This window comes from Gordonia sp. KTR9 (assembly GCF_000143885.2).
Taxonomy (GTDB): domain Bacteria; phylum Actinomycetota; class Actinomycetes; order Mycobacteriales; family Mycobacteriaceae; genus Gordonia.
Genome location: NC_018581.1, coordinates 2357143 through 2471403, shown reverse-complemented (window position 1 = coordinate 2471403; position 114261 = coordinate 2357143). Strand labels below are relative to the sequence as shown.

The window sequence follows — 114261 nt, the reverse complement described above, 5'->3', positions numbered from 1 at the left end:
CCTGGCGAAGGTCAATCTGGCGGCGATGGTGGCGGAATTCCTCGGGCTGGGCCTGCTCAAGGGTCATGGTGCCGCCGACTGGTCTCGTCGTCCCCTGCCCGACGAGTGGTTGAACTACGCCGCACTCGACGTCGAGGTCCTCGTCGAACTGCGTGACGCGATGGACGCCGCACTCGCCGCCGAGGGCAAAGACGGATGGGCGCGTGAGGAATTCGCCTACATCCTGACCCGCCCGCCGGCACCGCCGCGTACCGACCGGTGGCGCAAGACCTCGAACATCCACACCGTCAAGTCCACGCGGGCGCTGGCAGCGGTACGCGAACTGTGGACCGCGCGCGAGGAACTGGCGCAGCGCCGGGATGTGGCGCCCGGACGCGTCCTGCCCGACACCGCGATCGTCAACGCGGCGACCGTCAACCCCGAGTCCATCGCCGACCTCACGAAGCTGCCGGTCTTCGGCGGCCCGCGCCAGCGGCGCCAGGCCGGCATCTGGCTGTCGGCATTGCAACGGGCCCGCGAGATCCCCGACAGCAAGCTCCCGTCGCGCAAGACGACCGGACCGGGCCTGCCTCCGGTCAGCCGCTGGGATCAGCGGAATCCGGAGGCCGCGGCACGACTGCAGGCGGTCCGGCCGGCGCTGAAGGAGATCGCCGACGCCCACACCCTGCCGGTGGAGAACCTGCTCGCACCCGATGTGGTCCGGCAACTGTGCTGGGACGGCCTGCCCGAGCCGATCACGACCGAGGCGCTCGACGCGCACCTGGCCGCGGCGGGCGCCCGCGCGTGGCAGCGAACCCTCTGTGCCGAGGCGTTGACCCAGGCCCTCCTCGAGGCGGCCCGACCAGGGACGACCGCGGCCGGCGAGTAGCCGCACCCCGCCGACGCGGATCGCTGCGCCCAGCCCGCATCGCGGTCGTCGCGTACATTCGATCCCGACCCGAATGCCATCACCCGAGTATCCGAACCGCCCGGGGGAAGTCATCTTCCCGAGCGGACCACCTTCTCCGGATGGGAGCAGCTCTGTGGCCACAGTCTCCGTCGGCATCGACTCCGACCTCGACCCGAGCGCGGCATGGGCGCTCGCGAGCAACCTCTCGCGCTTCGACGAATGGATGACGATCTTCGGCGGCTGGCGGTCGCCGGTTCCCGAGACGATCACCGAAGGAACCACGATCTCGTCGCTCATCAAGGTCAAGGGTTTCCGCAACGTCATCCACTGGACCGTCACCGACTACGACGAGCCACGGCTCATCGCGCTGTCGGGCACCGGCCGCGGCGGGGTGAACATCGATCTGGCGATGAAGGTCGACGAGATCGTCGACGGCTCCCACTTCGACCTGTCCGCCGAGCTGTCCGGCGGGCTGCTCAACGGAGCGGTCGGACGGCTCGTCGCCAAGGTCCTGGAATCCGATGTGCACAAGTCGATTTCGAACCTGGCGACGCTGCGCTGAACCCACCGTCAATCGGGCCGGCGCAACGTGGCCGCCCGAACGACGGCCAGCGCAGACCCCGACTCCTCGAAGATGCGCCGCTGTCGAGTGGCCCCGTTGCCGTCCCGCCGGACCCGCCCCAGGGCCTGCAGGACGCGCTCTCGGTCACCGAGCCGGTCCAGCGCCGGCGCGACAGTCGTGAGCAACTGGTCGACGCGGGTCCACACGGATGCCAGCGCCCCCGTCGCCGGGTCCAGCGCGTTTCCGTCGACGCCGTCGTGGGCGGCGATCCAGTAGGCAGCTGACAGCAGTGCCGGATCGAGGACGGCGCCGGCCCGTGACCGCCGTCCCCCCTGCCGGAGGTCGTCGAGGGCAGTCATCACCGCGGCTCGGACGAGGGTGGCGAAGACCTGGGTCTCCTCGACCCGCATCTGCACATCGCCGACCCGCACCTCGACGGTCGGCAGATGATCCGATGGCCGGGCGTCCCAGTACAGCATGTGCGGGTCCAGGATCGCGCCGGTCGCGACGAGCAGTTCGACGGTCTCGGCGAAGTGCTCGGCCGACCGCAGGTGTGGTGGCGGTCCCGCCGCCGGCCACCGCGACCACAGCACCGATCGCCAGCTCGCGTGGCCGGAGTCCGCGTCTCGATAGACCGCCGAATTGGCCGCCAGGGCCAGCAACACCGGCAACCACGGGCGCAGCCAGTTGCACACCCCGACGGCGGTGTCGGTGTCGGGAACCTCCACGTGGACGTGGCAACCGCTGATTCCCTGCTCGTGGGCGAGCATGCCGTAGCGTTCGGCGATCGCGCGGTAGCGGCCGGTGTCGGTCACCGGAAACGAGTCGGGCACTCGTGGCGGCACCCCGCAGGCCACGACGTCGACGCCCACATCGTCGGCGGCCGCCGTCAGGATGCCGCGTAGCCGGTGGAGATGATCGCCGATCTTCTGGCTCGATGCCGCCGCGGGCGTGGCGATCTCCACCTGGGAGGAGGTGAGTTCCAGCTCGAGGTCGAGGCCGCGCGCCGACGCCGCCGCAGCCACCTCGCGGTTACGTCCGACCGGCCGTCCGGTCTCGCGGTCGACCAGGACGAACTCCTCCTCGACCCCGAGGGTCGGCACCGGCGGGTCGGTGCGATGCATCCCCGCGGAACCGGATTCGTCGCTCACGGAAAGAAAATGCCCAGCTTCGGCACCGGCCAAACCGGACCTCTCCGGCATTCAACCGCCGGGAGCTCAGTCCTCGGCGCGGCTCTCCGCCGGGTCGGGCGTGTTCTCGATCGCGCGGTCCAGGCCAGGGCCGGCCTGCATGCCCGAGACGGTCGCGGTGATCGACCGGGCGAGGTCCTGAGCGGTCAACCCGAGATCGGCGAGGATCTCGCCGCGGGAGGCGTGCGGGACGAACTCCTGCGGGATGCCCTTGATCTGCACGGGTACCAGTACTTCGGCCGCCGACAGGGCTGTCGCGACTGCGGACCCGACCCCACCGCTGGTGCACCCGTCCTCGAGTGTGACGACCAGCCGATGACGGCGCGCGACCTCGACCACGGACGTCGGGACAGGCAGGACCCAGCGTGGGTCGATGACCGTGGCGTCGATGCCCTGCCTCGCGAGGCGTTCGGCGGTGTCCACGGCCAGTCCGCAGAAGGCGCCGATCGCGACGATCAGCACATCGCCGTCCGCCGGACCGAGGTCACGGTCGGTCCGGTGCAACACGTCGACGCCGTCGTCGAGCCGTTCGACGGCCCGGATGTCTTCGGGGACAGCACCTTTGGAGAACCGCAGCGCCGTCGGACCGTCCGCGACGCCGAGTGCCTCGTCGAACTCCTCGCGGAGCCGGACCGCGTCCCGCGGAGCCGCCACACGGAGACCGGGGACCATCGCCATGAGCGACAGATCCCACATGCCGTGGTGGCTGGGGCCGTCGGGGCCGGTGATACCCGATCGGTCGAGGACGAGCGTCACCGGCTGCTTCAGCAGCGAGACGTCCATCAGCAGCTGGTCGAACGCACGGTTGAGGAACGTCGAGTAGATCGCGACGACCGGATGCAGGCCGCCGAGGGCGAGACCCGCCGCCGAGGTCATCGCATGCTGTTCGGCGATGCCGACGTCGAACATGCGATCCGGGTAGCGCTCACCGAACGGGGTGAGTCCCGTCGGGCCGGGCATGGCCGCGGTGATCGCGACGACGTCGGGACGGTTGGCTCCGGCGTCGAGCAGGGCGGCGGAGAACACCGCGGTCCAGTCCGGGGGTGACACGCTCGTGGGCCGGCCGGTGACCGGGTCGATGATGCCGGTGGCGTGCATCTGGTCGGCGACGTGGTTCTCGGCGTGCGCGTAGCCCATGCCCTTGCGGGTCACGGTGTGCACGATGACCGGGCCGCCGAAGTCCCGTGCCTGACGCAGGGCCGACTCGACGGCGTCGATGTCGTGGCCGTCGACGGGTCCGACGTACTTCAGTCCGAGATCGGTGAACATCGCCTGCGGGGCCAGCAGGTCCTTGAGTCCGCTCTTCATCCCGTGCAGGACCGCGTAGGCGGGTTCGCCGACGACGGGTACCTGCTTGACGACGCGGCGGCCCTCGTCGAGGAACTTCTCGTACCCGGGCTGCAGCCGCAGTCCCGACAGGTGGCTGGCGAGACCGCCGATCGTCGGTGCGTACGAGCGGCCGTTGTCGTTGACGACGATGACCACCGGGCGGTTACAGGCGGCGATGTTGTTGATCGCCTCCCAGCACATCCCGCCCGTCAGGGCGCCGTCGCCGACGACCGCGACCACCGCGCGATGCGGCTGACCGGTCAGCTCGAACGACTTCGCCAGCCCGTCCGCGTACGACAGTGCCGCCGAGGCGTGCGACGACTCCACCCAGTCGTGTTCGGACTCCGCGCGCTCCTGGTAGCCGGTGAGCCCACCGCGCTGGCGCAGCTGATCGAAGCCGTCCTTGCGTCCGGTGACGATCTTGTGGACGTAGCACTGGTGGCCGGTGTCGAACAGGATCGCGTCCGACGGCGAGTCGAAGACGCGGTGGATGCCGAGCGTCAGCTCGACGACGCCGAGATTGGGACCGAGGTGTCCGCCGGTGGCCGCGACCTTCTCGATCAGGAACGTCCGGATCTCCGACGCGAGGGTCTCCATCTCCTCGTCCGACAGCGGCCGAAGATCGGCCGGCGAGCTGATCCGGTCGAGCACACCCATCGTTTCCTCCATAACCCCGTGACGCCGGGTCGGCTGTCGCGCCGAGAACGTCCGGCACATGTCAGGTCAGTCTACGGAAGCATTCGTCGCGAACCGGATCGGCGGATGGCCGCGGCGCGGGTGTCCCGCTACCCCCCGTCCTGCGTTCTCTCACCCGTGAGCGGGCGGGAGCAGGCAGGCCACGGCCTCCACGTGGTGTGTCAGCGGGAACGCGTCGAAACCGCGGATCTCCGCGACGCGGAATCCGCGCTCGGCGAAGAGTCCGAGATCACGTGCGAACCGCGCGGCGTCGCAGCCCACGTGGATCACGATGCCCGGCCGTGCGTCGGCGACCGCGGCGATCACCCGCTCGCCCGCCCCCGTCCGGGGCGGGTCGAGCACGACCACGTCCGGCCGGTCGTCCAGGTCCGCGATCCGGGCCGCGACCTCCCCACGGTGGGTGCGCACGCGGTCGCCGTCGTCGGCGAAGGCGCGGTCGGCGGCGTCGAGGGCGGCCGGATCGGAGTCGACGATGTGGACGGCCTCCAGACCACCCGCGGCGCCGTCGAGCAGCGCGGCCGCGAACACCCCGGCGCCGCCGTAGAGATCCCACGCCACCCGCGGCCGCGCCCCGAGGTGCGCGTCGACGAGGTCGACGACGGTCTCGGCGTAGGCCCGCGGTGCGTCGCGGTGCGCCTGCCAGAATCCCGCGACCGGGATGGCCCACGACCTCCCGCCGACGCGTTGGACCGCGCTCGCGCCACCCTCGACGATCACCTGGGCCCGGGTCCGCGACCGTCGGACGCGGTTCTGTTGAGCCCGACGCCGGCTGCCTGCGGGGCTCCGACGCGGCCTCTCGACCGGTGCGAGCTCGGTGACGTGCCGCGCACCGTCGGCGTCGAGCACCACGGCGAGTTCGGCGTGCGGGGTGAATCGGCTCTCGGCCAGACCGTCGAGCATCCCGGGCGCGGGTTGCACGCAGACCTCGGTCACGACCTGCCGCCCGCGGAACGCCGACTGCCCCGGCCGCCCCTGGGCGTCCACGGCCAGGCGGGTACGGATTCGCCAGCCGGTGTCGGCGCCCGCGAGACGCCGCACCCCGGTGCTCGCCAGCTCGGTGCCGGCGACGACGTCGCGCGGCAGATGCCCCACCCGGTCCAGGACATCGAGCAGCACAGCCTGTTTCAGGTCCCGGGCATGATCGGGTGCCACGTGGCCGAGATCACAGCAGCCGGCTCCGGCTGCCGCCGCCGGGCACGGCGACGGCACGCGGTGCGGCGAGGCGTCGAGCACCTCCACCGCGTCGGCGCGCCAATACGAGTCGTGCCGGTCGTCGGTGATCTCGGCGACCACCCGTTCGCCCGGGATCGCCCCGCGGACGAACACGACCCGACCGTCGGCGCGCCCCACCGCCTCACCACCGTTGGCGGGGCGGTCGACGGTGACCTCGACACGACGGGCCGGTCCCGACCCCGTCACGGTCGCCGCTCGGGTTCGCCCAGCGCCCTACGGGTCTCGCCCGGCGCCCAGTACGCGCGGTCCTCCTTGCGCCGGTCCGACGAGGTGAGCTGCCACGGCACCGAGGTCACCATCACGCCGGGCTCGAACAGCAGACGCCCCTTGAGGCGCAACGCCGACTGATTGTGGAGGATCTGTTCCCACCAGTGCCCGACGACGTACTCCGGGATGAACACGGTGACCACGTCGCGCGGCGATTCGCGGCGCACCCGGCGCACGTATTCGATGACCGGCCGGGTGATCTCGCGGTACGGCGACGCGATGACCTTGAGCGGCACCGTGATGTCGCTGGCCTCCCATTCGGAGACGAGTTTGCGGGTGTCGCGGTCGTCGACGTTGACCGTGATCGCCTCGAGGACGTCCGGCCGCGTCGCCCGGGCATAGCGCAGTGCACGTTTGGAGGCCATGTGCAGGCTGGACACGAGCACGATCGAATGCGTGCGGCTCGGCAGGACCGCTTCGTCGTCCTCCTCGGCGCGGTCGAGTTCCCGCTGCACCGATGCGTAGTGGTGATGGATGAGTTTCATCATCACGAACAGGGAGACCATCGCGATCACCGCGATGTAGGCCCCTTCGGTGAACTTGGTCAACAGCACCACGACGAGGACGGTGGCGGTCATCACCAGGCCGACGGAGTTGACCACCCGGGACTGCATCATCCGACGACGCGCGTTCGGATCGGTCTCGGTGCGCAACAAGCGGGTCCAATGCCGCACCATGCCGGTCTGGCTCAACGTGAACGAGACGAACACACCCACGATGTAGAGCTGGATCAGCGCCGTCACCTGGGCGCCGAAGGCGACCACGAAGATGATCGCGGCGATCGCGAGGAACAGGATGCCGTTGCTGAAGGCGAGGCGGTCGCCGCGGGTGTGCAGCTGACGCGGCAGGTAACGGTCCTGCGCGAGTACCGAACCCAGCACCGGGAACCCGTTGAAGGCGGTGTTCGCGGCCAGCAGCAGGATCAGTGCGGTGACCGTGGCGACGAAGAAGAAGGCGGGTGGGAACGAGTCGAACACGGCATGGGCGAGCTGGGCGATCATCGCCTTCTGCTGGTAGCCGTCAGGGGCCCCGATCAGGTCCTGTTCGGGGTTCATGACGTACTTCGCACCGATCTTGCCCGCGAGCAGCACGATGCCCAGCAGCAGCGTGATGGAGAAGGCGCCGAGCAGCAGCAGCGTCGTCGCGGCGTTGCGCGACTTCGGTTTCCGGAACGCCGGCACCCCGTTGCTGATGGCCTCGACCCCGGTGAGCGCCGCACAACCGGAGGAGAACGACCGGGCGACGAGGAAGATCAGCGCCAGCCCGGTGAGATTGTCCTGCTCGGGCACGATGCCGAAGTCGGCGGTCTCGGACTGGATGTCCTGCCCGAGCACGTAGATCTCGGTGAAGCCCCAGACGAGCATGCCCAGCACGCCGATGATGAACCCGTAGGTCGGGATGGCCAGCACTGCGCCGGACTCCTTGATGCCGCGCAGGTTGACCGCGGCGAGAAGCATGATCGCGCCGACGCAGAACCACACCTTGTGCTCGCCGACGAACGGGATCGCCGAGCCGATGTTCTCCGCGGCGGACGTGACCGACACCGCCACGGTGAGCACGTAGTCCACGAGGAGGGCGCTGCCGACGGTGAGACCCGCGTTGGGGCCGAGGTTGACGGTCGCGACCTCGTAGTCGCCACCTCCCGAGGGATAGGCGTGCACGTTCTGCCGATAGCTGGCCACGACCACGGTCATGACGACCGCGACCGCGATCGCCACCCACGGGGTGAACGCGAGCGCGCTGATGCCGGCCACGGAGAGGACCAGGAAGATCTCCTGCGGCGCGTACGCCACCGAGCTCATCGCGTCGGAGGCGAACACCGGCAGGGCTATCCGCTTGGGCAGCAGCGTGTGACCTAGTGTGTCGCTGCGGAACGGCCTGCCGAGCAGGAGGCGTTTGGTCGCGACGGACACCTTGGAGACGGTGGACACCAGGCAACCCTAGAGCGTTGGCGCCGGGCCGGGTAGGTTCGACTCGCGGCAGACGAGCCGCATGTGGAGAGGAATGCCGTGCAGGTGGTCATCATGGGTTGCGGGCGGGTCGGATCCTCGCTCGCGATGGCGATGCAGAAGCGCGGACACGACGTCGCGATCATCGACCGCGATCCGAGCGCGTTCGTGCGGTTGAGTCCCGATTTCGCGGGCCGCACGATCACCGGGGTGGGGTTCGACCGGGAGATCCTCGTCAAGGCGGGCATCGAGCACGCCGACGCGTTCGCCGCGGTGTCCTCGGGGGACAACTCGAACATCATCTCGGCGCGGGTGGCGCGCGAGACATTCGATGTCGAGCGCGTCGTCGCCCGGATCTACGACGCCAAGCGCGCCGAGGTGTACGAGCGTCTCGGGATCCCGACGGTCGCCACCGTGCCGTGGACGACCGAACGGTTCGTCTCGGCGCTCGGTGAGACGACGACGATGGCGTGGCGCGACCCGTCCGGTTCACTGGCCATCGCCCAGATCGACGTCGACGAGTCCTGGATCGGGATCTCGGTGGCCAAGTTCCAGGAACTGACCGGGGCTCGGGTGGTGTTTCTCAGCCGCGTCGGACGCGCGGTCCTGCCCGATGCCAAAACCGTTGTCCAACAAGACGATGTGATCTACGGAGCGGTCATGCTCGACAATCTCAAGAACGCCCGCGGCCTCGCTGCCGAGCCGTTCATCCAGAACGAGTCCGGATGACCCGGGCCGAAGGAGTCCCGAAGTGAAGGTCGCCATCGCCGGAGCCGGCGCGGTCGGGCGGTCCATCGCCCGCGAACTGCTGGTGAATGCCCACGAGGTCACGCTCTTCGAGCGCAACGCCGGCCACATCGACACCGACGCCGTCACCGGCGCCAACTGGGTGCTCGCCGACGCGTGCGAGCTCGCGAATCTCGAAGACGCGCAGTTGCAGACCTATGACGTGATGATCGCCGCGACCGGCGACGACAAGGCGAACCTGGTCGTCAGCCTCCTCGCGAAGACCGAGTTCGCGGTCAACCGGGTCGTCGCCCGGGTCAACGATCCCCGCAACGAATGGCTCTTCGGCGAGGACTGGGGCGTCGACGTCGCCGTCTCGACCCCTCGGCTACTCGCCTCCCTCGTCGAGGAAGCGGTGTCCGTCGGCGATCTGGTCCGGCTGATGACGTTCCGGCAGGGACAGGCCAACCTCGTCGAACTGACCCTGCCGTCGAACACACCGCTCGCGGGCAAGCCCGTGCGCAAGCTGGAGCTCCCCCGGGACGCGGCACTGGTCGCGATCCTGCGTGGCGGCCGGGTCATCGTCCCCCAGCGCGATGACCCGATCGAGGGCGGCGACGAATTGATCTTCATCGCCCCGGTCGAGGCCGAACCCGCCCTCTACGAGGCTATGCAGATCGTGCGGTGATCCCGGCGTCGGCCGAGGCTTCGGCGCGTGCCGCCTCGGCGCGCTGGGCACGGCGCACCAGGAGGATCGTCGCGAGCACCACGAGAGCTGTCAGCGGCCATCCCATCGCGATGCGTGTGAACGCCAGCCACCCGGTCGCGCCGTCGTCGTACAGCTCCGACTGGGTGAGGTAGCGCGCCGCGAAGAGCAGGGCCCACAGCGCGGTGGCGATGTCGTAGGCACGCAGGATGGACCGCTGTTTGCGCCAGCTCGATCCCTCGCCGTTGACCAGGTGCCACGCCACGCCGATGAGCGGCCATCGCACCAGGATGGAGACGGCGAACACGATCGCGTAGACCAGGGTGCTCCAGATCCCGAAGAGGAAGTAGCCCTTGGCGTCCCCGACCCGGTCGGCGATGAAGACGCAGATCGCGACGCCGAGCAGCCCCGAGATCGCGGGCGTTAGTGGTTCGCGGCGCACCAGGCGCACGACGAACAGCAGTGCCGCCACACCGAGGGCGGCATAGATGGCTGTGCGCAGATCGGCGAAGGAGTTGACGGGGACGAACACCACCACGGGCACCGTCGAGTAGACGAGACCCGAGACGCCGCCGATCTGTTCGAGAACCGTGGGCGTCGTCCGCTCCGAGGCCGGCTGGTCGGGATCGGAGTCCGTCGAGGCGGTCGAGTCGGAGTCGGTCACTCGTCGACGCCGTGCAGTTCGTAGTAGGGGTTGTAGATCACCTTGTGCCCGTCCTGCTCGGCGAGCCGTCCGCGGACGGTGACCTTGCGGCCGGGTTCGATCCCGGTGATGCGGTTGCGGCCGAGCCACTTGAGTATCACGACGTCGGAGCCGTCGAAGAACTCGGCCTTCACACCCGCCTTGGCCGAGCGTGAACACGTCTCGACGGCACGGAGCTCGCCGTGCATGGTGACCTCGTCACCTCGGCAGCACTCGGATGCGCGCTGGGCACCCGTCGCCTTGGATTCCTCGGCGATCTTCTCTGCGTCGGCGTCACCGAGATCCTCGGTCAGCCGACGGGTAAGTCGTTTGAGATAGCCGGCAGTGGGCATCTCGACCCTCCCAATGGATTTCGGCCGGCACCGCGGGCTGTGCAGAGCGGTGACCGTTGGTCGCCGAACGAGTGATCGGTGACCTGTCCGCCAGCGTAGACCCCGGCCTCGGCCAGTGACAACGTAGACGACCGCGGGGGCATTCCGCGGTGCCGGGCCGCCGCGGTCTCGGGTCTGCGCGGGGCCCCGGGACACACTAGGGGATGATGCTCTGATGCCCGGCACCGACGGTCTGCTCCGCCCGCCTCCGACCGCTCTGGTCGTCATCCCCGGGACGGGTTCGGACGCCGACCACGTCACCCGCGCCTTCGGCGGAACCGCCGCTGACCTGGGCATCGAGCTCATCGCCCTGGAGCCGACGACGTCGCTGATCGACGGTCACCTCCGCGGGCTGGATCGTGCCGCGCGAGCGCATCGTTCGATCGTGGTCGGCGGCGTCTCGATCGGGGCCGCGATCGCGCTCGACTGGGCCCTGCGTGACGGCGGGCGACGATGCGCCGGGGTGCTCGCCGCGCTGCCCGCCTGGAGCGGCGACGCCCGCACCGCCCCCGCCGCCGCCAGTGCGGTCGCCACCGCCGAGTCGCTCGAGCGCGACGGACTCGAGGCGACGATCGCCGCGATGGCCGGCAGCAGCCCGGATTGGCTCGCGACGGAACTGTCCCGGTCGTGGCGGCGCCTGCATCCGGGCCTCGCCGCCATGTTGCGCGAGGCGGCCGGCTACCGCGCCCCCGTCGGCACCGAGATCGCCGGACTCGCGGCGCCGCTCGCGATCGTCGCGGCTCCCGACGACCCGGTCCACCCGATCGCCGTCGCCCGTGAATGGCACGCGGCTGCACCGCGATCGGCCCTCGTGGAGGTGAGCCTCGACGACTGGGGCCGCGACCCGGGTCTGCTCGGGGCCGGCGCGCGGGACGGGCTCATCCGTCTGACCGACCCGGAGCGGTGACCTCGGGTCAGCGACGGCGGAGGAAACGCTGCATCGCCGAGCCCGACGACGGCGGCTGCGGGTCGTCGTCATCCGCGGTGTCGGCCGCCGGCTCGGAGGCGGGCGGCGCGTCCGCGTCGGCCACCGCCGTGTCGGCGTCGTCGCGGTAGGTGTTGTCGCCGTACACGGTGGCGTGCGCGACCTGGTCGAGCGCGCCACCGGCGACCGGCCCCGGCTCCTCGGTCGAGTCCGCGTCGTTCCCGGCGGCGGGCGCCTGGTCCGCGGGGGCGGCCTGGGGATCCTGTCCGGCGGCGGGATCGGCGAACATCTGCTGCTGGGCGGCCGCGACCTGCTCGGCCAGCACCGGGGGCAACACGATCGGCAGTGGGTCACGCGGGGGGAAGGGTTCGGAACCGCGTCGGACGACGGTCTCGGCGAGCACCGCGCGGCTGAGCCGGGCGAGATCGTCGGCGTTGGCGGTGGGCCCGCTGCCGACGCACCGGACGAGCCAGCGCGGCCCGTCGACCCCGATGAAACGGTGGGTGACGCCATCCTTCTCGGCGACCACCTCGCGTCCCCAGTGTCCGTCCTCGACGCTCGTGGCGGCACCGTCGTCGCGCAGCGAGCCGGCCAGTTCCCGCACCACCTCGCGCCACATCCCGGGAGACTTGGGTGCGGCGAACGCACTCACCGAGATCCGGCCGATGGGGGTCACCAGGTACACGTTCTGCGGCTGGTGGGCCTCGGACATCTCGACGGTGACCTGGCCGCCCTCGACCACCGGCACCAGCACCGAACCGAGGTCGAGATGGGAGTTCTCGAGTTCCTGCGGCCGGGTGGCCAGCGCGTCGATGTCGTAGGGACCGCGCGCCTGACCGACCCGCAACTCCTCTGATCCGTCCTGTGCCATCGCGTCACTCCTCGTTCGTCACCGCCGGCGACAACGATCCGCCGGACACACGGAAAACAGTAATCGACTCCCGACGGGCGGAGGTCAGGCGAGAATCGCCGAACCGCCACTCGATCCGTAACCGCCGTCGCCCCGGGCGGTGTCGTCAAGCTCGTCGACCTCGACGAAGTCGGGCAACTCCACACGCTGCACGATCAGCTGGGCGATGCGGTCGCCGCGCGCGATCGAGATCGTCTGCTCCGGGTCGTGGTTGATCAGGCAGACCTTGATCTCCCCGCGATAGCCGGCGTCGATGGTCCCGGGGGTGTTCACGACCGACAGGCCGGCCCGCGCGGCGAGGCCCGACCTCGGGTGGATCAGCCCGACGGTGCCGAACGGCAACGCCACCGCGATCCCGGTTCCGACGAGCTGACGGCGTCCGGCCGGCAGTTCGAGATCGATCGTCGAATAGAGGTCGACCCCCGCATCACCCGGGTGCGCCCTGGTCGGCAGGGGCAGATCGGGGTCGAGGCGACGGACCGCGATCGGCGCCGCGGCGGAGGGCTGCACAGGGGGGAGATCTGGGGTCACGGACGCAGACTACGCTGGTCACGTGACCGCAGATCATTCGCCCGAGCACCCCGGGGGCACGTCGGACGCCTCCCCCGCACCCACCGGGCGCAACGCCGATGTCACCGACTCGACCGCCGATCGGTTCGACGAGCGTCTGTACGTGCCCTGGTGGTGGTGGCTCGCAGCCGTGGTCCTCACCGGCGTGGTGGGCTACGAGATCCAGCTGTCGGCACGCGGGAGCGCCTGGAGCATCATCGGGTACGTCGCCACCGGCGTCCTGTGCGCGGTGATGCTGTGGACGATGAGCCGTACCCGTATCCGGGTGACCCCGGGTGGGGAACTGCACGCCCACCGCGCCGTTCTGCCACGTTCCGTCGTGGCCCGCGGGGCGACGGTCCCGGCGTCGGCCAAGAGCGCGGCGCTCGGCCGCCAGCTCGACCCCGCCGCCTATCTCGTCCACCGGTCCTGGGTGAAGACGATGGTGCTCCTCGTCCTCGACGACCCGGACGACCCGACTCCCTACTGGCTCGTCTCCACCCGCCGCCCGGCCGAACTCCTCGCGGCGCTGGGCATCGACGACGCCGCGGCCGACCGCCCGGAACCCACCGCCTGAACCCAGGACACGACGAAGGGGCCGCGCCGTGTTCGGCGTCGGCCCCTTTCATCAGCGGTCATCCGCTGGCTGCGAACCTGCTCAGGCGCAGTCGACGCAGATGAGCGAGCTTCCGTTCTCTTCGGCCAGCCGACTGCGGTGATAGACGAGAAAGCAGCTGGTGCAGGTGAACTCGTCGGCCTGCTTCGGGATGACTCGCACCGACAGCTCTTCACCGGAGAGATCTGCTCCGGGGAGTTCGAAGGACTCCGCGGTGTCACTCTCGTCGACATCCACCGCCGAGGACTGAGCCTCGCTGCGTCGCGCCTTCAGCTCTTCGAGCGAGTCCTCGTTGAGGTCCTCGGTCTCCGTCCGCCGTGGCGCGTCGTAATCTGTAGCCATTCTGTGCCTAACTTGTCGAGAGTGTGAGGGGCGCTCACGGTGACGGCGCTGGCGTCGTCACCCGGGTGTTCTTGCGCACGACACCACCGGGATTGTCTTACCGATGGGGTCAGTGCAACGTCGTCTCGGGCGAGATTCGTACCAGAGGAACAGACGTATTGCGTGATTTCGATCACGGTTCGATATCGGGCGCATCCCGGGTCTGGAAGCGCGGGCGCCCGTAGCATAGTGGACACCTCGTGCATGGTCAATACGCTGGACCCAACTCGTCGGTAAGTTTCGCTCCGGCGCCGACAGACACCTCGGAGCGCTCCGGTGACCTCGCTCCCGGCGAGGCATGCGGTCCACCGCGAGGCCACCCTCTACAGTGATCCGAGATCACGCAACGCCCAGTGAGGAGCCAGTCCACGGTGGTGTCGAAGATTACGTCCGGCTATCCGACAGACGAGCAGGGCCGACCCTACCGTCGGCGCCGCTATGCACCGGCGATCATCACGGTCGTCGTCCTGATGGTCGTCGGAGTGGTGGTGTGGGCGGTCGCGCTGGGCGGCGGCGACACCGAATCCGTACCGACAGCGTGCAATCAGCCGACTCCGCCGACGTCGGTGGAGGCCGGTGCACCCGCGCCTCCCGCACCGCCGGCACTCACGGTCGTCGGTCGCGACGAGATGCTGGGGGTCGCGCCGGCACCGCTGTCGACCTTCGGGGTGCGGGTCCTCAACGCCTCCGACGAACGCGGCGCGGCCCGCACGGTGTCCGACGACCTCACCGCGCAGGGGTTCACCCCGGTGCCGGACACCCCCTATGCCGATGACCCCGTGTACCCCAACCGGGACCTTAACTGCGTCGCGCAGATCCGTTTCGGGCCCGCGGGACGCGCCGCGGCCGCCGCCACGTGGCTCGCGTTCCCGTGCGCACAGCTGGTCGATGACGGCCGCCGCGGGACAGCCGTCGACGTCGCGCTCGGTACCCACCATTCGGGTGACGAGATGTCCCAGGACGCACAGGCCGCGCTGGAGGCGCTCCGGTCGGCGGATCCGAAGAACCCGGCGAGCGGTGTCGACCCGGTGCTCGTCGAGGCCGTGCATTCCGCTCCCTGCTGAGGTTCGCCGAGAGGTTCCCCGCCGCCGGGTGTGCGCCGGGGAGCCGTCAGGCGAGCGGGCGGCGGGCGTCGAGTTCGTCCAGCAGCGCGAGGAATTCGTCGGCCACGCCGGGCGCGACGGCGACGGTGATGTGCCCCTCGTCGGCCCGCGAGTCCGGCGGCGGCATCTGGACGACCGCACCGGCCTCGGCGGCGATCAGTCCTCCGGCCGCCCAGTCCCACGGGCTCAGACCGTGTTCGTAGTGGGCGTCGACGGCGCCGGCGGCGACCATGCACAGGTCGAGGGCCGCGGCACCGATGCGACGGACGTCCCGGACGCGGGGCAGCAGTTCGGCGACGATGCGGCCCTGCTGCCTGCGCCGTGCCGCGTCATACCCGAAACCCGTTGCCACCAATGCCAGTTCGGCTCGTTCGACCGACGTGCAGCGCAACGTCCGCCGGACTCCGGTCGCGTCTGCCGCCCAGGCTCCCCCGCCGAGGGTCGCGCCGTAGGTCACGTCGCGGGCGACGTCGACGACGACCCCGGCAACCGACCGCCCGTCGACCTGCGCCGCCACCGAGACGGCATAGGCCGGGACGCCGTACATGAAGTTGACGGTGCCGTCGATCGGGTCGACGACCCATCGGACGCCGGAGGGCACCGCGCGGCTGCCGCCGTCCTCCTCCCCCAGCACCTCGTCGTCGGGACGCGCGCGGCGGAGCAGCGAACGGATCAGGCGTTCGGTCTCGGTGTCGGCGAGGGTGACCGGATCGGTTTCCGTCGACTTGGTCGACACCGGTTGCACCGTCGACGTGGTCGACACCGGTCGCACCGTCGACGATCGCGTGTCCGGGGTCCCGGATGCCGGCGGTTCGCCGTGTCCCGGTGTCGCGCCGAACAATTCGGGGCGGCGGCGACGCACGTGCGCGGCGGCCTCCTGAGCCACGGCATGGGCGACCGTGGCGAGCTCGTCCACCGGAATTGTCTGATCCACGCCTTCCATGTGAGCACATCGCCCGACCGCACCGCCGATCGCGGTGACCGATCTCTCGCCTCGCCCGGGCCGATCGTGTCGACATGCGTTGCGATGTCGCACGTTCGGCGGGTCACGTGGATAGCCTGGACCACGATTGCCGCCGACCCCGACAGGGAGCCCCGCCATGACCGATACGTCCGTCCCTGGATCGTCCGACCCCGACGATCCGACACCTCCGACCAACCTCGGTTTCGGGGTCGACGTCGGCGGTTCCGGGATCAAGGGCGGGATCGTCGATCTCGATTCCGGTGAACTCGTCGGCGAGCGGTTCAAGGTGCTGACCCCGCAGCCGGCGACCCCCGACGCCGTCGCCGACAAGGTGGCCGAGGTCGTGGCACATTTCGACTGGACCGGACCGGTGGGCATCACCCTGCCCGGCGTCGTCACCGACGGGATCATGCGCACGGCCGCCAACATCGACAAGGCCTGGATCGGTACGGACGTCTACGACCTCTTCAGCAAGCACCTCGACGGCAGGCAGGTGTCGGTGCTCAACGACGCCGACGCCGCGGGGATGGCCGAGGACGCGTACGGCGCGGGCAAGGACGTCGCCGGGGTCGTGATGCTGCTGACGTTCGGAACCGGCATCGGGTCGGCGATCCTGATCGACGGAACCCTCGTGCCGAACACCGAGCTCGGTCATCTCCAGGTCGGCAAGAAGGAAGCCGAGCACCAGGCGTCCTCTCGCGTCCGGGACGAGAAGGGTTGGTCATACGAGAAGTGGACCGAGAAGGTCTCCGAGGTCCTGAAGACCTACGAGGCCCTCTTCTGGCCGAAGCTGTTCATCGCGGGCGGCGGCATCAGCCGCAAGTCCGACAAGTGGATTCCGCTGTTGACCAATGACACGCCCGTGGTCCCCGCGGTGCTGCTGAACACCGCCGGCATCGTGGGTGCCGCCATGGCGGTCTCGCGGGGGCTCAAAACCTAGCGCCACGCGTGCATTGACCAGGTCTTTGACACACCGGACACGGCGATGTCGTTACAATGGTCGTCACCGGTCATTCCAACCGAGAAACCAAGACCTCGTCCACGGCGGCTCGTGCTGCCGTGTCACGTCTGGTGACAGACGACGGACGACACCATAGAAGACAGTTCGAAAGGTTGTACGTGGCAGCCATCACGACCCACCAGGGTGATGTAGAGGCCGAGGAGTCGACCGAGTCGACCCCCGCCGCGACCGACGCCCCGGCCAAGCGGACCGCCAAGAAGGCTGCGAAGAAGACCGCCGCCCGCAAGGCGCCCGCCAAAAAGGCAGCAGCGAAGAAGGCGACCAAGAAGGCAGCGCCGAAGAAGGCCGCCAAGAAGGGCGCCTCCGCTGAGGGGTCCGGCGACGATCCGAGCGCCGAGCCCGACGACCCGGACTCGATCGACGACATCGACGGCCCCGACGCGGAGCTCGAAGACGTCGAAATCGAAGACCTGGAGGTCGACGACGACGAGTCGGACGACGAGGAGTCCGCGAAGACCCCGGCCGCCGGCGCGGGTCCCGCCACCGCCGCGGCCGCCTCCAAGGACGAGGCAGCCGCCGCCAAATCCGGCGACTTCGTGTGGGACGAGGAGGAGTCGGAGGCTCTGCGCCAGGCGCGCAAGGACGCCGAACTCACCGCCTCCGCCGACAGCGTCCGCGCGTATCTGAAGCAGATCGGCAAGGTCGCCCTCCTCAATGCCGAGGAAGAGGTCGAGCTCGCCAAGCGGATCGAGGCGGGGCTGTTCGCCACCGAACGTCTCCGACGCATCATGGACGCCGGCGAGAAGCTGAGCACCGCCCAGAAGCGTGACCTCAACTGGATCTCGCGCGACGGCAACCGCGCCAAGAACCACCTGCTCGAGGCGAACCTCCGACTCGTCGTCTCGCTGGCCAAGCGGTACACCGGCCGCGGCATGGCGTTCCTGGATCTGATCCAGGAGGGCAACCTCGGTCTGATCCGCGCGGTCGAGAAGTTCGACTACACCAAGGGTTACAAGTTCTCGACCTACGCCACCTGGTGGATCCGTCAGGCGATCACCCGGGCCATGGCCGACCAGGCCCGCACGATCCGTATCCCGGTGCACATGGTCGAGGTCATCAACAAGCTCGGTCGCATCCAGCGCGAACTCCTCCAGGACCTCGGCCGCGAGCCGACTCCCGAGGAGCTCGCCAAGGAAATGGACATCACTCCGGAGAAGGTGCTGGAGATCCAGCAGTACGCCCGGGAACCCATTTCGCTGGACCAGACCATCGGCGACGAGGGCGACAGCCAGCTCGGTGACTTCATCGAGGACTCCGAAGCCGTGGTCGCGGTCGACGCGGTCAGCTTCACGTTGCTGCAGGACCAGCTGCAGTCGGTCCTGGAAACGCTGTCCGAGCGTGAGGCGGGTGTCGTCCGCCTGCGCTTCGGTCTCACCGACGGGCAGCCCCGCACCCTCGACGAGATCGGGCAGGTGTACGGGGTGACCCGAGAGCGCATCCGCCAGATCGAGTCCAAGACCATGTCGAAACTGCGCCACCCGTCGCGTTCGCAGGTCCTGCGCGACTACCTGGACTAGCACTCCGCAACCAGCAGACACACGCCCCCGGCGCCTCCCAGGCGCCGGGGGCGTCTGCTTCTGCGGTTAGCCGCACACCCGACATCTGTCAAGGTTTCTGCGCGCGACGATTTCGACACGGCCGCGAAGTCGGATTTCGAACTGGCTCTACATAAGATGACGCGGTGACTTACGCAGTGACCGGGAACAGACGTGGCGCCATGCTGGTGCGCCGCGCCGCCGTTGACCTGCTGCGTACGGCCTCGATGCTGTGTCGGTGACGCGACCCACCCCGTCCTGGGACCGACACCGCGTCCCCACCCTGCGCTTCATCTCTCGCGGCCGCATCGTGTCCGCCCAGCCTCTCCACGCCCCTGACGGCGTGACTTCCCGGAAAGATCTCCTATGAGAACGATTGTCCTGATCGGCCTCGTCGGCTTTGCTGCTCAGCTCGTCGACGGCAGTCTCGGCATGGCTTACGGCGTCACCACCACGACCCTCCTACTCGCCATCGGCACCAACCCGGCTGCCGCATCGGCCACCGTGCACCTGGCCGAGATCGGCACCACGCTGGTGTCCGGTGTCTCGCACTGGAAGTTCGGCAACGTCGACTGGCGGGTCGTGCGCCGGATCGCGATCCCGGGCGCCATCGGCGCATTCCTCGGCGCGACGATCCTGTCGAGTCTCTCCACCGAGACCGCAGCGCCCGTCATGGCCGTGATCCTGTTGCTGCTCGGCCTCTACATCCTGGTGCGGTTCACCTTTCAGGGCATTCCCCGCCACAATCTCGGCAAGCCGCTGCGCAAGCGGTTCCTGAGCCCCCTCGGGTTCGTCGCCGGATTCGTCGACGCCACCGGTGGCGGCGGCTGGGGGCCTGTCGGCACCCCGGCCATCCTGGCCAGCGGCCGCCTCGAACCCCGCAAGGTGATCGGTTCGATCGACACGAGCGAGTTCATCATCGCCGTCGCCGCGAGCCTCGGCTTCCTGTTCAGCCTCGGTTCGCAGGGCATCAACTTCGCGTGGGTCGGCGCCATCCTCGTCGGCGGCGTGATCGCCGCGCCGATCGCGGCATGGCTCGTGCGCCACATCCCGCCGCGTCTGCTCGGCGCCTCGGTCGGCGGCCTGATCGTGCTCACCAACACGCGCAGCCTGTTGAAGAGCGACTTCATCGATGCCCCGGCCTCGGTGCGCAACGTCTTCTACATCGTGATCGCCATCGCCTGGGCCGCGGCCTTCGCCTACTCGCTCCGCGAGTACCTGCGCGACCGGGAGAACGAGTCCTCGGACGCGGTCACCCACTTCCGCGAGGAGCAGGAAGAGGCACTTGTGGGTGCCGAGGGCGCGGACCGGTCCGGCACCGGGACAGCGTCGACGTCCGACATCCCGGCCACCGAGTCCGCAGCCGAACCCGATGGGGGCGCAAGCGGAACGCACTCCCCCACCCGGACGAGCTGACCGGCCCGACCCGACCCGCGAAGAACACGTAGAGTGGTGCGACCCGGCCCCCATGGCCGGGTCGCATTGCGTTCAGGCATTCGTTGTTCAGTTGTTGCGCGATGTAAACGGTGAGTGACGACACACCGAGCGCACCCCCGGAACAATACGAACGCCTCGAGCGTCTGACAGAGTGAGGTTGACGCATCGCCCGGATGTGTCGGCTCGAAGGGAAGGCGACCGGACACCGGCGCCGGACCGGGACGGAGGAACGACAACCATGACTGACATCGCCACCACAGCCCCGATCTACCTGCCGCTCACAGCCGCCGATCGCTGCGATCGCTGCGGCGCTGCAGCCAAGGTACGGGCCGTCCTGCCCAAGGGCGGCGAACTTCTCTTCTGCCGCCACCACTTCAATGAGCACGAAGCCCGTCTCGTCGAGCTGAGCGCCACCGTCGTCGAGTCCGCCGGCGAGTTGGTCTGACACCTCCGACGATCTGACACGGGCGTTCCAACGCACAGAGCCCGGCCGGAATCATCCGGCCGGGCTCTGTCGTGTCAGCGCCACTCGCGCAGTGCGGCGATCCGTTCCTTGAGCTGCTCGGCGCTCGCCATCGCGGTCGGCGGTCCGCCCAGCCGGGTCCGTAGCTCGTTGTGCACCATGCCGTGCGGCTTGCCCGTGCGATGGTGATGCATCGCGACGAGGGTGTTCAGTTCCTTGCGCAGGGCATGCAGGTTCTCGCCGGTCGTCCCCGGAGGCCGGCCCGGGGTCGGCTGGGCTGAGCTCGCCGACGAGTCCGAGGTCGACGCGGCGGCCGTCCGCGCCGTGACCTGATCCTCCTGCCGTTTACGCAGGAGCGCGCGCACCTGATCGGCGTCGAGCAGTCCGGGCAGACCCAGATAGTCCGATTCCTCATCGCTGCCCGCGAACGTCGCCGTGCCGAACGACGTGCCGTCGAAGATCACCTGATCGAGTTCGGCGTCGGCATGGAGCGACTGGAACTTCGGCTCGTCCTCCCCCGGCTCGTCCTCCTGCTTGTTGGCATCGATCAGCAACTGGTCGTCGAGGCCGTCGCTCTCGCGGTGCGGCTTGCCGAGCACGTGGTCGCGCTCGACCTCCATCTGGCTGGCCAGGTCGAGCAGCACCGGTACCGACGGCAAGAAGACGCTCGCGGTCTCACCAGGACGACGCGACCGCACGAAGCGGCCGATGGCCTGCGCGAAGAACAGCGGCGTCGACGAGCTCGTGGCGTACACGCCCACGGCCAGGCGCGGCACGTCGACACCTTCGGACACCATGCGGACCGCGACCATCCACTCGTCGGTGGACGCGGCGAACTGGCCGATCCGCGACGACGACTTCGGGTCGTCGGAGAGCACCAGCGTGGGTTCTTTGCCGGTGATGGCGGTGAGGAGTTCGGCGTAGTCGCGGGCCGCGGTCTGATCGGTGGCGATGACCAGGCCGCCCGCGTCCGGCGTGCCGGTCGCGCGCAGCTGGCCGAGGCGGGTGTGCGCGGCCGTGAGCACCGCCGGAATCCAATCGCCGTGCGCATCGAGGGCGGTGCGCCAGGCGCGGGTGGTGTGCTCGGCCGAGAGCGGTTCGCCCAGACGCGCGGTGTACTCCTCGCCCGCGCTGTCCCGCCAGCTGGCCTCGCCGGAGTAGGCGAGGAACACCACCGGGCGGACGACGCCGTCCTTCAGGGCGTCGGCGTAGCCGTACGTGTGGTCGGCCTTGGACCGCTGGTGCCCACCGGCCTCCGGTTCGTAGGTGACGAACGGGATCGGCGAGTCGTCGGAGCGGAACGGTGTACCCGTCAGCAGCAACCGGCGCTCCGCGTCGTCGAAGGCCTCGCGGATCGCCTCACCCCAGGACTTGGCGTCGCCGCCGTGGTGGATCTCGTCGAGGATGACCAGGGTGCGGTAGTTCTCGGTGCGCACCCGATGCCGAGCCGGATGGGCGGCCACCTGTGCGTAGGTGACCACGACGCCATGGAAGTCCGTGCTGGTCTGTCCGGCGGCGTTGGTGAAACGGGAATCGAGTGCGATCCCGACCCGCGCCGCGGCCTCGGCCCACTGGTGCTTCAGATGCTCGGTCGGCGCCACGACGGTGATCTTGTCGACGGTGCGGTCGTCGAGGAGTTCGCGGGCGATGCGCAGACCGAACGTCGTCTTTCCCGCGCCGGGGGTCGCCACGGCGAGGAAGTCCTTCGGCTTCTGCGTCAGGTACTTGGTCAGCGCACGACGCTGCCAGGCGCGGAGCTGGAATGTGGGTCCGGCACTCGCGGACCCGGACGGGCTGCTGGCGGAGGGTTCGGCTGACGTCACCTTCTGTGCTGCTCCTCCACGGGTGCGGGTACTGCCGGACATGAAATGACCCCTCGCGTGCGGGACCCGCGCCCAAGGGGACCCGCCAATGGTACCGCCGAAGGGCGACAGCTCCCGCATCCCGACATCGGGCCGAGATGGCCCCGGAAGCCGCCCCTCGTGGGCGATCCGAACGACTCGCCTGGTGACCCGAGTACCCAACTGCCCCTCCGATCAGGGATATTGAACTCATCACAACGCGCAAGAGGAATCCGGTCCCGCTGGCCGACGACACGTCGTCGGTGGCTGCGCCGAGCCTGCGCCCGGTGCCGCCGCCCGCGCCGATGTCCGCGGCGATCACCGCCCCGCTCGACGACACCGCGACCGAACCCCTGCGCGCTGCGCCACGAGCCGCCCCGGCATCCGGCGACGTCGAGGTGCTCCACGACGCGGATCATCCGCAGAAGCCGGGAAACGACGACCCGGTACGGGCCGAGGCCTCGACCGGGCCAGCATTGCCGGTACTTCCGAACATCCATCGCGTGATCTGGCGCACCATCGTCAAGTCATGGGACGACGGGATCATCGGCTGGGCCGCCCAGGCCGCGTTCTGGCAGGCGCTGTCGCTGCCACCGCTGCTGCTCGGGCTGCTCGGTTCGGTCGGATACGTGTCCGGTTGGTTCGGCCCCGACACCGTCGACGTCGTCTACGCCCGCATCGTCGACTTCGCCGACCGGACCTTCACCCCTACCGTCGTCGACGATCTGATCACCCCCACGGTCGACAGCGTGCTCGGACGCGGCCGGATCGGACTGATGTCGGTCGGTTTCGTCCTGTCGCTGTGGGCGGGATCGTCGGCCGTCTCGTGCTTCATCGCCTCGATCGCCCACGCCCACGACCAGCACGAGGTCCGGAATCCGGTGTGGCAGCGGTTCTTCGCACTGTTCCTCTACGTCGGATTCCTGAGCGTGGCGGTGTTCCTGCTCCCCCTCGTCGCCCTCGGACCGAACTACCTCCGGGCGATCGTGCCGGAGTCGTGGGGTTCCTTCGTCACCACCCTCATCGACTACGGCTACTTCCCCTTCGTCGCCGTGCTGCTGCTGTTCGTCCTGACGACGCTCTACCACCTCGCGCTGCCCAATCCCCTGCCGTGGCACCGGCTGATCGGCGGCGCCGTCGTGGCGGGCGTGTTCTTCTGGCTCGCGAGTTACCTGCTGCGGATCTACCTGACCAAGATCACCGAGGCCGGGGTGTCCTACGGAGCGCTGGCCACCCCGATCGCCTTCCTGCTCTTCACGTTCTCGCTGGGATTTGGCATCGTGATCGGCGCCGAGTTCAACGCCGCCGTGCAACAGTTCTGGCCGGCGAAGGCATCGACCACCACCCAGGTGCGGCACTGGGTGAATTCGCAGACCTCGGACTTCACCGGACAACTCCGGACCCTGCCCGACCGGCTGTCCTCCGGTCCGATCCGCAGACATCCCCGGGAACGCGAACGCGGCTGACCGGTACCGGGACCGGCCAACCGCGTCGGCACGTGCGGGCAGCCGCTACTTACGCATCTTGCTGTAGATCTTCTTGCACTTCGGGCACACCGGAGACCCGGGCTTGGCCGACCGCGTCACCGGGAAGGTCTCGCCGCACAGGGCGACGACGTGGTTTCCCATGACCGCACTCTCGGCGATCTTGTTCTTCTTCACGTAGTGGAAGAACTTGGGGCGGTCGTCGTCATCCCGATCGGTCGCGTCGGCATCGGGACGCTCGTCGGTCTTGGTGTCGGACCATTCGTCGAGGTCCGGGCGTTCGATGGTTTCGGTTCCCATACCTACATTGTGCGTCAACGGCCGCGCGACGGAACACCGGAGTCGAGAATCCGCGCGGGTGCAATCCCACATCGAAAGTGGGACAGTGGAGAGAGTGTTCGAACAAAGGGAATCCATGGGTGAGACCGGTCGCGGTCAGTACGGCCACAGCAGCACGTCACCGCACGGCGACGAGCACGGCCACCCCGTGTCGAAACGCTCCGGCGCGGAGACCTACCTGATCACCGACGCATCGGACTCGTTGGAGGCCCAGCACCGGGCGCGCGTGCGGAAGTACCTGTTCCTCATGGCTTTTCGTGTCCCGGCACTCCTGATCGCCGGGGTCGCCTACGGGATCACCGGGTCCGGACTCCTGGCGCTGGCGATCGTCGCGATCTCCATCCCGCTGCCGTGGGCCGCGGTCCTGATCGCCAACGACCGTCCGCCGCGCAAACGCGGCGAGGTCCCGCAGTACAAGTACGGCGCCGACCACCACGTCGTGGGCCCACCGGCCCTCACCGACACCGATCAGCAGCTGTCCCGCACCGTCGACGGGCAGGTCGTCGAACCCGACGATCCCCGCGCCTGACACGACGCCGCCTCCACGCGTTCGCGACCGACAGGTCCGTCACCGCCACCCCGGCCATCTCGCGCCGGTTCCTTCGCGCGCGACATCTCAGCAACTTCTCAGCCGGTTGTCGAGCCGCCAAAAAGAATGCGCAGGTCACCAAGCCTCATCGAGGTTTGCTCCGAAGCACTCTCGGGAACTATCGGCCGCACATGGACGTTGGACCCAGTGAACGCACTCAAGTCAGGAGGCCGCATGTCACGCTCGACAGTTGCACGTTCGACCCCGACCAAAGGTTTCGCCGAAGTCACCCCTCCGGGTACTCGGCCGGCGATGACCGAACAAGATCTCGACGCCCAGTCTCCAGCGGCGGATCTGGTCCGTGTCTATCTGAACGGAATTGGTCGTACCGCTCTCCTCAACGCGGAGCAGGAGGTCGAACTCGCCAAGCAGATCGAGGCCGGCCTCTACGCCAAACACGTTCTGGCGACCAAGAAGCGGCTCTCCGCCGCCAAGAAGCGCGATCTGGCGGTCGTCGTCCGCGAAGGTGAGGCCGCCCGTGCCCACCTGCTCGAGGCGAACCTCCGCCTGGTCGTGTCGCTGGCCAAGCGGTACACGGGTCGCGGCATGCCGCTCCTCGACCTGATCCAGGAGGGCAACCTGGGTCTGATCCGTGCGATGGAGAAGTTCGACTACGCCAAGGGCTTCAAGTTCTCGACCTACGCGACGTGGTGGATCCGTCAGGCGATCACCCGCGGGATGGCGGATCAGAGCCGCACGATCCGGCTCCCCGTCCACCTGGTGGAGCAGGTCAACAAGTTGGCCCGCATCAAGCGCGAGCTGCACCAGCAGCTCGGTCGCGAGGCGACCGACGACGAACTGGCCAACGAATCGGGCATCCCCGCCGAGAAGATCGCGGACCTGCTCGACCACAGCCGCGATCCGGTGAGCCTGGACATGCCGGTGGGCAGCGACGAAGAGGCACCCCTCGGTGACTTCATCGAGGACGCCGAGGCCACGTCGGCCGAGAACGCCGTGATCGCCGGACTCCTGCACTCCGACATCCGCGCCGTCCTCGCGACGCTGGACGAGCGGGAGCAGCAGGTCATCCGGATGCGCTACGGCCTCGACGACGGCCAGCCGCGCACCCTGGACCAGATCGGCCGCATGTTCGGGCTGTCGCGCGAACGCGTGCGACAGATCGAGCGCGAGGTCATGGGCAAGCTCCGCCACGGTGACCGTGCCGAGCGCCTGCGCGCCTACGCGAGCTGAGCGTCCCCGCACGCCCAGCTCGTCGCCTCACTGAGTCCTCGGTCAACCGAGTCGTCTGGGTCCGGTGTCCCGCCTGTCGGGCACCGGACCCACTCGTATCCGGGCGTTGAGGACGGCCGCACCGTCGACCGAGGCCAGGATCGGGTCGCAGACCACCGCGCGGACCTCCGGGATGTCGTCGACCAGCGTCGAGATGCGGAGCAACAGGTCGGCGAGCGCCTCCTTGTCCGCCGGCTCCTCCCCCCGGTAGCCCGACAACAGGGGCGCCGAACGCGGCTCCTCGATCAGTTCACGCGCATCGAGATCGGACAACGGGACGGCGCGGTACCCGTGATCGCCCAGTAGGTCGAAGGTGCGCCCGGACAGACCGAACGACATCACCGAGCCGAATGACGGATCGTCGCGTACCCGGATGACGGTGCCGACGCCCTTCGGCGCCATCTTCTGTACGTGCAGCACGCGATCACCGGTGAGCTCGGTGAGTTCGGCGAACGCGGTCACCACGGACGTCGCGTCCGGTAGGTCCAGACGCGCACCCTCGCGGTCGAGACGGCCGCGCCACTTGTCCGATGTCGCCTTCACGGCCACCGGGAGTCCCAGCTCACGCGCCGCGGCCGACGCCTCGTGCATCGTGGTGACCTCGCGGAACGGGACCACGTCGATGCCGTACCAGCGCAACAGCTTCGCCGACTCCACATGTCCGAGCAACCGCTCGACCGGTCGATCGACGGCACCCTCACCCGCCATGGCCTCACGCACGAACGTCCGCGCCGCCTCGGGATCCGTGCCCTCGGGGCGGTGGACGACGGACTCCGGCCTCAGCCGCCACCGGGCGTACTGCCAGGCACGGGCCAGCGAGGCCGCGGCGCGCTCGGGTGAGCCGTACGACGGGATCGAGCCCTTCGTCGGCATGCCGCCCGGCCCCGGCCTGGTCAGGCCCGGCGGAATGCCGTCGACCGCGAGGAAGGTCGTGACGATCGGCTTGTCGGCATCGGCGTCGGGCGTGTTCGCCGCCGCCATGAGTGCCCGCGCGTGCCAGTCGGCGCCGACCGCGACCGGCGGCACGAAGACGACGATGATCGCGTCGACACCCGGATCGGCCATCGCCGCCGAGACCGTCGACTCGAACTCCTCCTCGGAGGCACCGGCGCCGAGATCGACGGTGTCGACGACCTCAAGGCCTCCGTTGCGCGCGGTGTCCGCGGCCAGGCTGCCGAGCACCGAGGAGTTGCCGATGATGCGGACGCGCGGCCCGCGCGGAAGCGGCTGATAGGCGAACACGGCCGCGCAGTCGAACAGCTCGGGGATCGTGTCGACCTGGATCACGCCGGCCTGTTCGAGCATCATCCGGGCGATCTGATCGTCGAGGGTGGCCGCCGAACGCGCCGCGCGGACCGGTGTCATCGCACCACGGCCGGACTTGACCGCGATGATCGGCTTCGAGCGCGAGACCCGCCGCGAGATCCGGGAGAACTTGCGCGGATTACCGAAGCTCTCGAGATAGAGCAGGATGACGTCGGTGGTGGCGTCGGTGTCCCAGTACTGCAACAGGTCGTTGCCGGAGACGTCCGCGCGGTTGCCGGCCGAGGCGAACGTCGACAGTCCGATCTGGCGCCGGGCCGCGGTGTCGAGGATCGCGATCCCGAGCGCGCCGGACTGGCAGAAGAATCCGACCCGCCCGGCACCCGGGATTCGTGGGGCCAGGGTCGCGTTGAGTGCGACCGTCGGGTCGTTGTTCGCCACTCCCAGCGCATTCGGCCCGACCAGACGCATTCCGTGTTCGCGGACCTGGGCGACGAGCCGACGCTCGTTCTCGAGCCCCTCCTCCTCGCCGGACTCACCGAAACCCGACGACACCACGACGAGCGTGCGCACGCCCTTGACCAGACAGTCGTCGAGCACGTCGTCCACACGGGCGGCCGGCACCGCGACCACCGCGAGGTCGACGGGGTCGGGGATGTCGCGCACGGTCTCGTACGCCCGGATGCCGCGCACCGACGGCGGTCGTTCGCGGGTGCGGCGACGCGCCGGCAGCGGTTCACGACCGGGCCCTCGCCTCCCCCGCTCGGGCTCGTCCTCCGCCACCCGGGCGGGACCGTTGACCGGGAACACCGGTCCGGTGAAACCTCCGGCGATGATGTTCGCCAGCAGCGCATTGCCGACCTTGTTCGGGTCGGTCGAGGCGCCGATGACCGCGACCGAAGTCGGACGCAGCAGGTTCGCGACGCTGCGGGCCTCCGAGGCGCGTTCCCGGGCGTTGCGCACCGACAGCAGCGCCTCGGTCGGGTCGATGAGGAACTCGACGTGCACGGTCGAGCCGTCGAAGCTGCGCGCGAGCTGATACCCGGCGTCGCGGAAGACGGCGACCATGTTCGGGTTCTCGCTGAGGACCTCGGCCTCGAAGCGGGCGAAGCCGTTCTCCGCGGCCGCCCCGGCGAGATGTTCGAGCAGGATCGGTCCGAGGCCGCGGCCCTGGTGTTCGTCGGCGACGACGAACGCCACCTCGGCCGATTCGGGTTTCCCGTCGAAGCCGAGTCCTTCGTAGATGCCGACCGCGATGATCTCGCCGCCGAGTTCGGCGACGATGGCGACCCGCTGCTGGTGGTCGACGGTCGTCATCCGCGCCACCTCGCGCGGCGGCAGTGTGGGTGTCGGACCGAAATAGCGCATGTAGCGCGTTCGCTCCGAGAGCTTGGAGTGGAACGCCACGATGCGGTCGGCGTCGTCGGGCACGATCGGCCGCAGGTGCACCACGCCGCCGTCGGAGGCCAGCACGTCGGCGATCCAGTGCCGCGGGTAGTCCCAGGGGCTGCGCGGTTCGGGTTGGTCGGCCACCGCGCCGGTGGTGTCCGATGCTGCGGTGGTGGCGTCGTCAGTCACGAGGATCCTCCGGGTCGAGACCATGGAGCGGGTACACCGCGCGCCGGGTGGCGAGGATCGCGCGGTCGGTCTGGCGTTGGGCGTTGGGCGCGACGCCCTCTGGTGGCTCCTGGCCGGCGTCGCCCGCCCACGGCTGGTAGTCGACGATGCCCCCGTCACCCATGACCCGAACGGGCGGGGCGGCATAGTCGGAGTGAACCTGCTCGGAGATCTGTTCGGCCGTGGCACACCAGGATTCGTCGATGACCGCCGATACGTCGACCTCGCGGTCGAGGGCGACCCCCAGCAGGTGCGTCCAGCTGCGCGGCACCACGTTCACCACGCCGTAGCCACCGCCGCCGACCGCGATCCAGCGACCCTCACAGTATTTGTCGGCGAGGTTGCGCATGGCGATCATCGCCGCGCGCTGGCCGTCGACGGTGAGCGACAGGTCGGTCAGCGGATCGGCCCGGTGGCTGTCGGCGCCGCACTGGCTGATGATGATCTGCGGCCGGAACTCGGCGACGAGCGACGGCACCACGGCGTGGAAGGCGCGCAGCCACAGCCGGTCCTCGGTGTTGGGCATGAGGGCCAGGTTGACCGCGCTGCCCGCCGCGTCGCCGTCACCCACCTCCGTCGGCCATCCGGTGCCCGGCCACAGGGTGGCCGGGTGCTGGTGCAGCGACACCGTCATCACGCGCGGGTCGGCCGCGAACTCGACCTGGACGCCGTCGCCGTGGTGGGCGTCGACGTCGATGTAGGCGATGCGGTCGTATCCGTGGTCGAGCAGATACCTGATCGCGATGGCGCAGTCGTTGTAGATGCAGAATCCGGCGGCGCGCGAGCGCATCGCGTGATGCATGCCGCCACCGATGTTGACCGCGCGCGTCGCCGCACCCGAGACCACCGTCTGCGCCGCGGCGAGCGTGCCACCGACGAGCAGCCGCGCGGCCTCGTGCATGCCGTCGAAGACCGGGTTGTCGGCATCGCCGAGCCCGAACAGTCGCTCGAGCAGCGGACCCGACAGCGACGCCGTCCCGGACCCGACAGCGCGCACCGCGTCGATGTAGTCGCGGCTGTGCACGACGGTCAGCGCGTCGTCGTCGATGACCTGCGGCGGGACCGTCTCGACGCCGTCGAGGACACCGAGACTCTGCGCGAGGGTCATCGTGAGGGCGAGTCGGACCGGGTTCATCGGGTGCGTGTGGGCCCAGCGATAGGACAGGAAGTCCTCGCTCCAGATGACAGCTGTCGTCATCGGGCACTCGTAGTGTTGATCACGACCTCAGGCTAGTGGTACACCTCGCGCAGCGGCCACGGATGTCGCGTCGGACACGGGCGGGCCCGCGCCACATCGCACCTGCGGGCCCACGGCCGCGGTGAGATCGCGGTCACCGCCCGCAAACAGGGTAATCTTGGCGGGGACGAAAGGGATTGCGCATCGTGAACGACCTGGTTGACACCACCGAGATGTACTTGCGAACGATCTACGATCTCGAAGAAGAAGGCATCGTGCCGCTGCGGGCGCGCATCGCCGAGCGACTGGACCAGTCCGGTCCCACCGTCTCGCAGACCGTTGCCCGGATGGAACGCGACGGGCTTCTGCGCGTCGCCGGAGACCGGCACCTCGAACTGACCGATCGCGGCCGCTCGCTCGCGGTCGCGGTGATGCGCAAGCATCGCCTGGCCGAGCGCCTCCTGGTCGACGTTATCGGGATGCCCTGGGACCAGGTCCACGAGGAGGCGTGCCGCTGGGAGCACGTGATGAGCGAGAACGTCGAACGACGACTGCTCGCCGTGCTGGAGTACCCGACGACGTCGCCCTACGGCAACCCGATCCCGGGCCTGGAACTTCTGGGAGTGGAGGCGTCGAGTTCCGACGACGGCGCCACCCGCCTCGCCGACCTCCCGCCGGGTGAGACGGTGCCGGTGATCGTGCGCCGGCTGTCGGAGCACGCGCAGTCCGACACCGAACTCATCGCCGCGCTTCGTGAGGCGGGCGTGGTTCCCAACGCCCGCGTGACGGTGTCGAACACGGCCGGCACCATCACCATCGACACACCCGGTCACGACGGCCTCGAGCTCTCACCCGAGATGGCGCACTCGTTGTTCGTCGAGCGGGTGGTCGAGAAGGTCTGACACAGCGAAGGTCTGACCGTCACCCGGCGGTGCGCAGCGTCACCGCCGGGATGACGACGCCGAGTCGCTTCGCTGCGTCATACGACTTGTCGATCGTGCCCCACAGCCTGGCCGGGCGTACGCCTGCACGCAGGGCGTTGTCCAGCAGCCTGGCCAGCGTTCCGGGTTCCGCGCACCCGAGCGCGACGTCGAGTGCGACGCCGGCGTAGGCGCCGTCCCCGCCGATGTAGTGCAGATGCGCGAGAAGTGTTGCGGCAGCTGCCCTTCCGCGCCCACTCAAGCGCCGGGTCAGTTCTCGCCAGAGGCGTTCGGCCGCGCCCCGGAGTTCGGTGACGGACAGGGCGAGTGCGGCGTCGCGCACGTCGGGGCGGAGGATGGCCCGCTCCAGCCGGTCCAGTTCTGCGCAGTCCAGCGGCCGGTCCGCGCCGAGCACTGCGCCGATCACCAGATCCAGCGCCCGTGCGGACTCCTCGATGTCCTCGGGACCGGGGTCGGGCCGGCCGCGATCGGTCTCATCGAGATCGTGGCCGCGGCACTGGTGACAATCCGGCCGCGGACGCGATGGGCCGCACTCGGAGTCCAGCGGTTCGAGCATGGACCGCATCTCCGAGCGCCGGGTGAGGATTCGTCGACCCGAGCGCACGGCTTCCGCGATCGCCGTCGGGGATGTGTGCGGGTCGGCGAGACATCCGGCCGCGTCCGAGGACACGACGACGGACCAGGCCCGATCCTCCGGGCACCAGATGGTCGTCCACCGGGCACCGGCGTCGAACGCCGCCAGTCCGAATCCGGCCGCGACCCCGCCGACCTCGCCGAAGTACCGGTCGCTCATCGCCAGGATTCGGCGATAGCGGTGATCGTCGACGGGGTACCGGTCATCGGCGATCACGACCACGATCTCCTCGACGCCGTAGGTGGACGTGATCTCGCCCAGCCCGGCGAGGACGGCGACGAGTTCCCGGGTCGGGCTGCCGTCGGCCTCGAGGACGAGGTCGTGTCGCATGGTCGCATTCACGGTGCGATCGGCGGCGAACGCGATCACGATGATCGACCGCTCCGGGAGGAAGCCGAGACGCGCGGGGACGGAGGTGAGCAGCGTCGACGGGTCGTGGGGGCCCTGTGGACCCGAATCCAGGATCTGCATGGACGCCAGCTTCACCCGGCGCCGGACGCCGCAACCGCGGCGATCACAGTCTGTGGACAACCCGGGCCGGGTCATGCACAGGCGGAGTACGAATCAGCCGAACGCGGCGGCGTTCGCCTCGACGAAGAGCGCATCGAGTGCGGCGGCCGCGTCCGCCGGCACCGGGCCCGCTGTGGGCCACCGGTATTCGGCGTAGACGCGGACGCCGTCACGCTCGCCGAGCAGGGTGAGGGCACTCGTCGTCGTGGGGGCGCCGCCGCCGGTCACGATGGTGCGACGGATGGCGGCGGTCTCGACCCCGTCCATGCCCGGCGGAGGAGGAAGGACCTCGGTGGTGATCGTCGACGACGCCCCGAATGTCGTCGTCGTGGTCTGCGGGCACCGCTCGGCCAGGTCGACCACGTCCTCGAGCGGCGAGTCGACACCGGCGACGACCGTGGTCAGCGTGGACCGCTCCCCCGGACCGGGGCCCAGGAACGCGACCGCGCCGTCGGCGGAGACGGGAGCCGGTGCACAGTCCGGCGGCGACACCCGGGTGCCCGTCTGTCCGGGCATCGGTGCGCCGGTCACGTCGGCCAGAGCGTTCGCGACCGCCGACGACGGAATCCTGCTCGCGGCCCCCTCGGGGAAGTCCTCGGCCGTCACCGATCGGGCGGAGAGGTCCGGACTGGACGCCGCGGGTTCCCCGGCGACCGAGCATGCGGAGAGCAGGACCGCGGCGGCCACCAGGCAGGCGGCCGCCGTCAGAGGGGACAAGCGCAGAGGGGACAAGCACAGTCGGGGCGCACGCGGCTCGGTCACAACGGTCTACTGTGCCATCGGTTCCGACCCTGCAGGCCCTCCGACACACCGCCCGGATCAGCGCGGGAATCACCGGCGTGTCGAGGTGGTTGCACCCAGATGACGCTCGGCACCCGGGTGCGAGACAATGGATGTTCAGCTGTCTCTTCAGACAGCTGCCAGCAGAAGGAGGGACGACGTGGACGAGCAGCCTGCGCGCGACGACGCGCTGTATGAACTCGCCTTTCCCGCTCCGCAGGTGAGCCGGACCGACGGTACGGGACCGGTACTGATCCACGCGCTGGAGGGGTTCGCCGACGCCGGACACGCGGTCGCACTGGCCGCCGCGCACCTGCGTGACAGCCTCGAGTCCGAGTTGGTCGCCACCTTCTCCTCCGACGAGCTGATGGACTACCGCTCGCGCCGGCCGACCATCTCGTTCAGCGGTGAGACCTTCACGGACGTGGAGATGCCGTCGCTGGCCCTCCACGCGATCCGCGACAACTCCGGCAAGGGCTTCCTGCTCCTCGCCGGTTCCGAACCCGACCTGCGGTGGGAACAGTTCGTCGATGCGGTCCGTCGCCTCAGCGACGGTCTCGGTGTCACCGACGTCATCGGTCTCAACGCGATCCCGATGGCCGTGCCGCACACCCGCCCGCCGTCGATCACGGCACACGGCAGCGATCCCGACGCCCTGGGCGACCTGCCCCGCTGGGGATCGGCGATGAAACTGCCGGCCAGTGCGTCGATGCTGCTCGAGCTGCGGATGGGCGAGCACGACTACCGTGCCTCGGGTCTGTCCGTGCACGTCCCGCACTACCTCGCCCAGACCAACTATCCGGCGGCGTCGGCACGGCTGCTGGCGGCCGTCGCCGAACTCGCCGGCCTCGACCTCCCGCTCGCCGCTCTCGACAGCGCCGCGGAGAAGGTGCGCGCACAGGTCGACACCGAGGTCGAGGGAAACACCGAGATCGAGTCGGTGGTGGCCGCGCTGGAGACCCAGTACGACACGTTCACCCAGGCCGCACAGGAACGGGCATCGCTGCTCGCCGCCGAGGAATCGCTGCCCAGCGGCGACGAACTCGGAGCCGAACTCGAGCGGTTCCTGGCCGAGCACACCGGTGACGGCGAGGCGGGCCCCGGGGACGAGGGTCCACGATCACAGATCTGATCCCGGACACCGCCCCGATTCCCGCACCCCACGTCCTGGTCCCCACCGACGACGAGGACGCCGCCCTGGAGCGGTACACCGACTGGTGGACGGGGCACGGACTCGACCTCTACGCCCATCAGGAGGAGTCGCTCCTCGAGCTCCTCGCCGGCAGCCACGTGATCCTGGCGACGCCGACCGGCTCGGGCAAATCACTCGTCGCGGCGGGTGCGCTGTACTTCGCGCGCTGCCGCGGCGAGCGCGCGTTCTACACCGCCCCGATCAAGGCGCTCGTCAGCGAGAAGTTCTTCGAGCTGTGCGCGATGTTCGGCGCCGACCAGGTCGGTCTGCTGACCGGCGACGCCGCGGTCAACGCGGACGCGCCCATCGTGTGCGCCACCGCCGAGATCGTCGCCAACCTCGCGCTCGCCGCGGGCGGGGAGAGCGACATCGGCACCCTCGTCGCCGACGAGTTCCACTACTACGGCGAACCGGACCGCGGCTGGGCGTGGCAGGTCCCCCTCATCGAACTGCCGTCGACGCAGTTCCTGCTGATGTCGGCGACGCTGGGCGACGTGTCGTTCTTCGTCGACGATCTGACCCGCCGCACCGGCCGCGAGACCGTCGAGGTCACCGGCGCGCAGCGACCGGTCCCCCTCGAGCACTCCTACGCGATGACCCCGATCCACGAGACGATCGAGGAACTGGTCGATCGGGGCCGGGCGCCGGTCTACGTGGTGCACTTCACCCAGGCCGCCGCCGTCGAGCGCGCGCAGGCCCTGCTCAGCGTCCGCATCTGCGACAAGACCGAGAAGGCGGCGATCGCGGAGGCCATCGGCGACTTCCGGTTCTCCACCGGTTTCGGCAACACCCTGTCCAAACTGCTGCGCGCCGGTATCGGCGTGCATCACGCCGGCATGCTCCCGCGGTACCGCCGCCTGGTGGAACGTCTGGCCCAGCAGGGTCTGCTGAAGGTCATCGCCGGCACCGACACGCTCGGCGTCGGGATCAACGTGCCGATACGCACGGTGCTGTTCGCGGCCCTGAGCAAGTACGACGGACGCCGGGTCCGTCGTCTGCGGGCCCGCGAGTTCCACCAGATCGCCGGTCGCGCCGGGCGTGCCGGGTTCGACACGATCGGATACGTCGTCGCCCAGGCCCCCGATCACGACGTGGAGAACGCCCGGGCGGTGGCCAAGGCCGGCGACGATCCCAAGAAGCTGCGAAAGCTGGTGCGCAAGAAGCCCCCCGAGGGTTTCGTGTCGTGGGGCGAGAAGACGTTCACCCAGCTCATGGACGCTCCCGACGAGCCGCTGCGCAGCCACTTCCAGATGACGACGGCCATGCTGCTCGAGGTGCTCGGGCGGCCGGGTGACTGCTTCGCCGCGGTACGCCACCTCCTCGAGGACAACCACGAGCCGCGCGATCGGCAGCTGCGCACCATCAAGCACACGATCGAGCTCTATCGCGGGCTGCGGGACGCGGGCATCGTCGTGCAACTCGACGAACCCGACGACACCGGCCGGCACATCGCCCTGAGCGTCGACATGCCCGAGAACTTCGCGTTGACCAACCCGCTGTCCGCCTTCGCGCTGGCGACCTTCGAGATCCTCGACCCGGAGTCGTCGACCTACGCGCTCGATGTGGTCTCCGTCCTCGAATCGACGCTGGAGAACCCGCGGCCGCTGTTGCTCGCGCAGCGCAAGGTCGCGCGCGACGCCGCGATCGCCGAGATGAAGGCCGACGGGATCGAGTACGAGGAACGGATGTCGCGACTCGAGGAGATCACCTGGCCGCAGCCGCTGGCCGAGGAGATCTTCGCCGCCTTCGACATCTATCGTCGCGGCCATCCATGGGTGTCGTCGTTCCCGCCTGCGCCGAAATCCGTTCTCCGCGAGATGCTGGAGAAGGCCATGACGTTCACGGAGCTGATCTCCGCGTACGGGCTCGCCCGCAGCGAGGGCGTGCTGCTGCGCTATCTGTCGGACTGTTATCGCGTCCTGCGCCAGGGTGTTCCGACGAGCGTGGTGACGCCCGAGATCGAGCGGATCGTCGAAGATCTGGGCACCATGGTCCGCGATGTCGACTCGAGCCTCGTCGACGAATGGGAGGCCCTCGCCGCGCAGGCAGCCGCCGCCGCGTCGATCGAGCCGGCCGGCGACCCGGTCTAGAGCGGGGTCACGGCGCCGGTTGCACCGACGAGATCGCCGATGACAGAGGCGAGTTCGTGGTAAGCCTCGTCGTGTCGCGCCGAGGCCCGGAAGACCAGGCCGATCCGTCGACCCGGACGAGGGGCCGCGAACGTCGCGGTGGCCAGATCGCCCGACGCCGTCTCCGACGCGACCGCCGTCTGCGGGATGAGGGTCACGCCGAGACCACCGACGACGCAGTGCACCGCCGTGGTCAGCGACGCTGCCCGGGTCTGTCCGAGGTCGGGCCGCACGCCCGCGAGCCGGCACACCTCCAGGGCCTGGTCACGCAGGCAGTGTCCCTCGTCGAGGAGGAGCAGGGGCAGTTCCGCGAGTGCGGTGGGGTCGACGCGGCGGCGTCCGGCGAGCGCATGCCCGGACGGGAGCGCGAGAACGAAATCCTCGCGATAGATCGGGACTTCGACGATGCCGGGCATGTCGACGGGGAGGGCGAGCAGTGCCACGTCGAGGACGCCGGTACGCAGCTGTTCGACCAGCCGCGCGGTCTGTTCCTCCACGACGCGGGGCACGAGGTCGGGGAACCGCCTGGAGAGCCCGCGCAGCAGTGTCGGCAGAACATACGGCGCCACCGTCGGGATGACACCCAGCCGCAGCGCCCCGTGCAGCGGCTGTCCGGCGCCCGCGGCCGCCGAGGTGAACTCGTCGACGGCCTCGGTCACCGCGATCGCCCGCGGCAGGAGCTCGACACCGTCGGCGGTCAACTGGACACGCCGTGTGGTGCGTTCGACGAGGGTCACTCCGAGACCGGCCTCCAGCGCGGACAGCGCCTGCGACAGCGAGGGCTGACTGACACCGAGATCTGTTGCGGCAGTTCCGAAGTGGCGACGGTGAGCCAGGGCGACGAAGGCACGCAGACCCGCGACGGTCGGCTGATAAGTTCTATCGGGCATGCCTATCAGTGTAGTGCTAATCATCACGTTTCGCTTTTGGCCGAAATCCGGCACGATGGTACTCGTACCTCGCGAAACTCGTTCGCGCGCAATTTCACTACATTCACCAGCTGAAGGAGCGAAACATGCCCCTGCTCACCATCGGTGACCAGTTCCCCGCCTACAACCTCACCGCCGTCATCGGTGGCGACCTCAGCAAGGTCAATGCCCAGCAGCCCGACGACTACTTCACGACCGTCTCGTCCGACGACCACCCCGGCCAGTGGCGCGTCGTGTTCTTCTGGCCGAAGGACTTCACCTTCGTGTGCCCGACCGAGATCGCCGCTTTCGGCAAGCTGAACGACGAGTTCGCCGACCGCGACACCCAGGTGCTCGGCGCCTCGGTGGACAACGAGTTCGTCCACTTCCAGTGGCGCGCACAGCACGAGGACCTCAAGACCCTCCCGTTCCCGATGCTGAGCGACCTCAAGCGTGAACTGGCCACCGCGGCAGGCGTTCTCAACGCCGACGGGGTCGCCGATCGCGCCACCTTCATCGTCGATCCGAACAACGAGATCCAGTTCGTGTCGGTCACCGCGGGTTCGGTGGGCCGCAACGTCGACGAGGTCCTGCGTGTCCTCGACGCGCTGCAGTCCGACGAACTGTGCGCCTGCAACTGGAAGAAGGGCGACCCGACGATCGACGCCGGCGAGCTCATGACGGCCGGCGTCTGAGAGGAGACCAGATGAGCATCGACAATCTCAAGGAAGCACTCCCCGAGTACGCCAAGGATCTCAAGCTCAACCTCGGTTCGATCAGCCGCACCACCGCGCTGACCGAGGAACAGCTGTGGGGAACCCTGCTGTCGACCGCTGCCGCCACGCGAAATGCGAAGGTGCTCAGCGAGATCGCCGACGAGGCCGCCGACACGCTCTCCGCGGAGGCCTACAACGCGGCGCTGGGCGCCGCGTCGATCATGGGTATGAACAACGTGTTCTACCGGGGTCGCGGCTTCCTCGACGGCAAGTACGACGACCTGCGGCCCGGCCTGCGGATGAACATCATCGGCAACCCCGGCGTCGACAAGGCCGCCTTCGAGCTGTGGTCGTTCGCGGTGTCCTCGATCAACGGCTGCGGCCACTGCGTCGCCGCACACGAGAACACCCTGCGCGAGGCCGGCGTCGACCGTGAGGCGATCTTCGAGGCGCTCAAGGTCGCGTCGATCGTCAGCGGCGTCGCCCAGGCGATCGCGACCACCGAGGTGCTCGCCAACGCCTGATCCACCGCACGTAGAACAACGACAGGGCCCGGCTGCGTTCAGCAGCCGGGCCCTGTCGTATGTCGTGGTCTGGTGCGTCAGCTCAGCGCCGCGCGCATCCGGTCGGCGAGTTCGCCGACCTCGGCGGTCGTCATCACGAAGGCGGGCGAGACCTGCAGCGCACCTTGCCCGGCGGCCCGCGTGCTCACCCCGTGTTCGCGCAGCTTCAGCACCGCCGCCGGGGCCGTCGCGGGGTCGGCCAGCTGGACCGCGGTGACCGCGCCCAGTCCGGTCCGGACCTCGGCGACCGAGTCGAGGTCGGCGAGTGGTGACAACGCCGCGGCGAGATCGCCTTCCAGACGCGTCGCCTCGGCCAGGAGGTTCTCCCGCCGGATGATCTCGAGGTTGGCCAGGGCGGCCGCCGCCGCGCCGGCGTGCCCGCCATATGTGTAGCCGTGCCGCCACCACACGCCGCCGGCGAAGAACGGTTCGGCGATCCAGGGGGCGATGAACACCGCACCCATCGGGACATACCCGGACGTGAGCCCCTTGGCGGTGGTGATCATGTCCGGTTCGAGTCCGAATCGCGCTGAGGCGAACCAGGATTCGCCACCGATACGGCCGAATCCGGTGACGACCTCGTCGACGACGAAGAGGATGTCGTGGTCCCGGCAGATGGCGCGCACCTCGGCGAGGTACCCCTCCGGCGGCAGGTAGATGCCCCCGGCGCCGATGATCGGTTCGCAGAAGAATGCGGCGATGTTGTCGGCGCCCACGCGTTCGACGAGTCCGAGCAGGCTCTTGGCGTCGTCCCAGTCGACGTTCTGGACGTCGTGCATGAGCTCGCCGTACCCGTCGTGGTTCAGCGGGATGCCGGCCAGCGAGGTGCCCGCGGCGTGCATCCCGTGGTAGGCCTTGGTGCGGCTGACGACGACCCGCTTGGACTCGCGTCCCTGCTCCACCCAGTAGCGGCGGGCGAGCTTGACCGCGGTGTCGATCGAGTCGCTGCCGCCGGAGGTGAAGAAGATCTTCGACCCGGGCACGGGTGCGATCCGGCCGAGTTCCTCGGCGAGGCGGAGCGTCGGGTCGCTCGCGATGTCACCGAAGTTCGAGTAGTGCGCGATGGTGCCGAGCTGTCGTGCGACGGCGTCGGCGATCTCGGTACGTCCGTGGCCCACGTTGGTGAACCAGAGCCCGGCCGTCGCATCGAGGTAGGAGTTGCCGGCGCGGTCGAAGATCCGTGCGCCCTCGCCCCTGGTGACGACGAACGGTCCACTCGCGGTCACCGCCCCCATGTCGGCGAAACCGTGCCACAGCGATCCGGGAGTTCCCGTGCTCGAACCATCAGCCATGGCCCCAATGATGCCGGTCTGCGCGCCGTGCGCGGCCACTGGGGTGAACTCCGGTCCGCACCGACCCATATCCTGGAGAGATCATGTCGGCCCCGTCTTCCTCCCCCTCCCCGTCCTCGGGAAGTGCCTCGTCCACAGATGCATCGAGCGTCTCGCGCACGGACCTCCTCGGCGCACTCGACGACGTGGGCCTCGTCGACGCCGACCGGCTGCGGCGTCGCATCGACCGGCTCTCGGCGCGTCCCGATGCCCCGAAGTGGCAGCAGCTCGTCACCGACGTCGACAAAGCACGTGCCCGTCTCGACCGGCGGCGGGCGAGCGTGCCGGTCCTTCGATTCCCCGACGAGCTCCCCGTCTCGGCGGCCCGGGACGAGATCGCCGCGGCGATCCGTGACCACCAGGTCGTGGTCATCGCGGGCGAGACCGGCTCGGGCAAGACCACCCAGCTGCCGAAGATCTGCCTCGAACTCGGCCGCGGCATCCGTGGGTCGATCGGCCACACCCAGCCCCGCCGGATCGCGGCGAGCTCGGTCGCCAGACGCATAGCCGACGAGACCGAGACCGAACTCGGCGACGCGGTCGGCTACTCCGTACGGTTCACCGACCGGTCCGGTGCCGACACCCTCGTCCGGGTCATGACCGACGGCATCCTGCTGCGCGAGATCGCCACGGACCCGATGCTGCGCCGCTACGACACCCTCATCATCGACGAGGCGCACGAGCGCAGCCTCAACATCGACTTCATCCTCGGATACCTGCGCCGGCTGCTGCCCCGGCGTCCGGATCTCAAGGTGATCATCACCTCGGCGACGATCGAGCCGGCCCGGTTCGCACGGCATTTCAGCACGCCCTCGGCGTCGGTCCCGGTCATCGAGGTCTCGGGCCGCACCTATCCGGTCGAGATCCGCTACCGTCCGCTGAGCCTGCAGGAGCGGCCCGACGACGGTGACGACGCCGGCGGTGGCGAACACGCCGACCTCGACCAGATCCAGGGCATCGACGCCGCCGTCGACGAACTGTGGGCGGGTGGCCGCGGCGACATCCTCGTGTTCCTGCCCACCGAACGGGACATCCGGGAGACCGCGGACGCGCTGCGTCGCCGCACCGTCGGCGGCAAGGGGCCGGCTGCCGAGATCGTGCCGCTGTACGCGCGGTTGTCGATCGCCGAGCAGCAGAAGGTGTTCGCCCCCTCCGACGGGCGCCGGATCGTGCTGGCGACCAACGTGGCCGAGACCTCGGTCACCGTGCCCGGCATCCGGTATGTCATCGACACCGGCACCGCCCGGATCAGTCGATACTCGACCCGGACGAAGGTCAATCGCCTTCCCATCGAACCGGTGTCGCAGGCCAGCGCCCGGCAGCGCGCCGGTCGTTGCGGTCGCGTCGCGCCGGGTGTGTGCATCCGCCTCTACAGCGAGAACGACTTCGAGTCCCGGCCTGCGTTCACCGACCCGGAGATCCTGCGCACCAATCTCGCCGCCGTCATCCTGCAGATGACCTCCCTCAAGCTCGGTGAGATCGCCGAGTTCCCGTTCGTCCAACCGCCCGACGACCGGGCGATCCGCGACGGGATGGGTGTTCTCACCGAACTCGGCGCCATCACCGTCCCGAGTGAGGGCGGCCCCCCGCGGCTGACCCCGATCGGCCGGTCGATGTCGCGGATTCCGGTCGATCCCCGGGTCGCCCGGATGCTCATCGCCGGGCACGAGCTCGGCTGCCTCGATCACCTTCTCGTCATCGCCGCCGCGATGTCCCTCCCCGACCCCCGGGAACGGCCTGCCGAACACCGCGAGGCCGCCGACGCCCAGCACCGGCGCTTCGTCGTGCCCCAGTCGGACTTCCTGTCGTACGTGGAGCTGTGGCGATACCTCGGCGAACAGCGTAAAGCGATGTCCAGCAGCGGTTTCCGTCGGATGTGCGAGCGTGAGTACCTGCACTTCCTGCGCATCCGGGAATGGCAGGACCTCCATCGACAGCTGACCGAGATCGTCAAGGACCTCGACTGGTCGGTCGCGGCGACCGAGCTCGACGCCGACGCCGTCCACCGGGCCATCCTGTCCGGGTTGTTGAGCAACATCGCCGCCCGCAACACCGAGGGCCGCGAGTTCACCGGCGCGCGCAACACGACACTGCTCATCTTCCCCGCCTCGTCCCTTGCGAAGAAGCCGCCGGCCTTCATCATGGCCGCCGAGGTCCTGGAGACGTCGCGGCTCTTCGCGCACACCGTCGCCGGGATCGATCCCCTGTGGGCCGAGCGCCTCGCCGGCGACCTGGTCAAACGCACCCACAGCGAGCCGCACTGGTCCGCCCGACGCGGCGCGGCCATGGCCTACGAGCGCGTCACCCTCTACGGGGTCCCCCTCGTCGCCCGTCGGCGCGTCGACTACGGCCCCATCGACCCGGAGGTCTCGCGCGAGCTGTTCATCCGGCACGCCCTGGTCGAGGGTGACTGGCGGACGCAACACGGGTTCTTCGAGCGCAACCGCAATCTCCTCGACGCCGCCACCGATGTCGAGAACCGCACGCGCACCCGCGGTCTCGTGATCACCGAGGATCAGCTCTTCGAGTTCTACGACCGGCGCCTACCGCCCGACATCACCTCCGCACGTCACTTCGACACCTGGTGGAAGAAGGCCCGGCGGGCCGAGCCCGATCTGCTCGACCTGCGTCCCGAAGACGTCACGGGTGGCACCGAGGTGGCTCCGACGGACTACCCCGGCGCATGGCAGCAGGGCGACACACGGCTCGAACTGCGGTACCGGTTCGAGCCCGGCGCACCCGACGACGGGGTCACGGTCGTCATCCCACAGGCACTGCTCCCCCACATCCGCCCGGTCGGCTTCGACTGGTCGGTCCCCGGGATGCGTACCGAACTGGCCACCGCGCTGGTCAAGACCCTGCCGAAACAGCTGCGCAAGAGCATGTCCCCCGCCCAACGGTTCGCCGAGGCGGCCCTCGGCCGGCTCACCCCACGCAAGGAACCGCTGACCGCGGGGCTCGCTCGCGAACTCTCCGCGATCACCGGGATGACGGTCACCGCAGCCGATTTCGACACCGACCGGGTACCGGCACACCTTCGGATGCATTTCGCGGTCGCCGACGGATCCGGACAGATCATCGCCCGGGCCGACTCGTTGTCCGAGCTCCAGCAGACCCGGACGCCGGCGGCACCGAGAACGGTGTCACGCACGCTGTACCGGAACTGGACCGCCGACGGGATCGGCACGCTCGCCGACCAGAAGACGGTCGACGTCGCCGGACAACGGCTGACCAGGTACCCGACGATCGACGCGGTGTCCGACGAGAAGGGACGCACGCGAGGCGTCATCGCCGTCGACGCGGCGACTCCCGAGACCCGCGACCGGCTGCTGCGTCGCGGCATCGTCGCCCTCCTCGATCTGGCGATACCACCGCTGCACAAGCGAATCGCGGGATCCCTGGGCCCGGCGGCGCGACTCGCCCTGAGCCAGAGCCCGTATGCGGACACCGAGGCGCTGCTCGCCGACTGCACACGACGGGCCATCCGGGATACCGTCGCCGGCGTCGACGACGCCGAGCTGACGGCTCTTCGCTCGCCACAAGCATTTTCGGAATTCCTGGAGCGTATCCGGCCACGGATCACGGAGGCCGCGCCGGACTACTTCTCGCTCGCCGTCGCGGCGCTCGAACGAATGGCGCCGGTCCGGGCGGCGATCGACCGGCACGCCGGTTCGCTGGCCGCCGACGACGTCGCCGAGCAGATCGACCACCTCGTGTTCGACGGATTCGTCGCAGCCACCGCCCGACGGCACCTGGAGAACCTGCCGCGCTACCTCGAAGGTGCGCAGGCACGTCTGGAGGCGCTGCCCGGGTCGGCAGCGCGCGACCAGGCCGGTGTGGCGGTCATCGATCGAGTCGTCGAACGGTGGGCCCAACGACTCGAACAGGTGCCGGAACACCGACGGGCGATCGTCGACGACGAAGCGCAGTGGCTTGTCGAGGAACTACGGGTGGGATTGTTCGCCCAGCGTCTCGGTACCGCGTTTCCCGTCTCGGAGAAACGGGTCCTACGAGCTCTGGACCGGCTCGGCTGAGACGGTGTCGGCCCGCCCGCCGGACGCCGACTTCAGGTCGTCGATCTCGCGCTGGAAATCCTCCACCGAGTCGAACGACCGGTACACCGAGGCGAACCGCAGGTACGCCACTTCGTCGAGATCGCGGAGCGGACCCAGGATCGCCAGACCGACCTCGTTGCTGGGGATCTCGGCCGATCCGCTGGCGCGCACCGTGTCCTCCACCTGCTGGGCGAGCTGGGCGAGTGCGTCCTCGGCGACGTGTCGGCCCTGACAGGCGCGTCGGACACCGCGCATCACCTTCTCGCGACTGAACGGCTCGGTCACACCGTTGCGTTTGACCACGGCGAGCACGGCGCTCTCCACGGTCGAGAAACGGCGGCCGCACTCCACGCACGAGCGGCGGCGTCGGATGGCCTGCCCTTCGTCTGCGACACGCGAGTCGATGACCTTGGTGTCGTCGTTCTTGCAGAAGGGGCAGCGCATCGTGTCCTCACGCAGGTCGCGGGACGCTGAAACGCAACGAATCCGTGCGCTCCGCCGCTTCTCGGCCGGCCCCTGTGACATCGAGGATACCGCCCGGCCTCAGCGGTACCGGGGGGTGAGCAGGGGCTGACCCACCTGCAGCGCACTCGTGGGCAGATCGTTCATCGCGACGATTTCGTCGATCACGATCTCGCGCGGCATCTCCGGCGCCACCCGGCCGGCGATCGTGCTCAGGGAGTCCCCCGCGCGCACGTGGACGACCTCCGCACTCACGGCGGCAGGGGTCATCGAGTCCGAGTAGTTCTGGCCGACGACGCCGAACACCCACACGACGAACGCCAGCCCGACGCCGGCGAGGACCGCCACCGCGGTGCGGCGACGGCGACGGAACACCGCGGCGTCCGGCGCGAGAGGGCCCCGGCCCCTGGACCCCACCGCCGATCCGCAGCTCGTGGCGCCGACACGCGGGGTCAGCGGTGACCCGCCCGCCGGGCGGTTGCCTGCCGGCCGGTTGTCGACCGGGCGCCGACCGTCGGACAGCGGGGCACGGGTCCGGACGCGATCGGCGCGATCGGTACGCGCCCGAACGGTGTCGGGACGGTCGGTACGGACGGGAGCGACGAGAGTGTCGGTGCGCATGGTGCCCTCCGAGTGTTCGGTGCGAGATCCTCTGGGTGAGATCTTCTGGTGTGATGTGTGGTGCCGTCGGTGTTCGAACTTCGATCAGGTGTTCGATGCACTGATGTTCGAATTTGTAGCACGGCGCACCGACAAAGTCTCGCGACACATCGAACAAATGTTTGAGGTGAGGGTTGCACTCCGCTAGGCTCGGACCCGGCTGAACATCCCCACCGGACATCCCACGGGCCATCTACCTGCACGTTCCGAAGACGAGAGGAACCGAACATGAGTGACACCGGCGACAGGCGCGGCCGAGCGCGGGGAGTCGACGACGAGGCCCCGATCGACGTCGCCGCCGCCGAGGCCTCACTCACCCCGCGACAGCTCGGGGTCCTGGAGGTGATCCGCCGCTCGGTTCGCGAGCGCGGTTATCCGCCCAGCATCCGCGAGATCGGCGACGAGGTCGGCCTCGCCTCGACATCGTCGGTCGCCCACCAGCTGCGAACGCTGGAACGCAAGGGCCTGCTCAAGCGAGATGCGAACCGGCCCCGTGCGGTCAACATCGCCCCGAGCGAGCCGCCGTCGCCGGAGACCCCCTCGGCCGGTCAACTACCCGAGCCGACCTTCGTGCCGGTCCTCGGTCGTATCGCGGCCGGTGGTCCGATCCTGGCCGAGGAGGCGGTCGAGGACGTGTTCCCGCTTCCTCGCGAGCTGGTCGGCGAGGGCTCGCTGTTTCTGCTGCGCGTCGTGGGCGAATCGATGATCGACGCGGCCATCTGTGACGGCGACTGGGTGGTGGTCCGGCAGCAGAACGTCGCCGACAACGGCGACATCGTCGCGGCGATGATCGACGGCGAGGCCACGGTGAAGACCTTCAAGCGTCAGGGCGCCAACGTGTGGCTGATGCCGCACAACGAACTGTTCGATCCCATCCCGGGCAACGACGCCGTGATCCTCGGCAAGGTCGTCACCGTGATGCGGCGAATCTGACCTCTCCGCCGACCGAACGGTCGAGCACTGCCGCGGCCGCTTCGCGCGCCGCGGCAGGATCGGACGTGGCCAGCGCGGCGTCGGCGGCAGCACGGCAGTCCTGGGTGGTCACCGCACCGAGCCTGGCCCCCACCGCGGCGGCCGCGGCGGGCGCACTGGACAGCGAGGTCACCCCGAGACCCACGAGGACGCAGGCGAGATTCGGATCGGCGGCCGCCTCACCGCAGACCCCGACCGGCTTGCCCTGTCGGACACCCGCTGCGGCGACACCCGCGATCAGGCTGAGCACGGCGGGTTGCCACGGGTCGGTCAGCCCGGCGAGATCGGCCGACATCCGATCGGCCGCCATCGTGTACTGCGTCAGATCGTTGGTACCGATGGACACGAAGTCCACCTCGGCGAGCACGGCCTCGGCGAGGATCGCCGCCGCGGGCACCTCGATCATGACCCCCGCGACCAGACCCCGACCCCGGACTTCCGCGGCGAACACACGCGCCTCCGCCGGCGAGGCGATCATCGGCGCCATGACCCACGGCGCGACCTTCGAGCCGGCGGCGGCCAGCGCGATCGCGTCGAGCTGATGTGCGCGGATCTCGGGATGCGCCAGGGCGATTCGATCCCCACGGACCCCCAGCGCCGGATTGGACTCGTCGGGATGCGTCACGAAGCGGAGCGGTTTGTCCGAGCCGGCGTCGAGGGTGCGGATCACCACCTTCCGCCCGTCGAAAGCACCGAGGACCTCACGGTAGATCCCGGCCTGCTCGTCCACCGACGGTTCGTCCGCGCGTTCGAGGAAGGCGAGTTCGGTGCGGAAGAGTCCGACACCCTCGACGGGGTGTCCGGCCGCGGCCCGTGCCGACGATCCGTCGGCGACATTGGCGAGCACTGACACACCCACGCCGTCGGCGGTGCGCCCCGGACCCGTCCAGCCGGCGACGACCTCGGCGCGTCGCCGGTCCTCCTCGACGCGTGCCCGGGCCGTGTCCGCATCGGGCTCGACCTCGATGCGACCGGTTGTTCCGTCGACGAGAACGGTTGTGCCGGGCTCGATCTCGGCCAGATCAGTGACCGCGACGACGCATGGGATCCCCAGCTGCCGCGCGATGATCGCGGTGTGACTGGTGGGGCCGCCCAATCGGGTGACGAGCGCGATCGTGCTCGCCGGGTCGAGGCCGGCGGTGTCGGCGGGCGCAAGATCGTCGGCGAGTAACACCGACGGCACCTGCGGTGTCGGCACACCCGGCTCGGGCAGGCCGAGCAGTTCGGCGAGCACGCGGTCGCGGACGTCGTTGAGATCGGTGACCCGCTCGGCCATCAGCCCGCCGAGTTTGGTGAACACCGCCGCGAACTGCTCGGTGGCCGCGACGGCCGCGGCTTCGGCGGAGGCGCCCTTGGTGATGAGCGCCGTCGCGGAACCGATCCATCCCCGGTCCTCGGCCAGCCCCGCGGTCGCCGCGAGCACCTCCGCGGCCACCCCGGTGTTCTGGGAGGCGCGCGTGCGCAGTCGCGCGGCGACGGCCCCGGCAGCCGAGGCGAAGCGCGTCACCTCGTCGGCGCGGCGCTCCTCGGGGATCTCCACGCCGACGCCGAGCGTCTCCGGCGAGTGATCGGGCCGCTCGCCCGGCCACAGCGCCGGACCGTGCGCCAGTCCGCCGACCACCGGGGTCCCTGTCAGGATCTGCGCCATCGTCTTGCCTCTCACTCGACTATCGATGTGACCACCGTTACAAAAAGTGCTTGACTTGTCAACACAAACAGGCGTAAACACAATTACTACAACATCCAATCCAACACGCCTCAACAAGCGGGGTGGCTGGAACCTTCAGATCGGAGCGATGTGTACGCCGAGGAGAGACAACAGGCGATCGTCGACGAGGTGCGCGTCGCGGGGCGGGCATCCGTGGCCGCGCTCGCCGAGAAATTCGACGTCACCAGCGAGACCGTCCGTCGAGACCTCGCCGTTCTGGAGCGTGCCGGGCATCTGCAGCGTGTCCACGGAGGTGCCGTCCGCGCCGAGGTCATGCGGGCTCTGGGCGAACTCGGGATCGACGAGCGCGAGTCGAGCCAGATCGAACAGAAGACCGCGATCGGCCGCGCGGCGATCCGCTTCCTGCCGCCGGACGGCGGTTCCGTGCTCTTCGATGCCGGTACCACGACCTACCGCGCCGCCGAGGCCACCGCGCCGGATCGGAGACTCACCCTGTTCACCAACAGCCTGCCCATCGCCGGTCTGCTGGCCGGCACCCATCCCGACGGCCTCCATGCTCTCGGCGGACGCGTCCGCGGTCTCACCCAAGCCACCGTGGGCGTCGAGACGGTGGACGCACTCCGCCGGTTGCGCGTCACCACCGCGTTCCTCGGCACCAACGGTCTGAGCGAGTCCCACGGGTTGTCGACCCCCGACCCCGACGAGGCGGCGGTGAAGGCGGCGATGGTGGCGGCCGCACAACGCGTCGTGGTGCTCGCCGACAGCTCGAAGATGGACCGCGAAGACCTGTCCTCGTTCGCCGGGATCGACGACGTCGACGTCCTCATCACCGACTCCGGGATCGACCCGGCCTTCTCGGCGGCCCTGTCCGCGCGCGGCGTCGAGGTGGTGATCGCATGATCGTGACGGTCACCGCGAACCCGAGCCTCGACCGCACCCTCGAACTCGGCGCACCGCTCGCCCGCGGCGAGGTGCAGCGTGCCGGCGTGGTCCGCACCGAACCCGGCGGCAAAGGTGTCAACGTGTCCCGCGTCGTCGCGGCCGCCGGTCTGTCCACCCGTGCCCTGCTCCCCGCCCGGTCGGGCGATCCGCTGCGCACCGCACTCGACGACCTCGGACTCCCCTACGACGCGGTGCCCGTCGACGGCGAGGTCCGCTCCAACATCACCATCGCCGAGTCGGACGGGACGACCACCAAGATCAACGCGCCAGGCGTCGCCCTGACGACGCAGGATCGCGAAGCACTCGTCGGACTCGTCCGCGCTCACGCCGACTCCGCGCACTGGGTCACCCTCTGCGGCTCGCTGCCGCCCGGCGTTCCCGATGACTGGTACCGCTCGATCGCCGACGACCTCGTCCTCGCCGGATGCCGGGTCGCGGTGGACACCTCCGGCGCTCCGCTCCGTGCCGTCGTCGCCGGTCGCGTCGACCTGATCAAACCCAACGAGGACGAGCTCGCCGAGCTGACCGGCGCCGACCCGGCGATACTCCGAGACGCTCTCTCCCGCAAGGATCTCGGACCCGTGGTGGAGGCCGCGACCACGATCGCGGAGCAGATCGGCGGCAATGTCCTGGCAACGCTCGGGTCCGCCGGCGCCGTCCTGGTCACCGCGTCAGGCGTCTGGTCGGCGACGCCTCCACCGATCGTCCCGCGCAGCACCGTCGGCGCGGGCGACTCCTCGCTCGCCGGTTTCCTCATCGCACAGAGCACCGGGGCCTCGCCCGCCGAGTGCCTTCGGTCTGCGGTGGCGTACGGCGCCGCGGCTGCCTCTTTGGCGGGAACACAGGCTCCGACTCCCGACCACCTCGACCTCCCCGGCGTCCGGGTGACCGAACTGTCGGGAGCCGCCCGCATGACCTGACGCCACATCCCGTAACCCGGACCGCCCGCCCGATACCCCCGCCCTGTTCCACCCCGTTCACCGAAGGACATCCCATGACCGAGCAGATCATCACCGCACAGACGGTGAGTCTCGACGTCGACGCCGGCGGCGATCCCGCCGCCGTCATCACGACCCTGGCCGATGCGCTCTCCGCGGCCGGCCGGACCACCGATCCCGCCGATCTCGCGCGGGCCGCTCTCGACCGGGAGGCCAAGTCCGCGACCGGACTTCCCGGCGGCATCGCCATCCCGCACGCCCGAACCGCGTCGGTGACCGCGGCCAGTCTCGCCATGGCGCGACTGTCCCGCAAGGTCGACTTCGGCGCACCGGACGGGCCGGCCGACCTGGTCTTCCTGATCGCCGCCCCCGAAGGGGGTGCCAGCGCGCACATGAAACTCCTCAGCTCACTGGCCCGCTCGCTCGTCCGGCCCGACTTCGTGGCCTCGCTGCGCGCGGCGGAGAACGAGGAGCGCGTGATCGAGCTGGTCAACGAGGCCGTCGATCCCGCGCCGCCGGCTCCGGCTGCCCCGGCAACCGCTTCCCCGGCGACCGCGGACACGGCGGTGTCGACCGCGAAGGCCGAGAGCTCGCCGGTCCGTAGCGATTCGGACCAGACCCCGGACCAGTCACCGGCGAAGCCGCGGATCGTCGCGATCACCGCGTGTCCGACCGGGATCGCCCACACCTACATGGCCGCCGATGCACTGAAGTACGCCGCCGAACGGGCCGGTGTCGAGTTCGCGGTGGAGACCCAGGGGTCCTCGGCCACGACCGCTTTCGATCCGGACGTGATCGCCTCGGCCGACGCGGTCATCTTCGCCACCGACGTCGGGGTGAAGGGCCGCAACCGGTTCAGCGGCAAACCCGTCATCGCGTCCGGGGTGAAACGCGCGATCAACGAGCCCGACGCGATGATCGCCGAGGCGGTCGCGGCGGGACGCAACCCGAACGCGACGCGGGTCACCGCCGACGGCACGGACGCCGGCGGGGACGAGTCGTCGGCATCAGGTGTCGGCCTCGCCGGCCGCACGCGCCAGGCGCTGATGACCGGTGTGAGCTACATGATCCCGTTCGTCGCCGCCGGCGGCCTGCTCATCGCACTCGGATTCCTCCTCGCCGGTTACGAGGTCGCCAACACGACCCTCGACGACGGCGGCACCCTCAGCGACGGTGCCTTCATCGCGCTGAACAACAGCCTCTGGGACCTGCCGTCGGGCGGACTCCTGCAGTATCTGGGCGCGGTGAGCTTCGCGATCGGCTCGGGGATCATGGGGCTGGCGGTCCCGGTGCTCGCGGGCTACATCTCCTTCGCGATCGCCGACCGCCCGGGCATCGCACCCGGTTTCGTGGCCGGCATCGTCTCGCTCGCGGTCGGCGCCAGCTTCATCGGCGCACTGATCGGCGGTCTCATCGCCGGCGTGGTGTGCTTGTGGATCGCTCGAACCCCGGTGCCCCAGTGGGCGCGTGGCCTGATGCCGGTCGTGGTCATCCCGCTGTTCGGCAGCATGATCGTCGGCGGACTGCTCTACATGGTCTTGGGCAAACCCCTCGCGTGGCTGACCGAGCAGATGAACAGCGGTCTGGAGAGCATGTCCGGCGGATCGGCCATCGCCCTCGGCGTCGTGCTCGGCCTGATGATGTGCTTCGACCTCGGCGGACCGGTCAACAAGACCGCCTATCTGTTCGCCACCGCGGGCATCGCCGACGCGGCGACCGCAGGCACCGCGCAGTACCAGATCATGGCCGCCGTCATGTGCGCCGGCATGGTCCCCCCGTTGGCGCTCGCCCTCGCCACGGTGTTGCGTCCCGGCCTGTTCACCGAACCGGAGCGCGAGAACGGCAAGGCCGCATGGCTTCTCGGCGCCTCCTTCATCTCCGAGGGCGCCATCCCGTTCGCGGCGGTCGATCCCTTCCGCGTCATCCCGTCGATGATGGCCGGCGGCGCACTCAGCGGCGCACTGATCATGGCGTTCGGTGTCGAACTCCGCGCCCCGCACGGCGGCATCTTCGTCTTCTTCGCGATGAACAACTGGGTGCTGTTCCTCGTCGCGCTCGTCGCCGGTACCGTCCTGTCCGCCGTCCTGGTGATCGCGGCCAAGCAGGTCCACCGCAGTCGCGACGCCGTCGCCTTCGACGAACTAGAGGCGGTCGCCGCCTGACGCCACGACGACACGTTCACACGACCCCGCGACATCCGGGTCGGACCCCGGCACCGGATCGCACCACAACCCACCGCACGCGACACCCCAACCCACCCGAAGGAGTTCCCATGCCCAGCACCACCGCCACCGTCGGCTCCGCCGTCGGCCTCCACGCCCGCCCCGCCACGATCATCGCCGAGGCGGTCGCCGAAGCCGGGAACCCGGTGACGCTGGGCCTCGAGGGCGGCGACCCGGTCGACGCGGGGTCGGCGCTGATGATCATGACGCTGGGAGCCGAGAAGGGCACCCGGGTCGTCGTGACGGCCGACGATCAGGCCACGCTCGACGCCATCGTCACCCTCGTCGAGAAGGACCTCGACGCGGACTAGACCCGGACGGCGGGGCCCTCAGACCCGGAGGTCCGCGATCTCGCCCGCGAATGCGGCCGGGACGCGGACCTTCATCGTCGTGCCGGCCTCGGTGTGCTCGGAGGAGATGACCTCGCCCTCGCTGTGGACGCGAGAGACGACGTCGCCGCGATCGAACGGCACCTCGATGGTCATCTCCACGTCCTCGCGCCCGACGAATTCGCGAACGCGCCCGAAGAGTTCGGGCAGTCCCTCACCGGTGCGGGCGGAGATGAACACCGCATCCGAGCCGAGCGCCCCGCGCAACTCGGTGAGGCGGTTGCCGTCGATGGCGTCGATCTTGTTGATGACGAGCAACTCCGGCGGCGCGGTGACGCCCTCCTCGGCGACGATGTCGTTGATGACCTGACGGACGGCCGAGATCTGTGCCATCGGGAAGGCATCCGCGCCGTCGACCACGTGGAGCAGCAGGTCCGCGTCGACGACCTCCTCGAGGGTGGAACGGAAGGCCTCGACGAGCTGGGTGGGCAGATGTCGGACGAACCCGACGGTGTCGGTGAAGACGACGGCGCGGCCGTCATCGAGGGTGGCGCGCCTCGTGGTGGGATCCAGGGTCGCGAACAACGCGTCCTGCACGAGGACCCCGGCACCGGTCATCGCGTTGACCAGACTGGACTTGCCGGCGTTGGTGTACCCGGCGACGGTGATCGTCGGGATCGAACCACTCTTGCGCGCAGCACGTTTCGTCGTCCGGGCCTTCTTCATGCCGCGGATCTCGCGGCGCAGTTTGGCCATCCGCTCCCGGATCCGGCGACGATCGGTCTCGATCTTGGTCTCACCGGGACCGCGAAGGCCCACACCGCCGTTGCTTCCCGCTCGGCCACCGGCCTGCCGGGACATCGATTCACCCCAGCCGCGCAGCCTCGGGAGCATGTACTCCATCTGGGCGAGAGAGACCTGCGCCTTGCCCTCCCGCGAGGTCGCGTGCTGGGCGAAGATGTCGAGGATCAGTGCGGTGCGGTCGATGACCTTCACCTTCACCACCTTCTCCAGCGCGTTCAGCTGGGCGGGGGTGAGTTCACCGTCGCAGACGACGGTGTCGGCACCGGTCGCGAGGACGATCTCGCGGAGTTCCTCGGCCTTGCCACTGCCGATGTAGGTGGCGGGATCGGGTTTGGACCGACGCTGGATCACCGCGTCGAGGATCTGCGAGCCGGCTGTTTCGGCGAGCGCGGCCAGCTCGGCCATGTTGGCCTTCGCCGCAGCCGCGCTGCCCTCGGTCCACACGCCGACCAGGACCACCCGCTCCAGCCGGAGCTGCCGGTACTCGACCTCGGTGACGTCGGTGAGTTCGGTGGAGAGTCCCGCGACGCGTTGCAGAGACGCGCGCTCGGACAGTTGGAGTTCACCGGTGGTCGGGTCCGCACCGGCCGGACCCGCACCGGTCGGATCCGCGGTGTCCCGGACACCGAGATCGGCTGCGGTCATGATGTCTTCTCGTGATTCGGTCATACGCGGTCCATGGTCTCATGTCCGCCCGGATACGAGCACGCGAATATCGTGCTCAGCGCGCCCAGCCGGGCCGCAGCACCCCGTCGGCGACGAGCATCGACGGTCCGCGCAGGGTCGATCCGTCGGGACGGATCGACACGGTGACCTCACCGCCGGGGATGCCGATGCGCAGTTCCCCCGCATCGGCGCCACGGACGTCGAGCGCCGCCCGCGCCGCCGCGACCAGCCCGGTCCCACAGCTGCGCGTCTCGCCGACGCCCCGCTCGAAGACCCGCATCCGCGCGCTCAGACCACCATCGGGGCCCTCGACGGGCGGGGTCAGCAATTCGACGTTCGCGCCGTGGGGGAAGTCGTCGGCCTCGATGGTGACGCCGGCGCCGAAGTCGACCGCCTCGAGGTCGGCCGGGGTCATGTCCGCGACGACACATGCCAGGTGGGGGTTGCCCACGTCGACCATCGCGCCGGGATAGATGTCGTCGCCGATGCGGACCACCGACGATCCGTCCAGGCGTACCACGCCCATCTCGACCGTGACCTCGGCGTGCACCGCGTCGAACGAATGGATGGTGACTCCCCGGGCGCCCGCGCGGGAACCGACGGGGAACGTGTCGGTGTCGACGAGTCCCGATGCTCGCAGGAAGTGCGCGAACACGCGTACCCCGTTGCCGCACATCTCGGCCACCGAGCCGTCGCCGTTGCGGTAGTCCATGAACCAGTCGTCGGCCGACACCCCGTCGGGCAGGGCGTCGAGGACGCCGGCGGCGAGCAGGGCATCCGAACGTGCGACGCGCAGCAATCCGTCGGCCCCGATCCCTCGTTGCCGGTCACACAGCGCGGCCACCATCTCGGCGTCGAGCGCGAGAGCGGCGTCGGGGTCGGCGAGGATCACGAAATCGTTCTGGGTGCCATGGCCCTTGACGAAAGGCAGGCCGTCGCGCGCACTGCTCTGCGGGGCGGAAGTCACGCTGAACAGCCTACGGGGCGTCGGGGTCGACGACACGCAGCGCTCGGTCGAGGAGGTCGGGTGCGGCGGCGTCGAGCCACACGGCCCGATGATCGCGCCGGAACCACGACCGCTGCCGACGGACATACCGCCGGGTGCCGATGAACGTCAGTTCCTCGGCCTGCGCGAGGTCGTACTCGCCGTCGAGGGCCGCGAGCACCTGCTTGTAGCCGATGGCCTGGGACGCGGTGCGTCCCTGCCGCAGACCGCGGGAACAGAGCTCCTCCACCTCGTCGACGAGGCCCTGCTCGAACATCGCCCGAGTGCGCCGCCGGATCCGGTCGTCGAGTTCCTCGGTGTCCCGGTCGAGGGCGAGGATGATCGTGCCCCAGCGCGGCTCGCCGATCACGGGCTGTGACGCGGCGAAGGGCGCACCGGTCAACTCGACCACCTCGAGCGCCCGCACGATACGGCGAGCGTCGGTGTCGAGGATGGTCGCCGCCGCGGCCGGGTCGACCGAGGCGAGCAACCGGTGCATCGCGCCCACTCCCCGCTCGTCGAGCATGTCCTCGTAGCGTCGGCGGACCTCGGGGTCGGTCGCCGGGAACTGCCAGTCGTCGAGGAGTCCCTGGACGTACATCATCGATCCGCCGACGATCACCGGAACCCGCCCCGCGGCGCGCAACCGGTCGACGTCGGCGCGTGCGGCCTCCTGATAGCGCGCGACGGTCGCCACCTCGGTCACGTCGAGTACGTCGAGCTGATGGTGCGGGATGCCGCGGCGCTCGCCGGGCGGGAGCTTGGCGGTCCCGACGTCCATTCCGCGGTACTGCTGCATGGCGTCGATGTTGACGATCTCCCCGCCGAGCCGTTCGGCCAGGTCGAGGGCGAGGTCGGACTTGCCACCGGCCGTGGGGCCGACGACTGCGATGGGCACGGGCGGCGTAGTCACCGGCGCTTGCCGTTCTCGACGGTCCACCTCGCGACCACGTACCCGACCCCGAAGGGCGCGTCGGCGAAGTCGAGTTCCGCCCGGACCGGCCGGTCACCGACGAGCCCGGCCGCCACCTGCCACGCGACCCGGCCACCGACGCCCTCGGCATCGCACTCGTGCGGATCGAGCGCCGCCAGCGCAGTCGTGTCCGCCGAAGCGAGCGCGACGACGACCGCGTCGTTCAGCTCCACGGCGGATTCCCGACGACCCCCGCCGGGGGCCTTGTCCGTCAGCGCGGTCGATCCGTCGCCCACCACGAGGACCCCGACCCGCTCGGTGTCGTCGTCGAGGCGCGCGGACAGTTCCGTACCCAGCGCCACGCAGTCCGCGGGCGGCGTCGTCGACCCGACGCTGCACACGCGCAGCGGGCCGAGTGACATCCGCTGGGCGACCCAGCCGGCGATGAGGACCGACAGGCTCATCCGGCGCCTTGCGCCGTCGAGCGCCGTAGCCGTCGGGGCCGCCGTATCCGTCGGGGCTTCGGTGTCCGTGATGACGGGGACGTCGACACCGAAACGCGCAAAGGTCCCCCGCACCGGCTCGCCGACGCTGCCGGGGGTCGCCTCGTCGGCGGTCCCCAGAGCCACCCATCGGTCGACACCGAGCTCGCCCACGCCTGCGACCGCGTCGAGCGCGGCCCGACGCACCGGTTCGGTGTCGGACGCGGCCGGACCGGCCAATTCGGGAACGAGCAGCGGAGCACTCGGAACGAAGACGACGGCCACAAGCACACCACGACGCTAGTCGAGAACACTCGGCCCGCTCGCTCCGCTCCCGGCGCCGTGACATTCGGCCCGCTCGCTCCGCGACCCACAAACTCGGCACGGACGCCACATCGACGGGCCTGAACTGCTTGAATGGAACGGTACTCGTCGGCGATCGCGGGGCATCGGATGCCCAGCGAGGATCGACTCCAGCGACCGGCAGCCGTGACGCGCGGCACCACAGAGCGGCAGGACACGTGCAGATGACCAACCCGACCGAATCGGCACCCGCGACCGAATCGTCAGCCCCGACCGGAACGTCACCCGATGCGGAGGCAACGTCGGCAAGCCAGCCGACAAGCCAGAGCGCACCGCCGCCCTCACCGAAACCCGGTCCGCGCCCCAAACCCGGTCCGCGACCGGGCGTCGCGTCGGAGCCGGTCGTCACGCACCTCGTCACCGCCGATCCGCACCGCTTCGGCCGGATCGACGAATCGGGTGTCGTGTGGCTGAAGACCGACGACGGGGAACGTGAGATCGGTTCGTGGCAGGCCGGCACGGTCGAAGAGGGACTCGCGCACTTCGGACGCCGGTTCGACGATCTCGCCACCGAGGTCGAAATCCTCGAGGAACGGCTCACCGCACGGTCGGGCGACCCGCGCAAGGCGCAGGGCGCCGCCAAGCACCTGCTCGACGAGCTGCCCAATGCGCACGTCATCGGTGACGTCGCCGCGCTGCAGCGCCGGCTCGAGGCCATCGTCGGCAGCGCCGACGAGGTGGCCGAGACGATCCGCGCCGAACGCGAGAAGACCCGGGCCGATGCCGTCGCCCGCAAGGAAGTCCTCGCCACCGAGGCCGAACAGATCGGCGCCGACGCGACCAACTGGAAGAGTGCCGGCGACCGACTGCGCGAGATCCTCGACGAGTGGAAGTCGATCAAGGGCGTCGACCGCAAGACCGACGACGCGCTGTGGAAGCGCTATGCGAAGGCGCGCGACGCCTTCAACCGCCGGCGCGGTGCGCATTTCGCCGAACTCGATCGGGAGCGCGCCGGTGCGAAGGAACGCAAGGAGGCGCTGATCGCGCGAGCCGAGGAGCTGTCCGGCTCGACCGACTGGGGTCCGACCTCGGCGAAGTTCCGGGAACTGCTCGCCGAGTGGAAGGCCTCCGGCCGCGCACCGCGCGACACCGACGAGGCGCTGTGGCAGCGGTTCAAGGCCGCCCAGGACGTGTTCTTCGGAGCTCGCAACGCGGCGTCGTCGGAACGCGACGCGGAGTTCAGCGCGAATGCGACCGCCAAGATCGCGCTGCTCGACGCCGCCGAGAAGGCCATCGACCCGGCTGCCGACCTCGACGCCGCCCGGCGCGAGTTCCGGTCGTTCCGCGACCAGTGGGACGAACTCGGCAAGGTCCCGCGTGACCAGATGCACAGCCTCGAGGCCCGTGCGCGGGCGCTGGAGAAGCGCATCCGCGACGCCGAGGACGCGCAGTGGCAGCGCACCGATCCCGAGGCGCTGGCGCGTGCGGCGCAGTTCGCCGACCGCGCCGCTCAGCTCGAGGACCAGGCACGCAAGGCTGCCGAACGCGGCAAGGACCGAGACGCCGCGAAGCTACGCGACCAGGCGGCGCAGTGGCGCGAGTGGGCCGACGCCGCGGAGAACGCCGTCACCGACCGCTGAGGCGGACCGGCGTTCGCCGGGTCAGGGCTGGTGTGGCTTCTTGTGGTAGAGCGCGGCGGCGTAGGCCTCCTGCTCGGCGGCCTGGCGACGCCGTTCGTCCTCGAGCGCGAGCTGGTAGGAGCTCCGGGCCCACACCACGCGCGACCAGTGGAACGTGAGCACGAAGACCGCGATCCAGCCCAGCACGAGACCGATGCCGACGCCCGACGGCGGCTCGATGCCGCCGACGCCCGGGGTGTTGCGCGACCACCACGCCAGCATCCCGGCGACGCACGCGATGGCGCACCCGCACAGGGCGATCCAGGCCAGGAACCAGCGCCGGGTCAGCAGCGCGAGCATCGAGACGACGATTCCGAAGATCGTCACCAGGTAGACGAAGATCCTCGACACGATCGTGACGCGCTCGGCGGCCGCCTCGGGCGTGAAGGTGAGGACGTCGAGGCCGGTGACCGATCCGGTGTGCGGCAACACCATCGACACCATGGCGAGGACGACGGCCACGGCGACGACGACCGCCCGTGCTCCCGGATCGATCTCGCCGGCCACGCGGCGTTCGGCCTTGCGCAGGTCACTCTCGTACTCCGCGAACGTCGACTTCTCGGTGTCGGACTTCTTCTCGGTGTCGGACTTCTTATCGGGGCCGGGCTTCTTGTCGGGGTCGGACATGGTCATCGCCTCACTTCGAAATGATGGTCAGCTGCCACAGGCACTGCCGCAACCGGCGTCGGCCGGCACCGGAGCGGGGGCACCGACCCCCGGCAGTCCGAGCCCGACGCCGACGGGCGCGGTGGTGGGGGTGCGGCTCTGTTCGTGCGCGTCGCCGGCGCGGGTCCGGCGATGCGCGAGGACGCCTGAATCGGCGATCAGATGGTGCGGCGCGGCCGCGGTGAGTTGCGTGTGCACGATGTCGCCGGGGCGGATGCCCGACGCCGTGCCGGGTGCGAAGTGCACCAGCCGGCCGTCGCGCGCCCTACCGGTCATGCGCTGTGTCTTCGCCGACTTGCGCCCCTCGTCGGCGACGACGAGCAACTCAACCTCGGTCCCGACCAGTGCCTCGTTCTCCGCCAGGCAGATCCGCTCCTGCAACGCGATGAGTCTGCGGTAGCGGTCGGCGACCACGTCGGGCGGGACCTGGTCGGCCATCGTCGCGGCGGGGGTGCCGGGGCGGGGCGAGTACTGGAAGGTGAAAGCACTCGAGAAGCGGGCCCGCTCGACGACGTCGAGGGTGGCCTGGAAGTCCTCCTCGGTCTCGCCGGGGAATCCGACGATGATGTCGGTCGTGATCGCCGCATGCGGCATGGCCTCGCGGACCTTGTCGAGGATGCCCAGGAACTTCGTCTGCCGGTAGCTGCGGCGCATCGCGCGCAGGATCCGATCCGACCCGGACTGCAGCGGCATGTGCAGTTGCGGACACACGTTCGGCGTCTGCGCCATCGCCTCGATCACATCGTCGGTGAACTCGGCGGGATGTGGGGAGGTGAACCGGACGCGTTCGAGCCCCCCGATGTCACCGCACGCGCGCAGCAGCTCGGCGAAGGCACCGCGATTGCGGGGCTGGTCGGGGTCGGCGAAGGACATGCCGTAGGCATTCACATTCTGGCCGAGCAGGGTCACCTCGACGACGCCCTGGTCGACGAGGGCCTGCACCTCGGCGAGCACCTCACCCGGCCGGCGGTCGACCTCCTTGCCACGCAGCGACGGCACGATGCAGAACGTGCAGGTGTTGTTGCACCCGACCGACACCGACACCCAGCCCGAGTAGGCGGAGTCCCGCTTGGCCGGGAGGGTCGACGGGAACCGCTCGAGCGCATCGAGGATCTCGACCTGGGCGGCGTCGTTGTGGCGGGCACGATCGAGCAGCGCGGGCAGCGATCCGATGTTGTGCGTGCCGAACACGACGTCGACCCACGGCGCCCGCGACAGCACGGTGTCCTTGTCCTTCTGGGCGAGGCATCCACCGACGGCGATCTGCATGCCCGGCCGGTCCGACTTGACCGGCGCGAGATGAGACAGGTTGCCGTACAGCTTGTTGTCGGCGTTCTCGCGGATCGCGCAGGTGTTGAAGACGACGAGATCGGCGGCGTCGTCCTCGGCGGCGCGCACGTACCCCGCGTCCTCGAGGAGACCGGCGATCCGCTCGGAATCGTGGACGTTCATCTGGCAGCCGTAGGTGCGAACCTGATAGCTACGCGCGGCGGGTGCTGCCTGCTCAGGCCGATCCGACAACTCGATACTCACCCTTACGAGGGTACGGGGCGCAGGCAAATCGACTCCCACAGGACACCCGTACGCAGGTCGGCGGATAGGGTTCGGCAATGACCATTTCGCCGAGGAAGTCCGCGGACCCTGGGTCCGAGCCGATGATCGCGATGCGCGGGGTGCAGAAGCACTTCGGGTCGTTGCACGTCCTCAAGGACATCGATCTCGAGGTCCCCGCCGGTCAGGTCGTGGTGGTCCTCGGACCCTCCGGGTCGGGCAAGTCCACCCTCTGCCGCACGATCAACCGCCTCGAGCCGATCGACGGCGGTGAGATCCTCGTCGAGGGAGAGGTCCTGCCCGCCGAGGGCAAGGATCTCGCCCGGCTCCGTGCCGATGTCGGCATGGTCTTCCAGTCCTTCAATCTCTTCTCGCACAAGACGATTCTCGACAACGTCACCCTCGCACCGATCAAGGTGCGCAAGAAGAGCAAGGACGAGGCCGGCAAGCGCGCGCTCGAACTGCTCGAGCGGGTCGGCATCGCCAGTCAGAAGGACAAGTATCCCGCCCAGCTCTCCGGCGGCCAGCAGCAGCGGGTGGCGATCGCCCGCTCGCTGGCGATGGACCCCAAGATCATGCTGTTCGACGAGCCGACCTCCGCGCTCGACCCGGAGATGGTCAACGAGGTGCTCGACGTGATGGTGTCCCTCGCCAAAGAGGGCATGACGATGGTGGTGGTGACCCACGAGATGGGCTTCGCGCGCAAGGCCGCCGACCGCATCATCTTCATGGCCGACGGGGCGATCATCGAGGACTCCGACCCGGAGACCTTCTTCAGCAATCCCTCGACCGATCGCGCCCGGGACTTCCTCGGCAAGATCCTGGGGCACTGACATGAGACAGGTACGCACGGCCGGGTTGATCCTGGCAGTCGGCGCGCTGCTCGCCACCGTGCTGTCGGCGTGTGGCAGCACCGAACCCCGCAACCTGCTCGACTCCATCCGCGAGGGCTCGGTCGTGCTGGGCGTGAAGTTCGATCAGCCGGGTCTCGGTCTGTACGAACCGGACGGCAACGTCGAGGGATTCGACGCCTCGGTGTCGCGGTATGTCGTCAACCACATCGCCGACGACCTCGGTGTCCCCCATCCGGAGGTCACCTGGCGCGAGACGCCGTCGGCACGACGCGAGGCGATGATCGACAACGGCGAGGTCGACCTGATCGCGGCGACGTACTCGATCAACGCCGCCCGCTCGAAGAAGGTGACCTTCGGCGGCCCGTATCTCGTCACCTACCAGGGTCTGATGGTGCGCGCCGACGACACCTCGATCGACCAGCTCGCCGACCTCGACAAGGGCAAGAAGCTCTGTTCGGTGACCGGCTCGACGCCGGCGCAGAACGTGAAGGCACAGCTGCCCGCGGTCCAGTTGCAGGAATACGACTCCTATTCGGCGTGCGTCGAGGCGCTGCGACGCGACAAGGTCGACGCGGTGACCACCGATGAGGCGATCCTGGCCGGTTACTCCAACTTCTGGGAGGGCGAGTTCAAGCTCGTCGAGATGACCTACCTCAAGGACGCCTGCGTCAAGGATGCCCTGAAGACCGCGGGCAGCCCGTTCTCGACCGAGCGCTACGGCGTGGGGCTCGCCCTGGACGACACCGCGTCCCAGGAGGCCGTGAACAAGGCTCTCGACGCCATGCTCGCGCCTGCGGTCGACGGCGAGTCCGCGTGGAACGCCGCGCTGCGCAAGGCACTCGGCAACCCGTACGTGGACGAGATCATCGCCCGCGCGGACCGGCCGGACTCGAAGTTCCCGTACCTGCCCGACCCCGGCGACCTCGACTTCCTCGACTCGCCCTCCACACCGTGCCCGCCCGGGCTCCAGTGAACGACGGAGCAACCGATGAATGACGTCTCTCTGTGGGAGAGCATGGGTCCAGAGCTGTGGCCCGCCTTCTGGGTGACCATCCAGCTGACCTTCTACTCGGCGATCGGCTCGCTGGTCTGGGGCACGATCCTCGCGGCCATGCGGGTCTCCCCCGTGCCGGTGATGCGCGGGTTCGCCGAGGTCTATGTGAACATCGTCCGCAACACACCGCTGACACTGGTGGTGTTGTTCTGTGCGATCGGCCTGTACCAGAACCTGGGACTCACGTTCGCGCCGACGATCGAGTCGAACAACTTCTGGCTCGCCGTGTTGGCCTTCGTCCTGTACACGTCGACGTTCGTCTGTGAGACATTGCGGTCGGGCTTCAACACGGTCCCGCTCGGCCAGGCCGAAGCCGCTCGGTCCCTCGGTCTGTCGTTCACCCAGGTCTTCGGGATCATCGTGCTGCCGCAGGCGATCCGGTCGGTGATCGGCCCGCTGGGCAGTGTCCTGATCGCGCTCACCAAGAACACCACGGTCGCGTCGGTGATCGGCGTCGCCGAGGCGGCGGCGCTGATGAAGACCGAGATCGAGACCTACTCCGATCAGCTGTTCGTCATCTTCGGCGTCATCGCGGTCGGATTCATGATCATCACACTCAGCGAGGGTGCCGTCTTCGGCTACCTCGCCAAGCGACTGGCGGTGAAACGATGAGCGCCGACTCGAGCGTCCTCTACGACGTGCCGGGGCCACGCGCCCGGGCTCGAAATCGCCTGCTGGCCATCGGCTTTCTCGCGATCCTGGCCGCGATCGCGATCTATGTGATCGCCGTCCTCGCCGCCAACGAACAGTTCACCGCGGAGAAGTGGTCGCCGTTCGTCACCTGGAGCACCTGGACCGGCTACATCCTGCCCGGCCTGTGGCGAACCCTGGCGGCCGCTGCGGTGTCCATCGTGCTGTCGCTGCTGCTCGGTGCCGTCCTCGGCATCGGCCGGCTCTCCGACCATCTGTGGGTGCGGACCCTCGCGGGGTTGTTCGTGGAGGTCTTCCGCGCCATCCCGGTGCTGATCCTGATGGTGTTCACCTGGTTCCTGTTCGCCATCTACGGCATCTTCCCGTCGTCGGCACTGGCGTTCGCGGCCGTGGTCACCGGCCTCACCCTGTACAACGGGTCGGTCATGGCCGAGATCCTGCGGTCGGGTATCAACTCGCTGCCCAAGGGACAGACCGAGGCGTCGATGGCGCTGGGTCTGCGCAAGAGCCAGATGATGCGTATCGTGCTTCTGCCACAGGCGATCACCGCGATGATGCCTGCCCTGATCTCGCAGATGGTCGTGGCGTTGAAGGACAGCGCACTGGGCTACATCATCGGGTACTCCGAGGTGGTGCGCAGCGGCCTGCTCTCGGCATCGCGCTACGGCAACTACATCCCCGCGCTGATCGTCGTCGCCATCATCATGATCCTGATCAACTTCGGGCTCTCGACCTTCGCCACCGCTCTCGAACGGCGGCTTCGGCAGGGCCGCCGATCGTCCGGACCGACCGCGGACCCGGAGGCGACGGAACTCGCCGCGTCGGAGAACCTGCCGACCGGTAGGTGACCCGAGGCGCTCAGCCGCTGCGTAGCGCGCTGAGCGCCTCCCCGACGACCTCGAAGGCGAGGGACTGGGAGTAGCCGCGCCGCACCAGCATCCCGACGAGCCGGCGCATGGCCTTGTCGCGTTCGGCGCGATCATCACCGATGCGGTCGACGACCGAGGGCGTGAGTTTGCGGGCCACCAGCCCGGACGCGATGGTCCGTTCATCGTCGGGGTCGATGTCGGCGAGCGCCTCGGAGATGATCGATTCGTCGACGCCCTTGGTGCGCAGCTCGTGCCGTAACGCCAGACGTCCCTTGCCGGAGTTGAGGTGACGGGACCGCACCCACTCGGAGGCGAACTCCTCGTCGTCGAGCAGGTTGTGCCGCTCCAGGCGGGCCATCACCTCATCGACGACGTCGGCCTCGAAACCCTTGCGCATCAACCGTTCCCGCATCTCTGTCCGAGAACGCGCGCGGACCCCGAGCAACCGCAGTGCCGAGTCCCATGCGCTGGGTCCCTTGCGGTCGGGATCGCTGTCCCGACGCCTGCGCGTCTGCTCGGGGTCCGATGCTTCGTTCACTGTCTACCCGAACTCGCCTTCTTACCTCAGAATTCGACCGGCGCGGGTGCGATGTCGTCGGCGTCGACGGTGGCGCCGATGCCGAGCTTCTCCTTGATCTTCTTCTCGATCTCGTCGCGGATGTCGAGGTTCTCGAGCAGGAACTTTCGGGCGTTCTCCTTGCCCTGGCCGAGCTGATCGCCCTCGTAGGTGAACCACGAGCCGGACTTGCGGATGAAGCCCTCCGCGACGCCCATGTCGATCAGCGATCCTTCCTTGCTGATGCCGTGGCCGTAGAGAATGTCGAACTCGGCCTGCTTGAACGGCGGTGCGACCTTGTTCTTCACGACCTTGACGCGGGTGCGGTTACCGACGGCGTCGGTACCGTCCTTGAGGGTCTCGATGCGCCGGACGTCGAGACGCACCGACGAGTAGAACTTCAATGCCTTGCCACCCGTGGTCGTCTCGGGCGTACCGAACATGACGCCGATCTTCTCGCGCAGCTGGTTGATAAAGATCGCGGTGGTCTTGGACTGGCTGAGCGCACCGGTCATCTTGCGGAGCGCCTGGCTCATCAGGCGGGCCTGGAGGCCGACATGGCTGTCGCCCATCTCACCCTCGATCTCGGCCTTGGGCACCAGCGCGGCGACCGAGTCGATGACCAGGATGTCCAGCGCGCCGGAACGGATCAGCATGTCGGCGATCTCGAGCGCCTGCTCACCGGTGTCGGGCTGGGACACCAGCAGCGCGTCGGTGTCGACACCGAGCTTGGCGGCGTAGTCGGGGTCGAGAGCGTGCTCGGCGTCGATGAAGGCGGCGAGACCGCCGTTGGCCTGGGCATTGGCGACGGCGTGCAGTGCCACCGTGGTCTTACCCGACGACTCCGGACCGTAGATCTCCACGACGCGGCCGCGGGGCAGACCACCGATACCGAGAGCGACGTCCAGTGCGATCGAACCGGTCGGGATGACCTCGATCGGCTGGCGCGTCTCCTCGCCGAGCCGCATGACCGATCCCTTGCCGAAGTTCTTGTCGATCTGCGCGAGGGCGAGGTCGAGAGCCTTCTCGCGGTCTTGGGACGCAGGTGCCATGGGAGTTCTCCTCGGTTGTGAGCCGGATTTCCGGCGGGCGGTCTGTGCGGTCCGGGCGTTCATGGGATGAAGGTAGCCGGTGGGTCCGACAACTCTTCAGACGCAGACGCGGCCCGTGCGGTTCCGTCTGATGTTCGCCTCTGGCCACCAGAATGAACGAACACCTGTTCGATGGCAAGTGTGACACGCGGGGCGTGTCACCAGCGATGGCGCGGCACGTCGAAGTCGCGGCAGATCGCGATCCAGACGTCGCGCGGGTCGACCCCGTCGTCGATCGCCTGGGCGCCGGTGCGTCCGCCGACATCGATCAGGATGTGATCGGACAGTATCGAATCCGCTGAGGGCACACCGAATTCGGCGGTCATCAGCTCGGTGAACTCGGTCAGACGCACGGGTCCAGCCTAGGTGACGACCCCACGACGCGGCGCGCGACCGCCACCGGGTCGACGACGTCGGTCACCGAGTCCCCGATCACACCCGCCGCACGTGCATGCGCCGGATCGTCGAGCACCGCGCGCACGGCCTCGGCGACGGCGGCCGTGGTGACCGGGCGCACCACCCGGCCCGCGCCGGCACGTCGGATGCGGGTGGCGAGCTCCCACTGATCTCCCCCGCCGGGCACTGCCACGACCGGCACCGAGGCCAGCATCGCCTTGGCGAGGATCCCGTGCCCGGAGCCGCAGATCAGCAGATCCGCGTGCGTGAGCACCTCGTCCTGCCTGCCCGGCCCGGCGGTGATCAGCTCGCCGTCGAACCGCGCGAGATCGGCGTCGGCGGGGCTCCGCAGCCCGGAGACCACCACCCGAACCGTCCGGCCCAGCGACCCCGGCGACAGCGCGTCGAGCGCCACGCCGAGCATGTCGGCGGCACCGGTGTGCGCGGTCGACGGTGCGACGACGACGAGAGGACTGTCGCCGTCGCCGGGTGGTACGGAGAAGAGATCGTCGGTCGGCTCCCACACCAGCGGGCCGATGAGATGGGCGTCCGCCGGCCAGTCCGGACGCGACACCTCGAGCCCGGGCAGGGTGGCGATCAGACGCGCCGACGGTTCCGCGTCGAGGTCGCCCAGTCCGATGGAACGCCGGGCGATCCGGCGCTGCCGTTCGCCCTGCCGGATCGAGGATGCGGTGGCGGCCCGCATCAGCGTGTCCCGCAGCCGACCGCCGACGCCGCGGCCCGGTTCGAGTCCGGAACCGACCGGCGGGAGCCCCCGGGACGGCCGGTACAGCGGGTGCGGCGACAGCTCGATCCACGGCAGGCCACACAGCTGGGCCGCCCAGCCGCCGCCGACCGTGATGACGTCGGAGATGACGACCTCGGTTCCTGTCGCACGCAGTGGCTCGACCAGTTGCCGGGCCATGCGCGCGGCGCGGACGCTCAGCTTGGCGCCCGCGTCGGTGTCGTCGTCGGAGTCCTCCGCACGTAATCCGGGGAGATCGGCGATGTCGATGCCCCGGCGTCGCGCGGCATCCGACCATCCGAGGGAGGTGAACACGGTCGGCGCATCGCCGGCCGCGCGGAACCGTTCGGCCAGTGCGAAGGCCGGGAATGCGTGCCCGGCATCGGAACCGGCGACTATCGCGACGCGCACGGGTTCACCGTGCGCGCGTCCGGGATGCGTCAGTTCTGCTGGGGAGGTTCGGTGGTCGGCGGCGCGGCCTGGGTCGCGGGCTTCTGCAGGCCGGGTGCGGTGGCACTGGCGGAGGGCAGCGCGTCACCGCGCATGCTGGCGCGGATCTGTTCGAGGCGGGAGTGCCCGGCCATCTGGACCCCGGCCTGCTCGACCTCCTGCATGCGACCCTGGACGGAGTTCTTGGCGAGTTCGGCCGAGCCGAGCGCGTTCGCGTAGCGCCGCTCGATCTTGTCGCGAACCTGATCGAGGCTCGGCGTGTTGCCGGGCACCGACAGTTCGCTCATCTGGTTGAGCGAGGCCGAGACCTGCTCCTGCATCTTCGCCTGCTCGAGCTGGCTGAGTAGCTTCGAACGCTCGGACAGCTTCTGCTGCAGGATCATCGCGTTGCGTTCGACGGCCTTCTTGGCCTGATCGGCGGCCTGCAGCGACTGATCGTGCAGCGACTTGAGGTCTTCCACGCTCTGCTCGGCGGTCACCAGCTGGGCCGCGAACGCCTCGGCGGCGTTGGTGTACTCGGTCGCCTTCTGGGTGTCGCCCGCGGCGGCGGCCTGGTCGGCAAGGGTCAGTGCCTGGCGCGTGTTGGCCTGCAACCGTTCGATGTCCTCGAGCTGCCGGTTCAGCTTCATCTCGAGCTGGCGCTGGTTGCCGATCACCGATGCCGCCTGCTGCGACAACGCCTGATGCTGACGCTGGGCGTCCTCGATCGCCTGCTGGATCTGCACCTTCGGGTCAGCGTGCTCGTCGATCTTCGCGTTGCCGAGTGCTGAGAGGTAGCGCCACAACTTCACGAACGGGTTCGCCATGCTCGTCGTACTCCATTCCGGGGTCTGAGAACTCTGGTGACCAATCTAGCGTCTGTGAGTCCCCGTTGAATCGGTGTCGTCGTTCGGATGGTGCAACCGGCGTCCTTCGGACGGGTCGGGGGTCAGGCAGCAGCGAGAGCCGTGGCGTCGCGCCGGCCGGCCGGAGCGGGGATGACGACCTTCGTGGCGGTGAGTCCGGCCTCGACCCCGTCCACCCCGGTGGCCTCGCCCATCGGCTCGGCACCGACCACGACCGGTTCGGCACCCGCCGGACGCATCGCACTGCCGACGTCGAGGAGCAGGTCGGCGATCTCCACGTCGAGAGCGTCGCAGATCGCGGCGAGCAGTTCGCTCGACGCCTCCTTCTGGCCGCGCTCGACTTCCGAGAGGTACCCCAGGCTCACTCGCGCTCCGGTGGACACCTCGCGCAAGGTTCGGCCCTGCTGCGTGCGGACCCGACGCAGGCTGTCGCCGAGCGCCTCGCGTAAGAGCTTCGCCATCGAGTCTCCTCCCTACTGAACATCTCGCCGCGCCCACCTCACGGCGGCGCGTCTGCTTCCCTACCCAACGCTCCGCGGCGTCGACGAGTTCCCGCGACACCGCTGGGCCTTCGCAGTACCGTCTGGTCGACGATAGTCGAACTCAGCGACCGCCGCCGGTTCCTCCCACAGGACGTCGAGGCGGCTCAGACGGTCGGCGTTGCCGATCAGCGCTGTCGGACCGGACCTTGATCGCCTGCCAGGTGTAGTCGAGCCCGGTGTAGATGGTCACCACGACCGCGAGTCCCATGAGGATGTCGGCGGCGAGTTGCCACGGGCCGCCCAGCGGGAGCAGATAGAGGCCGATGGCCAGCGCCTGCAGCAGGGTCTTGAGTTTGCCCCCCCGGCTGGCCGGGATCACCTTGTGCCGCAACACCCAGAAGCGCAGCGCGGTCACCCACAACTCGCGCGCCACGATCACCACGGTCACCCACCACGGCAGGATGCCGAGCGTCGAGAGTCCGACGAGCGCGCCGCCGATGAGTGCCTTGTCCGCGATCGGGTCGGCCAGCTTCCCGAAGTCGGTGATCAGGCCACGCTGTCGGGCGATCATCCCGTCGTAGCGGTCGGTCAGCGCGGCGACGCCGAAGACGATGGTCGCGATCGCGCGCCACAGCGTCGACTCGCCGGACTCCATGAACAGCGCCACGAGGAACACCGGGACCAGGATAATCCGGAACACCGTGAGCGCGTTGGCGATGTTGACCACCGGAACCGGGTCGACCGGGTCGGTGATGTGATCGGGCCCGCGGCCGACATTGGCGATGCCCTTCTCGTCGACGGCCCGCCTGATCCGGTCGGTCATGAACCCGCCCCCGATCGCGGCGTCGTGCCGCAGTTCAGGGCGGTTCTCATGTACACGCCCATCAGGGTATCGGCAGGCCCCGGGGACGCGGTGCACAGGTCGGCCCAGCGCGGACGCGTCGGTGCCGACGGCGCGGTCCGCGTCGCGCCGACGAGCGCCCGCGGCGGACAGGACTAAGGTGATTTCCCATGTCCCCCGCCGAACACGTCGTCATCCGTCGTGCGCGCACCTCCGACGTCCCGCGGATCAAGGAACTGATCGATCAGTACGCCGGCAAGATCCTCCTGGAGAAGAATCTCGTCACGCTCTACGAGTCCGTCCAGGAGTTCTGGGTCGCCGACGTCGACGGGGTGGTCGTCGGTTGCGGTGCGCTGCACGTGCTCTGGGCCGATCTCGGCGAGGTCCGCACCGTCGCCGTCGACAGCGCGCACGCCGGGCGGGGCATCGGCCACCTCCTCGTCGACCGCCTCATGGCGGTCGCGCGCGAGCTCCAGCTCTCCCGTGTCTTCGTGCTGACCTTCGAGACGGCCTTCTTCGGGCGGCACGGCTTCGTCGAGATCCAGGGCACTCCCGTCACGCGGGAGGTCTTCGAGGAGATGTGCCGGTCCTACGACACCGGCGTCGCGGAGTTCCTCGACCTCAGCTATGTCAAACCCAACACCCTGGGCAACACCAGGATGCTGGCAACCATCGAGCAGGAGTGACAATGCCGTTCTTCGCCGTGCAGTACACCTACCGCCCCGCCAAGGCCGCGCTGCGCGATCAGCACCGGCCGCTGCACCGCGAGTGGCTCGCCGAGGAGCACTCGGCCGGCAACGTGCTGATCGCCGGCCCCTACCCCGACGGCTCGGGCGCACTCATCGTCATCCGGGCAGCCGACCTCGAGGCGGCCGAGGCGTTCCTGGCGAACGACCCGTTCCAGGCACATCAGGCCGTCGATGCCGTCCGCATCGACGAGTGGACGCAGGTGTTCGGGCCGTTCCCGGCCTGATCCCACGTCCACCCGCCGGGGTCAGAGCGGTCAGACGTCCTTCGACTTCGGCGCCGGGGCATCGGTCGAGTCATCCGCGGAGTCGACCTGAGGTGCCTCGGCCGCCCCGCGGCTCTTGATGAGGCTCGCCACGGTCGTGATCACCAGGACGCCGAGGATCACCGACAACGACAACCCGGTCGAGATCTCGGGGACGGCCACATGCTCGCCGCCGTTGATGAACGACAGGGTGTTCTCGTGCAGGGCGTGCAGCACCAGCTTGACGCCGATGAACGCGAGGATGATCGACAGGCCGATCGACAGGTACACCAGACGATCGAGCAGCCCACCGATGAGGAAGAACAGCTGACGCAGACCCATCAGGGCAAAGGCGTTGGCGGTGAAGACCAGGTAGGGCTCGGAGGTGAGGCCGTAGATGGCCGGGATCGAGTCGAGCGCGAACAGGATGTCCGTGAAGCCGATGACGATCAAGACCATGAGCATCGGGGTGGCGAGGCGCTTGCCGTTCACGCGGGTGAACAGCTTGTCGCCGTCGTAGCTGTCGTGCGTACGCAGGTAGCGCTTGACGAAGCGCTCCAGGCGGGTTTCGCGGTCTTCCTCGTGCTCGACCGGGTCGTCGCTCTCGCGGAGCAGCTTGACGGCGGTGAAGATCAGGAACGCGCCGAACAGGTAGAACACCCAGCTGTAGGCGTTGATCGCGGCCGCGCCGACGGCGATGAAGATGCCGCGCATGACCAGGGCCATCAGGATGCCGAGCAGCAAGACCTTCTGCTGGTACTCCTTGGGCACCGCGAACTTCGCCATGATGATGACGAAGACGAACAGGTTGTCCACCGAGAGCGCCTTCTCGGTGACGTAGCCGGCGAAGTACTCACCGCCGTACGTGGATCCCCACTGCCACCAGACGAACAGACCGAACAGGATGGCGATGGAGATGTACACCGCCGACCAGATGCCCGACTCTTTGAGCGAGGGGGCGTGCGGCACACGCACGTGGGTGAAGAAGTCGAACACGAACAGTCCGACGATCACCGCACAGGTGATCAGCCAGACGGACAGCGACACATCCATTACAAGAACCTCCAGCAGGCAGCATGAGCTGACGAGCCAGAGGTCTCTCCCACCGAACGGGGGCCGACGCTCCGGGCCACGGCCGCGACGATGATCGGCATCGTCGCGGTTCGTGACCGTATTGACGGAAACGCCGCTTTGGGGATACTCCCCTCATGGATCTCTGGTCACCTTATACAAACTCCCGGTGACGTGCAGAAACCCCTGGTCAGACGCCCGCCTCAGGTGTCGGAAGTGTCCGTTTCGTCGCCTCCGCCGGTGATCGAGGCGATCACACCCGCGAGATCGTCGGGCTTGACGAGCACCTCCCGCGCCTTCGACCCCTCGCTCGGACCGACCACTCCCCGGGTCTCCATCAGGTCCATCAACCGGCCTGCTTTGGCGAAGCCGACACGCAGCTTGCGCTGCAGCATCGACGTCGACCCGAACTGGCTCGACACGACCAGTTCGATCGCCTGCAGGAGATCGTCGAGGTCGTTGCCGATGTCGCTGTCGATGTCCTTCTTGTCGCCCGCCTTCGCCGCGGTGACACCCTCGGTGTACTCCGGCTCGGCCTGCTCCTTGGAGAAGTCGACGACCGCCGCGATCTCCTCGTCGGTGATGTAGGCACCCTGCATGCGAATCGGCTTGTTGGCACCCATCGGCAGGAAGAGGCCGTCGCCCATGCCGATCAGCTTCTCGGCGCCCGGCTGGTCCAGGATGACGCGTGAGTCGGTCAACGACGACGTCGCGAACGCCAGCCGCGACGGCACATTGGTCTTGATCAGACCGGTGACGACGTCGACCGACGGTCGCTGCGTCGCGAGCACCAGATGGATGCCGGCGGCGCGGGCCTTCTGCGTGATGCGCACGATCGCGTCCTCGACGTCCCGGGGTGCGGTCATCATCAGGTCGGCGAGCTCGTCGACGATCGCGAGGATGTACGGATACGGCTTGTAGACGCGTTCGCTGCCCAGCGGTGTGGTGATGTCACCGGATCGGACCTTCGAGTTGAAGTCGTCGATGTGTCGCACCCGCGACGCCTTCATGTCCTGGTACCGCTGCTCCATTTCCTCGACGAGCCATGCGAGGGCCGCGGCCGCCTTCTTGGGTTGCGTGATGATCGGTGTGATGAGGTGCGGGATGCCCTCGTACGGGGTGAGTTCGACCATCTTCGGGTCGATGAGGATCATCCGCACCTGCTCGGGGGTCGCGCGGCTGAGGAGCGACACGAGCATCGAGTTGACGAAGCTCGACTTGCCCGAGCCGGTCGAACCGGCGACGAGCAGATGCGGCATCTTCGCCAGGTTCGCGCTGACGAAATCGCCCTCGATGTCCTTGCCGAGCCCGATCACCAACGGGTGCTTGTCTTTCCGCGTCGACGGCGAGTTCAGGACGTCGGCCAGCCGGACCATCTCCCGGTCGGAGTTGGGGACCTCGATACCGACCGCGGACTTGCCGGGGATCGGTGCGAGCAGGCGGACGTTGTCGGTCGCGGCGGCATAGGCGATGTTGCGCTGCAGGGCGGTGATCTTCTCGACCTTGACGCCCGGACCGAGCTCGATCTCGTACCGCGTGACGGTCGGTCCGCGGGTGTATCCGGTGACCGCGGCGTCGATCTTGAACTGCTCGAGCACGCCGGTCATCCGGTCGATCATGTCGTCGTTGGCGCTGCTGCCCATCTTGGGCGGATCGCCCTCGAGGAGCAGATCAGGCGGCGGCAGCCGGTAGTCCCCATCCGCCGTCGGGTCCGACGGGACGAAGGCCTCGTCGTCGGCGATCTCGTCGTCGGGCTCGGATTCGCGCTGGGGCTCCGGTTCGGGCGCGGGACGCGGCGCGGGCCGCGCGGCCGCCCGTCGGGCGGGCGTGGCACGCGAGCGGGGACTCGGCGCGATCACCTCGGTGACCTGCTCGGTGACACCCTCGTGGGCGTCCGCGAGATTCTCGGTCACGGCCTCCTCGAGCGGGGTGACGTCGGCGACCTCGGCGGGCTTGCGCCGGGAGGTCCGTCCCGCGGTCCGCGCGGGTGCCGAATCCGGCGGGTAGTTGTCGTACGGGTTCGACGAATACGGGCGGCGCCGGGACCGCGAATCGAGCGCTCCGGAATCCCACGGGTCGGCGTCGACGTCGGCGTCGGTGTCGGCCGGATCGCCGAAGTCGGGATTGTCGTAGTTCTCCGCGTCGGCATCCCATTCGTCGTCGTCCCAGGGCGCGTCGTCGTGCCCCATACCGAGGCCGAGGTAGCCGGCGGCCGCGTCGACGACCTCGCGGACGGTCCGCCCGCTGAGGATGAGGACACCGAAAGCCATGCACAGCAACAAAATCGGTACGGAGACCCAGGCGGTGACACCCGCCGTCAACGGCGTGCCGACCGCGAAGCCGACGAACCCGGCCGCCTCGGAACGGCCCGGGAGATCCACCGGTGCCCCGGCGATGAGGTGCATCAGACCGAGCAGCGGCAGAGCGACCAGGAACCCGCCGGCCAGGTAGCGTCCACGACGCTCCGGGGCGGCCGGGCGGCGCATCAAGATGATCGCGAGCGCGAGGAGACCGATCGGGACCAGCACGGCCGCGGCGCCGATGACCGCGCGGATGAGGGCCTCGATGAATGCGCCCACCGGACCGGCCGCGCCGAACCAGACGCTGGCGCCGACGAGCAGACCGAAGGCGAGCAGACCGAGCGCGATGCCGTCCCGTCGATGGCTGTGACCGCCGGCCCCGGGCCGGCCACGCCCGTCCGGCCCGGAGTCGTCGTCGAACAGGTCCTGATCCAGGTCGGCATCGTCCATGTCGTCGAACTCCCCGACGACTTCGGTGCGCGGTCCGCGTCCGACGCCCGACCCCGCCCGGGCGGCACTGCCGACTCCACGCGCGAACAGCGACCATCCGGCGCCGATGCCCTTGCCGACCGCGGACGCCCCGGCCGCGGCGACGGATCGACGATGCAGATCCACCGACTCCGAACGTGGGTTGGACCGCGCGCTGCCCCGCGACGCACCGGCCTTCGACCTCGTCGAGGCCCCGCTCTTCGATCGGCCCGTCGAACCGCTGCTCTTCGAACCGTTGCTCTTCGAACCCCCGCCCTTCGCCCCACCGCTCGTCGAGCGCCGACTCGCTGTCGAACTCCCGCGCGTCGAACCACCACGCGCCGATCCGGCACGCGTCGAACTCCCGCGTGGAGAACCGGCGGCGCCGCGCGAAGAGGACGCGCGCGTACCCGTGCTTGCCTTCGAAGCCATACCGACAGACTAGTGGGCAGCGATCACATCAGTCACACGGGCAACACGGACAACGGGGTACGTGTCGAAGTTGTGACCGCCCTACAGGCCCCGCGAGCTCTCCCGGACGCCCTTGATCGCCGACTCGGCGCCGTCGAACGTGACGTCGACGGGTGAGCGACCGAACGCGAACAGGACCAGCTCACCGACGCGACCGGTGACGACGACCTCGTCGCCCGATCCCGCGGTGACCAGATCCTCGCCGTCGGGGGTACGCAGCGTCACACGTCCCGGGACCTTCTTCAGCGTCATCCTGCCCATGGTCTTCGCCGGGGTCCGGAGCTCCGCCTCGAGTTCGGGAGCGAGGACTCGCGGGGTCCAGGGTCCGTCGGGATCGGCGCCGCCGCGCAGCACGTCTTCGTGGTGGACGAACATCTCGGCCAGGTTGGCGAATCGATCGACCAGCTTGAGCGGTGAGAAGATCGGCGGACCCGACGCCAGCAGGGCGAGTTGGGCATCCCAGTCCTTCGACGCCGCCTGTGCCCGAACCCTCTCGGTGTGGCCGGCGAAGGCGGGGATGAGAATGCCCGGGCCGGTGTCCGGCCGCCGCTCGCGGACGACGAGGTGGGCCAGGAGATCGCGGGTTGTCCAGCCCTCACACAGGGTGGGCGCGTCGGGGCCCACCTTCGTCAAGGTCTCGACGAGGGCTGCTCTTTCGTTCTGCGCACCGGTCACACGACCACGGTAGCGACATCGCCGGCAATCCGTTCCTTGACGCCGGTTCAGTCCCCCACGGCCATCACGGTGGGCACGATCATCGGACGACGGCGGTAGGCGGTCGACACCCAGCGTCCGACAGCCCGGCGGATCCCCTGAGCGATCCGGTGCGTGTCGGTGACGCCCTCGGCCGCCAGCGAATCGAGCGTCTGGTTGACGATGTTCGCCGCCTCCTTGAGCGCGTCGGGATCGTCGGAGAACCCGCGACCGGAGACCTCGGGGGTGCTCACCGCACGGCCGGTCGCCACGTCCACGGCAACCGTGATGGCGATGAAACCGCCCTCCCCCAGCACGAGACGTTCGGAGAGCGTCGACTCCCCCACGTCACCGACCGAGAGGCCGTCGACGTAGACGTGGCCGACCGGAACCCGCCCGACGATGTCGGCGCGGCCGTCGACCAGGTCGACGACGACGCCGTCCTCGGCGAGGACCACCCGGTCCTCGGGTACCCCGGTCGCGACGGCCAGTGCGGCGTTGGCGCGCAGGTGCCGCCACTCGCCGTGCACCGGCATCGCATTCGAGGGTCGCACCGCGTTGTAGAGGTAGAGCAGCTCGCCTGCCGAGGCGTGGCCCGAGACGTGGACCTTCGCGCTCTGCTGGGTGATGACGGTCGCGCCGCGTTTGGCCAGGCCGTTCACGACGGCGAAGACCGAGTTCTCGTTGCCGGGGATGAGCGAGGACGCCAGCACGACGAGATCATCGGCCCGGATGTTGATCTGCCGGTGCTCTCCGCGGGCCATCCGCGACAGCGCCGACAGCGGCTCGCCCTGTGAGCCGGTCGAGATCAGCACGACGCGATGGTCCGGCAGGCTCGCCGCGGTGTCGAGATCGACGACGACGCCGTCGGGCACCGACAGGTAGCCGAGATCCTGCGCGATCTGCATGTTGCGCACCATCGAACGGCCGACGAAGGTGACCCGGCGGTTGTGGGTGTGCGCCACGTCGATGATCTGCTGGATGCGATGGACATGGCTGGCGAACGAGGCCACGATGACACGCTGCTTGGCCTTGCCGATGACCTGGTCCAGGACCCCGCCGATCTGGCGTTCGGGGGTCACGAAGCCGGGCACCTCGGCGTTGGTCGAGTCGACGAGGAACAGGTCGACACCCTCGTCACCGAGGCGGCTGAATCCGGCGAGGTCGGTGAGTCGGCCGTCGAGCGGGAGCTGATCGAGCTTGATGTCGCCGGTGTGCAGCACGACCCCGGCGGGAGTGCGGATCGCGACCGCGAGTGCGTCCGGGATCGAGTGGTTGACCGCGAAGTACTCGCATTCGAACGGGCCGTGGGAGGTCGTCTGCCCCTCGATCACCTCGACGAGCTTCGGCCGCAGCCGGTGCTCACGGCATTTCGCGTCGACGAGCGCGAGCGTGAACTTCGCCCCGATCACCGGGATGTCGCTGCGCAGCCGTAGGAGGAACGGGATGGCGCCGATGTGATCCTCGTGACCGTGCGTCAGGATCACCGCGTCGACGTCGTCCATGCGGTCTTCGATGTACCTGAAGTCCGGCAGGATCAGGTCGACGCCGGGCTGCTGGTCCTCTGGGAACAGCACGCCGCAGTCGACGATCAGCAGCCGGCCGTTGTACTCGAAGACGGTCATGTTGCGGCCGATCTCGCCGATGCCGCCGAGCGCCACCACACGCAGACCGCCCTTGGGCAGTCGCCGCGGCGTGCCCAGCCGGTCCACGGGCGCGGGGGTCGCCGGTTCGGGTCGGCGGCCGCCACGCGCGTCGCCACGTTCGTGGCGGGGGCGGCGCGCATTCGACCCGGGGTTCGCCGGACGCTTGGCCGCGTGCTTCGGCGCGTTGGCGTCGGACTTCTGCTGCGAGGCACCGGCGGGCGGGGTGGTCACAGCCGGCGGGGTGGTCACAGCCGGCGGGGTGGTCACGGCCGGCGGCGGACTGGGCGGGCCGGCCTTGCGGGCGGCCGCCCGGCGTCGGGTCCGGGGGCGGTCGGTACCGGCGTCGGGGCCGGTGTTGTCGTTGTCCGTCATCAGACCAGCACACCTGCCGCTCGGAGATCGACGATCAGTTCCTCGATCTGCGCCGCGTTCGCGGGTACCTGCGGCAGGCGCGGGTCGCCGACCTCCAGCCCGAGGATGCGCAGTGCCGCCTTCACCATCGTGACCCCGCCGAGCCGGCCCATGGCGTTGACAAGCGGGAGCATGGAGGTGTTGATCGCGCGGGCCGCGTGCAGATCACCCTTCTCGACGGCGATCTGCATGTCCCGCAACCGATCCGGGACAAGGTGCCCGATGACGCTGACGTATCCGGTTGCACCGATCGACAGCCACGGCAGGTTGAGCGCGTCCTCGCCCGAGAGGTACTCGAGACCGGTGCTCGCGATGAGGCCCGCGGCCGAATGCAGATCGCCCTTGGCGTCTTTGACACCCCGGATGTTCGGGTGCTCGGCGAGGGCGAGCATCGTCTCGTTCATGATGGGGACGACCGAGCGCGGCGGGATGTCGTAGAGCAGGACCGGCAGCGCGGTGGCGTCGGCGACCGTGCGGAAGTGCGCGAGGATGCCCGCCTGCGGCGGCTTGGAGTAGTACGGGGTCACGACGAGGAGCGCGTGCGCGCCGATCTTCTCGGACTCGATCGCGAACCGGACACTCTCGGCGGTGTCGTAACTGCCTGCGCCCTGGGTGATTCGAGCCCGGTCGCCCACCGCGTCGAGGACGACGCGCAGCAGCTCGAGCTTCTCCGGCACGGTGGTGGTCGGCGACTCACCGGTCGTGCCGGACACCACCAGACCGTCGCAGCCCTTCGAGACCAGGTGGTCGGCGAGGACCGCGGCCTTGTCCAGATCGAGGCTTCCATCGGTGTGGAAGGGGGTGACCATCGCAACCACGTTCGTCCCGAAGGGATGCTCGTGAAGCGGTTCCTGGACTGCGTTCATGGTGTTCAAGGCTACCGCCTCCCTGTCCGTGACGATCCTCACCCTTCCAGCACGAATGGTGAGGTCGCGACCTCGGTCCCGTCGGCCAGCGTGCCGATCTCGAAATCGCCGAACACGGTGGGCGCCACGCGCATCAGTTGGCGTAGACATTCCACCGCCAGCTGGCGGATCTCGACGTCGGCGTGCTCGGTGGCCCGCATGCCGACGAAGTGCCGCCAGGCCCGGTGGTTGCCGGTGACGACGATCTTGGTCTCGGTGGCGTTCGGCAGTACGGAACGAGCGGCCTGACGTGCCTGTTTCCGCCGCAGGATGGCGTTGGGGACGTCGGCGAACTTCGCCTCGAGGGCCGCGAGCAGCTCGGTGTAGGCCGCCCGGCTCGCGTCGGTCGCCGCGGTGAACAACTCCTCGAGCTCGGGGTCACCCACGATCGCCGGCGGGGCCACGACGTTGGAGTCGTGCTCGGGCACGAACCGCTGGGACAGTTGCGAGTACGAGAAGTGCCGGTGGCGGATCAGCTCGTGGGTGCACGAACGCGAGATGCCACTGATGTAGAAGGTCACCGACGCGTGCTCCAGCAGCGACAGGTGACCGACCTCGAGGATGTGCCGCAGATACCCGGCATTGGTCGCGGTACGGGGGTTGGGCTTGTCCCAGCTCTGATAGCACGCCCGGCCGGCGAACTCGACCAGTGCCTCACCGCCCTCGGCGTCGGTGCTCCACGGCACGTCCTCCGGAGGGGTGAACTGGGTCATCGCCACCATCTGCACCTTCAGCGGCACCAATTCGGACACGCATGTCTCCTGTCGTCCCTCACGTCCGGCCACACCTGCGCGTGCCCTGCGGTACCCGATTCTCCCCCACCGCCTCCGTACCGCACTTTCGGGCTCCGTCCGGCTCAGTCCGCGGGTAGAGTCCCTGCAGGCGTGCGTGATGACCGGGGGTGGGATGCGATGACGACACGACGCGGTTTTCTGCGCACCGGTGCGGTGGTGACCGGCACCGCGTTCGCCTCACCCGCAGTGGCCGCACAGGCCGCGCCGGGGACGCCGCGGAACGGGTCTCCGCAACCCGGGTCCGCGGAGGTCTTCCGCCACGGCATCGCGTCGGGCGACCCGCTTCCGAACGGCGTCATCCTCTGGACACGGCTCACGCCGACCCCGGCGTCGGCGCCCGGTTCCGGGATCGGGCCGGAGAGTCTGGTCCGCTGGGAGGTCGCCCGTGATCCCGGCTTCGGCGCCGTCGTGGCGTCGGGCGAGACCCGCACCTCGGCGGACGCCGACCACACGGTGAAGGTCGATGTCGCCGGTCTGAGCCCGCGGACCCGGTACCACTACCGCTTCACCGTGGTGTCCGGTCCGGCCGCCGGTGCGGTGTCGCCGGTCGGACGCACATCCACCGCGCCCGCGACCGGCGCCGACGTCGCGAAGATCCGGTTCGGCGTCGTCTCGTGCGCGAACTGGGAGGCCGGGTACTTCGCCGCCTATCGTCATCTGGCCGCGCAGCCCGGGCTCGACGCGGTGGTCCATCTCGGCGACTACTTCTACGAATACGAGACCGGCCGCTACACCGGCAAGACCGGAACGGTCCGGCCGCACGACCCCCGGCACGAGATCACCACGCTGCGCGACTACCGAACGCGTCACGCGCAGTACAAGACCGACCCCGATCTGGCCGGGTTGCACCGGGAGGTGCCGTTCATCTGCATCTGGGACGACCACGAGTCGTCGAACGACACGTGGCAGGGCGGTGCGGAGAACCATCAGCCGGGCGAGGGCTCCTGGACCGCGCGCCGCGCCGCGGCGCTGCGCGCGTACGCCGAGTGGATGCCGATCCGCCCCGCCGTCGACGCCGCCGGCCGGCACCTGTTCCGCAGGCTCCGCTTCGGCCGTCTCCTCGAGTTGTCCATGCTCGATCTGCGTTCCTACCGCGACCTCCAGGTCAGCTCCCGATCGGCGGCGATCGACGATCCCGCCCGGTCGATCCTCGGCCGCGCCCAGATGTCCTGGCTGACCAACGGACTCACGTCGTCGGAGACCCGCTGGAAGATCGTCGGCAACCCGGTGATGATCGCCCCGGTGCTGATCCCGCCGCTGGACCCGCAGACGACCGGCGCGGTCACCGCGCTGCTGGGCGTCCCGCGCGAGGGAATCCCCTACAACGCCGATCAGTGGGACGGTTACGCGGCCGATCGCCGACGGCTGCTGGAATCGCTCCGGCGCGACCGTGTCGACAACGTCGTGTTCATCACCGGTGACATCCACTCGTCGTGGGCCTGCGACATCCCGGCCGACCCGGCGAACTATCCCGGCGGCGGGAGCGTCGCGACGGAACTGGTCGGCACGTCGATCACGTCGACCAACATCGACGACATGCTGAACGTGCCCGCCAACACCGCGGGGGTCGCGGTGTCCTCGGCCTTCGGCGCCACCAACCACCACGTGCGTTGGAGCGAGTTCGACGCGCACGGCTACTCGGTCCTGACCGTGACCCCGGCGGCCACGCAGATGGACTGGTATTTCGTGCACGACAAGACGAACCCACGGTCCGGCCAGTACTACGCGAAGTCCTACCGGGTCGCCAACGGCACCCAGCGGGTCGTTCCGGCGGGCGGGCCGGTCGCCTAGCCGGCCGGCCTGTCAGCCGACGGGGTCGACCTGGTCCAGCAGCGCCGACAACTTGGCGTGGGTGTCGGGCCAGCCGTGGACCGCGATCGAGGTGATCCCCAGGGCCTTGACCGGGTAGTCGTTGCCGCCTTCGTCGAGCCGGTCGCCGAAGAACAGGATGTCGGCGGTGCTGAGCCCGAGGATGTCCATCAGCTTCAGTGCACCGTACGCCTTGTCGATGCCCTTCTTGGTGACGTCCACCGAAGTCGAGCCGCCGCTGCGGACTTCGAGGTCCGGAAGTCGCTCCGCGGCGTAGGCACGCAACGACTCCTTCTTCGCCCCATCGGGGTCCCAGGCGGCCTTCGCCTCGACGGGGGCCTTCTGCCCCAGCGCACTGAAGGTGATCTGGCTGCCGCGGTCCTCGAGGATGTCACCCCACGTCTCGCTCGCCCACAGTCCGAGTTCTCTCGCGCCGGTCTCCAGCACGTCAAGCGTGCGCTGTTTCTCGTCGTCGGTGAGGTATTCGGCGTAGACCGTCTCCCACTCGGCACCGGACCACCGCACGTACTGGGTTCCGCAGGTCGGCATGAGATGGAGGTTGCCGACGCTGTCGAAACTGCCGAGCCGCGCGAGAACCTGCTTCTCGAACTGGGTGAAGTTGCCGCCGGAGATGATGCAGCCCAGACTCACGTCGAGCATGCGACGCAGGAGTTCGACCATCTTGTCGTCGAGCGGGCTCTTCGACGGCGCCAAGGTGTCGTCGAGATCGAACATCACCAGTCGGTAGTCGTTGCCCTCATACGACACGGTCATCGCTTCGTCTCCCATCGCGGTCGTGAATTCTCGGTCATCAGCATTGCATCACCCGGCCTGCCTCACCCGGCGTGCACCATCCGTTGCAGGTCGGGCGCGAGGTCACCACGCCCGGCGACCACGACGTCGTCGAGGTCGAGCCAGCCGGCGAACGTCCGCAGATCGGCGGACAGCCGTTCGGCGACGAAGTCGCGCGGTTGCCCCGGCTCGCAGTACGCCCCGAGGACCAGCAGCGTGCGATTCCTGCGGTCGGCCTTCAGGTCCACGCGCGCGGCGACGTCGGTGCCCAGCAGATAGGGCAGCACGTAATAGCCGTGTACCCGTTTGTGTTCGGGCACATAGATCTCGATGCGGTAGTGGAAGTCGAAGAGACGCTCGGCCCGCGGACGGAAGAAGACCAGCGGGTCGAAGGGCGACAGGATGGCCGAGGTGTCGATGCGCCGGGGCATCGGCGCACCCGCGGCCAGGTAGGCCGGGTCCCGCCAGCCGTCCACGGAGACCTCATGCAGCGCACCGGCTTCGACGAGTTCGGCGACCGCCGGTCGCGCATCGGCCGGACGAATCCGGTAGTAGTCGGCGAGATCGGCGACGGTGGCGACACCGAGGGACTGCGCGGCCCGGCCGACGAGCTCTCGGTGGGCGTCGGCACGGCTGGGTCGCTGCGCGACGATGTCGGCGCCGACGATCCGTTCGGTGAGGTCGTAGTGGCGCACGAAGTTCCCGTTGCGCACCGCCGACAGGTCACCGGCGGCGAACATGGCCTCGCACAGGTGCTTGACCTCCCCGCGCTGCCACCAGCTGCCCGCGGCGCCGGGTTCGCGTTCGATGCCCAGTTCCGCTTCGATGGCACGGGGCGTGGTCGCGCCGAGGGCCTCGATCACTGCTCGGACGTCAGCGACCAGGGATCGATTGCGACGCATCACGTCTCGTGTGTGCCGGTACCGGCCGTCGGCGAAGTCGTCCATCCGCCAGCGGAACAGCGGCCAGTCGGTCACCGGGATCAGCGCGGCTTCGTGAGCCCAGTACTCGACGAGCAGCCGTCGACCGCGTCCGGGCTGCCAGGCGGCGCGGTGCAGCAGGTCCGGGTCGTATGGACCGAGTCGTGAGTACAGGGGCATGAAGTGGGCGCGCGCGGCGATGTTGACCGAGTCCATCTGCAACAGGCGCGTCCGGCCGACGACCCGCTTCAGGTGCGTCATGGTGGGCGCTCCAGCGGGCCTGCGGTCGGCGAAACCCTGTGCGGCCAGGGCGGTTCGACGTGCCTGCGCGAGCGAGAGACGATCCGGCGGCATCAGGCCTGCCGGGCACGCCGGTAGTCGACGAACCGGTAGTCGATCCCGCTCGTCGAGGTCTGCCACTCGCCGTGTTCGGCCACCGCCCAGTCGTCGGTGATCGGCGGCGCGAACGCGTCGGCGCCGTCGACCTCGACGTCGATCTCCGTGACGCAGAGCTCGGTGGCGAACTCCATTGCCAACCGGTAGATCTCGCCGCCGCCGATGACTCCGATCCGGTCATCGCCGGCCAGGTCGAGCGCCTCGGCGACCGATCCCGCGACGGCCGCTCCGTCGGCGGACCATCCCGCATTGCGGGTCACGACGACATTGGTTCGGCCGGGCAGCGGCCGAAAGCGCGGCGGCAGCGAATCCCATGTCCGGCGGCCCATGACGACGGGATGTCCGACCGTCAGTTCCTTGAACCGCGCCATGTCCTCGGGGACACGCCATGGGATCGTGTTGTCCCGGCCGATCGCCCCGCCTCGTCCCTGCGCCCAGACCAGTCGCACCGAGCGCGACCCCTCCCCCGTGAGGTCCGACGTCACACCGCCACCGGCGCTTTGATCCCGGGATGGGACTCGTAGTCGACGATGGTGATGTCGTCGTACTCGTAGTCGAAGATCGAATCCCGCTTGCGCAGTTCTAGTTTCGGATACGGGTACGGCTCGCGCGACAATTGCAGCGTCACCTGGTCGACGTGGTTGTCGTAGATGTGGCAGTCGCCGCCGGTCCAGACGAACTCGCCGACCTCGAGACCCGCCTGCTGGGCCATCATGTGCGTCAGCAGTGCGTACGACGCGATGTTGAACGGCACACCGAGGAAGAGGTCGGCGCTGCGCTGGTACAGCTGGCACGACAGCTTGCCGTCGGCGACGTAGAACTGGAAGAACGCGTGGCAGGGCGGTAACGCCATCTGCGGGATCTCCCCCACGTTCCACGCGGACACGATGTTCCGGCGCGAATCGGGATTGGTCTTGAGCAGGTCGAGGGCGGCCGCGATCTGGTCGATGTGTTCGCCCGACGGGGTCGGCCAGCTCCGCCACTGCACGCCGTAGACAGGACCGAGTTCACCGTTCTCGTCGGCCCACTCGTCCCAGATCGTCACACCGCGGTCCTGCAGCCATCGCACGTTGGAGTCACCGCGCAGGAACCACAGCAACTCGTAGACGATCGACTTGAGGTGCACCTTCTTGGTGGTGATCAGCGGGAAACCCTCGGCGAGGTCGTAACGCAGTTGTCGGCCGAAGAGGCTGCGCGTCCCGGTACCGGTGCGGTCGGCCTTCGGTGTCCCGGTCTCCATCACGAGGCTCAACAGGTCCTCGTACGGTGTCGGAATGGTCCCGGTCGATGACATGTCGCGGATCGCCGTGCTCACGGGGGACAGTCTACGGCCCGACCCGCGCCACAGCTCGGAGGCCGCACCCCCACCCGACGCGCGGGTCTACGACGGGCGCAGCGCCGTCCCGTCGCCGAACCGCACCTCGAGGACAGTGGCCGGCCTGCGCGGCGGTTCGCCGGGCGGATGGATGCCCCGAGCCTCGAGAACCGGGTGCACCGCGGGGTGGACCACCTTCTCGAGCGACGCGTAGCAGCTCTCCTCGGACTCCCACACGTCGAGGTAGCTCACGCTCTTGTCCGCATTCTCGAGCGCCAGGTGGACGAGCAGCCCCGGCATCGGGGTGTCCCCGATGCGGTCGGCGATCTCCCCGTACATCTCGGCGTCGATCGGGACGTCCTGGGTCCATGCGAAGAGTGCCATCGTGCGCCCCTTAATTCATCCGAGCCTCCACATATCGGATTAATTTGTGTGCCCCTAGACTAGGTCCGATGCCCGACGCAGTCAATGGCCGGTCCGACGGGGCGGCCACATCCCGATCCCCAGGTCAGCGCACCCGCCGGTACGACACCAGCCGTCGCCGCGCGGCGGCCGCGCAGACCCGTTTGCGCATCCTCGACACGGCTCGTCGACTGTTCCTGTCCCAGGGTTACGCGGCGACGACCGTCGCCGCGATAGCGCGCGGTGCCGCAGTCTCGCCCGACACGGTCTACACAGTCGTCGGCCGGAAACCGGCGATGTTCCGGGAACTGATCGAACTCGCGCTGTCGGGTACCGACCAACCAGTTCCCGGCGCGCGGCGCGACTATGTCGCACGCATGCTCGCCGAGGACGACGCGCGCCGGAAACTGGCGATCTACGCCCACGCTGTCACCGCGATCCAAGGACGGCTCGCACCGTTGTTTCTCGTCCTGCGGGACGCCGCGGCCCTCGACACCGACCTGCGGGATCTGTGGGAGGAGATCACCGAGCGGCGCGCGGAGAACATGCGTCGGCTCGCGGCAGACCTCGCCTCGACCGGGGCCACGCGTACGGATCTGACCGTCGACGAGATCGCCGACATCGTCTGGACGATGAACTCCTCCGAGTACTACTCGATGCTCGTGACGGACCGCGGATGGACACCGGACCGTTTCTCGACCTGGCTGCACGACGCGTGGTGCCGACTACTTCTCAGCGATCCCACCCATCCCGTGTGACTGCTGTGACTCCTGTGGCCGTCGCGGTAGTCTGCTCTCGTGGCCACCCGCAGCACGACCCGCGCCAACCGCTACGCGAAGCGACGTCGCAAGCGGGTCGCGTCCCGTGACAACGACCTCACCGACACCCAGTGGCTCGCTCTGCAGCAGGCCTGGGGTGGGTGCGCGTACTGCGGCGCCGTCGGAGTCGCCCTGCAGCGCGACTGCATGCTGGCCATCTCCCGGGGCGGCCGGTACACCGTCGCCAACGTCGTGCCGTGCTGCGGTCCGTGCAATGCCAGCAAGTGCAATTCCGAGGTCACGACGTGGATGCGGCGCAAGAAGCTCGACGAGAAGGCGTTCCTGGTCCGGCAATTCGAGGTGAGCAGGGAACTCGCCGGCTTCGTGGATCCGGTCGACTGATCAGCCGGCTCGCGCCTGCCGGCGAACCCGGCCGGGCGACCATCGCCGACTACGCCGCTGACCTTTCGATGTCGGCACCAGAAGAATTGCGTTCCTTCCATTCCCACACCGCGTAGAGCACCTCGGTGGTGTACCCCAGATCCATCCGACCCCCACCGACCGGGACCGTCGCCTCCACACCGACCCGCCAATCGGGCCGCCACCCATAGGGTCTCACCGTCGGCGGAGCAACCGCGATCTCGGCCCCGCCGGGGCCGTGAAACGTAAACCGCTGCTCACCGTGCGCAGTGATCGAGAACTCACCCCGATGCAACGACCGATGACACGACCCGCACAACAAGATCAGATTGTCCGGATCCGTCCGCCCACCCACCGACCACCACTGCACATGGTGAGCATGCAGATGACGCGTCCGACCACACCCCGGCATCTGACAACACCGATCCCGCACAAACAACGCCCGCACCAACGCCTTGGTCGGCACACGACTACGACGCCCCACACCCAACAACGCCAGCTTCCCCGGCTGCCCGGGAACCCTGCGACTCACCACATCTCGAGTCGACGCACCGCACCGAGCCTCGGCCACCTCGACCTCAGACAACGCCGGACCGTCATCGAGATGAGCCTGCTCCACCCCCTCACCGGCATGAATGAGGATCTCCGCACCCGGCGCAACATCAGGCATCGCGATCCCGTCATGCACCATGCCGGCCATCGCCACCACCGCCGGCGCCACATCCGACGGCACCTGCCGCCACAGATCCCGACGCCGCGACGGAACCACCTCGGAGTCCGGTTCGGTGTTCCGCGGAACACTGCCGGCGGTGGGTAGATCCGGATCGTCGCAGGTCCGGGTGCGTTCATACTCCGCACGCACCGCACCGGCCAGAAACCGCGCCCCATCCAACGGACTCAACCTCAACGACACCGACAACGACCCATCAACATTCCACTTCCACCGGCCCGTCGACTCCTTCGGCGGCCGGTTGTCCTCCTCGACGCCACGATCACGATCGATCTGACCCATCGCCCGCACCGCCCGATCCAACTGACTCGCCGTGCACGACAGCGCCACATTCACCAACTCCCGCTCACGCTCCGGCGTGGCCACCCGCGTCAACGCCCGCACCTTCGAATACGACAACCGGCCTTCGCCAAATGCCGTGCGGATCACCGGCAATTCTCGTATCGCCTTTGCGACCCTCACATGCTCATGCGCCGTTCGCGGTGCAATGCCGGCCTTCCACGACAACCAGTGCGCCAATGAATGAATCCCCGGCCCCCGCCACGACTCCCGCTCGTCCAACTCCCCCACCAGTTCAAGGAAATCCGCTGTCAGCGCCGTGATCTGCGCGGCATACCCCAACACCCTCGCCTCGAGAACCTCATCAGACAACGACCCGGGATCCGCACCGTCGAACATCGACGCAACGTCCCCGACCGAACGAAAAGCACTGGCCCCCACCGCAACCCCCTGAACCGAACGAAAGGTACGAGAACAAGATATCGGGCGGCACCGACAATTCTTCGGGCCTCAACCCAAAAATCCAGAGTGTTCCGCGGAACAGTCGGAGCTACTCCACATACTCAGCCGGACTGTCGCGGCCAGCGCGCACCAAGATGCTCGTCCCTCTCGCAAAGCTACTTCAGTGCCGCTCGGCCCTTCTGGAACGACTCGGCGACTGGCGACGTTGGCCAGCTCACCCACGCCCAAAGATGATGTCAATTCTGAGTCCGTCGCCGGAGACCGCCAGCACTTCGCGTAGGTCACCGAGAGAATGGTGATCGTGTAGCCCGCATCCGAATGATGACCTGTCCGGCGGCTGTTCAGGCACCCGGCGCGTCCACCGGTCCGAAATACAACGCCCACTCCACAACGAGGGACATTTCGTCCTGGCCTTGGACCAGCAACGGCCGATGATGCGATGACGCGCGGACTGCGGGCGTGCGCTAACCGTCCAATGAAGGCATGTCGAACGTACCGCCGTCCGCTACCTCAATTCCGTTGTCGGCCAGGACGCGACGGCTCGACAGGATCGTGCACCGTTCACCGGTCTTGATCGAGCCCCAGCCATTGTCGAAGCTGCCGTTCTCGTAGACACGATTGATGAAATCCTGAGCGTTGGCCCCGAGGCGTGAGTGATCGCAGCGCGCCCTCTGATCTACGTATAGTCGGTGCCGACCATCGCTCCCGAATACCAGCAGCCCACATGCCAGTTCCCTATCACGAACAGCGTCATCCGGACATTCGTCCCAAGGCAGCACTTCCCCGGCGAACGGCGGCAGAGCAGGCAGCAGCTCGATGTCGTCGCGGGCAATCTCGATCGCTCGTGGCGCACCTCCACCCGGTAACTCACCTAATCTCAAATCAAACGGCTCAGGATTCACAACGCCGGGGATCTTCAACGGGATCGACTCGTTCGTTTCTGAGCGAAGGTTGAGGGGAAGCGCCGGATCCAGTGGGCCGTAGGACACCACAACAGCAACGGTGGCTTCACCGATGCTTCGGTCCAGCAGTGCGAGCGGTTCACTTTCGAGACCACCCGTTGAAGTGTTCAGCGGCGCAGTCAGTATCGCGACAGCCGTGCCAATGCCCTCCGGGCCTGCGGGAATCCGAAGCACATCGTCGCCGAGTGCACCCGGGACACTTCTTAATTCGCTGTCGGCAAACATCAGAACTAGGCAGAGGTCCCAGCCCACCACGTCGATACCTGCGCCGCGATTCCACTGTGCAACCGAATGCCGGTCGCCTGCCCTGAGCCGCTCGCGGGCCTTGCCCGTGTAGCCGAACTGGCGATAGCCAGAACTGTGCAGACTGAACTTGATCTCGGATGCACGCATTCGCGGAGCGACGTATACCTCGTCAGTGACCCGTTTTTTGTCTCCGGTCCATACCCTCCATACCGCAGACCTTCGACCATCGGGAGCGCACACTACAAAACGTAAAGTGTTCGCGGGTCTCGGTCCCCCGTTGCTCACCCCTCCATCAACCCCGCCGCGACCGTTGCGCCCAGCTCCCAACACGCTTCTCGGGCTTCCTTGTCCGGGGCGCCGGAGACGATGACGTGTTCGGCGGCCTTGGTCCAGCCGAGACCGGCGGTGATCGAATCGACCGCTCGCACAGCCCCTTCGGCGCCCTGGTTGCCGTGGAGGTACAACCCGAACGGTCGTCCCTGCGTCGAGTCGAGGATCTGGTAGTAGCTGACATCGAAGGCGTGTTTCAGTGCGCCGCTGATATATCCGAGGTTCGCGGGGGTGCCGAGGATGTACCCGTCGGCGTCGAGGAAGTCGGTGGCGGTGACGGCGAGCGCGGCACGGCGGACCACCTCGACGCCCTCGATCTCCGGGTCGGTCGCACCGGATACGACGGCCTCGAACATCTCCTGGCACGCCGGTGACGGCGTGTGGTGGACGATGAGCAGCCGGCTCATGTGGCTACTGCTCTCGGCCGTGGTACTGGGCGACGGCCCGTTTCATCATCGACCGGGCGCGGGTGCGGTCGCCGGCGTAGTCGTAGGCACGGGCGATGCGGTAGGTGTTGTGCCAGTCGTGCGGGTCGGCCTCCCACTCGGCCTTCACCTGCGCGAAGAGCTCGTCTGCCGCATCGCGTTCCATCCGTCCGGAGGCACGGTGCGGCAGGTGGGAGATGTCGAGTTCTCGGCCCTCGTCGGCCATCACGGCGGCGAGCTTCTGGTGCTCGAGCCCCGCCCGCAGCGTCGCGTAGACCAGCCACGCCCCGATCAGCGGTAGCGCGATGACGCCGACTCCCAGACCGACGCCCGCGACGGTGCCGGAGGCGATCAGCTGGACGCCGCGCCAGCCGAGCAGAGCGAAGTACACGATGAGCGCCACGACGAGGAACGCGATCATCCAGACGATCGGGCGGGAGTCCTTCGCACGGGGACCCAGGCGCGGTGCGCCGCCTTCGGTGTCGTCGTCGTGGGCCGGCTCGTCCGGTGGGCCTGCGGGGGTCATCGGTCAGAGGTCCATCAGTTCTTCGAGTCCGATCGTGAGCCCCGGCCGACCGGCGATGCTGCGCACGCCGAGGAGCACGCCGGGGGCGAACGACGCGCGATCGAGGGAGTCGTGCCGGATGGTGAGCGTCTCACCGGCGGTGCCGAGCAGCACCTCCTGATGGGCGACGAGTCCCGCGAGCCGCACCGAGTGGACGCGCACGTCGTCGACGACCGCGCCACGGGCGCCGTCGAGTTCCTCCGTCGTGGCATCGGGGCTCCGCCCGACACCCGCCTCGGCCCGCGCACGCCCGATCAGCTCCGCCGTGCGATAGGCGGTGCCCGACGGGGCGTCGGCCTTGTGCGGGTGGTGCAGCTCGATCACCTCGACCGACTCGTAGTACTTGGCGGCCTGCGCGGCGAACCGCATGGACAGGACGGCGCCGATCGCGAAGTTCGGTGCGATGAGAACGCCGACGCCGGGGTTGTCGGACAGCCAGCCGCGGACGGTGTCGAGACGTTCCTCGGTGAATCCGGTGGTGCCGACGACGGCGTGAATCCCGTTGGCGATGAGGAACTTCAGGTTGTCCATCACCACATCGGGATGGGTGAAGTCGACGACGACCTGGGTCTCGGTGTCGGTGAAGTACTCCGGTGAGTCCCCCTTGTCGACACCGACGGTGTAGGTGAGATCGTCGGCATTCTCGACCGCGGCGACGATCGCCTGCCCGACCTTGCCCTGGCTGCCCAGGACGCCCACCTTGATACCGCTCATGTCCACCCTCTTCTTGTCGACGCCGCCTCGTCCCAACCGTTGCCGGGCCAGTCTAGTGGCGTCCCGGTTCAGAAGATCGGGGCACCGCCGCGGCGGTGCTCGAACACCAGCGACGTGGTGGTTCCGGCGACCTCCGGCCGGCCGTTGAGCCGTTCGACGAACTGTCGCAACGCCTCGGTGTCGGCGGCGGCGACGTGCAGCAGGTAGTCGTCGGTGCCGGCGAGGAAGAAGACGTCGATCACCTCGTCGTGGGTGGCGATATCGCCGACGAACCGCCGGATCTGACCGCGCGCGTCGGACTGCAGGCTGACGGCGACCATGGCTCGGAGCGGACGCCCCAGCGCAGCCGGGTCGACATCGGCGAAGAAGCCACGGATGATGCCGAGTTCGACGAGCCTGCGCAAGCGGCCGTGGCACGTCGACGCGGCGATGCCGACGCGCTGCGCCAGTTCGCTGTTCGGCATCCGCGCATCCGACTGGAGCAGACGCAGCAGCTCTCGGTCCGTCGCGTCCAGCTCACCGGCCCGAACATCCTTCGGAGTCGCGGCCATCGAATCTCCCTCGTTTCACACGATCGTCGCCAGACCGCAGCTGGCGAGAATATTCTTCAGTCGCATTGTGGCATTGTCGACTTTACTTCACTCTGGAAATCAGTTCATCGAGGAACATTCAGGAGACCGCGAACCCATACGGAGTCACCATGCGCATCGGCATCCCCACCGAGATCAAGAACCACGAGTACCGGGTGGCCATCACCCCGGCCGGTGTCACCGAACTCCACCATCGAGGTCACGACGTCGTGATCCAGGCCGGCGCCGGCGAGGGCTCGGCGATCTCCGACAACGACTTCAAGGCGGCCGGTGCACAGATCCTGGGAACCGCCGCCGAGGTGTGGGACCAGGCCGAACTGGTCTTGAAGGTTAAGGAACCGATCGCCGCGGAGTTCGCGCTGATGCGCCGCGAGCACACGCTTTTCACGTACCTGCACCTCGCGGCGGGACGGGCCTGCACGGAGGCGCTGCTCGATTCGGGCGTCACCTCCATCGCCTACGAGATGGTCCGGACCGCCGACGGCGCCCTTCCGCTCCTGGCGCCGATGAGCGAAGTCGCCGGACGCCTCGCACCTCAGGTGGGCGCCTATCACCTGATGCGTTCGGCGGGCGGGCGGGGCGTGCTCATGGGCGGTGTCCCCGGGACCGAACCCGCCGACGTCGTCGTCCTCGGCGGTGGCGTCAGCGGCGTCAACGCGGCGCAGATCGCGCTCGGCATGGGCGCTCAGGTCACCGTCTTCGACATCGACATCGCCAAACTGCGCGCCATCGACGCCCGCTTCGGCGGCCGGGTCCACACCCGGTACAGCACGGGGCTCGCGATCGACGAAGCCGTCGTGCACGCCGACCTGGTGATCGGAGCCGTTCTCGTCCCCGGCGCCAAGGCACCGGTCCTCGTCTCGAACGGCACTGTCGCCCGGATGAAGCCGGGCGCGGTGCTCGTCGATGTCGCGATCGACCAGGGCGGCTGCTTCGAGGATTCCCGACCCACCACCCACGCCGACCCGACCTTCGCCGTCCATGACACGGTGTTCTACTGCGTCGCGAACATGCCCGGCAACGTCGCGCGCACGTCGACGCAGGCGCTCACCGGCGCGACGCTCCCCTACGTGCTCCGACTGGCCGATTCGGGACCGGAGCAGGCATGCGCGACCGACCCGGCGCTCGCCTCGGGCCTGAGCACACGGCACGGCGAGCTGTTCACCGCCGAAGTCGGTGCCGCGCTCGACCTCCCCGTGTCACCGAACCCGTTCGTGCACAACTGATCAGAAGGTCAGCGTCGTGGTTCCACGGCGTCGGCCCCGCCAGCCGTAGCGGCGTTCGGTCATCGACCCGTGCCCGTCGTATCCCACACGGAGCAGGGTCGACGCCCGGGTGCCGTAGCCGGGGATGTTGATGAACAACGACGACAGCGCCGCTTCGGCCTGCGGGCCGACGCCGGTGTCGGGCAGGCGCGACGGGTCCGGCCGATCCTGGTCGGCCAGCAGGGCGAGATACTGCTCGTCCGGCCCGTCGGCCGCGACGAGGTCCGTCATCGCCGTCGCCCCGTCGACGACCTTCGGCCAGTCGTTGTCCAGGGCACCGTTGGAGAGTCCGTGCACGCCGTCGGCGACCCGCTCCGCGCGCGGCTCCGGCCAGTTGGTCATCCACCACAGTTCGTCCCGGTCGGCGACGAGCAGATTGACCGGGTCGTACGCGGCGGCGTCGTCGAGCACGCGGTGGGCGTACACCTTCGGGTCGTCGTCGCCGATCAGGTAGTCCACGGGAAGCTGCCCGCGCGAACGGATGCCGGTCCGCCTGGCCGGCCCGACGCGGACGTTCGTCACCATCGCCACCCGGTCGGGAGCCTCGGCGGAGACGGCCATCCACGTGCCGCCGGCCACCGCGTCGCGACCACCGATGATCGGCAGATCGTCCCAGTGCGACAACGCGAACGTGCGGCGGCGGTGCTGCTCGTCCCGGTTGGCGGCCACGATCAGGCGCTGGGTGGGGTGGGTGTTCCACGCGAAGAGGATCAGGCACATCGGGTTTCAGGTCACCTTCTCGGATCCGGGAAGCAGGCGGCTCATGTTCGCCATCCGACGCTGCACACCGGCGATCTCACGGACGGCCTGCCCGAGGAGGCTGCGGTCGAGCGGGGACAACTGCCGGACATCGAACCGGTCCCCCGGCGGGTCACCGTTGTCGAACTGGGCGACCTGATATCTCAGCCGGACGCGCTGCAACACATCGAAGACCTCGATGAGCGTCGACGCCTGCTCGTCGGGCAGCAACTCACTGCCGGCGGCCGCGCGCAGACGGCCTCGGGTGCCGACGTCGGTCGAACCGACACTGGCCGCGGCCCACCGCGCGATGTTGACCAACGGTGTCACCGCGTGCTGCTTGACGTCGACGATGTTGCCGCGCCCGGTCAGCACATCCCGCCGCGAGCGCAGCCGGGCGCGCGTCGACAAGGTCTCGGCCAGCAGCAGATTCATCGTCCGCGGATCGCGTCGCAGGCCGGCGATCATCGCCACCGCCGGCGTGACCGAACCCGCACCGCGCCCGCTGATCGGCCGGCCGTCGAGCATCAGCGACGTGAAGATCATGCCCTTGCCGGCGAGCGGGTCGTCGATCCAGGCCCGCGCGGCCGCCTGCCACTGTGAGTGTGTCCGCGCGAACAGCGGCTTCGACGCGACGGCACCGTTGGCGTCGACCCGCAGTCCCGCGTTCCGCACCACCTCGTCGACCTCGCCGAAGGCCGTTCGGTAGCGCTCGATCTCGTCTACGGCCGAATCGTCGAAGGACACAGCCGAATCCACGTCGGAACTCAGCACCGGTTCGCGGCGGGCATTGCTGCCCAGCGACAACCAGGTGAAGGCCGATGGATCGAGCTCGGGATGTGCGGCCAGGACGAGATCGAGCGCGCGGCTCACGACCGCGTCGACGATCAGGGAAGCCGCACGCGTGATCTCGTACGGCGGCCGGTCGCGGCGCACGAGATCGGCGACGAACTGCGGCAGCCGCCGCGCATGTCCCTGCAGCTCCTCGACGTCGATCGAGCGGCGGATCTGTTCGCGCAGTGGGATACCGGCACCCGCCGGGTCGGCGACGAAGTCCCCCGGCCCGACGACACCCACCACGTCGCCGGCGGCGTCGCAGACCGGGACGATCGAGAGGTCACGATCGACGAGTTCGGTCAGGACGTCCATCGATGCCGCCCCGGCGTCGACGACGAACGCCGGTTCCGTCACGATCTCCCCCACCGGGGTGTCCACACCACGCCCGGCCGCGACCACCTCGGCCCGGATGACGCCGTCGGTGAGCACGCCGTGGCGTCGGCCCGGCAGCGGGATCACCACATAGTCCTGTCCGCGTTCGGTCATCAGCGCGGCCGCCTGACGGACGGTCATGTCGGCCCGGCCGATCACCGGCGCGGTGCGCAGGAGTTCGGCGACGGCGCGCGTGGCGGAGACGTCGCCGGCGTCCCGACGGCGCGCGACCGTCAGCTGCAGCTTCTCCTCACCGGGCATCTCTGCAGAGTCTAGGCGCGCCACGCGATCACGAGGCCCGTCGCCCGGTCGAATGATTCCGGGTCCCGCAGGCACACCGCACGACCCGGGCGTCCCTCCAAGGGAGCAGACACACTTCCGGAGCAAAGGACACCCGATGATCAAGCCTCACGTGGCCGCCGCGACCGCCCTGCTGGCCCTGGCCGCGGCGCTGGGCACCGCCACCCCCGCAGCCGCGGTCACCCCGCAATACGCCGACACGCTCACCGCCGGTCAGGGCATCCTGATCGGTGACGGCCTGTGCTCCATCGGATTCTTCGGAACCAACGCCGACGGCGACCGTCTCGCCGTCACGGCCGGGCACTGCGCGGAGGGGATCGGCGACGAGGTCACCACGACCACCGGCGAGCACATCGGCGAAGTCGTGGAGTGGAAGGACGACGGCGGCACCCCGGACGGGTCGATCACGCTCGCCGATCCCCGCGGGTACACCGTCATCGCGATCGAGGACGACTGGGAGGTCGACCCGGTGTTCGCCACCGCGGCCGACCCCGAGGTCGGCGAACCGGTGGCCAAGACCGGTGAGCGCACCGGCACGACCGTGGGCACCGTGACCGCACTGCTGCATCAGGAGGCGGCGCCCGAACACCGCCTCGTCAACGCCGAACTGGTGGTACTGGGCGGCGATTCCGGCTCGCCCTGGTACCAGGAGACCCGTGCCGGGCGGTATGTCCTCGTCGGGATCTCCTCGAGCGGCAACTTCGGCACCCAGAACCCCGACCAGGCGATTTCGACGGCCCAGACCATCGAAGGGCTGTACGCGCAGATCGCGGGTTCCGGGTCGGCCTGGACCGACGGGTTCGAGATCTGGTTCGACGAACCCGATCGTCGGTAGAGCCACGACACGGCGAAGGGGCCCGCCGTCCGCGTGGACGACGGGCCCCTTCAGGACCTACTCGGTGTCAGATCAGGCGTCTGCGGTGGCTGCCTCGGCAGCCGGTGCCTCCGCCTTGTCGGCGGCGTCGTCGACCGGGACGAGGCTGATCTTGCCGCGCTCGTCGATGTCGGCGATCTCGACGCGGAGCTTGGAGCCCACGTTGACGACGTCCTCGACCTTGTTGATGCGCTTGCCCTTGCCGAGCTTCGAGATGTGCACCAGGCCGTCGCGGCCCGGCAGCAGCGACACGAACGCTCCGAACGCGGTGGTCTTGACGACGGTGCCGAGGAAACGCTCCCCGACCTTCGGCAGCTGCGGGTTGGCGATCGCGTTGATGCGGTCGATGGCAGCCTGTGCGGACAGACCGTCGGCGGCGCCGACGAACACGGTGCCGTCGTCCTCGATGGAGACGTTGGCGCCGGTCTCCTCGGTGATGCCGTTGATCGTCTTGCCCTTGGGGCCGATCAGCTCACCGATCTTGTCCATCGGGATCTTGATGGTGGTGATCCGCGGCGCGAACTGGCTCATCTCGTCCGGCTCGTCGATGGCCTCGGCCATGACGTCGAGGATGGTCAGCCGGGCGTCCTTGGCCTGGCTGAGCGCACCCGCGAGCACCTGCGAGGGGATGCCGTCGAGCTTGGTGTCGAGCTGCAGCGCGGTGACGAAGTCCTTGGTGCCCGCGACCTTGAAGTCCATGTCGCCGAAGGCATCCTCGGCTCCGAGGATGTCGGTCAGTGCGACATATCGGGTTTCGCCGTCGACGGTGTCGGACACGAGGCCCATCGCGATGCCGGCGACCGGAGCGCGCAGCGGCACACCGGCATTCAGCAGCGACATGGTCGACGCGCACACCGAACCCATCGAGGTCGAGCCGTTGGAGCTCAGCGCCTCGGAGACCTGACGGATCGCGTACGGGAAGTCCTCGACGCTCGGCAGCACCGGCACCAGCGCACGCTCGGCGAGCGCGCCGTGGCCGATCTCGCGACGCTTGGGTGAGCCGACGCGACCGGTCTCACCGGTCGAGTACGGCGGGAAGTTGTAGTGGTGCATGTACCGCTTGGACTTCTCGGGTCCGAGCGAGTCGATCTGCTGCGCCATCTTGACCATGTCGAGGGTGGTGACACCCATGATCTGGGTCTCGCCGCGCTCGAACAGCGCACTGCCGTGCGCGCGCGGGATGACCGCGACCTCGGCCGACAGCGCACGGATGTCGGTGATGCCGCGACCGTCGATGCGGAAGTGGTCGGTCAGGATGCGCTGGCGGACGAGCTTCTTGGTCAGCGACCGGTAGGCCCCGCCGATCTCCTTCTCACGACCCTCGAACTGATCGCCGAGCTGGCCGAGGATGTCGGCCTTGAGCCCGTCGGTCTTGTCGTCGCGCTCCTGCTTGCCTGCGATGGTCAGGATCTCCGACAGGCGATCGGTGGCAGCGGCGGCCACGGCGTCGTAGACATCCGACTGGTACGGCGGGTACAGCGGGAACTCGGCGGTCTCCTTGGCCGCGGCGGCGGCCAGGGACTTCTGCGCCTCGCACAGGCGGGCGATGAACGGCTTCGCGGCCTCGAGGCCCTCGGCCACGATCGCCTCGGTCGGCGCCTGGGCGCCACCGGCGATGAGGTCGATGACGTTGTCGGTGGCTTCGGCCTCGACCATCATGATCGCGACGTCGGCCGAATCACCCGAACCGGAGACGATGCGGCCGGCGACGACCATGTCGAACACGGCGCCCTCGAGCTGCTCGACGGTCGGGAACGCGACCCACTGGCCGGCCTTGTTCTCCTCGGTCGGGATGAGCGCGACACGCACGCCACCGACGGGGCCGGAGAACGGGAGGCCGGCGAGCTGCGTCGAGGCCGACGCGGCGTTGATCGCGACGACGTCGTAGAGGTCGTTCGGGTTGAGCGAGAGGACGGTCACGACGACCTGGATCTCGTTGCGGAGGCCGTCGACGAACGACGGGCGCAGCGGACGGTCGATGAGACGACAGGTCAGGATCGCGTCGGTCGACGGACGTCCCTCGCGACGGAAGAACGATCCGGGGATGCGTCCGGCGGCGTACATCCGCTCCTCGACGTCCACGGTGAGCGGGAAGAAGTCGAAGTGCTCCTTCGGGTGCTTCGACGCCGCGGTGGTCGAGAGCAGCATGTTCTCGTCGTCGAGGTAGGCGGTGACCGAACCCGCGGCCTGCAGCGCGAGACGTCCGGTCTCGAACCGGATCGTGCGGGTGCCGAAGCTGCCGTTGTCGATGACGGCGGTCGCCTCGGTGATCGCGTCGTCGTAGTCGTCGGCGAAATCTTCGGTGGTGTTCACATCTGTCATGTGGGGTGGAATCCCTTCGTTGCGGCTGCCGGTGGCGGCCGTCTGACGCGGCACGAAATCGGCCGCTTGTGCGGTTGGGGGTGGTCATCGCGGAGGTGCGCAGCACCTACTCACATGCCGCATCGAGCGGACACGTCCGTGAGAGCGCACGCGCGGATCGGACCGACCCAGAACGCACCGAGAATGTGCGGCAGCACGGTGAATGGCGCAGCGTGTCTGCGCCGGATGAGTGCTCAGACGGCCTTCGATCGAAGCGGCCGGAATCCTGCACGCCCGGGGGTTGCCCGGGCAGGGGTTCCGGCGGCCACTACCGAGGACCGATCTGGCTGGTCGTTCCGCACTGCCTCGAGTTTCGGCACGATCCGTCTGTCAGCGTATCACCGCCGACTGTGGATACCTCAATACGACAAACCGGCCGGCCCCCGCGTTCGGGGGCCGGCCGGTAGAAGTCGTGGAATCAGCGACGCAGGCCGAGACGCTCGATGAGCGAACGGTAGCGGTTGATGTCGACCTTGGCGACGTACTTGAGCAGACGACGACGACGGCCGACCAGCAGCAGCAGGCCGCGACGGCTGTGGTGATCGTGCTTGTGCTGCTTCAGGTGCTCGGTGAGGTCGGTGATGCGCTTGGTCAGCATCGCGACCTGTGCCTCGGGCGACCCGGTGTCGGTCTCGTGCAGACCGTACTCGGCGAGGATTTCCTTCTTCTGCTCGACAGTCAAAGCCATGGAGATACTCCTGTTTCTCAGTACCGCGTCCGAAACAACCACGGTGCGCCACCGCGGACTGCAGCAACACCGACTGGCCAGGCTACCCGGCGTGACGGGCCGGACCCAAATCGGCGCCGGGAGCGCAGCGATCGGGCCGCGTACTCTCAGCTCTCCGCCGCGGCCAGGATCTCCCTGGTCTTGAGGACGTCGTCACCCATCGCGGTGATCAGGTCGTCCACCCCGTCGAACTGTTCCATCCCGCGGATGCGGTGGACGAAGTCGACGGCGACGTGCTGACCGTAGAGGTCGGCGCTCTTGTCCAGCACGAACGCCTCGACGGTGCGGGTACGGCCCGAGAAGGTGGGGTTGGTACCGACCGACACCGCGGCCTGATAGCGCTCCCCCGGCTCGACCTCGCCGACCACCGGGCCTGCGCCGAGGATCGTGAACCAGGCGGCGTAGACCCCGTCGGCGGGAATCGCGGCGTACATCGGCGGCGCCACGTTGGCCGTCGGGTATCCCAGGTCGCGGCCGCGGCCGTCGCCGCGCACCACCACTCCCTCGACACGATGCGGACGTCCGAGCGCCTCGGTCGCGCGGTCGACGTCACCGGCCGCGACACAGGAACGGATGTAGGTCGAGGAGAAGGTCACCGCATGTTCACCGAACAGCGACACCGATTCCACCGAGAAGCCGAATTTCCCACCGAGTTCGGCGAGCTTGGCCACGTCGCCGGCCGCCTTGCGACCGAACGTGAAGTTGTCGCCGACCACCACGACGGCGGCGTGCAGCGTCTCCACGAGGATGTCGTGGGCGAAGTCCTTGGGCGACCGGGCGGCGAGTTCAGGCGTGAACGGCATGACGCAGAAGACGTCGATGCCGAGCTCTTCGGCCAGCTCCGCCCGTCGCGTCAGCGTCGTCAGTTGCGGCGGATGGGATCCCGGGCGGACCACCTCGGACGGATGCGGGTCGAACGTCATCAGCACCGACGGCACCCCGTGCTCCTTCGCCGCCGTCGTGGCGGCGTTGATGAGCTCGGCGTGTCCCCGGTGGACGCCGTCGAAGACACCGATGGTGACCACGCACCGTCCCCAGTCCGCGGGGATGTCATCCAGACCTCGCCATCGCAACACGCGACCAGAGTACGGGCACCCGGTGTTCCAAACCACCACCGCCACTCGCGTTTGCGGTGGGGTTAAGCTCTTGGTCATGCCTCGGGGATCGGATCGTCCGGTGACAGAACTGTCACAGGTGACCCAGGACTATCTGAAAGTGATCTGGACCAGCCAGGAGTGGGAAGACGTCAAGGTCACCACCAAGCTGCTGGCCCAGTCGCTCGGCGTGTCCGCATCCACCGCCTCGGAGGCGATCCGCAAACTCGCCGACCAGGGCTTCGTCTCGCACGAACCGTACGGCGCGGTCACACTCACCGACGAGGGCCGGTCCGCGGCCATCCTGATGGTGCGTCGTCATCGTCTGCTCGAGACCTTTCTCGTCCGCGAACTCGGATACCGGTGGGACGAGGTGCACGACGAGGCGGAGATCCTCGAGCACGCGGTGTCCGACCGGCTCATGGCTCGGCTCGACGCGAAACTCGGCTTCCCCGACCGGGATCCGCACGGCGACCCCATCCCCGCACTGGACGGCTCGATCCCCGCGCCGGATGCGGCGCTGCTCGCCGACCTGGAGGTCGGGGCGTCCGGCGCCATCGCCCGGATCTCCGACACCGATCCCGAGATGCTGCGCTACTTCGACCAGGTGGGCGTCGCGCTCGACTGCGTGGTGACCGTCGCCGAGAAACGTCCCTTCGCGGGGACGATCTCGGTGTCGCTCGACGACGCCGATCCGATCGATCTCGGCGACATCGCCGCGCGCGCCATCTTCGTCGTCCCGCGGTCCTGACCGTCCGACCGACGACCGGGCGTCAGCGCAGGGTCGCCGGCCGGACCACCATGACCGAGCTCGCGCGGCGACCCTTCTCCTGGATCAGCGCGATCGCCTGTTCCCGCGGGTCGACGACCACATAGATCTCTTTCCGGCCGATCGGCTCCAGCCATCGTCCCTGGCTGATCGACTCGGCTTCGTCGTCGTCGATGTCCCGGCGCGGGAACGAGATCTTGACCGCCTCGTCGATGTCGAGGCTGACATGCGGCTCGTCGCGCACGTCGTCGAGCGTGCGCGCGTGGTCGAGCGTGAACGGGCCGACGGCGGTCCGCCGGAGTTCGGTCAGGTGCCCGCCGATACCGAGTGCGGCACCCAGATCGCGTGCCAGTGACCGGATGTAGGTGCCCGACGAACAGTCCACCACCACATCGAGATCGACGAAGGTCCCGTCGCGCCGGGTGTCGAGCACCTCGAAGCGGGACACGGTGACCGGACGCGCCGCGAGGTCGAAGTCGGTGCCCGTGCGCACCAGCGCGTGCGCGCGACGGCCGTCGACCTTGATCGCGCTGACCTTCGCCGGGACCTGCTCGATGTCGCCGGTGAGATCGGCCACCCCCGTGGCGATCTCGGCGTCGGAGAGTCCGGACGCGTCGGCGGTGGAGATGACGTCGCCCTCGCGGTCGTCGGTCGTCGTGGACGCACCGAGCCGGATCGTCGCGGTGTAGGACTTCGTCGTCAGCGACAACAGGCCGAGAAGCTTTGTCGCCCTCTCGATCCCGACGACCAGTACGCCGGTCGCCATCGGGTCCAGGGTGCCCGCGTGCCCGACGCGGCGGGTGTTGAAGATCTTCCGGCAGCGCGAGACGACGTCGTGACTGGTCATCCCGGCGGGCTTGTCGACGACGAGCAGGCCGGCGTTCTCGATGGTTGCGTCGGCCACGTCAGGTCAGCGCGATCGTGGTGGTGATGATGCCGCGATCGACCAGCCAGCGCCCGGAGAACTCGAGCAGCGGCGGCCCGCCGTCCGCAGCGGCCGGATCGATGAGGATCCGCGAGGTGAACGTGCCCGACGTCGGAGTGGACTGCTCGAAGGTGATGTGGGCGTCCTCGAAACCCAGCCAGCGCTTGGCGACCGGGAACCATGCCTTGTAGGTGGCCTCCTTGGCACAGAACAGCAACCGGTCCCAGTGCAGGTCGCCCGACCGCGTCGCGAGGACCTCCCGCTCGGCCGGCAGGCTGGTGTGCTCGAGCACGCCGTCGGGGAGGCTGTCGTGGGGCTCGGCGTCGATACCGAGAGAACGCACCGACAGCGCGTACGCCACGGTCGCGGCACGATAGCCGTCGCAATGGGTGAGGCTCCCCACGATCCCGGCCGGCCAGACGGGTGCCCCCTTGTCGCCCTTGAGGATCGGGACCGGCTCGTGGCCGAGCTCGCCCAGCGCCTGCCGGGCGCAGTGCCGGACGGTGGTGAACTCGCGGCGGCGTTTCTCCACCGCTCGGGAGATCAGGCTCTGTTCGGCGGGCAGCAGGACCAGACCCGGCGGGTCGGCGAACGCCTCCGCCGAGGCGACGCCCGCCGGCAGGAGTTGCTCGATCATCGGTTGTCCTCTCGTGCTTGCCGTTGCGCCTCTCGATCGGCCTGTCGCGACCGGCGCTCCGCCTGCCGCTGCTCGACGCGCTGCCGGAACTCGGCGGCCCGTTCGGCATAGTCCGGCGGCAGATCGAACCGGACCCCGTGCTCGGGCAGATCCGCCGCACCGAGTCCGTCCCCCGGGACGATGTTGCGCATCAGCGGGTTCGGGAGTCCGCGACGCTTCCATTCACGTGGGTAGCCGACCGACACCTCCTCGAACCGGATGCCGTCGTACCAGGTGGTCCTCGGGATGTGCAGGTGCCCGTACACACAGCAGGCCGCGTTGAACTCGGTGTGCCAGTCGGCCGTGAGTTCGCTGCCGCACCACAGCGCGAACTCCGGGTAGAACAGCGCGTCGCACGGCTCACGACGCAGCGGCCAGTGGTTGACGAGGATCGTCTTCTCGGCCGGATCGATGGCCTGCAGCCGGCGCCGGGTGATCTCGATCCTCGCCCGTCCCCAGGCGTCGCGGGTGGGGAACGGCTCCGGCGACAGCAGGAACTCGTCGGTCGCCACCACATTGCGTTCCCGGGCGAGCGCGAGCGCGGTCAGCTTGTTGGCCGTGCCCTCCGGGCGAAAGGTGTAGTCGTAGAGCAGGAACATCGGGACGACGCGGACCGGATCGGAGCCGTCGCCCGGATCGAACAGCGGATAGATGTCCTCCGGGGTGACCACACCGACGTCGCGGCAGGCCTGCACGAGGTAGTCGTACCGCGCGACCCCGAACACCTGCAGCGGGTCCTTGGCCGTCGTGTACAGCTCGTGATTGCCCGGCACCCACACCACGGTGGCGAACCGCGCCCGCAGACGCCGCAGGGTGTCGACGATGTCGTCGGTGCGTTCGGCGACATCACCGGCGACGATGAGCCAGTCGTCCGGCGAGGTCGGCCGGATGCTGTCGATGATGTGCTCGTTGCCCCGATGTGCGATGTGCAGATCGCTGATCGCCCACAGAGTAGCCACGAGGATCCATCGTGCCAGAGGGCCGCGGTCAGGCGCGGACCGCACCTGCCCGACGCCACCGGCCGGAGCGGATCCGCCACACCACGGTCGCCAGCCGGACCAGCATGAACACCACCAGACCCGACCAGATCCCCGCCAGACCCCAGTCGAACACCAGCGACAGCCAGATCAACGGCAGGAAGCCGGCCAGGGCGCCGGTGAGTGTCGCCGTGCGCAGGAAGGCGGCGTCGCCACTGCCGAGGAGTACGCCGTCGAGCGCGAAGACCACCCCGGCGATCGGCAGCATGCCGACGAAGAACCACCACGGCACACCGACGGCGTCGAGGACAGCGGCGTCGGATGTGAAGATGCGCGGTATCAGCGTCGCGCCGGCCGCGAAGACGGCACCCATCGCGGTGGCGGCGACCACCGAGACCGCGGTGACACGCCGGGCGACGGAGTCGGCGGCGCCGAGCCGGCCCGCACCGAGCGCGGCCCCCACCAGCGCCTGGGCGGCGATGGCCAGCGAGTCGAGGAACAACGCCATGAACTCCCACAGCTGCAGCACCAGCTGATGAGCGGCCACCTGGGCGACACCGAAGCGCGCGGCGACCGCGGCCGCCGAGACGAAACAGACCTGGAACGACAGACTGCGCACCACCAGATCGCGCGCCATGACCAGCTGGGCGCGGATGATCGACCAGTCCGGCGCAAAGGCGCGTGTATGCGCCTCGCGGACAACCCGCACGGCGAACAACACCCCGGTCACGCCCTGTCCGATCACATTGGCCACCGCGCTGCCGTCCAGTCCCAGTCGCGGGAACGGGCCGATGCCGTGGACCAGTCCGACGACGAGCACCGCGGCAAGCGACAGGCCGACCACCACGTAGACGACCGGGCGGCGGGTGTCCTGCACTCCCCGCATCCACCCGTTGCCCGCCATCGACAGCAGGATCAGCGGGACACCGAACATCGCGATCCGCAGCCAGCCCGCCGCATCCTCGGCGACCGCGGCCGATTCCGGCGACGACGTCCCGACCAGCAGGCGCATCACCACCGGGGCGCAGGGATACGCCACGGCGACGATCAGGACGCCGACCGCGACCGCGATCCAGCTCGCCTGCACGCCTTCGACGACCGCACCGGACCGATCACCGGAACCGAATCGTCGCGCGGAGCGGGCGGTGGTGCCATAGGACAGGAAGGTCAGCTGGGTACTGACGATCGAGAGCACCAGGGTGCCCACACCGAGAGCAGCCAGCTGTTCGCCGCCCAGGCGTCCCACGACGGCCAGGTCGAGCAGAAGATACAGCGGAGGTGCGATGAGGACCGCGAGCGCCGAGACGGTGAGGGTGGCGATACGCGCGACCCCGGGAGCGTCCGCGGAATCGGACTCTCCGGTGTCGGGCTGCCGAGCGAGGTTCAGAGCGACTCCAGCAACCTGGCGACCACTTCGTCGGCGGTACCGGTGTCGCTGTAGCCCGAGGCCTGACGATGCCCGCCACCACCGTGCGCCCGCGCGATCGGGACGAGGTCGACGCTGTCCTTGGATCGCAGCGAGACCGTCCAGACGCCCGGCTCGCCTTCCTTGAACACCGCGGCCACCTCGGCCTCGCGCGCGGTCCGGATCGTGTCCACGACGCTCTCGGACTCCTCCCAGCTCATCCCGGCCAGCGCCTGCTGGTCGACGACGGCGTAGACGAGCCCCTCGCCGTTGCATGCGGCCGGCACGAGCTGTGCGGACGCCAGGACGCCCGACATCATCGAGAACCACGCGAACGGATGCGAATCGAAGAGGATGCGGCTCCACCGGCGCGCGTCGACACCGGTCTCCAACAACCGGGCCGCGACGCGGAACGACGCCGGTCGGGCCCACCGGAACGAGCCGGTGTCGGTGCTGAGTCCGGCGTATATGCAGGTGGCGATGTCGGCGTCAAGCTCGACGCCCATGTCGTCGAGGACATCGAGCACCAGTACGGCGGTGCAGTCGGCGGCCGGATCGACCAGGTCGAGGTCCCCGAAACCGGGATTCGACGCATGGTGGTCGATCACGATCGAGGTCTGCGCCGCGGTGAACGTCGAGCCGAGGGAGTCGAGCCGCTCGAGATTGGCGGCGTCGACCGCCACCACCAGCGGGTGCCCGACGACCTGCGCGGGCGAGCACAACAGCTTGCCGCCGGGTAGTCCGGCGAGCGAGGCCGGGAGCTGCTCTGCCCCCGGATAGGAGACCTCGACGTCGACGCCCCGGCGGTCGAGTGCCAGCGCCAGCGCCAGACCGCTGCCGATCGTGTCCGCATCGGGGCGGACGTGACAGCAGATGGTCACCGCGGTCGCGGAGGCCAGCGTCGCGGCGATCGCCGCGCTCGACGAACCGCTCACTCTTCGATACCGGTGGCGTCGTCGTCGGCCGAGCGGTACGGGTCCGAGTCCCCCGCCGGCTTCGCCTCGGCGGCACGCCGGGCGACGAGTTCGTCGTTCGCGCGGGCTCGGGCGACGAGCTCCTCCATCTGACGCGCGGCATCGGGCACCGTGTCGAGGACGAAACGCAGGGTCGGCGTGAAACGCACCCCGGTGCCCGCGCCCACCTTCGACCGCAGCACACCGGTCGCCTTCGCCAGACCGGCGGCCGCAGCCTCGTAATCCGGTTCGGCGTCGATGGATTCGCCCATCACGGTGTAGTAGATCGTCGCGTCGTGGAGATCGTTGGTCACCCGGGCGTCGGTGACCGTCACATGTGTCAGGCGCGGATCCTTGATCTCGTGCGCGATCGCCGACGCGACGATCGTCGAGATCCGCTTCGCCATGCGCTGCGCCCGTGCTGGATCAGCCATTCCAGGACTCCTTCCATAGCGCTGCGTGCGCGCCGACCGGAATCCGGTCGGCGCGCACCACAGCTGTCGAGATGTCGTACGAGTTCGGTCGCTGCCGCGATCAGTCGCGCGGCTTCTCCCGCAGCTCGTAGGTCTCGATCACGTCGTCCACCTTGATGTCCGAGTAGGTCAGCGTGAGACCACATTCGTAGCCTTCGCGAACCTCGGTGGCATCGTCCTTCTCGCGCTTGAGCGAGGACACGGTGAGGTTCTCGGCGACCACCACGTTGTCGCGCAGCAGGCGGGCCTTGGCGTTACGCCGCATGACGCCCGACTGCACGAGACAACCGGCGATGTTGCCGACCTTCGACGACTTGAAGATCGCGCGGATCTCGGCGCGGCCGAGCTCCACCTCTTCGTAGATCGGCTTGAGCATGCCCTTGAGCGCGCTCTCGATCTCGTCGATGGCCTGGTAGATCACCGAGTAGTACCGGATGTCGACGCCCTCGCGGTTGGCCAGCTCGGTGGCCTTGCCCTCCGCACGGACGTTGAAGCCGATGATGATCGCATCCGAGGCCGCCGCCAGGTTGACGTTGGTCTCGGTGACGCCACCGACACCGCGGTCGATGATGCGCAGCGAGACCTCGTCGCCCATCTCGATGTTCAGCAAGGCCTCTTCGAGGGCCTCGACCGTACCCGAGTTGTCACCCTTGAGGATGAGGTTGAGCTGGCTCGTCTCCTTGAGCGCCGAATCCAGGTCTTCCAGGCTGATCCGCTTGCGGCTGCGTGCGGCCAGCGCGTTGCGCTTGCGTGCGTTGCGCCGGTCGGCGATCTGCCGGGCGATGCGGTCCTCCTCGACCACGAGCAGGTTGTCGCCTGCGCCGGGGACCGAGGTGAAACCGATGACCTGGACCGGACGCGACGGCAGCGCCTCGGGGACGTCCTCGCCGTGTTCGTCGACCATGCGACGAACACGTCCGTAGGCGTCACCGGCGACGATCGAGTCGCCGACCTTCAGCGTGCCGCGCTGGACCAGCACGGTCGCCACCGGGCCACGGCCGCGGTCGAGATGCGCCTCGATGGCGACACCCTGGGCGTCCATGTCCGGGTTGGCACGCAGATCGAGTGACGCGTCCGCGGTGAGCAGGACGGCCTCGAGCAGCGCGTCGATGTTCTCGCCCTGCTTGGCCGAGATGTCGACGAACATGGCGTCGCCGCCGTACTCCTCGGGGATCAGACCGTATTCGGTCAGCTGCCCGCGGATCTTCTGCGGATCGGCGCCTTCCTTGTCGATCTTGTTCACCGCGACCACGATCGGCACGTCGGCCGCCTGGGCGTGGTTGACCGCCTCCACCGTCTGCGGCATGACGCCGTCGTCGGCTGCGACCACGAGGATCGCGATGTCGGTCGCCTTGGCACCGCGGGCACGCATGGCGGTGAACGCCTCGTGACCCGGGGTGTCGATGAAGGTGATCAGGCGATCCTCACCGTTGAGGTGGGTGTTCACCTGGTAGGCACCGATGTGCTGCGTGATGCCGCCGGCCTCGCCCTCACGGACGTTGGCCTTACGGATCGTGTCGAGCAGTCGGGTCTTACCGTGATCGACGTGGCCCATGACGGTGACCACCGGGGGACGCTGTTCGAGGTCTTCCTCGCCGCCCTCGTCCTCGCCGTAGGTGAGGTCGAAGCTGTCGAGGAGCTCACGATCCTCGTCCTCGGGGCTGACCACCTGGACGCGGTAGTTCATCTCCGAGCCGAGCAGCTCCAGCGTCTCGTCGTTGACCGACTCGGTCGCCGTGACCATCTCACCGAGGTTGAACAGCGCCTGGACCAGCGATGCCGGGTTGGCGTCGATCTTGTCGGCGAAGTCCGAGAGCGACGCGCCGCGGGCGAGGCGGATGACCTCACCGTTGCCGCGCGGCAGCCGGACGCCACCGACGGCCGGCGCCTGCATGTTCTCGTACTCGGCGCGTTTCGCCCGCTTCGACTTGCGACCGCGACGAGGTGCGCCACCGGGACGACCGAAGGCGCCTGCTGCGCCGCCGCGTCCACGGCCGCCACCGCCACCGCCGCCGGGACGACCGCGGAAGCCGCCACCGGGAGGACCTCCCGGTGCGCCGGTTCCGCCGCCACCACCGCGGTAGCCGCCACCGCCGCCGGGGCCACCACGGCCTCCGCCGGCACCGCCACGACCACCCGGGCGGGCGTCAGGACGGGCCGCGCGAGACGGCATGGCGCCGGGACTCGGACGCGGGGGCATGTTGCCGGGATTGGGACGGGGACCGCCCTGGCCGGGAGCGGGACGACCGCCACCGGGACGGGGACCACCTTGACCGGACGGGCCGGGACGACCACCACCGGGACGCGGACCACCCTGTCCCGGACCGGGACGGGCAGCCGGACGCGGCGCGGGAGCCGGTGCCGACGAATACGGGTTGTTGCCCACCCGCGGCGTGCGCGGACCCGGCTTCGGGCCGGGACGCGGACCCGGGGTCGACGCCGGGGCAGACGGTGCTGCCGACGCGGCCGGGGCCTGCGGGGCGGGTGCCGCCGGGGCGGGCTGCGGGCTGGGACGTTCCGCCGCAGGGGCGGCGGGTGCCGGTGCCGGGGTCTCCACCGGTGCGGGAGCCGGCTTGGGGGCGCCCGGCTTCGGGCCGCTGGTACGGGGACCGGGGCTCGGGCGATCGGCGGCGGGCGCCGCCGGGGTTGCGGATGCACCGGGCTTCGGTGCGTTGGTGCCGCCGGACGGCTTGGGTCCGGGCTTGGCACCCTGGCGCGGGCCGGGCGCCGCGGACTTGGAGTCCTTGGCCGCCCCGTCCTTGCCGGGGAACGATTCACGCAGTCGACGGGCCACGGGGGCCTCTACCGTCGACGACGCCGATTTGACGAACTCGCCTTGCTCCTTCAGACGCTCGAGCACCTGCTTGCTCGTGACGCCGAGCTCTTTGGCCAGTTCGTGCACGCGGGCTTTGCCTGCCACTGCTCTCCTCACTTGGAGGCCAAGCGGCTCACCCGCTACGGCCTCGATTTATGTCCGGTACATGCTCATCGTGACTTCACGGTGTGCTCATGTCTTCTGCTACCTGTTCCGGCTCCGGGGAGCCTTCCTCTGGTGGGTGATCGCGCCGAGCTGTTCGGTGAGATCGTCCGGGTCCACGGTCAGACCGGGGGTCCGGAGTGCCGTGGCGAAGGCCCGGCGTCGCGTCGCGGTGGAGATGCACTCCGCCCGCACGTGCAGCCACGCGCCTCGCCCCGGCATGGTCTTCGCGGGATCGACCACGACTGTCGGGGTGTCACCGCGCAACTGCGCGACCACACGGACCAACTCGTCGGCCTCTGCCCGCTGCCGACAACCGATGCACATCCGGACGGGTGTGCCACCGGTCGGCGACCTGGGGGCGGATCGCTGAACCATCGATCAGTCTAGCGCGAGCGGGCGGGCCGAGGACAATCGGCCGCTGCGCGCGTCATTCCGACCCGGCCTCGGGGGCCGGCGCGGCGTCGGACCGGATGTCGATCCGCCACCCGGTCAGCCGGGCGGCGAGCCGGGCGTTCTGGCCCTCCTTGCCGATCGCCAGCGAGAGCTGGTAATCCGGCACGACGACCCGTGCGGCCTTGAGCTCGGCGTCGACGACCGTCACCGACACAACCTTCGCGGGCGACAGCGCATTCCCGACGAAGGCCGCCGGGTCGGAGTCGAAGTCGATGATGTCGATCTTCTCGCCGGCGAGCTCGCTCATCACGTTGCGCACGCGCTGGCCCATCGGCCCGATGCAGGCGCCCTTCGCGTTGAGACCGGAGACCCCGGTGTGCACGGCGATCTTCGACCGGTGGCCTGCCTCGCGCGCCACGGCGACGATCTCGACACTCCCGTCCTCGATCTCGGGCACCTCGAGCGAGAACAGCTTGCGCACCAGGTTCGGGTGGGTCCGCGACAGGGTGATCTGCGGCCCGCGTGCTCCGCGGCTGACACCGACGACGTAGCACTTGATCCGGTCGCCGTGGGTGTAGACCTCGCCGGGCACCTGTTCGGCGGGCGGGATGATCCCCTCGGTGGAGTTGGCGTCGCTGCCGATCTGGACGACGACCATCCCGCGGGCGTTGGCACGCGAGTCCTGCTGCACGACGCCGCCGACGATCTCACCCTCGTGGGCGACCAGGTCGCCGAAGTTCTTCTCGTTCTCCGCGTCGCGAAGACGCTGGAGGATGACCTGCCGCGCGGTGGTCGCCGCGATGCGGCCGAACCCCTCGGGTGTGTCGTCCCACTCGTGGACGACGTTCCCGTCCTGATCGACCTCCTGCGCCATCACACGCACGGCACCGGTCTTGCGGTTGACGTCGACGCGGGCGTGCGGGGCGAATCCGTCGGTGTGCCGGTAGGCGGTCAGCAACGCGGTCTCGATGGCGGTGATGACGGTCTCGATCGAGATGCCCTTGTCGGCTTCGATCATGCGCAGGGCGGCGATGTCGATGTTCATGTCGTCGGTCTCCTATTCACTTGTCGTGTTCATTTGTCGTGTTCATTTGTGGTGTTCAGCGGCCGCGCCGCGGCGGGCGCGCGGCGGAGCTCGATCTCGTCCGGTTCCAGTCCGCAGAGTTCCAGTTCGCGGACGCTCGGCTGGGAGAAGTCCACCTGCACCACGGCCTTGGTCACGGACTCGAGGTCGACGGACTCGACCGCGATCCGCCCCTTGTGGTTCACCACCACCTCGACAGCCGGCGCCGGATCGTCGCGCAGCCTGCCGATGCGGCCGGTGACGGTGCGCGCCTCCGATGACGGGTCCCCGTCGATCTCGATGACCACCCGGCGACCGGTGTTGCGGCGCCAGTGCCGGGGCAGGGTCAGGGGGCTCTCGACGCCGCGCGAGGTCACCTCGAGCACGTACGCGAGATCGGCGAATGCGGGAGTGGCGTCGAGGAGGTCGGAGATCTCGGCGCTGAGCCCGGCGAGGACGTCGAGGTCGCCACCGCCGTCGCGGTCAACCACGATCGACAGTTCCTCCTGGCCGTCGCGAGTGCGCACCGTGACGTCCTCGAGGTCGAATCCCCGTTCGGCGACAAGCTTTTGGACGAGTTCGCTCACGTGCGTCGGGCTGATCGGCATGCCACTCCCCTCGTCTTCAGTTGTCGGGCCGTGCCGGGTGTCGCACGACGTTGCTCCGAACATCGTAGTGGATCGATCGGGCGGAGAACTGCTGGCATGATGTCCCGGGTGAGCATGCCCCCGATCGAGCGACGGACCGTGCGGCACCCGATCGACAGGCGCACCGCGTTGCGGGCCGGACTCCTCGCGGGCGCCGCCGTCGTCGGTGCCGGGGCGGCCGGCGTCGGACTGACCGGTTGCGAGTCGTCACCCTCCGCGGAGACACTCCTCGCCGAAACCCTCGTGCCCCTGGTGCGGTCGGCGAACGCCGACGAGAGCACCGCGCGCGCCCTGGTCGCCGTCGAGCCCGCCTACGCGACCGCTCTCTCGGTCGTGGCCGACCAACGCGCCCAGCACGCACGCGCACTCCGCGAAGAGATCATCCGGCTCGACCAGGACGTCGCCGCGACCCTCGATCGTCCGGTCACCTCGGCCACCGCCTCGACCTCGGCGGCGGGCGTCCCGTCGGCCCCGCCGTCACTGGCGCGATTGCGCGCCGATCTCGACGCCGCGGCCGGGCAGGCCCGCGCGGTCGCGCTCTCCGCCGGCGGGTACGCCTCCGGGCTGACGGGTTCCGTCGCCGCCGCGGTCGCATCGATGCGACAGGTGCAACTGGCATGACCTCACCACTGAACACACCGGCGCCGAACTCCGCGGTGCAGCAAGCGGATCCCGACGATCCGCTCGCCGTCGCCGCCGAGGCGGAGAACGCCGCCGTCTTCACCTACGGCGTCATCACCGCCTTCGTCGCCGCATCGCGCCGACGCACCGTCGCCGACTACGCGGACGCGCACCGGGCCCGCCGCGACGAGATCGAGCGGGCGATCGAGGCGGCGGGGAACATGCCACCGCTGGCCGCCGCCGGCTACACACTCGGCGTCGAGGTCACCGACCCGACCACCGCGGCCCGCGCGGCACTCGGCGCCGAGATCGACTGCACGGTGGCCTATCGCGCCCTGCTCGAGCAGGCCGACGACGAGACCGGACGCCGGATCGGCGTCGACGGGCTCTCGGAGAGCGCCGTGCGCGCCGCCCGGTGGCGGGTGGTCCTCCAGGAGAGCCCGGTCACGGTGGCGTTCCCGGGGTCTCCCGCGAACGGGTAGCCGGGCAGACCCGAACGAACAGGTGCGCCTGATCGATCAGGCGCGGGCGGCCCCCACCACCGCGTCGACCGCGGCGTCGACGGCGACCTCGGTGGCCTCACCGGTGAACCGGTCCCGGATCTCGATGGTGCCGTTGGCATATCCGCGGCCGACGACCACGACGGTCGGCATGCCGAGGAGTTCGGCGTCCTTGAACTTCACCCCGGGCGACGCCTTCCGGTCGTCGAGGAGTACTTCGAGACCGGCCGCGTCGAGGTCGGCGGCGAGCTGCTCGGCACCCGCGACGGCGGCGGCGTCCTTGTTGGCGATGACGAGGTGAACGGCGAACGGCGCCACCGACTTCGGCCAGCGCAGCCCTTTGTCGTCGTGGGACTGCTCGGCGATGACCGCGACCAGGCGCGACACCCCGACACCGTAGGAACCCTGCGTGAGGCGCACCGGCTTGCCGCTCTCGCCGAGGACGTCCACCTCGAAGGCGTCGGTGTACTTCCGGCCGAGCTGGAAGATGTGCCCGATCTCGATGCCCTTGGCGCTCACCAGCGGTCCGGCCCCGTCCGGCGACGGATCGCCGTCCCGGACCTCGGCCGCCTCGACCGTTCCGTCAGGGGTGAAGTCGCGCCCCGCGACGAGCCCGACATAGTGCCGGCCCGGCTGATCCGCGCCGGTGATCCAGGAGGTCCCATCGACCACGCGCGGATCCACGAGGTAACGGATTCCGTTCTCGGCCAGCGCCTTCGGACCGATGTACCCCTTGACCAGGAACGGGTTCGCGGCGAAGTCGGCGTCGGTGAGCAACTCGACCTCGGCGGGCTCGACGGAGGCCTCGAGTCGCTTGAAGTCGACTTCGCGGTCGCCCGGGACGCCGATGCCGGTGACCTCCCACTCCCCGCCCGGTGCACGGAGTTTGACCAGGACGTTCTTGAGTGTGTCGGCTCCGCTGTACTGGCCGTCGAGCGTCGCGTTCGCCCACTCGACCAGGGTGTCGATCGTCGGGGTGCCGGGCGTGTCGTGGACGACCGCCTCGGGCAGGTCGTCGAAGGGCAGCGGATCGGGGGCACGGGTCACGACCGCCTCGACGTTGGCGGCGTATCCCGACTCCACGCAGCGCACGAACGTGTCCTCGCCGACCGCGGATTCGGCCAGGAACTCCTCGGAGGCACTGCCGCCCATGGCGCCGGACGTGGCGGCGACGATCACGTACTCGATCCGCAACCGCTCGAAGATCTTCTGATACGCCTCGCGGTGCGCGTTGTAGGCGGTCTTGAGCCCGTCGTCGTCGAGGTCGAAGGAGTAGGCGTCCTTCATCACGAACTCACGGCCACGGAGGATGCCCGCGCGGGGGCGCTCCTCGTCGCGGTACTTGGTCTGGATCTGGTACAGGATGACCGGCATGTCCTTGTAGGACGAGTACTCCCCCTTGACCAGGGTCGCGAACAGCTCCTCGTGGGTCGGTCCGAGGAGCATGTCGGCGCCCTTGCGGTCCTTGAGGCGGAAGAGCGCGTCCCCGTACTCGGTCCAGCGGTTGGTGGTGTCGTAGGGCTCCCGCGGCAGCAGGGCCGGCAAGAGGATCTCCTGACCGCCGATGGCGTTCATCTCTTCGCGGACGACGTTCTCGATCGCCTTGAGCACCCGCAGACCCAGTGGCAGCCACGAGTACACACCGGGCGCGACCCGGCGGATGTAGCCGGCTCTGACCAGGAGCTTGTGGCTGGGGACCTCGGCGTCGGCGGGGTCGTCGCGCAGGGTCCGCAGGAACAGGGTCGACATGCGTGTGATCACGACCAACCAGCTTAGTTATGGTGTTGCGGTGCTCGTCATCCTGCCTCCCTCAGAGACGAAATCCGACGGCGGCCGCGGGGCTCCCCTGGATCTCGACACGCTGTCCTTTCCGGAGCTGAACCCGATCCGCAAACAGCTCGCCGAGGCCCTCGTCGCACTGGCCGCCGATCTCGACGCCAGTCGTACCGCCCTCGGGCTCGGCGCGACCCAGCTCGACGAGGTCGACCGCAACGCCGAACTCTGGCTGTCCCCGACCCGGCCGGCGCTCGAGCGCTACACCGGCGTCCTCTACGACGCCCTCGACCATCGGTCGCTCACCCGGGCGGGCAAGACGAAGGCGGCCGACCGGCTGGCGATCGGTTCGGCGCTGTTCGGCGTGGTACGAGCACCCGATCCGATCCCCGCTTACCGGCTCTCCGGCGGCTCCAAGCTGCCCGGCCTGCCGACCCTGGCGTCGCTGTGGAAGCCGGATCTGTCCCCCGCACTCGACGCCGTCGACGACTTCGTCGTGGATCTGCGGTCGGGTGTCTACCACCAGCTCGGGCCGGTACGGGGTGCGGTGACGGCGACCGTCATGACCGAACAACCGGACGGCTCGCGCAAGGTGGTCAGCCACTTCAACAAGCACTACAAGGGCCTGATGGCTCGTGAGCTGGTCCGTACGCGACGCACCGTGCGCGACATCGACGGTGTGGCCGCGGTCCTCGCCGATGCCGGGCAGCGGGTCGAGATCGAGGCGCCCGACCGGATCGTCGTGCTGACCGACTGACCCGGCCCCGGGACG

The 114261-nt window shown here is 69.1% G+C and carries 109 protein-coding genes (1 of these 109 only partly in view); 42 read left to right on the top strand and 67 right to left on the bottom strand.

Translation table 11 applies throughout. The annotated features are described in order from the left end of the window. Nucleotides 1-868: the 3' portion of an HRDC domain-containing protein gene (locus tag KTR9_RS12015; protein WP_014926582.1), read on the top strand. The gene continues 410 nt to the left of window position 1, outside the view; only the last 868 of its 1278 coding nucleotides appear in the window; its start codon lies off the left edge, out of view; its stop codon occupies nt 866-868. Nucleotides 869-1022: 154 nt separating this feature from the next. Beyond that, entirely contained in the window at nt 1023-1451 is a 429-nt protein-coding gene (locus KTR9_RS12010; RefSeq protein ID WP_014926581.1) for a type II toxin-antitoxin system Rv0910 family toxin, read from the top strand. A gap of 8 nt (nt 1452-1459) precedes the next feature. On the opposite strand, the gene KTR9_RS12005 is transcribed toward KTR9_RS12010, so the two are convergent. The 4 genes from KTR9_RS12005 to KTR9_RS11990 all read right to left on the bottom strand — a co-directional run bounded on the left by KTR9_RS12005 (nt 1460) and on the right by KTR9_RS11990 (nt 8097). Continuing rightward, nucleotides 1460-2575, bottom strand: coding sequence for a carboxylate-amine ligase (locus KTR9_RS12005; RefSeq protein ID WP_044507880.1), 1116 nt, complete (start codon nt 2573-2575; stop codon nt 1460-1462). A gap of 93 nt (nt 2576-2668) precedes the next feature. Beyond that, nucleotides 2669-4627 carry a 1-deoxy-D-xylulose-5-phosphate synthase gene (dxs, locus tag KTR9_RS12000; RefSeq protein WP_010840895.1) on the bottom strand — a complete coding sequence of 653 codons (1959 nt, stop codon included), beginning with the start codon at nt 4625-4627 and terminating at the stop codon, nt 2669-2671. A 150-nt stretch (nt 4628-4777) separates the two neighbouring features. Then, entirely contained in the window at nt 4778-6085 is a 1308-nt protein-coding gene (locus KTR9_RS11995; protein ID WP_014926579.1) for a class I SAM-dependent RNA methyltransferase, read from the bottom strand. Next, nucleotides 6082-8097, bottom strand: a complete 2016-nt coding sequence (locus KTR9_RS11990; RefSeq protein WP_010840893.1) for an APC family permease — start codon at nt 8095-8097, stop codon at nt 6082-6084. The genes KTR9_RS11995 and KTR9_RS11990 overlap by 4 nt, the downstream gene beginning before the upstream one ends. A gap of 78 nt (nt 8098-8175) precedes the next feature. Here KTR9_RS11990 and KTR9_RS11985 point away from each other — a divergent pair, with 78 nt between their 5' ends. Then, a complete protein-coding gene (locus KTR9_RS11985) occupies nt 8176-8844 on the top strand; it encodes a potassium channel family protein (protein ID WP_010840892.1) in 669 nt (222 codons plus the stop codon). A gap of 22 nt (nt 8845-8866) precedes the next feature. After that, nucleotides 8867-9529 (top strand): potassium channel family protein, encoded by a 663-nt coding sequence (locus tag KTR9_RS11980; protein ID WP_010840891.1) that lies wholly within the window; start codon nt 8867-8869, stop codon nt 9527-9529. On the opposite strand, the gene KTR9_RS11975 is transcribed toward KTR9_RS11980, so the two are convergent. Continuing rightward, the gene (locus KTR9_RS11975; RefSeq protein ID WP_014926577.1) at nt 9510-10211 is read right to left on the bottom strand and encodes a DUF3159 domain-containing protein; all 702 of its coding nucleotides are present in this window, start codon (nt 10209-10211) and stop codon (nt 9510-9512) included. The genes KTR9_RS11980 and KTR9_RS11975 overlap by 20 nt on opposite strands. After that, nucleotides 10208-10582, bottom strand: coding sequence for an OB-fold nucleic acid binding domain-containing protein (locus KTR9_RS11970; protein ID WP_010840889.1), 375 nt, complete (start codon nt 10580-10582; stop codon nt 10208-10210). The genes KTR9_RS11975 and KTR9_RS11970 overlap by 4 nt, the downstream gene beginning before the upstream one ends. 214 nt (nt 10583-10796) lie before the next feature. Here KTR9_RS11970 and KTR9_RS11965 point away from each other — a divergent pair, with 214 nt between their 5' ends. Beyond that, nucleotides 10797-11528, top strand: a complete 732-nt coding sequence (locus tag KTR9_RS11965) for an alpha/beta hydrolase (protein ID WP_014926576.1) — start codon at nt 10797-10799, stop codon at nt 11526-11528. 7 nt (nt 11529-11535) lie between these two features. Here KTR9_RS11965 and KTR9_RS11960 read toward each other — a convergent pair whose 3' ends face one another. Both KTR9_RS11960 and dut read right to left on the bottom strand, forming a co-directional pair. After that, nucleotides 11536-12417, bottom strand: coding sequence for a DUF3710 domain-containing protein (locus KTR9_RS11960; RefSeq protein WP_014926575.1), 882 nt, complete (start codon nt 12415-12417; stop codon nt 11536-11538). Nucleotides 12418-12501: 84 nt separating this feature from the next. After that, nucleotides 12502-12987, bottom strand: coding sequence for a dUTP diphosphatase (gene dut / locus KTR9_RS11955; RefSeq protein ID WP_014926574.1), 486 nt, complete (start codon nt 12985-12987; stop codon nt 12502-12504). 22 nt (nt 12988-13009) lie between these two features. Here dut and KTR9_RS11950 point away from each other — a divergent pair, with 22 nt between their 5' ends. Then, entirely contained in the window at nt 13010-13582 is a 573-nt protein-coding gene (locus tag KTR9_RS11950) for a DUF3093 domain-containing protein (RefSeq protein WP_014926573.1), read from the top strand. 81 nt (nt 13583-13663) lie between these two features. Here KTR9_RS11950 and KTR9_RS11945 read toward each other — a convergent pair whose 3' ends face one another. Then, complete coding sequence (locus tag KTR9_RS11945) at nt 13664-13963, bottom strand: DUF4193 domain-containing protein (protein ID WP_004018846.1); 300 nt, start codon at nt 13961-13963, stop codon at nt 13664-13666. A 410-nt stretch (nt 13964-14373) separates the two neighbouring features. On the opposite strand from KTR9_RS11945, the gene cei reads away from it, so the two are divergent. After that, a complete protein-coding gene (gene cei / locus KTR9_RS11940; protein WP_014926572.1) occupies nt 14374-15066 on the top strand; it encodes an envelope integrity protein Cei in 693 nt (230 codons plus the stop codon). A 46-nt stretch (nt 15067-15112) separates the two neighbouring features. On the opposite strand, the gene KTR9_RS11935 is transcribed toward cei, so the two are convergent. Then, nucleotides 15113-16048: an inositol monophosphatase family protein gene (locus tag KTR9_RS11935; RefSeq protein ID WP_044506542.1), complete on the bottom strand. Its 936-nt coding sequence runs from the start codon at nt 16046-16048 to the stop codon at nt 15113-15115. A 157-nt stretch (nt 16049-16205) separates the two neighbouring features. On the opposite strand from KTR9_RS11935, the gene ppgK reads away from it, so the two are divergent. The 4 genes from ppgK (at nt 16206) to KTR9_RS11915 (ending at nt 20507) form a co-directional block, all read left to right on the top strand. Further along, complete coding sequence (ppgK, locus tag KTR9_RS11930; protein WP_010840882.1) at nt 16206-17009, top strand: polyphosphate--glucose phosphotransferase; 804 nt, start codon at nt 16206-16208, stop codon at nt 17007-17009. 56 nt (nt 17010-17065) lie between these two features. After that, nucleotides 17066-18607, top strand: coding sequence for an RNA polymerase sigma factor (locus KTR9_RS11925; RefSeq protein ID WP_081637163.1), 1542 nt, complete (start codon nt 17066-17068; stop codon nt 18605-18607). Nucleotides 18608-18991: 384 nt separating this feature from the next. After that, entirely contained in the window at nt 18992-20041 is a 1050-nt protein-coding gene (locus KTR9_RS11920) for a sulfite exporter TauE/SafE family protein (RefSeq protein ID WP_014926568.1), read from the top strand. Between the two features lie 259 nt (nt 20042-20300). Then, the gene (locus tag KTR9_RS11915) at nt 20301-20507 is read left to right on the top strand and encodes a DUF7455 domain-containing protein (protein ID WP_004018852.1); all 207 of its coding nucleotides are present in this window, start codon (nt 20301-20303) and stop codon (nt 20505-20507) included. A gap of 74 nt (nt 20508-20581) precedes the next feature. Here the strand turns inward: KTR9_RS11915 and KTR9_RS11910 are convergent, their stop codons facing one another. Next, the gene (locus KTR9_RS11910; protein ID WP_010840879.1) at nt 20582-22348 is read right to left on the bottom strand and encodes a DEAD/DEAH box helicase; all 1767 of its coding nucleotides are present in this window, start codon (nt 22346-22348) and stop codon (nt 20582-20584) included. Between the two features lie 281 nt (nt 22349-22629). Between KTR9_RS11910 and KTR9_RS11905 the strand changes: the two genes are divergently transcribed. After that, a complete protein-coding gene (locus tag KTR9_RS11905) occupies nt 22630-23832 on the top strand; it encodes a YihY/virulence factor BrkB family protein (protein ID WP_014926566.1) in 1203 nt (400 codons plus the stop codon). Nucleotides 23833-23877: 45 nt separating this feature from the next. Here KTR9_RS11905 and KTR9_RS11900 read toward each other — a convergent pair whose 3' ends face one another. Then, complete coding sequence (locus tag KTR9_RS11900) at nt 23878-24150, bottom strand: DUF3039 domain-containing protein (RefSeq protein WP_010840877.1); 273 nt, start codon at nt 24148-24150, stop codon at nt 23878-23880. A 115-nt stretch (nt 24151-24265) separates the two neighbouring features. Here KTR9_RS11900 and KTR9_RS11895 point away from each other — a divergent pair, with 115 nt between their 5' ends. Both KTR9_RS11895 and KTR9_RS11890 read left to right on the top strand, forming a co-directional pair. After that, nucleotides 24266-24718: a DUF3099 domain-containing protein gene (locus KTR9_RS11895; protein ID WP_014926565.1), complete on the top strand. Its 453-nt coding sequence runs from the start codon at nt 24266-24268 to the stop codon at nt 24716-24718. A gap of 312 nt (nt 24719-25030) precedes the next feature. Then, nucleotides 25031-25969 carry a sigma-70 family RNA polymerase sigma factor gene (locus KTR9_RS11890; protein ID WP_193363244.1) on the top strand — a complete coding sequence of 313 codons (939 nt, stop codon included), beginning with the start codon at nt 25031-25033 and terminating at the stop codon, nt 25967-25969. A gap of 42 nt (nt 25970-26011) precedes the next feature. Here KTR9_RS11890 and KTR9_RS11885 read toward each other — a convergent pair whose 3' ends face one another. Together KTR9_RS11885 and KTR9_RS11880 are read right to left on the bottom strand one after the other, a co-directional pair. Beyond that, nucleotides 26012-28849, bottom strand: a complete 2838-nt coding sequence (locus KTR9_RS11885) for a bifunctional acetate--CoA ligase family protein/GNAT family N-acetyltransferase (protein WP_014926563.1) — start codon at nt 28847-28849, stop codon at nt 26012-26014. After that, entirely contained in the window at nt 28842-30086 is a 1245-nt protein-coding gene (locus KTR9_RS11880; RefSeq protein WP_044506538.1) for an acetoin utilization protein AcuC, read from the bottom strand. The genes KTR9_RS11885 and KTR9_RS11880 overlap by 8 nt, the downstream gene beginning before the upstream one ends. Before the next feature lie 185 nt (nt 30087-30271). Between KTR9_RS11880 and KTR9_RS11875 the strand changes: the two genes are divergently transcribed. Next, nucleotides 30272-30967, top strand: coding sequence for a metal-dependent transcriptional regulator (locus KTR9_RS11875; protein ID WP_010840872.1), 696 nt, complete (start codon nt 30272-30274; stop codon nt 30965-30967). 19 nt (nt 30968-30986) lie between these two features. On the opposite strand, the gene KTR9_RS11870 is transcribed toward KTR9_RS11875, so the two are convergent. Both KTR9_RS11870 and KTR9_RS11865 read right to left on the bottom strand, forming a co-directional pair. Beyond that, on the bottom strand, nt 30987-32111 hold the full coding sequence (locus KTR9_RS11870) for a DUF4192 domain-containing protein (protein WP_014926560.1): 1125 nt from the start codon (nt 32109-32111) through the stop codon (nt 30987-30989). Between the two features lie 93 nt (nt 32112-32204). Continuing rightward, nucleotides 32205-32867, bottom strand: a complete 663-nt coding sequence (locus KTR9_RS11865) for a hypothetical protein (protein ID WP_238554101.1) — start codon at nt 32865-32867, stop codon at nt 32205-32207. 223 nt (nt 32868-33090) lie between these two features. On the opposite strand from KTR9_RS11865, the gene KTR9_RS11860 reads away from it, so the two are divergent. After that, nucleotides 33091-34062: a PAC2 family protein gene (locus KTR9_RS11860; RefSeq protein WP_010840869.1), complete on the top strand. Its 972-nt coding sequence runs from the start codon at nt 33091-33093 to the stop codon at nt 34060-34062. A 158-nt stretch (nt 34063-34220) separates the two neighbouring features. Further along, nucleotides 34221-36212 carry a DEAD/DEAH box helicase gene (locus KTR9_RS11855; RefSeq protein WP_014926558.1) on the top strand — a complete coding sequence of 664 codons (1992 nt, stop codon included), beginning with the start codon at nt 34221-34223 and terminating at the stop codon, nt 36210-36212. Here KTR9_RS11855 and KTR9_RS11850 read toward each other — a convergent pair. Further along, nucleotides 36209-37141 (bottom strand): hydrogen peroxide-inducible genes activator, encoded by a 933-nt coding sequence (locus KTR9_RS11850; protein ID WP_010840867.1) that lies wholly within the window; start codon nt 37139-37141, stop codon nt 36209-36211. The genes KTR9_RS11855 and KTR9_RS11850 overlap by 4 nt on opposite strands. Before the next feature lie 125 nt (nt 37142-37266). Here KTR9_RS11850 and KTR9_RS11845 point away from each other — a divergent pair, with 125 nt between their 5' ends. Together KTR9_RS11845 and KTR9_RS11840 are read left to right on the top strand one after the other, a co-directional pair. After that, nucleotides 37267-37854, top strand: coding sequence for a peroxiredoxin (locus tag KTR9_RS11845; RefSeq protein WP_010840866.1), 588 nt, complete (start codon nt 37267-37269; stop codon nt 37852-37854). Nucleotides 37855-37865: 11 nt separating this feature from the next. After that, a complete protein-coding gene (locus tag KTR9_RS11840; protein WP_010840865.1) occupies nt 37866-38399 on the top strand; it encodes an alkyl hydroperoxide reductase in 534 nt (177 codons plus the stop codon). A 77-nt stretch (nt 38400-38476) separates the two neighbouring features. On the opposite strand, the gene KTR9_RS11835 is transcribed toward KTR9_RS11840, so the two are convergent. Beyond that, entirely contained in the window at nt 38477-39730 is a 1254-nt protein-coding gene (locus KTR9_RS11835; protein WP_044507877.1) for an aminotransferase family protein, read from the bottom strand. A gap of 83 nt (nt 39731-39813) precedes the next feature. On the opposite strand from KTR9_RS11835, the gene hrpA reads away from it, so the two are divergent. Further along, nucleotides 39814-43803 carry an ATP-dependent RNA helicase HrpA gene (hrpA, locus tag KTR9_RS11830; protein WP_014926555.1) on the top strand — a complete coding sequence of 1330 codons (3990 nt, stop codon included), beginning with the start codon at nt 39814-39816 and terminating at the stop codon, nt 43801-43803. Here the strand turns inward: hrpA and nrdR are convergent. Both nrdR and KTR9_RS11820 read right to left on the bottom strand, forming a co-directional pair. Beyond that, nucleotides 43777-44268, bottom strand: a complete 492-nt coding sequence (nrdR, locus tag KTR9_RS11825; protein ID WP_010840862.1) for a transcriptional regulator NrdR — start codon at nt 44266-44268, stop codon at nt 43777-43779. The two genes, hrpA and nrdR, sit on opposite strands and share 27 nt — an antisense overlap. A 99-nt stretch (nt 44269-44367) precedes the next feature. Then, nucleotides 44368-44907, bottom strand: coding sequence for a LysM peptidoglycan-binding domain-containing protein (locus KTR9_RS11820; protein WP_010840861.1), 540 nt, complete (start codon nt 44905-44907; stop codon nt 44368-44370). Between the two features lie 267 nt (nt 44908-45174). Here KTR9_RS11820 and lexA point away from each other — a divergent pair, with 267 nt between their 5' ends. Then, nucleotides 45175-45879: a transcriptional repressor LexA gene (lexA, locus tag KTR9_RS11810; RefSeq protein ID WP_010840859.1), complete on the top strand. Its 705-nt coding sequence runs from the start codon at nt 45175-45177 to the stop codon at nt 45877-45879. On the opposite strand, the gene KTR9_RS11805 is transcribed toward lexA, so the two are convergent. Next, on the bottom strand, nt 45857-47566 hold the full coding sequence (locus tag KTR9_RS11805; RefSeq protein ID WP_014926554.1) for a phosphoenolpyruvate--protein phosphotransferase: 1710 nt from the start codon (nt 47564-47566) through the stop codon (nt 45857-45859). The two genes, lexA and KTR9_RS11805, sit on opposite strands and share 23 nt — an antisense overlap. 150 nt (nt 47567-47716) lie before the next feature. Here KTR9_RS11805 and KTR9_RS11800 point away from each other — a divergent pair, with 150 nt between their 5' ends. The 4 genes from KTR9_RS11800 to KTR9_RS11785 all read left to right on the top strand — a co-directional run bounded on the left by KTR9_RS11800 (nt 47717) and on the right by KTR9_RS11785 (nt 52000). After that, on the top strand, nt 47717-48487 hold the full coding sequence (locus tag KTR9_RS11800) for a DeoR/GlpR family DNA-binding transcription regulator (protein ID WP_010840857.1): 771 nt from the start codon (nt 47717-47719) through the stop codon (nt 48485-48487). Further along, entirely contained in the window at nt 48484-49449 is a 966-nt protein-coding gene (pfkB, locus tag KTR9_RS11795) for a 1-phosphofructokinase (RefSeq protein WP_014926553.1), read from the top strand. The genes KTR9_RS11800 and pfkB overlap by 4 nt, the downstream gene beginning before the upstream one ends. A 74-nt stretch (nt 49450-49523) precedes the next feature. Then, nucleotides 49524-51629: a PTS fructose transporter subunit IIABC gene (locus KTR9_RS11790; RefSeq protein WP_014926552.1), complete on the top strand. Its 2106-nt coding sequence runs from the start codon at nt 49524-49526 to the stop codon at nt 51627-51629. 110 nt (nt 51630-51739) lie between these two features. After that, the gene (locus KTR9_RS11785; protein WP_010840854.1) at nt 51740-52000 is read left to right on the top strand and encodes an HPr family phosphocarrier protein; all 261 of its coding nucleotides are present in this window, start codon (nt 51740-51742) and stop codon (nt 51998-52000) included. An 18-nt stretch (nt 52001-52018) separates the two neighbouring features. Here the strand turns inward: KTR9_RS11785 and hflX are convergent, their stop codons facing one another. From hflX to KTR9_RS11765, 4 genes are read right to left on the bottom strand one after another with little or no spacing between them, the layout of a single operon-like run. Then, entirely contained in the window at nt 52019-53491 is a 1473-nt protein-coding gene (gene hflX / locus KTR9_RS11780) for a GTPase HflX (RefSeq protein WP_010840853.1), read from the bottom strand. A gap of 52 nt (nt 53492-53543) precedes the next feature. Continuing rightward, a complete protein-coding gene (gene dapF, locus KTR9_RS11775) occupies nt 53544-54455 on the bottom strand; it encodes a diaminopimelate epimerase (RefSeq protein WP_014926550.1) in 912 nt (303 codons plus the stop codon). Nucleotides 54456-54465: 10 nt separating this feature from the next. Beyond that, nucleotides 54466-55386: a tRNA (adenosine(37)-N6)-dimethylallyltransferase MiaA gene (gene miaA, locus KTR9_RS11770; RefSeq protein ID WP_014926549.1), complete on the bottom strand. Its 921-nt coding sequence runs from the start codon at nt 55384-55386 to the stop codon at nt 54466-54468. Continuing rightward, nucleotides 55383-56153: a hypothetical protein gene (locus KTR9_RS11765; RefSeq protein ID WP_014926548.1), complete on the bottom strand. Its 771-nt coding sequence runs from the start codon at nt 56151-56153 to the stop codon at nt 55383-55385. The genes miaA and KTR9_RS11765 overlap by 4 nt, the downstream gene beginning before the upstream one ends. 242 nt (nt 56154-56395) lie before the next feature. Between KTR9_RS11765 and KTR9_RS11760 the strand changes: the two genes are divergently transcribed. Then, nucleotides 56396-57811 (top strand): DUF349 domain-containing protein, encoded by a 1416-nt coding sequence (locus KTR9_RS11760; protein ID WP_193363243.1) that lies wholly within the window; start codon nt 56396-56398, stop codon nt 57809-57811. A 21-nt stretch (nt 57812-57832) separates the two neighbouring features. On the opposite strand, the gene KTR9_RS11755 is transcribed toward KTR9_RS11760, so the two are convergent. Then, complete coding sequence (locus tag KTR9_RS11755; RefSeq protein ID WP_014926546.1) at nt 57833-58483, bottom strand: Rv2732c family membrane protein; 651 nt, start codon at nt 58481-58483, stop codon at nt 57833-57835. A 21-nt stretch (nt 58484-58504) separates the two neighbouring features. Further along, nucleotides 58505-60037: a tRNA (N6-isopentenyl adenosine(37)-C2)-methylthiotransferase MiaB gene (gene miaB, locus KTR9_RS11750; RefSeq protein WP_044507875.1), complete on the bottom strand. Its 1533-nt coding sequence runs from the start codon at nt 60035-60037 to the stop codon at nt 58505-58507. 134 nt (nt 60038-60171) lie between these two features. On the opposite strand from miaB, the gene KTR9_RS11745 reads away from it, so the two are divergent. The 4 genes from KTR9_RS11745 to KTR9_RS11730 are packed head-to-tail and all read left to right on the top strand — an operon-like array spanning nt 60172 to nt 63474. Beyond that, nucleotides 60172-60900, top strand: coding sequence for an amino acid ABC transporter ATP-binding protein (locus tag KTR9_RS11745; RefSeq protein ID WP_010840846.1), 729 nt, complete (start codon nt 60172-60174; stop codon nt 60898-60900). 1 nt (nt 60901) lies between these two features. Then, on the top strand, nt 60902-61894 hold the full coding sequence (locus KTR9_RS11740; RefSeq protein ID WP_014926544.1) for a glutamate ABC transporter substrate-binding protein: 993 nt from the start codon (nt 60902-60904) through the stop codon (nt 61892-61894). 15 nt (nt 61895-61909) lie between these two features. Then, entirely contained in the window at nt 61910-62587 is a 678-nt protein-coding gene (locus tag KTR9_RS11735; protein ID WP_010840844.1) for an amino acid ABC transporter permease, read from the top strand. Continuing rightward, on the top strand, nt 62584-63474 hold the full coding sequence (locus KTR9_RS11730; protein WP_014926543.1) for an amino acid ABC transporter permease: 891 nt from the start codon (nt 62584-62586) through the stop codon (nt 63472-63474). Before KTR9_RS11735 ends, KTR9_RS11730 begins: the two co-directional genes overlap by 4 nt. A 10-nt stretch (nt 63475-63484) precedes the next feature. Here the strand turns inward: KTR9_RS11730 and KTR9_RS11725 are convergent, their stop codons facing one another. The 7 genes from KTR9_RS11725 to pgsA all read right to left on the bottom strand — a co-directional run bounded on the left by KTR9_RS11725 (nt 63485) and on the right by pgsA (nt 68883). After that, nucleotides 63485-64033 (bottom strand): regulatory protein RecX, encoded by a 549-nt coding sequence (locus KTR9_RS11725; RefSeq protein ID WP_014926542.1) that lies wholly within the window; start codon nt 64031-64033, stop codon nt 63485-63487. A gap of 26 nt (nt 64034-64059) precedes the next feature. Continuing rightward, on the bottom strand, nt 64060-65103 hold the full coding sequence (recA, locus tag KTR9_RS11720; protein ID WP_014926541.1) for a recombinase RecA: 1044 nt from the start codon (nt 65101-65103) through the stop codon (nt 64060-64062). 197 nt (nt 65104-65300) lie between these two features. Beyond that, on the bottom strand, nt 65301-65495 hold the full coding sequence (locus KTR9_RS11715; RefSeq protein WP_010840840.1) for a DUF3046 domain-containing protein: 195 nt from the start codon (nt 65493-65495) through the stop codon (nt 65301-65303). Next, nucleotides 65486-66694: a glycosyltransferase gene (locus KTR9_RS11710; RefSeq protein WP_014926540.1), complete on the bottom strand. Its 1209-nt coding sequence runs from the start codon at nt 66692-66694 to the stop codon at nt 65486-65488. Before KTR9_RS11710 ends, KTR9_RS11715 begins: the two co-directional genes overlap by 10 nt. Before the next feature lie 29 nt (nt 66695-66723). Next, complete coding sequence (gene pspA, locus KTR9_RS11705; RefSeq protein ID WP_014926539.1) at nt 66724-67539, bottom strand: phage shock protein PspA; 816 nt, start codon at nt 67537-67539, stop codon at nt 66724-66726. Between the two features lie 122 nt (nt 67540-67661). Further along, nucleotides 67662-68039, bottom strand: coding sequence for a helix-turn-helix domain-containing protein (locus KTR9_RS11700; protein ID WP_014926538.1), 378 nt, complete (start codon nt 68037-68039; stop codon nt 67662-67664). Between the two features lie 142 nt (nt 68040-68181). Next, nucleotides 68182-68883, bottom strand: a complete 702-nt coding sequence (gene pgsA / locus KTR9_RS11695) for a CDP-diacylglycerol--glycerol-3-phosphate 3-phosphatidyltransferase (RefSeq protein ID WP_014926537.1) — start codon at nt 68881-68883, stop codon at nt 68182-68184. A gap of 188 nt (nt 68884-69071) precedes the next feature. Between pgsA and KTR9_RS11690 the strand changes: the two genes are divergently transcribed. Beyond that, nucleotides 69072-69587 carry an amino-acid N-acetyltransferase gene (locus tag KTR9_RS11690; protein WP_014926536.1) on the top strand — a complete coding sequence of 172 codons (516 nt, stop codon included), beginning with the start codon at nt 69072-69074 and terminating at the stop codon, nt 69585-69587. 2 nt (nt 69588-69589) lie between these two features. Then, nucleotides 69590-69874: a YciI family protein gene (locus tag KTR9_RS11685; protein WP_014926535.1), complete on the top strand. Its 285-nt coding sequence runs from the start codon at nt 69590-69592 to the stop codon at nt 69872-69874. 30 nt (nt 69875-69904) lie between these two features. On the opposite strand, the gene KTR9_RS11680 is transcribed toward KTR9_RS11685, so the two are convergent. Both KTR9_RS11680 and KTR9_RS11675 read right to left on the bottom strand, forming a co-directional pair. Further along, nucleotides 69905-70945, bottom strand: a complete 1041-nt coding sequence (locus tag KTR9_RS11680; protein WP_014926534.1) for a TerC family protein — start codon at nt 70943-70945, stop codon at nt 69905-69907. Between the two features lie 221 nt (nt 70946-71166). Next, entirely contained in the window at nt 71167-73878 is a 2712-nt protein-coding gene (locus KTR9_RS11675; RefSeq protein WP_044506523.1) for an FtsK/SpoIIIE family DNA translocase, read from the bottom strand. A 16-nt stretch (nt 73879-73894) separates the two neighbouring features. Between KTR9_RS11675 and KTR9_RS11670 the strand changes: the two genes are divergently transcribed. Further along, nucleotides 73895-74176: a hypothetical protein gene (locus tag KTR9_RS11670; protein WP_044506521.1), complete on the top strand. Its 282-nt coding sequence runs from the start codon at nt 73895-73897 to the stop codon at nt 74174-74176. A gap of 68 nt (nt 74177-74244) precedes the next feature. Here KTR9_RS11670 and KTR9_RS11665 read toward each other — a convergent pair whose 3' ends face one another. From KTR9_RS11665 to thyX, 4 genes are read right to left on the bottom strand one after another with little or no spacing between them, the layout of a single operon-like run. Beyond that, entirely contained in the window at nt 74245-74877 is a 633-nt protein-coding gene (locus tag KTR9_RS11665) for a TIGR03085 family metal-binding protein (RefSeq protein ID WP_014926532.1), read from the bottom strand. A gap of 47 nt (nt 74878-74924) precedes the next feature. Further along, on the bottom strand, nt 74925-76913 hold the full coding sequence (locus KTR9_RS11660; protein ID WP_010840830.1) for a ribonuclease J: 1989 nt from the start codon (nt 76911-76913) through the stop codon (nt 74925-74927). After that, a complete protein-coding gene (gene dapA / locus KTR9_RS11655; protein WP_010840829.1) occupies nt 76913-77818 on the bottom strand; it encodes a 4-hydroxy-tetrahydrodipicolinate synthase in 906 nt (301 codons plus the stop codon). The genes KTR9_RS11660 and dapA overlap by 1 nt, the downstream gene beginning before the upstream one ends. Nucleotides 77819-77856: 38 nt before the next feature. Then, nucleotides 77857-78609 (bottom strand): FAD-dependent thymidylate synthase, encoded by a 753-nt coding sequence (thyX, locus tag KTR9_RS11650; protein WP_010840828.1) that lies wholly within the window; start codon nt 78607-78609, stop codon nt 77857-77859. A gap of 159 nt (nt 78610-78768) precedes the next feature. Between thyX and KTR9_RS11645 the strand changes: the two genes are divergently transcribed. Next, nucleotides 78769-80442 (top strand): alkaline phosphatase D family protein, encoded by a 1674-nt coding sequence (locus tag KTR9_RS11645; protein WP_014926530.1) that lies wholly within the window; start codon nt 78769-78771, stop codon nt 80440-80442. Between the two features lie 12 nt (nt 80443-80454). Here KTR9_RS11645 and KTR9_RS11640 read toward each other — a convergent pair whose 3' ends face one another. From KTR9_RS11640 to KTR9_RS11620, 5 genes are all read right to left on the bottom strand, one after another. Then, entirely contained in the window at nt 80455-81234 is a 780-nt protein-coding gene (locus KTR9_RS11640) for an HAD-IIB family hydrolase (RefSeq protein ID WP_035716973.1), read from the bottom strand. 62 nt (nt 81235-81296) lie between these two features. Continuing rightward, nucleotides 81297-82526, bottom strand: a complete 1230-nt coding sequence (locus KTR9_RS11635; protein WP_014926529.1) for a winged helix-turn-helix domain-containing protein — start codon at nt 82524-82526, stop codon at nt 81297-81299. Then, complete coding sequence (locus KTR9_RS11630) at nt 82526-83053, bottom strand: dihydrofolate reductase (RefSeq protein ID WP_044506518.1); 528 nt, start codon at nt 83051-83053, stop codon at nt 82526-82528. The genes KTR9_RS11635 and KTR9_RS11630 overlap by 1 nt, the downstream gene beginning before the upstream one ends. Further along, nucleotides 83050-83883: a thymidylate synthase gene (locus KTR9_RS11625; protein ID WP_014926527.1), complete on the bottom strand. Its 834-nt coding sequence runs from the start codon at nt 83881-83883 to the stop codon at nt 83050-83052. Before KTR9_RS11625 ends, KTR9_RS11630 begins: the two co-directional genes overlap by 4 nt. Before the next feature lie 66 nt (nt 83884-83949). After that, on the bottom strand, nt 83950-84267 hold the full coding sequence (locus KTR9_RS11620; protein WP_014926526.1) for a hypothetical protein: 318 nt from the start codon (nt 84265-84267) through the stop codon (nt 83950-83952). A 68-nt stretch (nt 84268-84335) separates the two neighbouring features. On the opposite strand from KTR9_RS11620, the gene KTR9_RS11615 reads away from it, so the two are divergent. Both KTR9_RS11615 and KTR9_RS11610 read left to right on the top strand, forming a co-directional pair. Beyond that, nucleotides 84336-85043: a TetR/AcrR family transcriptional regulator gene (locus tag KTR9_RS11615; protein ID WP_014926525.1), complete on the top strand. Its 708-nt coding sequence runs from the start codon at nt 84336-84338 to the stop codon at nt 85041-85043. 39 nt (nt 85044-85082) lie between these two features. Further along, complete coding sequence (locus KTR9_RS11610; protein ID WP_014926524.1) at nt 85083-85445, top strand: HNH endonuclease; 363 nt, start codon at nt 85083-85085, stop codon at nt 85443-85445. A 49-nt stretch (nt 85446-85494) separates the two neighbouring features. Here the strand turns inward: KTR9_RS11610 and KTR9_RS11605 are convergent, their stop codons facing one another. The 6 genes from KTR9_RS11605 to KTR9_RS11580 form a co-directional block, all read right to left on the bottom strand. Further along, nucleotides 85495-86871, bottom strand: coding sequence for an HNH endonuclease (locus KTR9_RS11605; RefSeq protein WP_044507874.1), 1377 nt, complete (start codon nt 86869-86871; stop codon nt 85495-85497). Between the two features lie 527 nt (nt 86872-87398). After that, nucleotides 87399-88289, bottom strand: a complete 891-nt coding sequence (locus KTR9_RS11600) for a hypothetical protein (RefSeq protein WP_049942589.1) — start codon at nt 88287-88289, stop codon at nt 87399-87401. 134 nt (nt 88290-88423) lie between these two features. Beyond that, on the bottom strand, nt 88424-88879 hold the full coding sequence (locus KTR9_RS11595) for a flavodoxin family protein (RefSeq protein WP_014926521.1): 456 nt from the start codon (nt 88877-88879) through the stop codon (nt 88424-88426). A gap of 4 nt (nt 88880-88883) precedes the next feature. After that, on the bottom strand, nt 88884-89423 hold the full coding sequence (locus KTR9_RS11590; RefSeq protein ID WP_010841434.1) for a hypothetical protein: 540 nt from the start codon (nt 89421-89423) through the stop codon (nt 88884-88886). 3 nt (nt 89424-89426) lie between these two features. Beyond that, nucleotides 89427-90176 (bottom strand): 4-hydroxy-tetrahydrodipicolinate reductase, encoded by a 750-nt coding sequence (gene dapB / locus KTR9_RS11585; RefSeq protein WP_014926520.1) that lies wholly within the window; start codon nt 90174-90176, stop codon nt 89427-89429. A gap of 68 nt (nt 90177-90244) precedes the next feature. Continuing rightward, a complete protein-coding gene (locus KTR9_RS11580; protein WP_014926519.1) occupies nt 90245-90727 on the bottom strand; it encodes an Lrp/AsnC family transcriptional regulator in 483 nt (160 codons plus the stop codon). Nucleotides 90728-90876: 149 nt separating this feature from the next. Between KTR9_RS11580 and ald the strand changes: the two genes are divergently transcribed. After that, entirely contained in the window at nt 90877-91992 is a 1116-nt protein-coding gene (ald, locus tag KTR9_RS11575) for an alanine dehydrogenase (protein WP_014926518.1), read from the top strand. Here ald and KTR9_RS11570 read toward each other — a convergent pair whose 3' ends face one another. Both KTR9_RS11570 and KTR9_RS11565 read right to left on the bottom strand, forming a co-directional pair. Further along, nucleotides 91993-92751, bottom strand: a complete 759-nt coding sequence (locus KTR9_RS11570) for an NRDE family protein (RefSeq protein ID WP_014926517.1) — start codon at nt 92749-92751, stop codon at nt 91993-91995. A 6-nt stretch (nt 92752-92757) separates the two neighbouring features. Then, the gene (locus KTR9_RS11565) at nt 92758-94239 is read right to left on the bottom strand and encodes a putative nucleotidyltransferase substrate binding domain-containing protein (protein ID WP_014926516.1); all 1482 of its coding nucleotides are present in this window, start codon (nt 94237-94239) and stop codon (nt 92758-92760) included. A 136-nt stretch (nt 94240-94375) separates the two neighbouring features. On the opposite strand from KTR9_RS11565, the gene KTR9_RS11560 reads away from it, so the two are divergent. Next, nucleotides 94376-95113 carry a hypothetical protein gene (locus tag KTR9_RS11560; protein ID WP_014926515.1) on the top strand — a complete coding sequence of 246 codons (738 nt, stop codon included), beginning with the start codon at nt 94376-94378 and terminating at the stop codon, nt 95111-95113. A gap of 72 nt (nt 95114-95185) precedes the next feature. Here the strand turns inward: KTR9_RS11560 and KTR9_RS11555 are convergent, their stop codons facing one another. The 3 genes from KTR9_RS11555 to KTR9_RS11545 all read right to left on the bottom strand — a co-directional run bounded on the left by KTR9_RS11555 (nt 95186) and on the right by KTR9_RS11545 (nt 99316). Further along, nucleotides 95186-97474 (bottom strand): polyribonucleotide nucleotidyltransferase, encoded by a 2289-nt coding sequence (locus KTR9_RS11555; RefSeq protein ID WP_014926514.1) that lies wholly within the window; start codon nt 97472-97474, stop codon nt 95186-95188. Nucleotides 97475-97931: 457 nt separating this feature from the next. Continuing rightward, nucleotides 97932-98201, bottom strand: a complete 270-nt coding sequence (rpsO, locus tag KTR9_RS11550; RefSeq protein WP_004021887.1) for a 30S ribosomal protein S15 — start codon at nt 98199-98201, stop codon at nt 97932-97934. A gap of 146 nt (nt 98202-98347) precedes the next feature. Continuing rightward, nucleotides 98348-99316, bottom strand: a complete 969-nt coding sequence (locus KTR9_RS11545; protein WP_083888959.1) for a bifunctional riboflavin kinase/FAD synthetase — start codon at nt 99314-99316, stop codon at nt 98348-98350. Nucleotides 99317-99416: 100 nt separating this feature from the next. Between KTR9_RS11545 and KTR9_RS11540 the strand changes: the two genes are divergently transcribed. Beyond that, nucleotides 99417-100085 carry a metal-dependent transcriptional regulator gene (locus KTR9_RS11540; RefSeq protein ID WP_010841443.1) on the top strand — a complete coding sequence of 223 codons (669 nt, stop codon included), beginning with the start codon at nt 99417-99419 and terminating at the stop codon, nt 100083-100085. A 22-nt stretch (nt 100086-100107) separates the two neighbouring features. On the opposite strand, the gene truB is transcribed toward KTR9_RS11540, so the two are convergent. From truB to rimP, 10 genes are all read right to left on the bottom strand, one after another. Beyond that, a complete protein-coding gene (gene truB, locus KTR9_RS11535; RefSeq protein ID WP_044506514.1) occupies nt 100108-101007 on the bottom strand; it encodes a tRNA pseudouridine(55) synthase TruB in 900 nt (299 codons plus the stop codon). A gap of 1 nt (nt 101008) precedes the next feature. Next, nucleotides 101009-101665, bottom strand: coding sequence for a 4'-phosphopantetheinyl transferase family protein (locus KTR9_RS11530; protein WP_014926511.1), 657 nt, complete (start codon nt 101663-101665; stop codon nt 101009-101011). Further along, entirely contained in the window at nt 101662-102663 is a 1002-nt protein-coding gene (locus KTR9_RS11525; protein ID WP_193363242.1) for a metallophosphoesterase family protein, read from the bottom strand. The genes KTR9_RS11530 and KTR9_RS11525 overlap by 4 nt, the downstream gene beginning before the upstream one ends. Before the next feature lie 28 nt (nt 102664-102691). Then, a complete protein-coding gene (locus KTR9_RS11520) occupies nt 102692-104002 on the bottom strand; it encodes an MATE family efflux transporter (protein ID WP_148281276.1) in 1311 nt (436 codons plus the stop codon). Nucleotides 104003-104064: 62 nt separating this feature from the next. Further along, nucleotides 104065-105021, bottom strand: coding sequence for a DHH family phosphoesterase (locus tag KTR9_RS11515; RefSeq protein WP_010841448.1), 957 nt, complete (start codon nt 105019-105021; stop codon nt 104065-104067). Continuing rightward, the gene (gene rbfA / locus KTR9_RS11510) at nt 105018-105473 is read right to left on the bottom strand and encodes a 30S ribosome-binding factor RbfA (protein ID WP_010841449.1); all 456 of its coding nucleotides are present in this window, start codon (nt 105471-105473) and stop codon (nt 105018-105020) included. Before rbfA ends, KTR9_RS11515 begins: the two co-directional genes overlap by 4 nt. A gap of 100 nt (nt 105474-105573) precedes the next feature. After that, nucleotides 105574-108432: a translation initiation factor IF-2 gene (gene infB, locus KTR9_RS11505; RefSeq protein WP_014926508.1), complete on the bottom strand. Its 2859-nt coding sequence runs from the start codon at nt 108430-108432 to the stop codon at nt 105574-105576. Between the two features lie 99 nt (nt 108433-108531). Then, the gene (locus KTR9_RS11500; protein WP_083888958.1) at nt 108532-108816 is read right to left on the bottom strand and encodes a YlxR family protein; all 285 of its coding nucleotides are present in this window, start codon (nt 108814-108816) and stop codon (nt 108532-108534) included. A 103-nt stretch (nt 108817-108919) separates the two neighbouring features. After that, entirely contained in the window at nt 108920-109930 is a 1011-nt protein-coding gene (gene nusA / locus KTR9_RS11495) for a transcription termination factor NusA (protein ID WP_010841452.1), read from the bottom strand. A gap of 29 nt (nt 109931-109959) precedes the next feature. After that, on the bottom strand, nt 109960-110556 hold the full coding sequence (gene rimP, locus KTR9_RS11490; RefSeq protein WP_014926506.1) for a ribosome maturation factor RimP: 597 nt from the start codon (nt 110554-110556) through the stop codon (nt 109960-109962). Between the two features lie 96 nt (nt 110557-110652). On the opposite strand from rimP, the gene KTR9_RS11485 reads away from it, so the two are divergent. Then, nucleotides 110653-111216 (top strand): hypothetical protein, encoded by a 564-nt coding sequence (locus KTR9_RS11485; RefSeq protein ID WP_014926505.1) that lies wholly within the window; start codon nt 110653-110655, stop codon nt 111214-111216. Beyond that, entirely contained in the window at nt 111213-111698 is a 486-nt protein-coding gene (locus KTR9_RS11480) for a ferritin-like domain-containing protein (RefSeq protein WP_014926504.1), read from the top strand. The genes KTR9_RS11485 and KTR9_RS11480 overlap by 4 nt, the downstream gene beginning before the upstream one ends. Before the next feature lie 36 nt (nt 111699-111734). Here the strand turns inward: KTR9_RS11480 and KTR9_RS11475 are convergent, their stop codons facing one another. Next, nucleotides 111735-113465, bottom strand: a complete 1731-nt coding sequence (locus tag KTR9_RS11475; RefSeq protein ID WP_014926503.1) for a proline--tRNA ligase — start codon at nt 113463-113465, stop codon at nt 111735-111737. On the opposite strand from KTR9_RS11475, the gene yaaA reads away from it, so the two are divergent. Then, the gene (gene yaaA / locus KTR9_RS11470; RefSeq protein ID WP_014926502.1) at nt 113464-114246 is read left to right on the top strand and encodes a peroxide stress protein YaaA; all 783 of its coding nucleotides are present in this window, start codon (nt 113464-113466) and stop codon (nt 114244-114246) included. The two genes, KTR9_RS11475 and yaaA, sit on opposite strands and share 2 nt — an antisense overlap. Nucleotides 114247-114261 lie beyond the last annotated feature (15 nt).

Excerpts from the sequence above, each read along its gene's own strand:
- KTR9_RS12005 (WP_044507880.1), bottom strand. The coding sequence starts at position 2,575 with ATGCATCGCACCGACCCGCCGGTGCCGACCCTCGGGGTCGAGGAGGAG.
- dxs (WP_010840895.1), bottom strand. The coding sequence starts at position 4,627 with ATGGGTGTGCTCGACCGGATCAGCTCGCCGGCCGATCTTCGGCCGCTG.
- KTR9_RS11970 (WP_010840889.1), bottom strand. The coding sequence starts at position 10,582 with ATGCCCACTGCCGGCTATCTCAAACGACTTACCCGTCGGCTGACCGAG.
- KTR9_RS11965 (WP_014926576.1), top strand. The coding sequence starts at position 10,797 with ATGCCCGGCACCGACGGTCTGCTCCGCCCGCCTCCGACCGCTCTGGTC.
- KTR9_RS11960 (WP_014926575.1), bottom strand. The coding sequence starts at position 12,417 with ATGGCACAGGACGGATCAGAGGAGTTGCGGGTCGGTCAGGCGCGCGGT.
- KTR9_RS11945 (WP_004018846.1), bottom strand. The coding sequence starts at position 13,963 with ATGGCTACAGATTACGACGCGCCACGGCGGACGGAGACCGAGGACCTC.
- KTR9_RS11935 (WP_044506542.1), bottom strand. The coding sequence starts at position 16,048 with ATGGAAGGCGTGGATCAGACAATTCCGGTGGACGAGCTCGCCACGGTC.
- ppgK (WP_010840882.1), top strand. The coding sequence starts at position 16,206 with ATGACCGATACGTCCGTCCCTGGATCGTCCGACCCCGACGATCCGACA.
- KTR9_RS11925 (WP_081637163.1), top strand. The coding sequence starts at position 17,066 with ATGGTCGTCACCGGTCATTCCAACCGAGAAACCAAGACCTCGTCCACG.
- KTR9_RS11920 (WP_014926568.1), top strand. The coding sequence starts at position 18,992 with ATGAGAACGATTGTCCTGATCGGCCTCGTCGGCTTTGCTGCTCAGCTC.
- KTR9_RS11915 (WP_004018852.1), top strand. The coding sequence starts at position 20,301 with ATGACTGACATCGCCACCACAGCCCCGATCTACCTGCCGCTCACAGCC.
- KTR9_RS11900 (WP_010840877.1), bottom strand. The coding sequence starts at position 24,150 with ATGGGAACCGAAACCATCGAACGCCCGGACCTCGACGAATGGTCCGAC.
- KTR9_RS11895 (WP_014926565.1), top strand. The coding sequence starts at position 24,266 with ATGGGTGAGACCGGTCGCGGTCAGTACGGCCACAGCAGCACGTCACCG.
- KTR9_RS11890 (WP_193363244.1), top strand. The coding sequence starts at position 25,031 with ATGACCGAACAAGATCTCGACGCCCAGTCTCCAGCGGCGGATCTGGTC.
- KTR9_RS11880 (WP_044506538.1), bottom strand. The coding sequence starts at position 30,086 with ATGACGACAGCTGTCATCTGGAGCGAGGACTTCCTGTCCTATCGCTGG.
- KTR9_RS11870 (WP_014926560.1), bottom strand. The coding sequence starts at position 32,111 with ATGCAGATCCTGGATTCGGGTCCACAGGGCCCCCACGACCCGTCGACG.
- KTR9_RS11850 (WP_010840867.1), bottom strand. The coding sequence starts at position 37,141 with ATGCCCGATAGAACTTATCAGCCGACCGTCGCGGGTCTGCGTGCCTTC.
- KTR9_RS11845 (WP_010840866.1), top strand. The coding sequence starts at position 37,267 with ATGCCCCTGCTCACCATCGGTGACCAGTTCCCCGCCTACAACCTCACC.
- KTR9_RS11840 (WP_010840865.1), top strand. The coding sequence starts at position 37,866 with ATGAGCATCGACAATCTCAAGGAAGCACTCCCCGAGTACGCCAAGGAT.
- KTR9_RS11835 (WP_044507877.1), bottom strand. The coding sequence starts at position 39,730 with ATGGCTGATGGTTCGAGCACGGGAACTCCCGGATCGCTGTGGCACGGT.
- hrpA (WP_014926555.1), top strand. The coding sequence starts at position 39,814 with ATGTCGGCCCCGTCTTCCTCCCCCTCCCCGTCCTCGGGAAGTGCCTCG.
- nrdR (WP_010840862.1), bottom strand. The coding sequence starts at position 44,268 with ATGCGCTGCCCCTTCTGCAAGAACGACGACACCAAGGTCATCGACTCG.
- KTR9_RS11820 (WP_010840861.1), bottom strand. The coding sequence starts at position 44,907 with ATGCGCACCGACACTCTCGTCGCTCCCGTCCGTACCGACCGTCCCGAC.
- lexA (WP_010840859.1), top strand. The coding sequence starts at position 45,175 with ATGAGTGACACCGGCGACAGGCGCGGCCGAGCGCGGGGAGTCGACGAC.
- KTR9_RS11805 (WP_014926554.1), bottom strand. The coding sequence starts at position 47,566 with ATGGCGCAGATCCTGACAGGGACCCCGGTGGTCGGCGGACTGGCGCAC.
- pfkB (WP_014926553.1), top strand. The coding sequence starts at position 48,484 with ATGATCGTGACGGTCACCGCGAACCCGAGCCTCGACCGCACCCTCGAA.
- KTR9_RS11790 (WP_014926552.1), top strand. The coding sequence starts at position 49,524 with ATGACCGAGCAGATCATCACCGCACAGACGGTGAGTCTCGACGTCGAC.
- KTR9_RS11785 (WP_010840854.1), top strand. The coding sequence starts at position 51,740 with ATGCCCAGCACCACCGCCACCGTCGGCTCCGCCGTCGGCCTCCACGCC.
- hflX (WP_010840853.1), bottom strand. The coding sequence starts at position 53,491 with ATGACCGAATCACGAGAAGACATCATGACCGCAGCCGATCTCGGTGTC.
- KTR9_RS11760 (WP_193363243.1), top strand. The coding sequence starts at position 56,396 with ATGACCAACCCGACCGAATCGGCACCCGCGACCGAATCGTCAGCCCCG.
- KTR9_RS11755 (WP_014926546.1), bottom strand. The coding sequence starts at position 58,483 with ATGACCATGTCCGACCCCGACAAGAAGCCCGGCCCCGATAAGAAGTCC.
- KTR9_RS11745 (WP_010840846.1), top strand. The coding sequence starts at position 60,172 with ATGATCGCGATGCGCGGGGTGCAGAAGCACTTCGGGTCGTTGCACGTC.
- KTR9_RS11740 (WP_014926544.1), top strand. The coding sequence starts at position 60,902 with ATGAGACAGGTACGCACGGCCGGGTTGATCCTGGCAGTCGGCGCGCTG.
- KTR9_RS11735 (WP_010840844.1), top strand. The coding sequence starts at position 61,910 with ATGAATGACGTCTCTCTGTGGGAGAGCATGGGTCCAGAGCTGTGGCCC.
- KTR9_RS11730 (WP_014926543.1), top strand. The coding sequence starts at position 62,584 with ATGAGCGCCGACTCGAGCGTCCTCTACGACGTGCCGGGGCCACGCGCC.
- recA (WP_014926541.1), bottom strand. The coding sequence starts at position 65,103 with ATGGCACCTGCGTCCCAAGACCGCGAGAAGGCTCTCGACCTCGCCCTC.
- pspA (WP_014926539.1), bottom strand. The coding sequence starts at position 67,539 with ATGGCGAACCCGTTCGTGAAGTTGTGGCGCTACCTCTCAGCACTCGGC.
- KTR9_RS11700 (WP_014926538.1), bottom strand. The coding sequence starts at position 68,039 with ATGGCGAAGCTCTTACGCGAGGCGCTCGGCGACAGCCTGCGTCGGGTC.
- pgsA (WP_014926537.1), bottom strand. The coding sequence starts at position 68,883 with ATGACCGACCGGATCAGGCGGGCCGTCGACGAGAAGGGCATCGCCAAT.
- KTR9_RS11690 (WP_014926536.1), top strand. The coding sequence starts at position 69,072 with ATGTCCCCCGCCGAACACGTCGTCATCCGTCGTGCGCGCACCTCCGAC.
- KTR9_RS11685 (WP_014926535.1), top strand. The coding sequence starts at position 69,590 with ATGCCGTTCTTCGCCGTGCAGTACACCTACCGCCCCGCCAAGGCCGCG.
- KTR9_RS11680 (WP_014926534.1), bottom strand. The coding sequence starts at position 70,945 with ATGGATGTGTCGCTGTCCGTCTGGCTGATCACCTGTGCGGTGATCGTC.
- KTR9_RS11660 (WP_010840830.1), bottom strand. The coding sequence starts at position 76,913 with ATGACGGACAACGACAACACCGGCCCCGACGCCGGTACCGACCGCCCC.
- dapA (WP_010840829.1), bottom strand. The coding sequence starts at position 77,818 with ATGAACGCAGTCCAGGAACCGCTTCACGAGCATCCCTTCGGGACGAAC.
- KTR9_RS11645 (WP_014926530.1), top strand. The coding sequence starts at position 78,769 with ATGACGACACGACGCGGTTTTCTGCGCACCGGTGCGGTGGTGACCGGC.
- KTR9_RS11640 (WP_035716973.1), bottom strand. The coding sequence starts at position 81,234 with ATGACCGTGTCGTATGAGGGCAACGACTACCGACTGGTGATGTTCGAT.
- KTR9_RS11635 (WP_014926529.1), bottom strand. The coding sequence starts at position 82,526 with ATGCCGCCGGATCGTCTCTCGCTCGCGCAGGCACGTCGAACCGCCCTG.
- KTR9_RS11620 (WP_014926526.1), bottom strand. The coding sequence starts at position 84,267 with ATGGCACTCTTCGCATGGACCCAGGACGTCCCGATCGACGCCGAGATG.
- KTR9_RS11615 (WP_014926525.1), top strand. The coding sequence starts at position 84,336 with ATGCCCGACGCAGTCAATGGCCGGTCCGACGGGGCGGCCACATCCCGA.
- KTR9_RS11605 (WP_044507874.1), bottom strand. The coding sequence starts at position 86,871 with ATGTTCGACGGTGCGGATCCCGGGTCGTTGTCTGATGAGGTTCTCGAG.
- KTR9_RS11600 (WP_049942589.1), bottom strand. The coding sequence starts at position 88,289 with ATGCGTGCATCCGAGATCAAGTTCAGTCTGCACAGTTCTGGCTATCGC.
- KTR9_RS11595 (WP_014926521.1), bottom strand. The coding sequence starts at position 88,879 with ATGAGCCGGCTGCTCATCGTCCACCACACGCCGTCACCGGCGTGCCAG.
- KTR9_RS11590 (WP_010841434.1), bottom strand. The coding sequence starts at position 89,423 with ATGACCCCCGCAGGCCCACCGGACGAGCCGGCCCACGACGACGACACC.
- dapB (WP_014926520.1), bottom strand. The coding sequence starts at position 90,176 with ATGAGCGGTATCAAGGTGGGCGTCCTGGGCAGCCAGGGCAAGGTCGGG.
- KTR9_RS11580 (WP_014926519.1), bottom strand. The coding sequence starts at position 90,727 with ATGGCCGCGACTCCGAAGGATGTTCGGGCCGGTGAGCTGGACGCGACG.
- ald (WP_014926518.1), top strand. The coding sequence starts at position 90,877 with ATGCGCATCGGCATCCCCACCGAGATCAAGAACCACGAGTACCGGGTG.
- KTR9_RS11570 (WP_014926517.1), bottom strand. The coding sequence starts at position 92,751 with ATGTGCCTGATCCTCTTCGCGTGGAACACCCACCCCACCCAGCGCCTG.
- KTR9_RS11565 (WP_014926516.1), bottom strand. The coding sequence starts at position 94,239 with ATGCCCGGTGAGGAGAAGCTGCAGCTGACGGTCGCGCGCCGTCGGGAC.
- KTR9_RS11560 (WP_014926515.1), top strand. The coding sequence starts at position 94,376 with ATGATCAAGCCTCACGTGGCCGCCGCGACCGCCCTGCTGGCCCTGGCC.
- KTR9_RS11555 (WP_014926514.1), bottom strand. The coding sequence starts at position 97,474 with ATGACAGATGTGAACACCACCGAAGATTTCGCCGACGACTACGACGAC.
- rpsO (WP_004021887.1), bottom strand. The coding sequence starts at position 98,201 with ATGGCTTTGACTGTCGAGCAGAAGAAGGAAATCCTCGCCGAGTACGGT.
- KTR9_RS11530 (WP_014926511.1), bottom strand. The coding sequence starts at position 101,665 with ATGATCGAGCAACTCCTGCCGGCGGGCGTCGCCTCGGCGGAGGCGTTC.
- rbfA (WP_010841449.1), bottom strand. The coding sequence starts at position 105,473 with ATGGCTGATCCAGCACGGGCGCAGCGCATGGCGAAGCGGATCTCGACG.
- KTR9_RS11500 (WP_083888958.1), bottom strand. The coding sequence starts at position 108,816 with ATGTGCATCGGTTGTCGGCAGCGGGCAGAGGCCGACGAGTTGGTCCGT.
- nusA (WP_010841452.1), bottom strand. The coding sequence starts at position 109,930 with ATGAACATCGACATCGCCGCCCTGCGCATGATCGAAGCCGACAAGGGC.
- rimP (WP_014926506.1), bottom strand. The coding sequence starts at position 110,556 with ATGCCGATCAGCCCGACGCACGTGAGCGAACTCGTCCAAAAGCTTGTC.
- KTR9_RS11485 (WP_014926505.1), top strand. The coding sequence starts at position 110,653 with ATGATGTCCCGGGTGAGCATGCCCCCGATCGAGCGACGGACCGTGCGG.
- KTR9_RS11480 (WP_014926504.1), top strand. The coding sequence starts at position 111,213 with ATGACCTCACCACTGAACACACCGGCGCCGAACTCCGCGGTGCAGCAA.
- yaaA (WP_014926502.1), top strand. The coding sequence starts at position 113,464 with ATGCGTGTGATCACGACCAACCAGCTTAGTTATGGTGTTGCGGTGCTC.
- KTR9_RS11475 (WP_014926503.1), bottom strand. The coding sequence starts at position 113,465 with ATGTCGACCCTGTTCCTGCGGACCCTGCGCGACGACCCCGCCGACGCC.